Genomic DNA, 115,343 nt, shown 5'->3' with positions numbered 1-115,343 from the left:
ACTACCTTTGCTTATACCTCAGGCAGCCACGATGCCACGCGTTATTACTTTAAACACGAAACAGGCACTGTTTTTAATAATACACAGGCGTATGTAAGTTACTCGCAAACAGATACAAGCCGCTGGATTGGCTCAGGCAGTAATGGGGGCAAAGACAACCAACACGCTGAGCTTAAGTTTGTATCTAATTTTAACGATTTAACGCTCACTGGTCGTTTATCTTACGATGATGTAAGCGAGACCAACTATAACAGCGTAAGCCTTGAGCAGTTTGAGCAAACACCCGATTGGGATCAGCTCACATGGAATTGGACAGGAGTTCCGCATTTTGACCAAATGTTTGCAGAAGGTTGGGGAACGCTTCGTGAAAATACCTTAGGCTACTTAAAATTTGAATACGCGATTTCGCCAACTTCATTATTAACCGTTAGCCCTTATTACCATAAAAATTCAGGGCGTGGCGATTGGATCCCACCTTACTTAACAACGCCTGTTGATGAAAATGGCGACCCAACTTTAGAGGGCGGCACTAATGCAGGCTCTTATGGTTTTGCTGATAGTGAAGGCAACCCGCTTGCACCCAATGCCGATTGTACGCAAAGTTTGAGCTGGCCATGGGAGTCGGGTCCTGGTTTAAATCCTGCGTGTTACGATGCAACAGCAACGCCGGTTATGTCTTACCGCCATACGCATTACAACAAAGATCGTTTAGGTGTAACGGCAAATTACCAAGCTACATTTGGTGATCACGATATAGAAGCGGGCTTTTGGTATGAGCAAAGTGAACGTGACGAGTCGCGTGATTGGCACAAAGTAATTGATGCGCGTATATATCATCACTTTGATAGCACACCGTACTGGACACAATACAAAAACACCTTTGATACCGATACATTCAAATGGTACCTACAAGACTCAATTAATTTTGGCGACTTAACATTAAATATTGGTGCAAAACAGTATTTAGTTGAATTACAAAAGTACGACCACTTTGCTAACGAAAGTTCAGATAAAGTAGACAGTGACTCAGATGTGTTATTTAGTGGTGGTGTGCTGTATCAGCTAAATAACAGTACAGAATTATTTGCCAGCTACAGCGAGAATTTTTCAGCAATAAAAGACGGTGTGCTTGAACGAGACAGCTCAACGCTTACAAACATAGAGCCAGAAACGGCCGACAACATAGACTTTGGTGTACGTTATCAAGCCGACAGATTAACCCTTACAGCAACAGCTTACAGTATTAAGTTTGATAACCGCATTACCTTTATTGCGCCTGGTAGTGGCACAGACGGCATTGATTACACTATTGGCACAAATGGCTCGTACGTAAATGTAGGAGGTATTGATTCAAATGGGCTCGAGCTTGCTGCAAGCTATATGTTGTCACCAAGCTGGAGTGTGTATTCGTCGTATACTAATAGCAGTTCTGAGTATTCATCTGATGATCCAAATGCATACGATTCACAGGGCGTAATATTAAGAGATGAAAGTGGTAATGAGGTAGCACCGAGCTTTAGAAAAGGCGACAGCATAATAGATTCATCAGAAGATTTATTTGTGGTGTCTACCGATTACTTTAGCGATGGCTTTCGTATTGGTTTATCGGCTAAATACACCGGTGAGCGCTTAGGCGCATGGCAAGACGAAGACACGCGCGCACGCAATAAAGTAGACGGCTACACCGTACTTGATTTTAATGCAGGTTATTCAACTGACGTAGATGCAGGTCCGTTTAAAGCCATTGATGTTTCGTTTGTTGTTTATAACGTGACTGACAAAAGTTACTTAGCAGGTGGCACTGGTAACGGCTCTACTTATTACATTGGTGCGCCCCGCACTGCAGCAGTTACATTGACCGCTGACTTTTAAGTTAAAGCAAAGCCCATCATTGATGGGCTTTTGATTATTTAATGACTAACTTATTGATTTATTAGAATCAATTTTAGTGAATAACTACCCCTAATATTGAAAATATCTTACACTGGTTTTATCTCAAGCAAGGTCAGTGCTATATGCTAAATATTATTCAATCAAACCGGATGGAAGCCCTGCAAGCGCAGTTCCACCAGCTGTTAAAAGTAAACCCATTGCAAAGCCCGTTCGACAAAGAAGTAGTGCTAGTGCAATCGCCGGGTATGTCGCAGTGGTTAAAAATAGGTTTGAGCGAAAACTTAGGGGTTGCAGCGCAGGTCGATTTTCCGCTGCCGTCGAGCTTTATTTGGCAGTTGTATCAGCAATTACTGCCAAATGTCCCTAAAGAGTCGGCATTTAATAAGCCCAACCTTGCTTGGAAACTGTTTGCAATTTTACCAACCTGCATTGATGAACCGCTTTATTTGCCGCTAAAAACTTATTTAGAGGGCGATATCGACGGGCAAAAAACCTTTGCGCTGTGCGAAAAAATAGCCGATGTGTACGACCAATATTTAATGTACCGACCGCACTGGATAGCCACATGGGATAGCGGCAAAGATGAGCTTGATGATGTAGATGTAGCCATTGCCCCATGGCAACCTGATTTATGGCGACGCATTGTAAAGCTAAGCCAAGAGCTTGGGCAAAGCCAATTTCATCGCGCTAACATGCAAGGGCAATTACTTGCAGCCCTTGAGACCATGGACAATAGCTTACTGCCACAACGCATTAGTTTATTTGGTATATCGGCGATTGCCAGCTCCCAGCTTGAGGTGTTTGAAGCGCTGAGTAAAAAAACCGAGGTTATATTATTCTTTTTTAACCCAAGTGAGCATTACTGGGGCGATATTATAGATGAAAAAACAGCAGCTAAAATAAGCGCTAAATACGCCAAAATGCCGCTGGTGGAAGCGCAACAAAAAAAACAAACCAATCCAGATGAAGAATACTACTTTATTGGTAATCCGTTGTTATCGTCGTGGGGTAAATTAGGTCGCGACTATTTTGAGCAACTTGTACAGCTAGATGCCCGTTGGATTGATGGTTTTATTGATGTGTTTGACGACACCTTACTAGGGCAAGTACAAAGCGAGATTTATCAGCTTGCGTTTAAAGGCGAATCACTGACGGATAACAAAGAGTGGTTTATAAACGACGAAGGTAAGTTACCAATCAGTGCAACCGACACCAGTATTACGCTCAGCGATTGCCATACACCGCTCAGAGAAGTTGAGCGCTTGCACGACTACTTACTTAACTTATTTAATCAAAACCCAACGCTTACCCCTAAAGACATAATCGTTATGATGCCCGATGTAGGCACTTACAGCCCTTACATTGAAGCCGTATTTGGCGGGGCACAAGGTAGCCGCTTTATTCCTTATGCATTGGCCGATTTAGCCATAGAGCAAGAAAAGCCCGTACTTAGCTCATTTGCGAGTTTAGCTAACTTACCGTTTTCGCGCTTTGGTGTGTCGGATATTCTCGATTTATTACAAGTGACGCAAATAGCCGAAAAATTTGGGCTTGAAGCGCACGAATATGAGCAAATTCAATACTGGCTTGAACGTGTAGGAGTGAAATGGGGTATAAACGCAGCGCATAAAAGCAGCTTTGATTTGCCCGCTATCGATTTAAATACCTGGCAACATGGGCTCAACCGTTTACTGCTTGGCATTGCCATGCGCGACGAACAATGCCCGTTTAACGGTATTTACAGCGCTGATGAAGTAGAAGGTATGGCGCTTGATACACTCAACAAGCTCGTGCACTTTATTGATGTACTGCAAAGCTTTAAAGAGCTGTTAACGCCGGATGACACGCTCACTAATAAAGCGCATATTTTAAGCGAGCTATTAAACGCCATATACGAAAGTGAAAGCGACGACAGCTGGGACTTATTAGTACTTCAAAACGTGCTCGAAGAGTTACAAAAACACCACGATAACGGCGATTACAGTAAAGCGGTTTCGCAGCGTATTGTTAGTTACTTAGTTAAACAAGGCATTCAAGAAAAAGGCGTAGGGCAGCGGTTTTTAGTTGGGCAAGTAAACTTTTGTACGCTTATGCCCATGCGCGCAGTGCCATTTAAAGTGGTATGCATGCTGGGCTTAAACGATGCCGACTACCCACGTAACGTACAACCCATTGGTTTTGACTTAGTGCCTTATTCTAAAAAGCAAAAAGGTGACCGATCACGTAAATTAGATGACCGCTACTTATTTTTAGAGGCGCTATTAAGTGCTCGCGACAACTTATACATGAGTTACATTGGTCGCTCGTGTTTTGATAACCAACCGCGCATGCCATCAACGCTTGTAAGTGAGCTGTTAGAATATATTGGGCGTAGCTTTGTATTAAGCGATAAAAGCGATAAAAGCGAAAAAAAGCTGCCCGCATGTCTAATTAATCAGCAGCATTTACAGCCCTTTAATAGCCATTACTATTTAGCAGATGAGCAAGCCAATACGGTGCTGAGCAACCACAGTTACAATCCAATTTGGCTGCCAAGTGAGTCAATTAAACCAGAGCCAGTTATTGCGCTTGATGTGACTGTGCCAGATCAGCTAGATCTTGATGTGTTTATTAGAAGTGTGTGCAGTGCACAAGAGAGCTTTTATCAACAAACATTAGGCTTACGCCTGCCACAATTTAACGAAGTAGCAAAAGACGAAGAACCATTTAGCCTAGATGCGCTGCGCCGTTATTTTTACCTTGATGAAATACTTAAAGCCAATATAAACGAGCAACCACTGAGTACCGAGCAAATACTGCAACGAGGTGAGTTACCTCAAGCCAATGTAGGCAGCCTCATATTTGAGAGTATGGAGCACCGAGTTGATGCGCTTGCAGGGCAAGTAAAAGAGCAGATTAAAGGCGGAAAAAGTGAGCCAATAGAAGTTGTGCTTACCATTGAAGGCACCAAAATAGAGGGCTGGCTCAATCATGTGTATTTGCAAAAACAAGTGTTTTATCGCAGTGCGAGTATTAAAGCGAAAGATTTAATTAAAGGCTTTATTTATCACCTTGCAGCGCAAAGTATGGATCAACAAGTAGAAACATTGCTACTTGGGCTCGATAAGCAAATTACCTTTGCGCCAATTAATAAAGCTGATGCCGATGCATTGTTACTTGATTGGTTTGAGTTATACAAAGCGCTGCGCGCAGAGCCTGTGCCGTTCTTTCCGGTAAGTGGTTATGAATACGTTAAAAGCGGCGGCGATATAACAAAAGCAATGAGCAAATTTAGCCCGCAATACATAGGGCGAGGCGAGGGCGAAAATCCGTATATTCGCTTAACGGTGCAATCGCTAAACGACTGCCAAGAAGAATTTATAAAATGGAGTGATAAATTGCTCACGCCTTTATTTGAACACGCAAAGGAAAGTGACCATGCAAGCACTTAATCCTCTTACTATGCCGCTCATTGGTCAAAGTTTAATAGAAGCCAGTGCGGGTACTGGTAAAACTTATACAATTACGGGGCTGTATTTACGTTACTTACTAGGTATGCAAATAGAAGGTGAGTTAAATACGCCGCTCAGTGTTGAGCAAATTTTGGTAGTAACCTTTACCGACGCTGCCACCCAAGAAATTAAAGATCGCGTACGTAGCCGAATTATTGCTGCGCGCGACGCATTGCTTGGGCAAAACCCAAACGACGAACTTATTGAAGGCGTAATTGCTAAAATTGATGATAAGCACCGCGCCTTTGATTTACTCGATGCAGCTGCTAAATCAATGGACGAAGCCGCTATTTTTACTATTCATGGCTTTTGTCAGCGGATGCTAAAGCAACATGCGTTTGAGTCGGGTGTGGCGTTTAATCTCGAATTTATTTTAGATGAGCGCGACATACTCCTCGAAACTATTAAAGATTTTTGGCGTGCGTTTGTATACCCACTTAATAAAGAACGCACCGATGCTATTTTAGATGTATTTGCCGCACCAGAGTCTTTATTTGCTCAAGTGGCGAGCATTTTAAACAAAGCTAATGCGCACATTACACCACAAATAAATTTAGATGATGTATGGAAAGCCCGTGACGAGTATATAACCCGTGTGCCTGCATTTAAAAAAGCAGTATTAGAGCAAGAGTTTATAGGTGCTATTAAAAGCTCGGGTTTAAGTGGGTCTAAAACGCCAGGGCGTAAAGGCAGCCTTGCTGCGCTTGAGGCATTTTGTTTAGGCGGCGATTTGTTTTTTGAGTTTGGCACTAACAAGTATTCGTTTGAAGTGTGGAGTACAGAAAACTTAAGCGATGCAGGCAACTATAAAAAAAATCAGCCATTATTTGTGCATCCTTTACTGAGTCAGTTTGACGAGCTTGCCGCCCTTAACAACACCATAAACCAAGGGCTCAAAATAGCGGTTGTACAACATGCAGCACGCTGGGTAAAAGCCGCCATAGTTAAACGCAAGCAAGAGCAAAGCGTGATCACCCCAGATGACTTATTGACCAATTTACACAATGCGCTTAATAACGAGCAAGGCGACGTACTAGCGCAAAAAATTGCGCAGTTATTTCCGGTTGCCATGATTGATGAATTCCAAGATACCGATCCGATTCAGTACGGTATTTTTAGTAAAATTTATGGGCAACAAAATACCACGCTTGCCATGATAGGCGACCCCAAGCAGGCTATTTATGGCTTTAGGGGCGCGGATATTTTTACATATATTGGCGCAAAAGAAGCTGTACAGGCTGATCAGCAATTTACGCTGGGTACTAACTTTCGCTCAAGCACCGACATAGTAAATAGCGTTAATAGTTTATTTGGCAAACACGCTAACAGCTTTATTTATAACGACGCCATACCGTTTAACGCAGTGGCTGCTAAAGGCAAAAAAGCGGATGACTCTTTTTTAATTGATGGCAAACCCGCGACCGCATTCGAATTTAATGTATTTGTAGATGAAGCCGCCGATGAAAAAAACAAACCAACCAACAAAGGTGTAGGGCAAGCACATTTAGCCACTCACTTTGCTAATAAAATAGTAACCTTGCTTGAAAAAGCAAAACAGGGGGACGCGTGTATTGCCAGTACCCCTGTAAGCGCTGCCGATATTTGTATATTAGTGCGCGACCGTGTTGAAGCGCAAATAATGAAAAAAGCGCTAGGTGATGCCAAAATTGCCAGCGTGTATTTATCGCGCGAGAGCGTTTTTAGCCAAGAGCTTAGCCATCACCTACTGAACTTTTTAACGGCACTGCATGGTCAATATGACGAGTCACTGCTGCGCGGTGTTTTAGCTGGTCCATTATTTTGTTTAAGTTATAACGACATACATGCACTCGCTGATGATGAAAATAAATGGCAAGACTACTTAAACTTTTTTGCACAACTTAGCCACGTTTGGAACAAGCAAGGTGCTATGGCCATGCTTGAGCGCTTAATGAGCCATAACCAGCTTAGCGCTAAATGGCAGGGACTGGGATATAACGTTGAGCGTTGGCTGACGGACTTTAGGCACTTGGGCGAAATACTTCAGCAAAAACAAATAGAGCTTGAAGGTACGCTGCGTTTACTGCGCTGGTTTGCACAAAAGGTAAGCCAACAAGACGGTGAAACAGTACAGGTGCGCCTAGAAAGTGACGCCAACTTAGTTAAAATTGTCACTATGCATGCCTCAAAAGGGCTTGAATACCCGCTGGTTTTTATGCCGTTTGCCAGTGGCTATCGCGAAACAAAAGAAGCGCTTTATCATAATAATGGCAAGCTAGTTTACGATTTAAGTAAAGACGAAGATGCCCTTCAAAAAGCAGAGCAAGAGCGCTTAGCTGAAGATTTACGCCTGCTGTATGTAGCACTTACTCGCGCTGTGCATTTTTGTGCGCTTGGTGTTTATAACATTGGGCAAGGGCAAAGTAGCCGCTTAGCAATGCAAAGTAGTGCACTTGGGCATGTTTTATTTGCAGGGCTTGAACTTGCCAGTAGCCAAACATGGCGCACGCATTTAAGTGAGTTTTGCGACGCTAATAGCGCGATGAGCTATCAGCAATTTACCTCACTCACATTATTAGAGCAGGGAACACTTTGTTTTAATAACAGTGAAAGTGCGCAGCAAACGTTAAGTGTTAATAAAGTAACAGCAAATATTGAGCGTAACTGGCGAGCAACCAGCTTCAGTGCATTGAGCTTTAAAAAGCACAGCGACCAATTAGCCCCAGGGCGAAGTGATGAAGATCACGAAAAAGACGAGTTTGCAGTGCAAGAGGACGAACTGCCATCACCTTATAGTTTTCCTAAAGGGGCAAAGCCTGGTAGCTGTTTACACGAAATATTTGAACAAATAGATTTTACTAGCCCAATAGTTCACCCAACTAATACCGAGCAAAACTTATCTGAGGTAGTTAAGCGCAGCCTTGAAAAGTACCACATAGGTGAGCAATGGCGAGAAGTGGCTGAAAAATGGGTGCTTGATGTTCTTGCGTGTCCTCTAAATGAGGGGCTTCTTTCATTGGGTGTGCTTACACCCAATGATTGCCTAGTCGAAATGGAGTTTAATTTACCACTTGAGAGTTTAAGCGCACCTAAGCTAAACGAAATACTGGTTAAACATTTTGGCTTTACACAAAGTAAGCTTGAATTTTCACAAGTAAAAGGCTTGTTAAAAGGCTTTGTCGATTTAATATTTTGCTACCAAGGCAAATATTATATTTTAGATTATAAGTCTAATTATTTAGGCAGTACGCCAGCTGATTATGAAGGCGATATGCTTGAGCAAGCAATGAGCAGTCATCAGTATCATTTACAGTATTTAATTTACACGGTAGCACTGCATCGTTTATTAAAACAACGTATAGCTGATTACTCAATAGAAACCCATTTAGGCGGTGTGTATTATACTTTTTTACGAGGAATGCCGGCAGGGCAAGGCGTGTACTTTAAAAAGCTAACTGTAGAACAAGTGATTATTTTAGATGGCTTATTTAGCCAAGGAGCCATGCTATGAGCGATTTAAATGAGCAACCTGGCTTGTTTGACGATATAGATGAGTCACTTAATAATGAAGCCGCAGAGCCTCTTATTTCAAAAAATGTAGCACAAGATACCCCATTAGAGGACATTGTGTTAAATAATACGATTATCGAAGTCCCGCTACTTGAGTATTTATTAGCGCAAAATCGATTACGAGTGGTTGATGTTAAACTCGCAGAATTACTGTGTGCTAATGACATTGAGCAAACTCATAATGAGCTGTTTTATATTATTTTATTACTGTGCTTATCGCAGCAAAGTCAGCATAGCTGCCTAACCTTAAATGAGGTTGATTGGAGTAATCCTTTTAACTTGCGCAAAAGCGACTTTAATAAACTCGATGGCAATGTACCCAGTACGCTAAGCCCGTTTAGTGATGACTTTAATGTACACACAGCGCTTAGTTATTTACAAAGCCATGAAAGCGTAGGCGAAAATAAACCACTGCAACTATTTAACGAGCGACTTTATTTTGCGCGCCTTGCCGATTATGAGCAAACACTCGCGGATAGATTATTAAGTATGAGCGAGCGAAAGCTCAATATTAATAATGAAGTATTGGCTGAACTTTTAAATACCTATTTTCCTGCAGATTCTGCAATTGAAACTGATTGGCAAAAAGTGGCATGTGCGATTGCCGCCACCAAAGGCTTTAGTGTGATCACGGGTGGTCCTGGGACAGGTAAAACCACCACAGTGACTAAGTTACTGGCTATTTTGCAGTCTCTTTATAAAACCGCGCCGCTTAGCATTAAGCTGGTGGCACCGACTGGTAAAGCCGCTGCTAGGTTGAGTGAGTCAATATTGGGTGCTAAAAATAAGCTCACAACGATCCCTGATGATATAAAAATACTGATACCGCAAAGCGCTCAAACTATTCACCGTTTGTTAGGTGTAAAACCGTTTACAAACAAATTTAGGCATAACAAAGGTAATTCACTGCATTTAGATGTGCTGATTATAGACGAAGCCAGTATGGTCGATTTATCGCTGATGGCTAAATTAATAGAAGCACTCCCTGCGCACGCGAGATTAATACTCCTAGGTGATAAAGATCAGCTTGCATCGGTAGATACCGGCAGCGTAATGAGCGATTTATGCCAAGGTTTAATACTTGGGCAAACGCCAAGCTATTCGCAAGCACGTTGTAATGAGCTAAATAGTTTATGCTTCAATAATGAGCCTAAGCTCGTAGCGCAAAGCGTGAGTGAATTTAAACTCGCAGATTGCATTGCCTTTTTACAACACAGTTATCGATTTGATGCACAAAGCGGCATTGGTCAACTCGCACTTGCGGTAAACACCAATAACACCGGTATTTTAAATTATGTAGAGCAACAAAGTACTGAAGGGCGTTTTAACGATGTAATTTTAGATTACGACTTTGTAGCAAAACCGATTGAAAAGCTCGTTAAAAGTGCAGCAAGTCATTATGCAAAATATCTTAATTTAATTGCCCAAGGGGCAGATGTTGCACAGGTGCATACTGCTTTTGCGAGTTATCAGCTTTTAGCTGCGGTACGAGAGGGCGATTACGGCGTGCATAGCTTAAATCAGCGAATAGAGCGCGTATTGCAACAGCAAGGTTTAATTACCGTAAGTCCTAATACTCACCACTATACGGGTATGCCTATTATGGTGAGCCAAAACGATTACCAGCTTAAGTTATTTAACGGCGATATTGGTATTTTAATGCCTGATGGAAGTAATCAGCTCAAAGCCATATTTATTGATGAGCAAGGTAATCAACGAGCATTTTCGCCAGCACGACTCCCTGCACACGATAAAGTATATGTAATGACCATTCATAAATCACAAGGTTCAGAATTTAGCTACACCGCTATGGTATTGCCACCGCTCAAACAAGCGCGTATGGGTATAAACAGGCAATTAGTGTATACGGGAATAACCCGCGCTAAAAACACCTTTGAGCTGGTGGCAGACAAAAAAGTACTGCAACTAGCAATGAATAAAAGCGTATCAAGAGCATCTGGTTTGTATGAAAGGTTACAATTTTAAGCTTAGTTTGAATTTTTGATTAATAATTTAGCTTCAAACTGATTGTTATTTATCGCGTTATTATAAATGTCTTCTATACTAAGATTAATTTTATATTGAATGTATTCGGGCGTGTTGATCTTTGGTGGGTGAATTTGCAGCAGTGTGTTTGGTTTTTAGGCAAGGCAGAGCCTATGTAGTGTGGTATTCCCCATAAATAGGCGATAACGTAGTATAAATACCAAACATACGCTGCCCTTTGGGTTCTTTCTAGGGACGATTAACTCTTTGTTGCTCGGTTTTTACTTAGCCCACTAGGTTACAAACCTCGCGCCGTGATTTAATCGCCCCTAGATTGAACAAATTTCAATCCACAAAGGTCAACACGCCCTAGTAAGGATATTAATGTTTTTTTCTAAAAATAAGCAAAATGAAATAGCCTCTTTAAAAGCAGAACTCTATCCGTTACAACAAGTGTGGGAAGGGCTTTACCGAGAGATGCTAGTTGTTAATATCCTTTATGATGGGCGTATTTCTCATGCCAATGATTTATTTTTGCAAAAGCTTGGCTATGACGAAGATACGTTAACCAATAATCCCTTTAATGACTTTATTACTGAGCAATCACGCCAATCTAAAGATTTTGCAAGCTTACAACAAGCAATTAAAGCCGAAGGCCATTGGGGGGGGACATTACAAATTACTCGTTTTGATGGCGAAGCAGAGTGGCTACGCTTAATTGTACACCCGGTGAAAGGTGAGCAAGATCAGCTTCTTTATTTCTCTATATTCGCGAGTGATTTAACCAAAACAATCACAGCCTCTCGCGAACAAAGCGATACTATTAAAGCGATATATCGCTCTATGGCAGTAATTGAATTTGATTTAGAAGGCCATGTTTTAAAAGCAAATGAGCAGTTTTTATCAGCAATGGGTTATCAAGAAAGTGAATTAATAGGAAAACACCATCGCACATTTTGTGAAGCTTCAGAGTATAATTCCCAAGAGTATCAACAGTTTTGGGCTAAATTAAGAGAAGGCCAGTTTATAGCGGAGCGCTTTAAGCGTGTTGATAAATATGGCAATGTTGTATGGTTAGAAGCGTCATATAACCCAATCTCAAATGACGCGAATGAGCTTTATAAAGTAATGAAGTTTGCAACTGTTATTACAGAGCAAGTAAATCAAGAAATTGCGATATCTCAGGCTGCCGAAATTGCTTATAGCACTTCAACCCAAACTGATAAAAAAGCAGAGCAAGGCGCGATCGTTATACAAGATACGGTTGCAGTCATGACCGAGCTGGCTATTAACATGGAGCAAGCTGCAAGTGAAATATCAGCGCTTGATCAGCAGTCGCAACAAATATCGAGTATTGTACAAAGCATTAGTAGCATTGCTGAGCAAACAAATTTATTAGCGTTGAATGCCGCAATTGAAGCAGCTAGAGCTGGAGAGCAAGGTCGAGGTTTTGCTGTTGTCGCTGACGAAGTTAGATTGCTTGCATCGCGTACATCAAAAGCAACAGAAGAAATTGTAGAAGTAGTACAGCGCAACCAATCACAAACCCAAAATACGGTGGCTGTAATAGAAAAAGGTAAAGAAAAAGCAGAGCAAGGCTTGGCGTTATCTAAAGAATCTGGTGAAGTGATGCAAGAGATCCAACAAGGTGCACAAGAAGTTGTGAATGCGATTGGGCAATTTACCAGTGAACTCAAAGCTAACGGCTAGATTAGTTAAGTCCTTATTCTAAAGCGAGCACCTTTACCGGTGTCCGCTCAACTTAATCCCCCCTCAATATTACTCTCGAAACACCTCTGATAATTTTAAATTTAACAACTATTCTTTATTAACCCATTAAATAATAGGTAATAAGTTTCTCCATCTTTTTAAATGATAATAAGTTGTTGCATTTTTGTTCTTTGTTCCTAATACTGTTGAACGCCAAGGCTGACAAGCCCTAGTATGAATACCTTAAATGATAATAAAATATTAAGTACACAACATTAAGGAATTGTATGAACAATACAAAACGCACACACACATTAATTAAACCAAGTCATCTAATTGGTGCTGGGCTTGCTATGCTAATGAGCTTTTCTGCAGCGAGTAAAGACTACAAAATTATATTAATTCACGGGTTACAAACCTCGCAAATAACAAATAAGTCGGGTAGTGATGTAATTAATGACGGTGAAACATATTGGCAATCGTACTGGAATAATCGTGCAGATGAGCGAATTGATTGGCCTGCTTATGAGCGTATTGAAGGAAAAATTGCTACCGATTGGGTGTGGCCAAAGTTAAAACAAATTTCGCGCTCTAATTTATGCAGTGATGGCTGTGTATTTGTAACACATTCAACAGGCGACTTAGTTGCACGCCATATTATTGATAACCAAGAAAACTGGTTAGAAAACGCAGGCTTACAGCCGCTTAATATTGTTGCGACGTTTGATTTAGCAGGCGCGGGCGGTGGAAGTGAGCTGGCTGATGTAGCAGTTAGTGCTTTAACTGGCGCATCGTGGAACTTTGCGGTCGATGCAGCACTCAAATGGTGGCTAGGGAGCGATGTAACCGAAGCAGTTGGCGTATTGCACGATTTAAAAGTGAATAATGCCCGTAAAATATCGCCATTTCCTGATGCACGTACACCTAGGTTACGTTTTGTGGCAGATGGTAATGCGTATTTAGGTTTAACAGGTGGATTTTTAAAAGGTAATGATGATTCGGTTGTGGCATCGCACTCTTCATGTGGTGCAAGTTCGGCTGGCTCGTTTGGAAGTTGTAGCAGCAGTATTGATACAGATGGCCATTTAAAATCGCAAGGTGATGCTGTTAGTAGCTTTATGCCAAATCATTATCCAATGATGATGAGTGACAGTTATAGCCATAACGAAATACATAACGCGCAGCGTAAAGGTAATGTCACAATAGCCATGAATAACGTAAATGTTGAAGGTGACACTGTAGGTTTTAATACGTTTGATAAAACTACAGGTAGTTGGTTTTGGAAAAAACAATATCGTTATATTAAGGATTCAAATAATTTAAGTGCATCAGCACTTATTTATAATGTGATTCCATAACATATAAGGCGTGTAGTTAAAAACTATACGCCTTATAAAAGATTGAAATATAAAAATGAAAAAATTTTATGTCGTTGCTTTAATTATTAGCACTTTTTTATTCTCGCTATGGTTTACTGGTAAAAATGATGCTCATAAAGTTGCTGAGCCAATAAAACCACAGATTAAACACAGCGCGAACGCAGCTGACTTATCGCCTGTAAAAGTGATCCCTATAGATGTGCCTAAAGCTAAAAAACCACAATCAAAAAAGCAAATTGCGTTTAATGAAGACCTAACAAAAGCAGCGCAGCAAGTGGTGATGCAATACGAAAGTGCACTTAAGTTTCCTCCTTATTCTCAACCTTTAAGTCCTTTAGATGAAGATCGATTAAAGCCAAATCAGTTTTATCCTGTGTCGAGCCCCATAGGTGAAAGCGGCGATGCTTTAACGGTAAGTCTCAAACAATATCGTTTTGTATATCCAGAAAAAATAACAATAAAGGTAAGCGCTCAAGGGCTTGGTAAAGTGGTCGTTGAACTTGCAAATACTGATACAAAGGAAGTATTAAATACCCATACGGGCAATGCGCGTGACGGTGAGGCAATTATTACATTTAAAGAAGATGAAGATTACCCTCGTAGTTTACAGGTGTATGTGCAGGGCGATGTTGACGGTAAAAAAGTCCCCGTAGTTGCGCAAATTCAATATATGCCGCCAAGTGCTACTTTAACAGGTTTTGAAATTGCTTATGCTCAAAATGAAAACATGGTTATGCCAGCTAATTTAACGGTGATAAAAAGTGGTTTGTATCGTGTTAGGGCGAATTTATATAGTGGTGATACACCACTTGCCCATTTGGTATCTAAGGGACGCTTAACACAAGGGAGCCAAACCGTAGACTTAAAAGCTCATTGGTCAGTATTACCTAAGGGCGTTACCGATATGCGCTTAAGTGACTTTGTAATAGAAAGAATGTCGCCAAGCCCAGGTGAGCGTAACAGCTTTGGGAATAGTGAAATAAGCCATTTTGATATAAACGATTTTTCGTACGACAGTTTACAGCAGTTGCCGTATCAGACTAATGCACAAGAAAAGTTAAGTTTGGAATTTTTACAAGGCTTAGCTGAGAGTTAAAAAGACAACGCAATGCTGAATTGGTAAATTTAAGGGGGTTGTATATAAATACAACCCCCTTAAATTTGTTAGCTTAGATTGATAGTAACTACACTTGGCGCTTCTTGTTCTTCAAGCTCATTAGTAACAGGCACTTTAGGAATGTCTGGCTTATCAAGAGCTATATCGCCACCATCAATGACTTCACCTGTTTGTAAGTTTTTAAAATCAAACAAATCAGCATCAGCTAAGTGTGAAGGCACGACGTTTTGCATTGCTGTAAAAATACTCTCAATACGGCCTGGGTGCTCAGCATCCCATTTAGCGAGCATTGCTTTTGTATGTTTACGCTGTAGGTTTTCTTGCGAACCACATAGGTTACACGGAATAATTGGATAACCTTGCGCAAATGCGTATTGGCTTATATCGCTTTCTTTACAGTACGCAAGTGGGCGAATAACCATATGCTCGCCGTTATCACTCATTAATTTAGCCGGCATACTTTTTAGTTTTCCACCGTAAAACATATTTAAAAACAACGTTTCAATCATGTCATCACGATGGTGGCCAAGGGCTATTTTAGTTGCGCCTAACTCATTTGCTGTGCGGTATAAAATACCACGACGCAGTCGTGAGCAAAGTGAACAGGTTGTTTTACCTTCAGGAATAATATCAGTAACAATACTGTAGGTATCTTCTTCTACAATTTTGTATTCAACATTTAATTTATCAAGATACTGGGGTAAAACATGCTCAGGAAAACCTGGTTGTTTTTGATCTAGGTTTACAACAACGAGATCAAACTTTATAGGTGCTACACGTTTCAAATGTTGAAGCATTTCAAGCATTGTGTAGCTGTCTTTGCCACCTGATAAACACACCATTATACGGTCACCTTCTTCAATCATATTGAAGTCCATAACGGCTTGACCAGTTTGGCGACGTAAACGCTTTTGTAGCTTATTTAAGTTAAATTGAGCTTTAGCTTGATCTGAGTGTGACAATTACGCCCCCTAGTAAAACAATACAGCAAAGTTATTTGCTAAAAATAAAGGGGCGTATTATACCCAAACCACCTGAATATGCGAGTTTAGGATGTAATTAAACACGGTATTTTTAGCAAGTAACATCCAGTTTGTTACTAGCTAAATTTTTAATTAATCTAGTTTCTTTGCCAACGGGCTTACGTAACCATCGGGCTTGAGTGCCAGTACATCGCAGTCAAGGCTATCAATCACATGCTCTGCTGTATTCCCAACAAGAGCGGCACTTAAGCCTGTACGACCAACGGTACCAATAACTACTAATTCACTATTTAACCGCTTTGCTACATCAGGGATTACATCCTCTGGTAGGCCTTCTTCAATAAAACATTGCTCTTGGCTTAAATTAAACTCAGCAGCAAGTGCATTGGTTGATTCAATGTGGTGTTTTTTAACTGATTCGTTATAAAGTCCTGGGTTAAACTCAGGGATTTCGATTGCTATATTAATCGGTGTAGCGGGGTAGGCATTAACTAAATTAAGTTTTGCGTTGGCAAGTTCACATAAAAATTGTGCGTCTTTAATTACCCGTTTATTAAGTGCCACATGTTCTTCGTTTTCACTAACTGCATTTACAGCGGCTAAAATATTTCCGTTTGCTGGCCATGCCATTTCTTTAACAAACAACACCGGGGCAGGGCATTTTCGTACTAAGTGCCAGTCGGTAGGGGTGAAAATAACGGATTTAAGTGCACCATGTTGATGTGTGCCTTTAATTACTAAATCGTACTTTTGATCAATTACAGTATCGATTATGGCCTCATAAGGGCGGTTATGCCAAACCACTTGGGTGTCAATATTTATATCTTTGTAAGGAGAAACTAAATCGTTAAGCCATAGCTGGCGATCTTTTAGTACGGCATCACGCATTGCTTCGCGTTCATCGCCAGATAACATCGTTGTCATTTCATAAGAGAAGTCGTAAACCGTCATAAAGGCGGTAATACTTGCGCCAGACTTTTTGGCTAAGTCTATTGAACGTGATAAACCGTGTTGATCGTCTTTGGTAGGGTCAATAACCGCAATAATGCGTTTAATAGTGTTCATATGCTACTCCATTTGCCTAACGGGTGTACAATTAGTGTAACGCAAATATAAAACAGTTAAAGGGGTAGCATATAAATTGTTGTTCTAAATCAAACTATTTAATTTAGCGAGGCTTAACGATTGCTGCCGTTTTAGCTAAGGCATCATTATCTAAAATTGTAATAAATTTACCTTCCACTTTAATTAAGTCGGCTTTTTGAAAACGACTTAATAAACGACTAATCGTTTCCACAGTTAGGCCTAAGTAGTTACCTATTTCACCGCGAGTCATCGTAAATCTAAATTCCTTACGTGAAAAACCACGCTCGCCAAAACGCTCAGATAAGTTATAAATAAAACTAGCTAGGCGCTCTTCTGCTGATTTTTTATTAAGTAATAACAGCATTTCTTGATCGTATGTAATTTCGCTGCTCATTAAACGCATTATTTGTTGGCGAAGTTTTGGTAATTTACCAGCAAGTTCATCAAGCGTGTCAAATGGAATTTCGCATACCATTGACGTTTCTAGCGCTTGCGAAAAGCTTTGATGCGTCATTTTGCTTATTGCGTCAAAACCTACTAAGTCACCCGCTAAATGAAAACCAGTAATTTGTTCATCGCCTTGCTCTGATAATGTGTACGATTTAAATGAGCCAGAGCGTACCGCATAAATAGCTTGCAGCGGTTCGCCTGATTCAAATAGATAGTCGCCTTTATGCAGTGGTTTTTTTCGCTCAATAATTTCGTCAAGCTTATCCATTTCTTGGCCATTAAGTGAAAATGGCAAACACAATTGACTAATACTGCAGTTATTACAGCTAATAGCACAATTACCTTTAGCGCGACTTTGAGAGAAATCCATAATTTAATCCGTTTAAATTTTTATACACACGACTGCAAAATAACCATAAAAGGTTAATACTGCGAATAGATTATTGTATCAGCTTATCAGTTGCAATTATCAATAAGTAGATACCATACCAGATTATAACACTACCCAATACAATTCGGGTCCAAGGGTGGTTAATAATACTATTTAGTTTTTGTGCGGTAACGCCTAATGTGATCATTGCGGGAAAAGTACCCAAAGCAAAACAAAGCATAACTAAAGCACCGCCTAGGGCACTTGGGCTAGTCATCGCCCATGTAAGTGCTGAGTAAACAAGTCCACATGGAAGCCATCCCCATAAAGCACCGTAACCTAGGGCTTTAAAAGGAGAGTTAATAGGCATTAAGTATTTGTTGAGCTTAACAATATGCTGCCACACTAGGGTTTTACCAGCCTTTTCAAGCCATTGCAAAGTGGGCCCTAAGCGCATTATATATACGCCAACGAGGAGCATAAAAATAGCTGCAATGAATGAAAGTGCCAAAGAAAAAGATGTGTTTTGCCTAGCAAATTGGCTACTAATTCCTGCAACAAGTGCGCCTGCTGCCATGTAGCTCAGTGCACGCCCGATATTATAGGCAAATGAATACGTAAATGTTTTGCGTTTATCACTTGCCAGTTGTAATGAGCTTGCAATACCGCCACACATAGCAATGCAATGGCCACTACCAATTAGGCCCATTAAAAAAGCGCTAATATAAAGAGGATCAATCATTACTTTTGTTATGTTGCTCTTTGTCGTCTTCAAACAAAATACTATGACCTTGCTTGTTTAAATCAGAAAACTGCTCACTTTTTACGGCCCAAAAGAAAACGCCTATAGCAATAATGACAAACAAAATAGCAATGGGGATCAAGATGTAAATTATGCTCATAACTTTAATAGCCTTAGTGAATTACTAATCACAATAATTGAGCTGGCAGACATGCCAATAACAGCCATCCACGGAGCAACTAAGCCCAGCGCTGCCAATGGTAATATGGAAGCATTATACAATAAAGACAGCGCAAGGTTTTGCTTAATAATGCGTCTGGTTTGTTTTGCCACCTTGAGTAAATGATCGATTGAAGCTAAATCGCTATTAAGAAGCACTACATCGGCGCTATTTTTTGATATATCAGCACCGGTTTCCATTGCAATAGATAAATGCGCACTGGCAAATACAGGGCTGTCGTTTACGCCATCGCCGACCATAGCAACCACTTCGTTTTGTGAAGACCATTGTTCAACGGCGGTTTGTTTATCTTGTGGCGAACACCCAGATTGCACACTTTCGAGGTTGAGTTGTTTAGCTACTTTTTGCCCAGAATCTGATGCGTCACCGGTTAACATATGACACGTTAAATTTTGCGATTTTAGTGAGTCTATAAGCTTTTGAGCATCGTTTTTCACTTTATCAATAAAGTAAAAACGTGCAACAACCTGCTTATTTATATACAAGCTTGCTTGTGCATTTGATTTTTTGCTATCAAACCAACCACTTTTACCAATTGCATAATGATGAGTTGCATCTTGTGCGCTAATTCCCAGGCCTGGGTGTACTTCAACGTTATCAATATTGTGGTGAGTAGGGGGAATTTCATCAAATGCGCTGGCGATCGGGTGTTCAGAATAGCGCTCTAGCCGAGCTGCAATATCGAGGATTTGTGCTTTTGTATATTGCTTATCGATTATATCGACTTCATCAAGGCTAAATTTACCTTGTGTAAGAGTGCCTGTTTTATCAAATGCAAATAAAGTAATTTGTGAGAGTGTTTCGAGCACATGTGCTTGTTTTATTAATACGCCTTTACGGGTTAAGGTTGCAACCGCGCATGTAAGTGCGGTTGGTATCGCTAAACTCAGGGCACATGGGCAGGTAGCAACTAAAACCGAAATGGTGATCCAAAATGCGTGTTCAGGGTCAATTTGGTACCAGCCAATAGCTGTAAGTGAAGCAAATATAAGCAGGCACGCTATAAACCATTGCGCAACTTTATCTGTAATTTCAACCAGTTTAGGGCGTTTAGTTAATGCGTTGTGTTGCAAACGTATGATTTGATTTAAAAGCGTATTTTGGCCAATTTTATTAATTTTTATTTCAATAACGCCGTCGTGGTTAACGCAACCGGCGTAGACATTGTGGCCGATAAATTTTGTAACGGGTTGATGTTCGCCCGTCATCATTGATTCATCAACCGTGGTTTTACCCTTAATAAGCTCGCCGTCGGCAGGGATTGTTTCACCCGCTTTAATGAGTACTACGTCATTAAGTTTTAGTTTTTTGGCTGCAATTATAAGTTCTTCACCACTATCATTAATAGTACGCGCTGTTAATGGCAATAATTTTTGTAAGTTGGCAGTAAATTCGCTCGCTTTTAAACGCGCTCTAAATTCAAGATACTTACCTAATAAAAGTAAAAAGGTAAACATGCACACAGATTCAAAATATACTTCGCCGACTTGCATAAATGTGGCGTAACAACTTGCGCCAAACGCACCAAAAATAGCCAGCGATACGGGTAAGTCCATATTGAGCTGTTTTGCTTTTAAGCCATTTATGGCGTTGGTTAAAAAAGGCAGTGCGCTATATAAAATAACCGGAGAGGCAAGTACTAAGCTGATCCATCTAAAATACTGCTCAAAATTACTGTCCATCCCGGAGAACATGCCAAAGTACATGGCAAACGCAAACATCATAACTTGCATGGTCATTAAGCCTGCAACACCTAAGCGGCGAATATAGGCTTTGGCAGTTTGTTGTTTTTGTTGAGCTTCAATATCTGATTGAAATGGGTAGGCTTTATAACCAATTTTGGCTAAGGAAGTAATAATTTCACTCAATGGGGTGTTGGTTTTATCCCATTGGATCATCGCGCGGTTGGTAGATGTATTTACATCAACCCGTTTTACAGTATTTAAGCTTAAGAGTTGTTTTTCGATAAGCCATGCACACGCTGCGCAGGTTATACCTTCAACGCTCAACAATACCTCAGAGATATTATCGCTAGTCGCTATAAATTCATCTTGAATGTCTTCGTTGTCATAACTTTTTATAAATGCGAGTTGCTCAGGTACCAGTTGCTCAACTTTGCCTGCGCGAACGGTTCGGTATTTATAATAATCAGTCATACCTTGATCAACAATATTTTGCGCAACTGCTTGGCAGCCAATGCAACACATTGGCTGGGCTATATCATCAATTATAACGTTTGCGCTAAATCCGTTTGGCACACTTTCAAGGCAATGAAAGCAAGAGTGAGACATAGTAATGATTACTTATAGTTAGGGGTAACTAAAACGGTTTCCGCCGTCGGTAGAGTAATGTTTTCTTTTAACTTCCAGCTTCCATCCACAGGCTCTATAAATACAGAGTACGCGCCCGGTGTGTAGTTATCGAGTAGAGCGGTAAATTCTTTATTCGCATTTGAAGTTAGTGTGGCGGCAAAGTCATGGGCTTTGATGGTGCGATGATAAAATGATAATTTTAACGCAGGCACATTACTATAATCGCCTTTAGTAAATTTAAAACTAACGCGTTCATTAGTAACATTAAGCTCGCCATGTAAGAATAATGCTTTGGCTTTTTCAAACTTAGTAAGCTCTAAATTAATAGCTTTACCTTTTTTGTAGTAATCATCTACTACCATATCTGGGCCATTGCCCACAGCAGTAATAATTAATGTTATGCACCCAATAATGGCAACTAACGGAAAAAAGATTAAAAACCAAGGCCAAAAATTTTTATACCACGGAGTAGGTTGCATAGTATCTCTAAAGTTAGTTTAGGAAGTGTTATTTTATAGGAATTATACGTAAAAGACTAAAAAAAAGCCTCACAGTGGAGGCTTTTTTGATCTGGATTAATCTATTGAATTAAATAAATTAATTTATAAACATTTTATTAACCGCGTGCTTATTTATCTTGCGATAAACTGTAAACGTAGGCTGTTAATAAGTGAATCTTATCTTCACCTAAAATGTCTTTCCAAGCAGGCATTACACCAGCACGGCCGTGGTTAAGCGTTTCTTCAACAGCACGTTGAGAACCACCGTATAACCAAATGTTATCAGTCAGGTTAGGCGCGCCAAATGGTAGGTTATGTGCAACCGACCCTTTACCGTCAGCACCGTGACATGCGGCACACATAGCAAACTTAGCTTTACCTGCAGCTGCATCTTTTTGGTTAACAGTACGGCCAGAAAGGCTCAGCACATGTGCTGTCATTTCTTTAACGCCTTGCTCACCAAGAGCATCGCCCCAAGCTGGCATTGCAGCTATGCGGCCATTAAGCAGTGTTTCTCTAATTTTGTCTGGTGTACCGCCATATAACCAATCTTTATCAGTTAGGTTAGGGAAGCCTGTTCCACCACGTGCATCAGAACCGTGACATTGCGCACAGTTTTGTGAGAATAAACGCTGACCAATTTCGATGGCTAATTGACCATCTGTTTGTTCATGTTTATCACCATTTTCAAGAGCAACTTGCTGCGCTGCGTCACCTTCAAACTTAGAATTAACTAAATCTAAAACCGGCACTTGTGCGAGTCGATTAAAAATAGGACCAAAGCGTTCTTCTGCAGCTTCGTATTCTTTATCAAGTTTAACAAAACGACCTTCTTCTTTGGCCTCTGCAACTGCTTTTTTAGATTCAGCTAAAGACGTAATACCTTGGTTAGAACTAGTCCATTTACCTAAACCTTCCCAGTTGCCTAAACCTGGGTAAGCTGCAAGGTAATATACTGACCAAATAAAAGTTGCGAAAAACATGTAAGTCCACCATTTTGGTAGTGGATTATTTAGCTCTTCAATGCCGTCAAATTCATGTCCACAGCTTTCACCTTCTTTTACGCCAGCATAGTTTTTTAAGTTCCAAACTAATAGGCCAAAGATGATGCATAAGCATGCAAGGGTTAATACAATAACCCAAATACTCCAAAAGCTAGTCATTTTTCAGACTCCTTTTCCTCGTTAGAGAGTGTGTTGTTATGTTTTTTTTCATCTTCAAAAATGGCATTAGCAGCGCTATCAAAACGATTTTTGCTACGTTTGCTGTATGCCCATACAACAATCACAATAAACAATACTAAAATTACCAGAGTCAAAATGCCTCTGTATGTTCCGTAATCCATAATAATTTACTTCAAGTGGGTACCAAGTTGCTGTAAATACGCGATTAGAGCTTGGATTTCTGTTGCGCCTTCGCCGTTATTCATAGCGTTAACTTTTTCAACATCAGCTTTAAGTTCTTCGTCGCTGCCATAACCTAGGCCCGGGTGTTTAGGGTTTTCTGGGTTAATAGCAAAAGTATCACGGAAAATTTGTAGTTTTTTCAGAGTCAGGCTTGTATCTACCTTATCCTCTGCTAACCAAGGAAAACCTGGCATATTCGACTCAGGAACCACAGCACGTGGGTCAACTAAGTGAGCATAATGCCAATCGTCCGAGTAACGTTTACCAACGCGAGCAAGGTCAGGGCCAGTACGTTTAGAACCCCATTGGAAAGGGTGATCCCATACTGATTCGCCTGCTACAGAGTAGTGACCGTAACGCTCAACTTCATCACGAAAAGGACGGATCATTTGTGAGTGACAGTTATAACAACCTTCACGTACATATATGTCACGGCCTTCCATTTCTAAAGCATTAAGAGGGCGTAGGCCTTCTACTGGTTTAGTTGTGTCGTCTTGGAACATTAGCGGAGTAATTTCAACTAATGCACCAAAGCTGATAGCAAAAACAGTCAGAATAGCCATAAGGCCAACGTTCTTTTCTACTATTTCATGTTTGTTTTGTGAATTTTTATTGCTCATCATCTCACTCCGTTATGCTAATTGTGCTTGCGCGTCTAACTTCAGAGATTCTTTCTCAGCTGAAATTGTACGGAAAACGTTATAAGCCATAACTAACATGCCTGTTACGATGAATACACCGCCTACAAAACGCATAATGTAGAAAGGATGCGACGCTTCTAAAGACTGCACAAAGCTGTACATTAATGTACCGTCGGCATTTACCGCACGCCACATTAGACCCTGCATTACACCAGAGATCCACATTGCAACAATGTATAAAACAACACCTACTGTGTGTAACCAGAAGTGGGTATTAACTAATTTAACGCTATACATACGACCTTGCGCAAATAACGCAGGAATTAAGTGGTAAATAGCACCAATTGAAATCATAGCAACCCAACCTAGTGCACCTGAGTGTACGTGGCCGATTGTCCAATCTGTGTAGTGAGATAACGCATTTACAGATTTAATTGCCATCATAGGGCCTTCGAACGTAGACATACCGTAGAAAGACAATGAAACAACTAAGAAGCGCAGTACTGGATCAGTACGCAGTTTATGCCATGCGCCTGATAGGGTCATAATACCGTTAATCATACCACCCCAAGACGGTACGAATAGGATAATAGACATAACCATACCTAAACTTTGCGTCCAATCAGGAAGCGCAGTGTAGTGAAGGTGGTGAGGACCTGCCCAGATATATAATGAAATTAGTGCCCAAAAGTGAACTACCGATAAACGGTATGAGTAAACTGGGCGACCTGCTTGTTTTGGTACAAAGTAATACATCATACCCAAGAAACCAGCAGTTAATAGGAAACCTACAGCGTTATGACCGTACCACCACTGAACCATAGCATCTACCGCACCTGCGTAGATTGAGTATGATTTAGTTAACGACACAGGCACTGCCATGCTGTTTACAATGTGTAGTACTGCAACAGTAATAATAAAGCCAGCATAGAACCAGTTAGCAACATAAATGTGCGAGACTTTACGCTTGATTAAAGTACCAAAGAATACAATAGCGTAAACAATCCAAACCACAGCGATTAAAATATCGATTGGCCATTCAAGTTCTGCGTATTCTTTTGAGCTAGTAATACCAAGTGGTAATGTAATTACTGCTAATACAATAACTAGCTGCCAGCCCCAAAATGAAAAGGCGGCGAGTTTGTCTGAGAAAAGACGCGTTTGACAAGTACGTTGTACGACGTAATAAGACGTCGCAAACAGTGCACTAGTACCAAATGCGAAAATTACTGCGTTCGTGTGTAACGGACGTAGTCGAGAGTAAGTTAACCATGGTGTATCAAAGTTAAGTGCTGGCCAAGCTAATTGGGCAGCAATCAGAACCCCAATACTCATGCCAACGATGCCCCAAATCACTGTCATAATAGCGAATTGGCGTACAACCTTATAGTTATACTCAGTTTGTGATGCTACTGTTTGGCTCATTTTCTGGCTTCCGCTGCAATAAATGCGTTTAGAAATGAATTACCCACTATTAAAAGTGGGGCCTACTATTTTTCTCAAGCGTGTTACCTAAAACTTTCAATACATGAAAACTTCAGAAAAAAACTTGAGAAACCCTTATTTTTTGCGGGTGAAATGATAAATTTTTTGGCCTAAAAAAGATAGGTCAATTACATAAAATTATGACATCAATCAAACTTTGTGAGCTTGTTGTTTATTTTTTGATACAGTTTGTGCCTAATTTGGCCTAATAGTAACACTCGCACTTGTTATTTACAGTCACGATTATTAGTATTTGCTTTTCTTTAGTGCGAAATTGTTATGCATACATATAGGTTAAGTTTATTTACGGCGGTGTTTTTTTTATTAACAGCGTGTGATTTTTCTAAAAACACAGATAAAGAATTTCTTAAAAATGGCATATGCGAAGCTAATTTTCCGTGTACTTTTTCAAACGGTGTTAAAGTATGGTTAAGCGAGAAAACCCTTTCCCCCGAAACTCCATTTACTATTTTCAGTGATTTACCTGCAAACATTACAATTGAAGATGCCAAGCTTAAAGGCATCACTATGTATATGGGGTATATTCCCCAACAATTTAAACAACACGATGGCCTGTGGCAAAGTAATACAATGGTTGGCATTTGTTCTGAGCAAAATATGCTCTGGAATTTAGAACTAACCGTTAAAAATAATGCCACTTCTGTAATACAAACTCTCAATTACTCTTTTTACGTAACGTATTAAAGTTACGGCTGCAAACTCTTGCATACAGCTTACATTTTGATGTGAGTTCGTTTTCTCATACATACGGTTATTTGAGTGAGAAGATCAATAAAATTTCCTTTTTAGGTTTTGAAAAAGATAAAACTTCTAGAGTGAATGAGTGCCCTCAAAAAGTTCAACTTTAATTACAACTGAATAAAGAATCTAATCAAAAAATCTTCCCAAATGGCTAAATAAGACTGTTTAAGCACCAAGCATGCATAAATATGGTTATTAATTAACATTTAGTTTTACGGTTTTAATAATGTGCTGTGATTAAGTTGTTAATTTATCTATTTTTGGTACGTAGCTCAGTTGATTACATTTGATTACAAAGTGAATCACTTTGGTTTCAGGTGTTTTTCGAATGTTTCGGTTTTTTGTTAGGTTACTGTTTTTAAATCGTATTTATTAATTAATACTGAAACATAACGTAACCTATGTACCTAAAGTAGTTATCTCATCTTATTGCATGATATAAATTGAGCTATCATTAAGTTTTCGTTCAGTTAAAGGCGCCTAAGTTGCCCGCCTGACTCACTATTCTAATAAAAAGTGAGCATTACCAATAAAGGTAAATTTCCAACAAGTAGGGTTCTTTCATGAAAAAATCAACTCTTGGTTTAGCTGTAATTGCAGCGATCCCAATGTTCTCAAGTGTGCAAGTTTTAGCGGCAGACGAAGCTGCAAAATCAATCGAAAAAATTCAAGTGACGGGTTCTCGTATTAATCGCACTGATATGGAGACGTCAAGCCCTATTACCGTCATTGGCGATGATTTTATTACCAAAAGTGGTTATACATCAGTTGCTGATGTACTTTCAAATCAACCTTCAGTTGCAGGTACAAGCTTAGGTGGTACTAGTAATAACGGTTCAGGTGGTTCTGCAACAGTAAACTTACGTGGCATGAGCTCTCAACGTACCTTGGTTCTATTGAATGGCCGCAGAATGGTGTCATCTGGTACTGGCGCTGACTCTTCTGTCGATTTAAATACTATTCCAGTTGCAATGATTAAATCTATTGAGATATTAAAAGATGGTGCGTCTGCAGTATATGGTTCTGATGCCATAGCTGGTGTTGTAAATATAATCACTAAAAAAGATTTTGAAGGCACGGAACTTAATATTGACGGAAGTAGAACAACAAAGAATGACGGGAATAATTACGGTTTTAGTATACTCCACGGTATGCAGGTAGCGGATGGTAACTTTGTCGTTGGCGCTCAGTACTCTGGTCGCGGAGAAATAATTCAATCTGATCGACGCTTTGTGGATGCAGGGCAATCATCTTGGATACCACAAGGTACATTAGGCGGTAAAACATCAGATGGTAATGGTGATTTTAAAGATAGAACAACGTCTTATGATTTCACTACATCTAGCTATGCACAAACTCCCAATGATTTGTATAGCCTCTTCACAAGCTACGATACTGAACTTGATTCAGACACTACTTTAAATATCGATTTAATGTACACGCGTCGTGAATCATCACAACAATTAGCACCGCAACCGATAACTATCGATTTAAAAACCAGTAGACTTAATACTAAATATACCAATTCATTTTCTAAAAATGGTACGCTAGATGATACATTAGAATATAAAAGAAGAATGACTGATGCTGGTCCTCGCCTCTATGAACAAGAAACTGATACTTACAGAGCCTCAGTGTCTTTACAGGGACTTTTAGATAATGATGCTAGCTGGGATATAAGTGCTACTTATGGGCGAAATGACTCAAAGGATAGCGTAAAAAATTCAATTAACGCCGTAAGAGTAGAAGAAAGTATTTATGCTAATCAGGATATTTGGTTTAGTGGCGAGCCTCTAGAACGCGACTTCTTAACAGCTAATAATTCAATATTTATGGAGAATAATGAAGGGGGCAATGAGCAGTTCGTTCTTTCTGCTGGATACAGCAATGTAACAGAAAGTGATATTGGTTATGCTATAGGTATTGAAAACCGTTTTGAAAGTGGTTTTTATACCCCAGATTTAATTACTCAATTAGGCGAAAGTTCTTCAGCACAGCAGGATTCTACAGATGGCGACTATTCTGTACAGTCGGTCTATTTTGAGACATCAATGCCAGTCTTGGAGTCTGTATCATTAGAAGGTGCGGCTCGTTACGATAATTATTCTACCTTTGGTGGTGAAATTACCTGGAAACTAGGTGCCACTTGGAATGTAACTGATGAATTTATGGTTCGCTCTGTATTAGCTACTGGCTTTAGAGCACCAAATGTTGCTGAATTATTTGGCGGAAATTCAGGTTCTTATGATTACTTATCCGATCCATGGGAAAATGCTACAGATGCTCAAATACTTGTAAACCGTGCAAGTGATGATGACCTACAAGCTGAAGAAAGCCGTTCATTCACTTTTGGTATGGTTTGGGAAGTTACTGATGGCTTATCAAGTACTTTAGATTACTGGAAGTTTGATATTACTAATGCAATTACTCGCTTGGATGTTCAGAATGAATTGAATTCTTGTTTTGCAGGCGATACAGATTCATGTTCATCAATTAAAGTGACTCAAGCTGGTGATTTATCTGACTTAACCTCTGTACTAACTAATGTTGGTTCTCAAAAAACATCTGGGGTTGATTGGAATATTAGTTACACTGGTGATAGATACAAGATCAATCTTGATACAACTTATCTAATTAAGTTTGAAGAAGATGACATTAATTATACAGGTACTATCGATGGCAACTTTGGTGGCTATTCTAAAATAAAGTCTAACCTTTCAGTTAATTACGATCTTACCGATTCATTAAACATCCTCTATAACGCACGATTCATTCGTGGAATGGATGGTGAATACTACGGCGAAAATTTTAGTACTGACAACATTATTTACCACGATGTTTCAATGAGCTATAACTTGAATGACGCATTGAGATTTACTGGTGGTATGAACAACATCTTCGATAAAGAGCCTGAGAAAGTATTAGGTGGTAGCGATATGGGTACAGTTCCTGAGGTTTACGATGTAATTGGTTCACGTATTTTTGCAAGTGTAAACTACAAGTTTTAACTAGCACATTAATCGTATTAAGGCTCAGTATTTACTGGGCCTTTTTTATTGAACAAAACAAAGGAGACAAGTACACTAAAACGATATTTTAAAAGGAGAACTGATTGTTAAAACAAGATGAAAACTTATCTTTTGTCATTGAGCCAGAGCTAACTCCTCGTTCTGAGCAGCGCATAGATCTGTATTTTTCTATCCCTAATGAAATGGGGATTAATCCGCAAACACTTACCGAAGAATCTTACTTTAATAACCACTTTAAATCACATTTAGCGTATAACGCTAACAATATACACTTGCCTTTAGTGCGAAGCCGTTTTGTTAGTAAAAACAAAGGTGAGCAACAAGATTACCGGCAAAATCTTAATTTATTTTGTTACCAAGTGCGTTTAGCACTTGATGCCGATATAAAAGACGCGTTAAAAATTGATGAAGCCGAAGACTTTTATAAACGTGCTAACGAAGTATATGAGCAAAGCGAAGGGCTTTTAAAAAAGCTGCGTCGCTACACACCAGATGACGAAAAACTACTGCCATTTTTTACCAATGCTGATAACTATTTAAGTTGGCATGTTGAGCAATCTTTTTTAAAGCTTTTAGATGAAGGCCCACGTAGTAGTGATTATGCAAAGGAGCGTAACGATTTACTGCAGTTTTGTAAAAGCGAAAATACGTATCGAGCAGAGAAAAGTTACAACTCTGAAACGACCATGCAAGACGCCAATCGAATAACAAATAAAATGCGTTTGTTACAACGCTTAATAGAGCACGGCGTAATATTACAGCGTCAAACGCGGTTTCTTAACAGCTACCTTAAACGATTAGTTAAAGGCACTGTAACAGCCGTTATCATGGCATTTGTGATGGTTGTAATACTCAATGCTCGCTCAACGTTTACGGAAGTCACTGCGACGCTTATTTTAATTTTAGGGGTTATTTACGGGCTACGTGAAATATTTAAAGAAGATATTACACGTATGATTTGGCGAGCCATTGTACAAGGGCGACCTAAGTGGCGATTTAGTTTTAAAAATAGTATTACCAAAGACAAAGTAGCGAGTCAGCTAATTTGGCTTGAATATATGCGCTTTAAGAAAATACCTAAAGAAGTGAAATCTATTTTTTCAAAACGTCGTCAACAAAATAAGCAAGCTGCGCAGTGGTTACACTTTGCAAGTGAGACACGTGTTAGTGCAAAAGAATTTTTGCCCGGCTACGATACACTTCAGCACACGCTACAATTTAATCTTGCGCCATTTGCTCGTTATTTAAAACGTGGTGAAGGGAAGTTATATCATTTAGACAGTAATAAAATCTCTAAGCAGGCTGTAGAAAGGCGTTATCAATTAAATATGGTACTTGTTCTAACTGAGGAAGATAAAACACTTTATCAACGCTATAAAATAACGCTAAATCGCAGTAAAATCGTTAATATTGAGCTTATTTACTCCAAAAAATGAGTTAAAAAAGGGCTGATACAATCAGCCCTTAATATTTGGGTAGTTTATTTATCAGCTAAGCCATGTCTGCTATATAAAGTTACTTTGTCTGATACTAGAGTGATCTCGATATTTTTTGCTTCATCGCCCCATATACAGTTAGTATGCAGTGTTTTTTCAACACAGTTATCAGCACTGCCTAAAATAGTTTCAACTTCAGTCTTATCCATGCCTACTTTAATTTTTTCATAATTTTCAAGACTTACCTTAGAACAAGCCGCAAGGCTTAATGTAGCTGCGATGATAAGGAGTTTTTTCATTGTTATATCCTACTTAATATTAATGTTTGAATTTTCTGATTTGGACAATCATGCCCATTCGTGGATGGTCAAAGTAATGTACTTCACCACTAATTACACGTCTAAACTGAGAAAAGCGGGCTGACTCTATATCGCCACTTTCTAGCTTTTGGCTAATATCAAAATTAGCTGTTATGTATAAATAATGTCGTAAATGTATTTTAAATAAACCGTCTAGCTCCCATTCTGCTTTTGATTGATCTGGGTCGTTAAATAGCGCCGGTTGTGAATTTAATAAACTTACAAAATCAGGATTTGAATAGCTAGGTGTTATATTAGGTTCATTTTTAAGATGCTTACCCGCTATTAAATGTATACTTGGGGCACGTGACTTACTTGCGCCTTCAAAGCGCCAGCCAGTATGTAGAATAGGTGTTAAGCCTTTGCGGTCTAGTTGCCTATATTGCGCTTTAAATTGCAGCTGTTGCGGCGCTAATAAATAAGTTTGCTGCATATCATCTTTAGCGGGAGCTAAAGGCGTTACAGGTAGCTCATCGTAACTTTGTAGGTAGTTAATACTGTCATCGCATACACCCGATTGCGGGTTTGAATTAACTAATGAATCAGTAAAAGTGCGTTTTTGAAAACGCTCGTCGCCATCTATGCAGGCCTGCATTGCTTGTTCAGTATAAAGAGGGGTCAGTAAGTCTAGCGTATTTTTATCTTCAATAGCTTTGTGCTTAAGGCTAAAGTCTTCTTGTAAATACGGGGCAGGGCGCTGTTTAAATACAAGCACCTCAACCTCAAACCAGCGTTCTGCAAATGCAGTGCTGCTAAATAAGCAGCATAAAACAATAAGCGATTTTTTTAGCAACATTAATGGCTAACCTTTTTTTCGAAATCTGCAATCATTGCAGTGACCATTTTTAAGCGTTCGCGGGCATTTGCCTCACTAATTGCAAAGCGCAGTTTATTTGCGCCATCCATTTTGTACACCTTAGGCGCACTTTGTATCAAGCCAATGATGAAGCTAGGGTTAACCTTGGTATCTTGGCTAAACTCAAAGTAACCACCTTTTGGGTTTGCCTCAATTTTAGTTATACCTAAATTACTAGCCTTCATTTTTAATAATTGTAGGCTAAATAGGTTTTTAGCAGCATCAGGTAGTAAACCAAAGCGGTCTATTAGTTCTACCTGTAGTTCATCCATATCATCAAGGTTAGCACAACTTGCAATGCGCTTATACATACCCAAGCGTGCATTAACATCGTGTATGTAGTCATCAGGTAATAATGCAGCCAGCTTTAAATCTACTTCGGTTTGTTTTTGAAGTAGGTTCTCAAGCGTTGGCTCTTTACCTTCTCGCAGCGCATTTACTGCTTGTTCGAGCATTTCCATATACAAACTAAAGCCGATGGTTTGCATTTGGCCTGATTGATCATCGCCAAGTAGCTCTCCCGCACCACGAATTTCTAAGTCATGTGTAGCAAGGGCAAAACCTGCACCTAAATCCTCTAATGATTCAATTGCTTGTAAGCGTTTACTCGCATCTTTAGAAAGGGCTTTAGGGTCACCTGTTAGTAAGTAGGCATACGCTTGATGGTGGCTTCGACCCACTCGTCCGCGTAATTGGTGTAATTGCGCAAGCCCTAGTTTGTCTGCTCTGTCCATGATAATGGTATTAGCCGTAGGCACATCAATACCGGTTTCGATAATCGTGGTACATACCAGTACGTTGTATTTTTGATGATAAAAGTCAGTCATTATTTGCTCAAGCTCTTGCTCGCGCATTTGACCGTGGGCTGTAGTTACACTGGCTTCAGGTACCCATTCACTAATTTCTTGTGCAACACGTTCGATAGTTTCTACGTTGTTATGTAAAAAATAAACTTGGCCACCGCGTTTAATTTCTCGCAGTACCGCTTCGCGTATTAGTTCTACATCTCGTTGGCGTACAAAGGTTTTTACCGCTAAACGTTTAGCCGGTGGTGTTGCGATTATCGATAAATCGCGCATGCCGCTCATGGCCATGTTGAGTGTACGAGGTATTGGCGTTGCAGTCAGTGTGAGTATGTCTACATCGGCGCGCAGTGCTTTAATTTTCTCTTTTTGGCGAACACCAAAGCGATGTTCTTCATCAACAATGAGTAAGCCTAAATCGTTAAATTTAATATCTTGTTGAATAAGTTTGTGTGTGCCAATAACTATATCGAGCTTACCGTTGGCCATTTTTTCAAGCGTGTCTTTTTGCTCTTTAGTGGAGTTAAAGCGCGAAAGCACCCCGACTTCAATTGGGAAATCAGCAAAGCGGTCTTTAAAGTTTTCATAGTGTTGTTGAGCCAGCAAGGTAGTAGGTACTAAAATGGCTACCTGTTTATCATCGTTAACTGCTATAAAAGCAGCGCGCATGGCCACTTCTGTTTTACCAAAGCCTACGTCACCACACACTAAGCGGTCCATGGCTTGCTTTGATTGCATATCACCTAATACCGCTTCTATAGCGTTGCGTTGATCGTCAGTTTCTTCAAACGGGAAGCTATCGCTAAATTGACGATATGCGGGGGCATCTAGGGTAAATTTATTACCCGGTTTTGCTTGGCGCTGAGCATAAATATCAAGTAATTCAGCGGCTACATCGCGAACTTTTTCAGCCGCACGTTTTTTAGCTTTTTCCCAAGCATCTGATCCAAGTTTATGCAGCGGGGCGCTAGCTTCTTCACCGCCAGAATAACGACTAAGCATATGCAATGCAGATACTGGCACGTATAATTTAGCTTCACTTGCGTAAGTAATTGTCACAAACTCTGTAACTACACCTGCAGCATCAATGGTTTGCAAACCTTGATAACGGCCAACACCGTGATCGAGATGCACGACAGGTTGACCTTCTTTAAGCTCGGCTAAGTTACGGATTAGTGCATCTTGGCTGGCTTCGTACTTGTGTTTGCGGCGTCTGCGCTGAGATACTTTTATACCAAGCAGTTCTTGCTCGGTAATAATAGAAAGGCTTGGTTTAGTGCCAAGTACTACACTTTGCTCGAGGGGGCTTACTATTAGGCCTACGTCACTTGCACTTTTTATAAATTGTTCAAGTGTTTCAAATTCTTTAAATTTTAAACCGCTTGGTTTTAAAATGCTCAGTAATGATTCGCGACGACCGTCCGATTCAACACTGAGTAATATGCGGCCTTTTTTCTTTTTTTGCTCTGCTACATAATTTATAAACGCGCCATAAGGTTCATGATGTTTATGATCAATTCGAATGGCTGGCAGCTCGCTAACGCTTAAGTTTTTATTACCTGCTTTAGTGCCAAGCTTTGCAAGGGATAATCTAATACGTGCAAAATTGCCTAAATTAGAAAACAGCTCTTCAATAGGCTGATAAAGCGCATTGGGCTCTAGTAATGGACGAAGTGGGTCAACTCTGCGGTTTTCATAGCGTACATTTACATCGTGCCAAAAGTTATCTGCGGCATGCTCTAAATCACCCAGTTGCATAACAGTTGTTGTATCTGGCAGGTAGTCAAAAATAGTCGCTAGCTTTTCAAAAAACAACGGCATGTAGTATTCAATACCTGCAGGCCAGTTACCTTTGCTTACTTGCATGTATACAGAGTCTTGCTGCGAGCTTGCACCAAATTTTTCGCGGTAACTTATTCTAAAACGTTCAATATCAGCGTCGTTAGTGGGAAACTCATGCGCTGGAAGTAGCTCAATTTTATCTACTTTTTCATCAGAACGCTGCGTTTCTACATCAAATAAGCGAATGGTATCGAGTTCGTCATCAAAAAAGTCGAGTCTAAATGGGTGCGGGCTACCCATTGGGTATAAGTCAACGATAGAGCCGCGTATAGCGTATTCGCCGTGCTCCATTACTTGTTGAACATTTAAGTAACCAGCTTGCTCTAAATTGTCACGAAAGTTGTGAGTGTCTAGTTTGTCGCCTACTTTAAAGTTTATTGTTGAACCGTAAATAAATGAGGCCGGGGCTGTGCGCAACATTAAAGTAGATACAGGCACAATTAACACACTTTGTTGTTCTTTTTTTAAGGTGTTTAAGGTAGCTAAACGGGATGAAATAATATCTTGATGGGGGGAAAAGTGATCGTACGGCAAAGTTTCCCAATCAGGAAATACCATGACCGGGTTATCGGGTAATAAATATTCTAATTCTGTTTCAAGGCGAAGTGCGCTTGGTGTATCCGGCGTAACAATTAAGACTAAGTTGTCTTGTTGTTTAACGCCCTCAGCAATGGCAATACTTAAACCACTTCCGCTTAGCTGGCCCCATTGAATTTTATCTTTTTGAGATTTTACCCAAGGCAAGGCTGCCCATTGCTCAAACGCCATTTATTACTCCATTTATAGTTGGCTCTTAGCAACTAAGAGCCATTATATTATTTAACCAGAGCGCAGGTTACTTAGTCTCGGTATATTTTTGTTAGGTCTTTATAATGATCAATTCGTCTATCACGTAAGAAAGGCCAAATACGTCTTACGTTTTCTGAGCGTTTTTGATCAATTTCTACCACTAAAATTTGCTCATCAGTATTATTAGCCTCGGCTAGTAACTCACCTTGTGGGCCTGCAATGAACGAATTTCCCCAAAACGCAATACCATCGCTTTGTCCGCTTGGGTCACTTTCATGGCCTACGCGATTACAACTAATTACCGGCACACCATTGGCAACAGCATGAGCACGCTGGGAAATCACCCAGGCATCTTTTTGACGAGTTTGCTCAGCAACGTCGTCGTTTGTATCCCAACCAATAGCTGTTGGGTAAATTAATACCTCAGCGCCTGCCATTGCCATTAAACGCGCCGCTTCAGGAAACCATTGATCCCAACATACTAGCACGCCTAATTTACCCACTGAGGTTTGAATAGGCTCAAAACCGATATCACCCGGGGTAAAGTAAAATTTTTCGTAAAAACCTGGGTCATCAGGAATATGCATTTTGCGGTATTTACCTGCAATACTGCCATCTTGCTCTAATACAACTGCGGTGTTGTGATAAAGGCCCGTGGCGCGTTTTTCAAATAAAGAGGCCACAATAACAATGCTTAGCTCTTTAGCAAGCTCACCTAAGGCATTACTGCTAGGTCCCGGAATAGTTTCGGCTAAATCAAATACGTCAACATTTTCGGTTTGGCAAAAATAGAGGCTTCTGTGTAGCTCTTGGAGTACAACTAGTTTTGCACCTTTTTGAGCGGCTTCACGAATGGCACTCATTGATTTTTCCATATTGTGCTGAGCGTTATCGGTATTGCTTTGTTGCACTAACGCAACAGTTAATTTTGCAGGGCTTATCATTGTGCTGCTCCAGCTAAAAATCCACGAGGTAATTGCATTGTAATACAGTGCAGGCTGCCAAATTGTTCAATTATTGGTTGGCAATTTACGCCAATAATAGTGTGTTGTGGGTATGCTTTTTGAACTTGTGCAAGAGCACGTTCATCATTGACATCATTATATGTTGGCACAAGCACAGCATTATTAATAATTAAGTAGTTAGCGTAGGTAGCCGGTAAGCGTGTTTGCTCATCGTCATAAGCGGCTTTTGGCCACGGTAACTCAATTAAGTTATATGGGGTGTTATCGGCAGTTTTAAAGGTTTTTAGTTGTTTTTCCATCGCATCAAGTGCGCTGTAGTGCTCATCAGTTTTATCGTCACACTGCACATAGACCAGGGTATTATTTGGTGCAAAACGTACTAAAGTATCAATGTGGCTGTCGGTGTCATCGCCCGCTAAATAGCCATGTTCAACCCATAAAAAACTCGTCGCGCCTAAGTGCTCTTTTAAAAGTGCTTCAATATCATTTGGGTTTAAATCAGGGTTACGGTTTTTATTAAGCAAACACTCACTGGTTGTTAGTAAAACACCATGCTCGTTTATTTCAATACCGCCACCTTCAAGTACCATCTCGAGCGCTTGATATTGGTTGTTTGTGCTACTTAGCTCTTTTACCAAAGTACGATTAATTTGATTGTCTAATGCGCTTTCAAACTTATTGCCCCAACCATTAAAAGTAAAATCATATACTTTTAATTGCTCTGGTGAATCAATAGCGGCGCAAGTAAGTGGACCATGATCGCGCGCCCAGGTATCGTTGGTAGGCGTTACTACAAAATGAACACGATTAAGAGAGACGTTAGCACTATTTAGTAATGCTGTAATATGCATTTTTAAGGCACTGTTATGCGCCACAATAACAAGCTGTTGCTGCGTTGTTATGTGTTTAGCAAGTTCAACATATACAGGTTCTACAAGCGCTAAGTTGTCGGCCCAATCGGTGTCTTTGTGAGGCCATGTAAGCATAACAGCGTCTTGCTCGGCCCATTCTGGTAAAAGTCTAAAGTTCATGGATTTTATATACTAATTAAGATGGCGCTAGTTTAGCATTTTACATAAAGATGTCAGCTAATTATCACTGTTTAGGTCGCCTTGATTTTGATCAAGTTCTTGACGTTTTTTAAGTTGGCGGGTTTGAGCATGTAAACTCGCTCTAACAATAAGTTCTTGGTCAGTGGTTCTAATTGCAGTAAAGAGCATAGTGTATTGGTAATGTTCATTATCTTGTTTTTCTACTGCCACAACTTCGGTGTAACAGTACACAGCAGATGCTTCGTGATGTAAAAACAGTTTAGTTCTAAATGCTTGGCCAATTGAGTGTACTTCAGGTGATGTAAAACGAATACCGCCACCGCCATAGCTATCACATTGTATTGCGTTATCTTGGGCTTGTTCTGAGGCCAAAATATGGCTCATTATTAAATCTATTTTACGTGACTGCGCTTGTAAAAAAGTAGCTAGCTCTTGTGCTATATCGCCTAAGTTACGCAGTGGGCGTAACGAGCTTTGCTCAAGCTCACTTACTTCATTTGCTAATCTAAACAGTGGGGGAATGTCGTCTTCAAGCTCAAGCTGCGATTTAGGAACTTGTCCGTTTGATACGGGGAATAAATTTACTCTTATGCTTTCATCAATTTGAAAGTACTGCTCAAACTCACCTAATCTTTCACTATTCATTATGTTCTCCACCACGTATTTATTTAATAGTAGCGTTGTGAGTTCTAAATTGCTAGCAGATAAAATAACGTGTAGCGGGCTAAATGCTTTGTTTACATTCAATTTTTAACATACTGATTATCAGAATAAATACATAAGACATATTTAGAGTTAGTTATAAAAAAGCGGCCAATGTCATCCTAACATTGGCCGCTTGGGTATTGATTCATCAGCGCATACTTATTTAAGTAGAGCGGCTAATTCATGTAAATCTTTCACCACGTGATCTGGTTTTCTAGCTAATGGATAAAGTGCTTTACCTGGGCGTGCTATAAAAGTGGTTTGTAAGCCCGCTTCTTTTGCACCAGCAACATCCCAGCCATGGGCTGCAACCATCATTGCTTCATTTGGTGCTACGTTTAGCTTTTTAAGTACCCACTCATACGCACGTAAGTCTGGTTTATAAATTTTAATATCTTCAATGCTGTAACGCGCATCAAAGTAAGACATTAAACCAGCGCTTTCAAACTGTGCCTTTACACCTTTGTTTGAAGAATTTGTAAGGCTTACTAACTTATAGCCCTGTGCTTTGAGTTTTGCCAGTCCTTCTTTAACATCGCTGTGTGGAGGAAGCGTTAAAAGAGGCGTAACAATAGCTGTTTTAGCTTGTTCACTTGTAATATCAATGTTGTTGTTTTGAGCAACCATAAGGAGTGACGCCACACCGATTTGCCCAAAGTCGTGATAATTACCGCTTACAGTATCTACTAATGAATGGTGCAGCATAGTTGAAAACCACAGTGGTAATAAATCTTCACGTCCGCCTAGTGCTTTACCAATAGAGGTACGCATTGACGTTAAATCAAGAAGGGTTTCGTTTACATCAAAAATAAGCACTTTAGGTTTTGCTTGTTCTTTTTGTTCATCAGCAACTGCATAACCAGATACAAGGCTTGTGCCTACAAGTAGTGAAAGAGTAAGTGTTTTTAACGATTTTAAAATAGACATTAGTTATTCTCCGATTCAAGTGCTGTCATAACATCAAAAGGTTCTGCGCGTAGGGTGTAGTCTTCGTTTAAAAATGCGTATGTAATAACACCTTGTTGGTTTATCACATAGGTAGCGGGTAGCGGTAATTTAAAGCTTTTATCGCCATAGTAGTGTTCAAAATCAATACCAAATTGTGTGTATAACGCCTGAATACGCTCATCAAGTGTGAACAATAAACCAAATTGCTCAGCTACTTTATTGCTCACATCTGAAAGCACGTCAAACTCAAGGTCGTTTTTTTGTGCGGTTGAGAGAGTTTCATCAGGCAGTTGAGGTGATATTGCGACTAACTGAGCACTTTGAGTTTTAAATTGCGGTAAGTAGTCGTTAAGTGCTTTTAGCTCTAAATTACAATATGGGCACCAGCCACCACGATAAAAGCTAATAATTACCGGGCCTTTTTTTAGTAAATCTGCAAGCTCAATGTTTTCGCCGTTATGATTAGCTAAGTTGAAGTTTTCTACTTTTTGACCAATTTGCAATGCGTTATCTTTAATATGCTGTGCAATTAGCTCTTCGTTTGTAGTGTTCATTAATGCTAAAACGTCAGCCGGTAACTTGGCATCCTTTTGTACGTTATAGGCATCTATTTGCGCTTTTAAACTCATGATTGAACCTCAATAATTAGACTATTTGCAATTATAGTGTTTTACATATTTAAATAAACATTGCAAAACTGAAAGCTTCATTCGAAAATGTTAAACATTGAAAAGTGCACAATGGCAACTTTATGTATAATTTAAGCGACTTAGAAACATTTATAGCTGTAGTTGAAAATAAGGGCGTGCTTGCTGCTGCCCGCGAGCAGCGTTTATCGCCTGCAACGGTGAGCCATCGCTTAAGTAAACTAGAGCGTGAGCTTGCAACAGTACTTGTTTTTAGAGATAGCAGGCGAGTACGGTTATCTCCTGCAGGTGAAATATTTTATACGCGTGTGGGGGCTATAATAGAAGCTCTACACGATGCTGAACATAGTATTGGCGCGCGCAGCTCATCGGTGAGTGGTTTACTACGAGTGACCATGCCGCCTTGGGTTTTTTCAAAATACGTAATGCCTAAACTCAATGAGTTTGAGCAAGCTTACCCTGAACTAAAACTTGATTTTTTAATTACAGATCATTTTGTAAATGTGGTTGATGACGCTCAAGACGTTGCAATTAGGGTAGGAAAATTAAATGACTCTGGACTACTTTCTCGTAAAATCGTAAACAATAGTCGTATACTGTGTGCAGCCCCTAGCTATATAAAAAAGTACGGCATGCCTGAAAATTTAACGCAATTGAGCGAGCATTATTGGGTTTGCCTGCCATGGCAGCGCCAGTTAAAGCTTTTTGATGAACAAAAAAAAATCCATACCTTTAATGCTAAAACTCGTTTTACTATTTCAAACTCCGATAATATGACACAAGCAGCCATTGCAGGACATGGTATCGCTATTAAGTCAAAAATAGCGATTAATGAAGATCTTAAAAACGGTATTTTGGTTGAGGTTATGCCTGGGGTAATGGCACAAAATGATGCACCGGTTTGGTTTTTACGTCCGCAAAATAGTTTAACAACCCGCAAAACTGATGTATTTTATGATTTTATGAAATCACTATTTTTGAGCTGTGAATAAGCGTTTAAATGAGCGTTTTACTCCAGTTAAAAACAAATAGCCAGTAAGCTCTGCTAGCAAGGCAACAATTATGGCTGCAACAATGGCGGCTATAATAGAGTCTTTTTTTAAAATGATTTGACCTTCAAATCGCTGCCATACTTGTTGCTTTATATCGCTCATGCCACTGATGATAGTAAATATATATGGAGACTTCTCAAACCTATTTACGGCTATTTGTAAATCTTGTTGTCGCTCGTAAAGAGTACTGATATTACTTCCCCCTTTATTCACAATTTCATCATCAATATTTTGATAGTGTTTTATTAGCTTATTTACATCGTTGTTAAAATACTTAGCTGCGTCGCTTTTAAAAGGCGCAACGGCATTACTAGCTTCAATTAATTGGGCTGATAATGCTTGGCCAAAGTCACTGACAAATGCAGGAATTTGCACCCCAAGTAGTAAACCGAATGCAAAGAAACTAAGTCGTATATAATCTAAAAGTTTACTCATTTATCTTCCTATGCATTTAAATAACTCAGAATTAACATTTGAGCTTGTTTTTATATCAAAAACTCGTAACCTAATGGGGCGTGTTGACCTTTGTGGATTGAAATTTGTTCAATCTAGGTACGATTTAATCGCGGCGCGAGGTTTGTAACCTAGCGGGCTAAGTCAAAACCGAGCAACAAAGAGTTAATCGTCCCTAGAAAGAACCCAACGGGCAGCGCATGTTTGGCATTTATGCTGCGTTATCACCTATTTATGGGGAGTAACCACACTACATAGGCTCTGCCTTGCCTAAATACCAAACGTACTGCTGCAAATTCAACCACGAAAGGCCAACACGCCCTAATAATAAAAATAACAACAGGTGGATGTTAAGGATGACGAAAAAAGTAAAGTTCACGTCAACATTTGTTGATATTTCTAAACAGCTCAAACGTTTTGTATCGCGCATTGTTCAACCCGACGATGTAGAAGATATTGTGCAAGAAACCTTTGTAAAAAGCTATGAAGCTGATTTAAAACAAGACATCCAGTTTACTCGCAGTTATATGCTAAAAACAGCAAAGCATTTAGCACTCAACCATATAGCTAAGTGGGACAATAAATTTAATGATTCGTTAGAAAACGATAACGAATTACCCGTATTACTCAAATCAATGAAGCTCGAAGACGAATACACATCTAAAGAGCGTTTTTTACTTTTTTGTAGAGCTACTGAGCAATTAAGCTCATCTATTCGTAAATGCTTTATATTAAAAAAAGTTTACGGTATGAGCCAAAAAGAGATAGCAGACCAAATGCAGTTAAGCCAAAGCACTGTTGAAAAACACATTGCCAAAGGATTGTTACAAACCATGTTATACATGCGTGAACATGAGCAAAGCCCTCAAACGAACCCTAAAGCTCAAGCACACCCCATTTCAGTTAAGAGGGTCGCAGAATGAGTAATGTTCATCAATTTAATTCAAAAGATTTAATCTTAGAAAAGTCATGTAATTGGATAAGCGCGATTGATCGTGGTTTGACAGATGATGAAAAAGAGCAATTTAAATTATGGATGATGCAAAGTACCGCACATCAAGACTCTATATATGAGCTTGCTCAGCTTTGGGATGAGCTTTCAGTATTAAACGAATTAAGTCATTTATTTCCTCAGCGCAACAATACTAAAACATCAAAAAACAAGTGGGTGATTTCTTACTCAATTGCAGCGAGTTTGTTTGCAGCGTTAATGGTATGCAGCTACTTATTAATTAACTTAGAAAATGGCTACAACCAAGAGCTTGCAAAAGTTAATTACACCAAAATTTACAAAACAAAAGTAGGCGAGCAAGCTACGTATGTGTTGCCAGACGGCACCATAGTGCAGCTTAATACTAATAGCTTACTAGAAGTTGCTTATAGTAAAGGCCGCAGGCAGTTATTACTTAGTCGTGGAGAAGGGCGCTTTAATGTAGCAAAAGATGCCACGCGTCCATTTAGTGTCATGGCTGGTGATAAAAGTTTTACCGCGCTTGGCACGGTATTTAATGTACAACGCAATACTTCGTCAGATTTAGAACTGGTGGTTACTGAAGGCAAAGTGATGATCACTGACCCAAGTGTAGCGGTTGATGCAAATGACTTTAAAGATTATCAACGTGCAGATAATAGCACGAAAAAAATTCGTCAAATTAATGCCAATATTGTTACCTCAGGCGAAAAAGCAGTTATTGAGCAAAGTGTTACAAAGCCAATTACGCAGCTTTCAATGAACGATGTACAACGTGATTTGGCATGGCAAAACGGTATGCTTATTTTTAATGGAGAAGAGCTAAGCGATGCTTTAAACGAAGTAAGCCGCTATACAGCTACACGTTTTGAGCTTTCATCAGCTGAGCTTGCCAGTATTAAAGTGGCTGGAGTATTTAAAGCCGGTGACGTTGAAGGTTTATTAGAAAGTTTACAAACTAACTTTTCGATTGATCATGAGCGTTTAGGCGAGCATGTAGTAACGCTAAAACACCACACAGAATCATAAGTAGACGTTATGCAAATCAAACTAATGTTAGATAAAGTTGCATCAATAAAGATTGAACGTAAAAAAAACATTAAAAAAAAGAAACAAAACTATAGAGGATTCTTGTTTGTCAGCTGTTTATATAAGTTGCGCAGTAACCAAACGCATTTATTGAGTGGATTTAGTGTGCTTGTACCGGCTATTTTTAGTTTAAGTGTACAAGCAGCAACACAGACCACTGGGCAAATGGTGCAATTTGATATAAAAGCGCAGCGAGCAGATAAAGCCTTAATTGAATATGCTAAACAAACAGAGCAAACCGTGGTGTTTTCTTATGAGTTGGCAAAGCAATATGATGCAAATTCAGTTTATGGATTTTACACTCAGTTAGATGCTCTAGAGGCATTGCTAGGTGGAACTGAGCTCGATGCGGTTGTTGATCAAAATGGTTTACTGAGTATAAAACTCAAACAAATCAACAGGAATGATAACAACATGATGAAGCTTTCAGCGGTCAGTGCAGCAGTATTACCAGCTTTACTTGCAGTAAATTCGCAAGGTGTAAACGCAGCAGAAGAAGTCGCGCAAGAAAAAATTGAAAAAATTGCTATTGTCGGTAGCCGAGTAGCAGGGCGTTCAGTTGAAGATTTACCCGTTCCAGTAGATATCCTAAGTGCAGAAGCGCTTGAAAATACAGGCCAAACAGAAGTTGGCCGTATGCTTCAGTCTATAGCCCCTTCATTTAATTTTTCAAGCTCTGCAATCAGTGATGGTACTGATGCTTTAAGACCTGCAACACTTCGTGGTTTAGGTCCTGATCAAACATTGGTGTTAATTAACGGCAAACGTCGTCACCAAGCAAGTATTATTCATATTAATGGCTCTGTTGGCCGTGGCACCGCAGGTACTGATATGAATGCAATTCCAGCCTCTGCAATTAAACGCATTGAAGTATTACGTGATGGCGCAGCTGCTCAGTATGGTTCTGATGCAATTGCTGGTGTTATTAATATTGTACTTAAAGATGGAAGCGAAGGCGGTAAAGCGGCTATTAACTACGGTCAATATTCTGAAGGCGATGGCGAAACCATTAACCTTGATTTTAATAAAGGCTTTGCGCTAGGTGATGACGGTTATTTAAATACAACTATCAATTACCGTGACCGTGCACCGACTAACCGTGCTGGTTTACATGGATCTTGTCAGTTTTATGGTTGTACAGAACTAAGTGACGGAACTTTACTGGCTGGCGATCCGCGTGAGCTGACAGCCGATCGTGACACCTTTAGAATTGGTGATGCTGATTCGCAGCAATTTGGTCTAACAATTAATACCGGTTACGAGTTAGGTGATGGCGAGCTTTACGGCTTTATTACTTACTCAACACGTGAAAATGAGTCGGCTGCATTTTTCCGTCATAATGCAAATGCAGGCGGTAACCCAGTACTACAAGATAACGATGCGACGATTCCGCTAGGTTTCTTACCAAAAATCAACACAACTATCGACGATATCTCGTACAACTTTGGTTATAAAACTGAATTTGATAACGATGCAAGCCTTGATTTATCTTACACCTATGGCGAGAACAGCATTGATTACACTACAAGTGACACTATCAATGCCTCATACGCTAACTTTTTACGCTATGACCAAGGTTTAAGTGCAGCTGATATTCGTACAACTATTCCACGTGAAGCGTACGCTTACGGCATGGAATTATCACTGCAAACAATCAATATTGATTTTACGCAAAACTTTGATGATTATTCGTTAGCGATGGGTGCTGAAATACGTACTGACGAATACCGTATTTTAGAGGGTAATGAATATGCGTACCGCGATTACGACACATTAAATGGTGTAAGTATCTATAGCGGTTTAAGTGGCGGTGTTGGCTCTGAAGATGCATCGGGKGGTTCACAAGGTTTTGGTGGTTCATCACCTGCGTCTTCAGTGGATGAGTCACGTGATGTAATTTCATTTTACGTAGATGCAGAATCTTATGTAATTGAAGATGTGATTTTATCTGGTGCACTTCGCTACGATAACTACAAAGGTTTTGGCGATACAGTAAACTTTAAACTTGCTGGTAACTGGTCTATTACCGACGATATTTCATTACGTGGTGCATTAAGCTCAGGATTTAGAGCGCCTTCAATGCAGCAGCTTTACTTTAATAACGTAAGCACACAATTTGTTGTTGGTGCTAATGGTAATTTAGTTGCAGAAGAAGTTGGTACATTTAGAAATGATTCAACACTTGCGCAAAGTTTAGGTATTCCAAAACTTAAAGAAGAAAAATCACAAAACCGTAGTTTAGGTATTGTGTATAACGTTACCGATAATATTAATGTAACCGTTGATTATTACTCGATTGATATTGACGACCGTATTGTAATTAGTGATCGCTTAGGTAAAGGGTTATCTACAAGCCTTGATGCAGCACTAAATAGTGCAGGTGCTGGCGTAGGGCAGTTTTTCTTAAATGGTGCTGATACAGAAACTCGTGGTGTTGATTTTGTAGCAACGTGGAACACTGAAGGTTTAGGCGGCACGCTTGATTTTACACTTGCAGCTAACTTTACTAAAACAGATGTTGTATCGTTGTTCTCTCCTGCTGGCTCAAGCCTTGAGACAGTAAAAGTAGAAGATATATTCTCAGCTGAAGATATCTCTATTATAGAAGAGTGGCAACCAGAGGACCGTATTAACTTAAGCGCGCTTTATCAACGTGATGATTGGACTGTTAACCTGTCACTTAATCGTTTTGGTGAATACACAGTAGAGGATGGTGGTCGTCAAACGTATGGCGCAGAAATTTTAACTGACGTTAAAGTTAACTACTTCGTTACTGAAGATTTATCAGTAAATATTGGTGCAAATAACTTGTTCGATGTGTACCCAGATAAAAATGAAATAGGTAACTCTCGCTCAGGTACTATTGTAGATGCTAATGGTAATACCGTAATTAGCAGCTCAGGTGTGTTTGACTACTCACGTCGTTCGGCTCCGTTTGGTTTTAACGGTGCTTACTACTACGTAGGTGCAGAATACCGTTTTTAATTACTAACTCTCGCTTTCGTTATTTAACTCAAAGGGCCGAAAGGCCCTTTTTTTGATTTTAGCATGGGCTGATTTTATTGAGTGATCATCAAGCTCTTCAAAATGATTTTTTTTAAACAATATACTTTAAATATGACGTGAAGCGAGGCGGTGTATTAGAGGCAATAAAAAACCCAGCTCGAGGCTGGGTTCTAGTTATGCGTTATGTAAGCTTAATGCTTTTGCATGCGGCTCATTTCTGCATGGCAGCTTTGCATTGTTAATAATGTTTTAGCCAGTGCAGCTTCGCAATCAGCTGGTTGCGGTTTATCCATTGCAGCTTTAATTTCTTCAAGGGTTTTATCTTCTACCTCTTCAAGCTCTTTTACATACGTGCTGTCGTTGTGTGAGCTGAATGTAGTAAGCAGCGCTGTGTATGCACGCCTTGCTTCGACAGCGAAAGATGAGCCATCTTCGCGTTCGCCTTTTTCATTAATTGCATATGGCTGCAAGCGCTCAACACTCACTTTTCGGGCATCTATCATACGCTGAAAAAGTGCACCAATAGCAGGGTCTTCAACTTTTTCCTGTGCTTTTTGATAAAAATCGATGCCGCTGTTCATAACTTGAATGATGTCAGTAATATGATTTACTTCTGATCCTTGATGGGTGTTCATAATGACCTCTTTAATTAAATGAATGTATAGTTCAATTTAATTAAAGCAATGTATGTTCCACGTTTCAATGGTTATGTAGTTATTTGATTTTATTGGTTTAATTTTGTTTTAGTAAGATGCTAAGTTAACAGGCATAAAAATAACCTAGCAATTTTTACATCATATTGTGTAATAAAGTTATTTTAGCTCTTCAGCTACTTCAGCTACTTTTTGACGTAACCAAATGTGACTCGCATCGCGATGTAACAGTGGGCTCCAAATCATATCCAGCTCAAAAGGAGGAATTGGAAATGGTGGCTCTAAAATTTTAAGCCCCGGATCATCTAAGTATATATTTGCGGCTTTTGAAGGAAGGGTCGCAATTAAATTTTTCTCTTTAGCTAAATGAATTGCTACATGGTAGTTACGCGTAAAGGTGGCAATATTACGATGCTTACCAAAGTGAGCAAGTGCTTCGTCAACCCAGCCAAGTTTTTGCACATCTTTAGGGTCCATGCCTACACCTACACCAAAACCTGTTTTACTTACCCATATATGGCGTGCTTTTAAATAGCTGTCGAGGCTAAAGTTTTCAATTATAGGATTATCGGCTTTTACTAAGCAGCAAAAACTATCTTTCCAAATACGTTTATGATGAAAAGACTGAGGTAAGTTTTCAAAACGGTTGATTGCCATATCTACTTTACCGTTTTCTACATCATGAAAGGTGACATCACTGGGTGTGAGTATATCTAAAGTAGTATCGGGGGCTTCTTCGTGCAATTTACTTAAAAGCTTTGGTGCTAATGTACTTGCAGCGTAATCACTGGCCATTATTCTAAACACACGCTTACTTTGGCTTGCCTCAAATTCTCGATTAGGTGCTAGAGTTTCTTCAAGGGTCATTAAAATGCCACGAATAACGGGTTGTAACTCCAAAGCACGCTCGGTAGGCACCATACCATCGCTGGTACGAACTAAAATAGGGTCGTTAAATAAGTTACGAAGACGTTTAAGGCCATTACTCATTGCAGGTTGCGTTATGCTCAATTGATTAGCAGCGCGTGTTACGTTGCATTCTCGAAGCAATGTATCGAGGTAAACGAGTAAATTTAAATCTATTTTACTTATATTCATTGTGTGTGTCCTTTAGCGCTTACCAGTGGTGAATAAAGCGCTGTGCTGTCGGGTATGGGTAAATATGACTTACCTGACCATTTTTTATATTTTGTTGTGCCTGCTTCCAAAAGCTAACATCTATAAGCTCTGGATGAGTGCTGAGTAAAAACTTTTTATACATAGGGTTTGGCATTACAAATGTACAAAGCTGCTCAGGAAATACATCCTGTGGTGCAACAGAGTAACTTTGTTCATCCATTAAATAGTCGTCATAGCTCTTTGCTTTTGGTAATGCTCTAAAGTTCATATCGGTTAGATATTGGACTTCATCGTAATCGTAAAAAATAATACGTTTGTGCTTACTTACACCAAAGTTTTTTAAGAGCATATCACCAGGGAATATATTAACAGCAATCATTTCTTTTAGGGCTTGTCCATATTCTTCAATCGCGTCGGCGACACTTTCTTCATCAGCATTTTCTAAAAACAAGTTAAGAGGTGTCATTCGCCGTTCAATATACAAATGCTTGATGATCAACCAATCGCCCTCAATTACCATTGATGAGCCAATTGTTTTATGTAATTGCGCAAGTAAATTACTATCAAAACGCGCTAAAGGAAATACGACGTTAGAATACTCTATGGTATCGGCCATTCTGCCAACGCGGTCATGGTTTTTTACCAGTTGATAGCGTTTTAATACGGTATCACGGCCAAAGGGTTTACTCTCACCAAATTTGTCTTTTATTACTTTAAAAACATAGCCAAATGAGGGGAGGGTGAATACCATCATCACCATACCGGGAGTCCCAGGTGCAATTGTAAACTCATCACTAGAGTGGGATAAGTGGTTTAAAAACTCTCGGTAAAACTCAGTTTTCCCCTGCTTATGAAAACCCACTGCGTTATAAAGCTCAGCAAGTGTTTTGTTTGGCATAAGTTGATTTAAAAACCGAACAAGTGCTGAAGGTGCATGAGTCTCTACCATAAAATAAGCGCGGGCAAAGCCAAAAATAACACGCATTTGAGATGACTTAGTTAAAAGTGCATCTAAATATAATCCGTTACCTTCATCGTGTAATACAGCGATTATAAAGGGCTGAACTCCACTTTTTGAAACAACACGACCAACAATATAGGCTGCTTTATTACGATAAAAAGGCGTGTGTAAAATATCAAAGCGCATTTGCCAAGGTTGGTGATGTGTATCGGGGGCTTGTTTATAAAAAGCTTTAACAAGGAGGCGAACATCACGCTCTAAATTTACAAATGGGGCTTTAAAATCAAAATGACTAATAATGCGTTTTATTGTTGGTTTTAGGCCATCAACTACAGGAAAGTATGTTCTATATTCGGCCTCAACAGGTACTGAAGGAGCATCTTTTAAGGTTGCCTCTACAAATATAAAGTCATTATGAAAATAGCGCCTATGGTACAGCCGGCAAAATACAGAGTTATAAAAAGTTTCTGCGAGCTCTGCTTGAGGATGAAAACATAAAAAATGCTGATATATCTTTTTAACTTCAAGCCATAGGCTTTCATCGAGTTGTTCGGTTGGGGTTTCTTTTTTTAGCGCTTGCGTGGTTTCGTTAACACGATCATCATAATAGCTGATACGCAGACGGCTGATATCATTAATTGCTTGCCAATCTTTTTTTGCAAAGGCAAGAGGGGCTTTGGCTGTTGTTTTTTGAAATAACTGATAGTGCCTTTTAAAACCCGTTAAAATTAATTCAGCAATATGGCGAGGTTGCATTTGCACTCCTTAAAAGTCCCTAGAGTTTATACTCTATTGTGTTAAGGGTATGTTATTTTAAGTTTAAAACCAAGATAAATGTTACTTACTAACTAAGAGTAACTTATTGGAATTGAGCTATCTTTTTTTCGAGGATTTTAATTTTTTTAGTCACAGCCGATACGTTTTTCTTATATGTTTTATTAATCATTTTTAGTTTTTTAGTAATGTCTTTAGTAATACGCTTTTTATCATCAATGGCTAAGATATGATTTAATCGCTCTTGTTGTTTGTATTCAGCACGCTCTTTATTACGATCAAGTATTGTTAGTTTATGGTTATTACTGCGAAGCTCTGCCTGTAAGCCAGATAGAAGCCTTTCACGCTCAAGTTCGTTTAGTTGTTTAGTGTAGTCAACCTTAGGACCAGAATACTGATTACCCGTTGTGTTCACTTTATAAGTCGTTGCTTCGTCGTCACAAGGCAGTTGAGAAAAGACAGTGCCTTTTTCTGTTACACATTTGTAGTAAGTGGTATCGCTAAAGCTAAAAAAACTGATAAGTAAAAAGCTAGAATGGAGAATATAACGAGAAGTTTTAAACATACATGTCATCCTTGGTTTTTATATCTAACAACAATATAAAACTATAACCTAGCTTGGTGGTATATCAAGCTAGGTTAGGATAACGGCTATTGGGTAAAGGTTTTGAGCTTTTTAATACTCTGTACTAAAAATGGTATATCTAAACCTTGTTCAATAGAAAAACCTTCAGCGGCGGAAATGTTTTTAAAGTTACCATCTGAATCTATTAAGGTAATCCTATCTTTTTTATAGGCTATAACAACACCCTGAGAGTAGTTCATGCCCATATCGTCTTTTTTCTTGTATAGATTAACGCCTAGCATTGTTTGCTTGGCAATAGCTTTGCAATTTAAATATTGGCCAACACTTGTTGCAATTAAATCGCTAGGTTGAATTAGCCCATCTACTTTAGAAATACGTTTGTCAGAGCTGTATAACGTTGAGGTTGCTACTACTTCTTGCTTGTTATTGGCAAGACTAAAAGCAAAAACTTGTGTTTCATCATCTCGAATAGTAGGGGTATCACTCGCTTTAATTACTCGAATAGCACTAGAGCTATGTGCTTGATCATTAATAAAGCTTAGTTCTTCAATGCCAGTTACTTCAATGCTACGGCGCTGACTTTGCCAAACGGGGAGTGTCTGCTCGGTTAAAATTTCTGCTTTATAAAAAGCGGGTAAACCATACACTAAACTAAATAGCGTATCGTCATGATTTGTTGGTTGCAAAAATTGCTCTGTTTTGTGTAAGTTTTTATTCTCGGCAACAAACTTTTCGAGTTGTTGTTGAGTTTCAAATACAAATATATCTACATTGGCTTGTGTGTAGTCCTCGCATTTTTCAAGCGGGCTTGGCATTTGATAACTAATATTTTGGTTATTAATTTTTACGTTATGTGCTTGCTCATAGCTTTCTATATCAAGTAAGTCATTTTTAGCCAGTAGGCTTTTAGCTGTTGTAGGATACGAAAGCGGTAATACGTTATCTTGTTTGGTAATATCAAATTTTAAATTAGCATCAGCCCAAATATGAAGACTATGGCTAAAAGCAAAACAAATAATTAGAAATGAGATAGCGTATCGAGCAAATTTGAACTGTTTCAAGCGTTCGAGGTGGTGCCATGTATAATTACTCATAAGCAGCTGAAAGCCTAAAATAAGTAAAACAATACCACTGGCTAAAATTGTGGTTAAGGCAGGTGAGCTTGTTAAGCGATGCCACAACAATGAAATGATTTCAGGTAAGGCAGATATACTTAGATGATAACCTAAATTAACATACACATAAGCATCAAGAGTAAGCAATGATGCGCCTACAGTGGCTATAACAGCGGCCATGCCACGAATGTGTCGTGGGTAGGGGAATATTAAACTAAGCGGAAATACCGTCAGCACAAACGCTAAAAAGGCTATAAAACTAGTGTGGCTTAGCCAAGTAACTAGCATATAGGTAATGCCTAAAAAGCTTGTAGGTGGCGAGTCTGCAAATAAATAGCTTAAGCTAATAAGCAGGGCTAAGCCGATATTGGCAAAGGTAAACCAATGCCCCCAACTTAGCAGCTGACTCGCTTTTGATGAAAATTGATTGTGCTGCGATAAATTCATAAATTTTATTTAACCGACTGCGCGAGTGCTTTTGCAAAGTTCTCGGTTACAGCTTGTCTTTTCCCTGTTGGTACATGCTCTTTTAAGATATGCGTGATAGAATTTCCTAAACACATAAGACTTAAATCAACCGGCGCATTGTGTTTACTTAGCACATCAATAAGCTGATCGACGATTTGTTCTACTTCTTCATTAGAGTATTTTGATAAAATTGGCATTAGTTGGTTCAATAAAATAGTTATATTCTCGTATTTTAACACTAGAGGCGTGAAAAACAAAGATGACAACAGACGTTAAAAAATTAGTCGTTCACTATGTAGACAAAAAAGACGACGATACGCAAATTCACCTTCGAAATGATGAGATGGTAATTAACGATAAAGTAGCCGTTTTTATCGAACAATTACATCATGCATACAATGGTAAACCTGGTAAAGGTTATTGTGCTTTCAGTGGTGACAAAAACAGTGTTGTAGCATCTGCAATGCAAAGTTACCGTAATGATGAGTTAGGCTTTTGGCATATGACCGAGCAAGCCTCAACGGTTTTAAAAGAAGAGCTTGATAAATATGCATTTAGTGAAACAGGCTATTTAGTATTTTGTCATTACCAGTACGTTGCAACTGATTACATGCTAATTGCGATGATTAACATCAAAGAGCATTATTCTATGACCTCAGAGCTCGATTTAGCCGCTTCTCGTCATTTAGACATATCACGCATGCAACTTGCTGCTCGTATCGATTTAACAGCGTGGGATACACAGGCTGACGACAACCGTTATATTTCATTTATCAAAGGGCGAGCTGGACGTAAAGTTGCTGACTTTTTCTTAGACTTTTTAGGTTGTGAAGAGGGTATTGATTCAAAACAGCAAAGCCAAGTCATGCTTAGCGCAGTAGAGGATTATTTATCTGAGCAACAATTTGATAAATCAGAAAAAGACGATTTACGTAAACAAGTATTTGATTACTGTAATGACTGTGTAACAACTGGTGAAGATGCCAGCGTAAGCGATCTATCTGCAACGCTTACAAAAGGCGATGAAAGCCCGTTTGATAGTTTTTGTAAAGAGCAAAGCTATGACTTAGAAGAAACTTTCCCTGTTGATAAGAAAACTGTAACCAGCATGGTTAAGTTTTCAGGCCTTGGTGGTGGTGTAAGTGTTAGTTTTGAACGCAAACACTTAGGTGAGCGCGTAACTTACAACGAGGCAACTGACACGCTTGTAATTAAAGGTATTCCGCCAAACTTAAAAGATCAGTTACAACGTTTTATGGAAAGTGAAAGCGAGTAAATTTAACAAGTTAAGTTAAAAAGCTGATTTAAGAGCGCGATATTTATATCGCGCTTTTTTGTATCGGTATATAAATTCGTTGCATCGGAACAAAACCTTAAAGATTTATTTTACAAAGAGAAGTGAATGAGAAAACACAAGTGATGGTCTACTAGCGGGGCTTTTCAAGTTAGCTAGGCTTAGCCTTATTACTACCTCTAAAAGCGAAGCGTCTCTTAACCTCTTTGTGAAAAAATTACTTTTTACGGGCGTGAAGTCATTTTTCTAATTATTTAAATCATAAAAACAAAAAAGCCCCGCTATTTAATAAATAGCGGGGCTTTTTAATGAATGTTAGTTATTAATCAACACTCATTGTTTTAGTCATTGCAGAGCTTGCACGACCAGCAGGTTTGATTGAACCTGCTCGTAAACCACTGTCTGGCACTAGTTCACGTTTATCGTGAGCCATTGCAACACACGTATGTTTTACTTCGCTATCAGCTACAGGAGTAGGTTGTGCCATTGGCGCACTTGCTGACCCTTGAGTAACCGCTGTTTTAACATGCGGTGCTGATTTTTCAGTTTTCACTTTTGCTTCAACTTTAGCAGGCTCTTCAGTTACTACTGGCGTTTCAGCTTTAGCAGGCTCTTCAGTTGCTACTGGTGTTTCAACTTTAGCAGGCTCTTCAGTGGCTACTGGTGTTTCAGCTTTAGCAGTCTCTTCAGTGGCTACTGGCGTTTCAGCTTTAGCAGGCTCTTCAGTGGCTACTGGTGTTTCAACTTTAGCAGGCTCTTCGGTGGCTACTGGTGTTTCAACTTTAGCAGGTTCTTCAGTGGCTACTGGCGTTTCTGCTTTAGCAGGCTCTTCAGTTACTACTGGCGCTTCAACTTTAGTAGGCTCTTCAGTTACTACTGGCGTTTCAGCTTTAGCCGGTTCTTTAGCTTTTACTGGCTCTTTTACAGCTTCAACTTTTGCTAAGTCTTCAACCGCAACGGCTTGTTCAATTTGTTGCGACGCATCTACCGGTGTTTCTTCTGATTTAGCTTTAAGTTCTGCTTCGTATTCTGCAGCAGCTTGATCAGCAACTGGAATAAATGCAGGAGCTTCATCAGATTTAACTTCTGCTTCACCTTCAGGGCGACGACGACGTTGACCAGATGCACGAAGATGACGAGGAGAACGGCGTGAACGTGTACGCGTTTGCTCTTGCTCGTCTTCAGTAGCTGCTGTTTCATCGTTAAAATCAACAACATCAACTTTCTCTTCTTTAATGTGAGCTGTTTTTTCTGCCGGAGTTTGCTTTTGCTTTTCTACAGCAGGAGCTTGCTCTTGAACTTGTGGAGTTTCAGTTACAACCGTTTGCTCAGGTGCTTGCTCTGTTGAGTTAGCTTGCTCAGCTTTTTCATCTTGCAGACGTACTTTTTTACGTATGTTACGACGTTGGCGGCGAACTTTAGGCTTTTGCTCTTTAGGCTCTGCAGCTTGTGCTGGTTTAGAATCAGTTTCTACTTGTGCCTTTGCAGGGGCTTCAGTTTTAACTTGATCTTTTTCTTGGTTTTTATGCTCTGGGCGCTTACGAGAGTTAGGATTACGACGGCGCTTGTTGCGGTTCTCGCTTCTCTCTTGAGTCTCTGTGCTTGCTGCTGAGTCAGTTTTAGCTTCCTCTTCAGCGGCTGGACGCTCATTGCGCGGCTTGTTAGTGCGTGGGTTATTATTACGACGACGTTGATTGTTATTACGACGACGGTTATCGTTACCACGACGAGCGTTATTACGCGCTTCTTGCTGCTCTTTTTCTACAGCTTCTTTTTTCTCTTCTTCAGATTCACTTGCAAATAACGCCTTAAACCAATTACCAATAGCAGCAAGTAAGCCACCTCCAGTTTTAATTTGTACTGGCGCAGCAGGTGTTACAGCTTTAGTCGGAGCTGCTTGTGGAGCAGGAGTAGAAGGCATAACTACGCCTTTTAGCATTGGCTCTTCACGTACTGGTGCACTTGGCGATTTTGACATCTCAAATACTTCAGGCTCTGGCGCAACAACTTGTCCATAGCTTACAGTTTCAAGTGTTTCGTCTTTACGTAAACGCATAACTTCATAATGTGGTGTTTCCATATGTTGATTTGGAATAATCACTACGTCACATTTATGATGTTTTTCAATGCGGTGAACACTACGGCGTTGCTCATTTAATAAATAAGCGGCAACAGCAACAGGCACTTGTGCATTTACTTGTGCTGTATTGTCTTTAATTGCTTCTTCTTCAATTAAGCGAAGAATTGAAAGCGCAATTGATTCGTTTGAACGAATAGTACCTTGGCCACTACAACGTGGACATGGGCCTTGGCTTGCTTCACCTAATGAAGGACGCAAACGCTGACGCGACATTTCAAGTAAACCAAAGCGTGAAATTTTACCAATTTGAACACGAGCACGGTCTGGGCGCGCTGCATCTTTTAAGCGATTCTCTACTTCACGTTGATGGCGTGGAGGAGTCATATCGATAAAGTCGATTACAATTAAACCACCAAGGTCACGAAGACGTAATTGACGTGCAATTTCGTCGGCCGCTTCTAAGTTTGTATTAAGTGCTGTCTCTTCAATATCGCCGCCTTTAGTTGCCTTAGACGAGTTGATATCGATAGACGTTAGTGCTTCAGTTGGGTCAATAACAATTGAACCACCAGAAGGCAAGCGTACTTCACGTTGGAACGCAGACTCAATTTGGCTTTCAATTTGGTAATGCGTAAATAAAGGAGTGTCACCTTGATAAAGCTTAACACGGCTCATAAAGTCAGGGCGAAAACGCTCAATGTGCGCTTTAGCTTCTTCAAAAACACGTGGTTTATCAATTAAAATTTCGCCAATGTCGCGACGTAAATAATCACGTATTGCGCGGAAAATCACGTTGCTTTCTTGATGAATTAAAAACGGTGCTTTAGCACTGTCGGCTGCTTGTTTAATTGCATCCCAGTGTACTAATAATGCTTTTAAATCGTAGTTAAGTTCTTCAAACGATTTACCAACACCCGCTGTACGAACAATTAAGCCCATACCTTTAGGAAGTTCTAAACGACCTAATGCTTCTTTAAGTTCAGTACGCTCATCACCTTCAATTCGACGAGAAATACCGCCGGCGCGAGGGTTATTAGGCATAAGTACTAAATAGCTACCAGCAACACTGATAAAAGTAGTTAACGCTGCGCCTTTTTGGCCGCGTTCTTCTTTATCAACTTGTACTATTACTTCTTGACCTTCTTTTATTACGTCGCGAATGTTAGGGCGACCATGAAAAGTGTAACCTGCAGGGAAGTAAGTACGGGCAATTTCTTTTAAAGGAAGGAAACCATGGCGGTCAGCACCGTAATCAACAAATGCTGCTTCAAGAGATGGTTCAATGCGAGTGATTTTGCCTTTATAAATATTGGCTTTTTTCTGTTCGTGACCTGGGCTTTCGATATCTAAATCATAAAGGCGCTGGCCATCAACCAGTGCTACGCGCATTTCTTCTTGCTGCGTTGCATTGATTAGCATACGTTTCATATTGTTACTCTACTTATTTATGTCGCTGACATGACGATGTTTTTCTCGCCTGTTCAGTTGTCCCTATTTTTAGAATGTGCAGCCTCACGACTGGGTCTTTAACGGAACGGCTCTGTATTTCGTATGCAGTATTTTAAATGCTGGCAAACAATAGCGATTATTATCGCTATTAAATTCTTAATGGTGCTAAAACTGTCGGCTTTTCAGCTACGTTTACAAGTTTTACCCAGAAGTCGGCCTGTCATATTAATCTTACTAAATATCATTCATATTAGGTGCGTAGGGCTCATTAAGTTGGTGAGCAATACATACTGATGTATCGCTAATATCCGTTTTAAGAGCAAAAATCGCTACCGATGTTAATGAACGCTTATTTATTAGATTTTTTTAATTCTAAATAAGCTGCTGTACGGTACTACAATAATTGAGCTAGTGCTGAACGACGTTTTTTACGTCGTCACTATCAGACAAATTATCTGTTCATTGCTTTCTCTAGCACATTAAAAATCGCTTCATGTTCAAACTTAACCAGCAATATATTACGCGCATTGCCGTTAATTGATCGCACGTGTTAACTGAGGAGGCATAAAAGCTTTGGAAAACTTAACTCGGATCTGTATGATCGGCTACCCAGAATGTGCATCACGAATGTTTTAATGTGTTAAAAAGCACCGTTGTTATTTGCAAATACTAAATATTTGCGCTGCTGATTATCCCACTATTATTACAGTGTTAGCAACTAAATTATTTTACTTAAATTAGTGATTAGGCAATGTCAGAAAAAAACGACTTACAAGTAACTTATGTCACGATCAATGAAGACCATTTAGGTCAGCGTATTGATAACTTTCTTATTACCCATTTAAAAGGGGTGCCTAAAAGCGCTATTTATAAACTTTTGCGTAAAGGTGAGGTACGCGTTAATAAAAAGCGTATTAAGCCTGTATATAAACTACAGCTTGACGATGTACTGCGTATTGCACCTATCAGAGTTGCTGAGCGTGAAGAGTTTGTACCATCAAAACTAGACAAAGTAACTCGCCTAGAAGACGATATTTTATTTGAAGATAAATACCTTATTGTTATAAATAAACCTTCAGGTATGGCTGTTCATGGTGGCAGTGGTTTAAGTTATGGTTTAATTGAAGCATTGCGCGCGCTTCGCCCAGAGGAACGTAGTCTTGAGCTAGTTCATAGGCTTGACCGCGATACTTCGGGCTGTTTACTTATAGCAAAGCGCCGTTCTGTGTTAACAGCATTGCATGAACAACTTCGTGAAAAAACGATGGAAAAAAATTACTGGGCTCTTGTAGAAGGGCAGTGGGACTCTAAAACTAAAAACGTAACCGAAGGGCTGCGTAAAAATACACTTAAATCGGGTGAGCGCGTAGTACGTGTAGATAACACTGAGGGCAAGCCTTCGCATACGCGTTTTAAAGTACTTGAACGTTTTAACGATTGCTCACTTGTACAAGCATCACCTGTTACAGGACGTACGCACCAAATTCGTGTTCATACACAGTGTAAAGGTCATCCTATCGCGTGCGATGATAAATACGGTGACCAGGGGTTTGATGAATCTATGCGTAAAGTTGGGTTAAACCGTTTATTCTTACATGCACACGATTTAAGTTTTTATCATCCTAAAAACGAAACAACGATGCGTATTGAAGCGCCCCTTGATAAAACGCTTAAAAATACATTACTAAAATTACGAGACGCAAAACACTGATTGCAGTGACGCCAATTAAAAAATATAAGCTCGTCATTTTTGATTGGGATGGCACCGTTATGGATTCAGTCACTAAAATAGTTAACTGTATTCGTAGTAGTGCTGAGTCACTTAATTTAGTGTCACCAAGTGATTTAGCAATTAAAAACATTATTGGTATGTCGCTTGAAAAAGCAATTGATGTTTTATTTCCCGATAATGTCGCGCAGCATCAAGCGCTAATTAAAGGGTATAAACACCAATATAGTGTTGATACCACACCAACTCCTGTATTTGATAATGTTGCAAACGTTTTAGGTGCCTTAAAAGAGCAGAGCATTGTTTTAGCGGTTGCAACAGGTAAAGGTTGAGATGGATTAGAGCGTTTACTTGAGCAAAGTAAATTGCGCCACTTTTTTAGTGCAACACGAACTAGTGACGAAGCGCAATCAAAGCCCTCTCCAGATATGTTGTATCAATTACTTAAAGAACTTGGCATAAGCGCTCAAGACGCTGTAATGATTGGTGATACCCAAATAGACATGACTATGGCAAAAGCTGCAGGCATGGATAGAATTGGCGTAACAATGGGTGTACATAACGCACAGCAGCTAAATGAGCTTAGTCCTGTTGCAACGGTAGATAATTATCTGCAATTGCAACAGGTTTTGCTTGGTTAATTTATTTAACTAGAACTTGTTTGAGCAGTAAGTACATCAATACCAAACTCAGCCAGTAATTGGCTGAGTTTAATTAATGGTAATCCAATTAAGCTATTAGGATCGTCTCCGCTTAGTTTTTCAAATAAACAGATACCCAACCCTTCACTTTTAAAGCTGCCAGCACAATTATAAGGCTGCTCTGCGTCGCAATAAGCACTAATTTGTGCATCACTTAGTGTTTTAAACGTCACATTAAAAGGTTCTACACAGGTTTTTTTAGTGCCAGTTACAATATCGTAAACACAAAGCCCAGTTAAAAATGTTACAGTATTACCGCTAAATAAATTTAGTTGTTTTAGAGCATTTTGTTTATTGTGCGGTTTACCTAAAATTTGATTGTTAAACACAGCGACTTGGTCTGATCCAATTGCTAACCCTTTTTTAAAGTGTTTATTAGCTGCTGAGGCTTTTAACTCACTTAAACGCTTAACCAGTTCAGTAGGTGTTTCGCATTCAAGTGCTGATTCGTCAACGTCGGGTGAAAACGTATCAAAGGGTAAATTAAATTTTTGTAATAAAGACTGCCTAAAAGGCGAGCTTGACGCTAAAATGAGTGGAAGCTTCATGGACTGTTTTCCTACGATAATTCAGATTGAGTTAGGATAAATCAGATCCGAGAGTAAAACACGTTAAAAACCAAGTAAAAATGGTTTTTTACTTTGACTAACAAACTAACTATCTATATGATGCAGCCCCTATGCAAAAGGTGAAAATTCCCATCACTCTTCATCCAGGCAAAGCAGCGCAGCACCGTTTATCGTATGACGGAATTGTACCGCTTGAAAAACTTACTCGTTTAGAGAAAGTTGTGCAGGAAGAAGTAGGTGAAATAGCGGTAAAAATACATTGCAAAAACGATGATCAAGGTTTCGCTGTGATTAGAGGCAATTTGTCCACACATGTTACTGTCATTTGTCAACGTTGTAATGGTGATTTAGGGTTGGATTTGGTTCAAGACTTTGCATATTCACCAGTAGGTGAAGATACAGAGTTAGATATTTTTCCTGAAGACTACGACGAAGTAGCACTTGATGAAAATGGTGAAGTTAACGTTTTTGATTTAATTGAAGACGAACTAATTTTAGCAATTCCATTAGTGGCTACCCACAACGAAGCTTCATGCAGTTATTCAGCAAAGCCTGCCAGCTTTGGTGTATTAAAGGCGGAAGATGATAAACCTAATCCATTTGATATTTTGAAACAACTTAAGAAAGATTCTTAGGAGAAGACTATGGCTGTACAAAAAAGCAAAAAGTCTCGTGCAAGACGCGGCATGCGCCGTTCACACGATGCGATCAGTGGTCCAACTTTAACTGTAGATCAAACATCTGGTGAGACTCATCGTCGTCACCATGTGACTGCAGATGGTTACTACAAAGGCGTTCAAGTAATTTCTAAATAAGAGATTACTTATATGCTGAAAGATCTAACCATAGCGTTAGATATGATGGGGGGCGATTACGGCCCCCGTTCATCTATTCCTGCTGCCGTTCATGCGGTAAACGCTCATGCCAATTTAAGTCTCATTTTATGTGGCAATGAAGACGTTATATCTAAAGAACTCGAATCCCTCGATTCTTTATCTCATCCAAGGCTCATCATTCGTCATTGTAGTGAAATAGTCACTAACGCCTGCGAACCTGCAATTGCTGTACGTTCAAAAAAAGATTCATCTATGCGTGTTGCCCTTGATTTAGTTAAATCGGGCGAAGCACAAGCGTGTGTTAGCTCAGGTAATACCGGCGCTTTATTTTTTATGGCTCACTACGTATTAAAAATGCTGCCAGGTGTTAAACGTGCCGCACTCATTTCATCTGTTCCTACAGAAAGCCAAAACCCAGTATATTTACTCGACTTAGGTGCTAATGTGCATTGCGATGCGCAAATGCTGTACCAGTTTGGCATTATGGGCTCTATAGTTGCTGGCCAAGCACTTGGCTGCGATAACCCTCGCGTAAGCTTATTAAATATTGGCGCTGAGGACATTAAAGGCCACGACGACATTAAACAAGCTGCACAATTAATGCAGCAAAGCCCACACATTAATTACATTGGTTACAGCGAAGGAAGTGATATTTTTTCTGGCAAGGCTGATGTTATTGTATGCGAAGGTTTTGTGGGTAACGTGGCGCTTAAAACATGCGAAGGCATTGCCAAGCTTATTATGAATAAGTTTACAGCTGCGCTCGAAAAGCACCTTTTATATAAATGTATGGCGTTTATATTGCGTCCAATAATAAAAAAACTCTATAAAAGGGTGAACCCCGACCAGTATAACGGCGCTTCTCTGGTAGGATTGCGCGGTATTGTCGTTAAAAGTCATGGAAATGCGTCAGCTAAAGCATTTCAAGCAGCAATTGATGAAGCGGTAAAAGAGGTTGAACGTCAACTTCCTGATAAAATAGCTGCTATTTTCGAAAAAACACATTCTAAAGACACGGCGGTTAATCAATAATTGATGTGCCGTGTATTTCATTATTTATTTGTTTAATTAAAAAGAGCAAAGTATGGCACAAAAAATTGCACTTCTATTCCCAGGTCAAGGCTCGCAAAGCGTTGGTATGTTACAAGAGCTACTAGAGAGTTCTGACATTGTTAAAGCAACATTTGCAGAAGCATCAGATGCACTGGGTTACGACTTAGCAGAGCTAGTTCTTAATGGCCCAGAAGAAAAATTAAATCAAACTCATCGTACACAACCTGCATTATTAACTGCAAGTGTTGCTATTTACCGTGATTGGCTAGCAGCAAACCCAGATGCAGACGTTGTTATGGCCGGTCACAGCTTAGGTGAATACTCAGCACTAGTATGTAGCGACGTACTAAGCTTGAGCGAAGCTGTTAAGCTTGTTGAAAACCGTGGTTTATACATGCAAGAAGCTGTACCTGCAGGTGTAGGTTCAATGGCTGCTATTATTGGCTTAGGCGATGAAGAAATAAAAGCGGCATGTGCTGCCTCAGCGCAAGGTGAGGTTGTATCTCCAGTTAACTACAACTCTCCTGGCCAAGTTGTTATTGCAGGGCATAAAGCGGCAGTAGATAGAGCATCACAAGCATGTAAAGATGCTGGTGCTAAACGCGCATTACCACTTTCTGTTAGTGTACCTTCGCATTGTGAACTAATGAAGCCAGCAGCTGATAAGCTAGCGGTAGACTTAGCTGCTTTAACATTTAATACACCTAAGTGTGATGTAATTAATAATGTTGATGTAAAAGCACAAGCGTCAGCTGATGCAATTAAAGATGCACTAGTACGCCAGCTTTACAGCCCAGTTCGCTGGACAGAAACAGTACAAGCTTTGGTTGCACAAGATGTAACGCAAAGCTACGAATTTGGTCCTGGTAAAGTATTAACAGGACTTGCGAAACGAATTGATAAAGCAATGGTTTGTGGCTCAGTAAACGACGCCGCTTCAATCGCTGCAGCTAAATAAGAGTATATAAAATGTCTAATTTATTTTCTTTAGAGGGCAAGGTTGTCCTAATTACTGGCGCTAGCCGTGGTATTGGTAAAGCAATTGCAACAACATTAGTTGCGCAAGGTGCAAAAGTTGCAGGCACTGCAACAAGCGAGTCAGGCGCTGCTAAAATTAGCGAGTACCTAGGTGAAAATGGTAAAGGTTATGCATTAAACGTAACGGATCCTGCATCTATTGAAGCGACACTTGCTGCAATAAAAGCTGATTTTGGCGATGTTGACGTACTTGTTAATAACGCAGGTATCACACGTGACAACCTATTAATGCGTATGAAAGAGACTGAGTGGGACGATATAATCGACACTAACTTAAGCTCGATTTTCCGTTTATCTAAAGCGGTACTTCGTCCAATGATGAAGAAAAAGAAAGGCCGTATTATCAATATTGGCTCAGTAGTGGGCACTATGGGTAATGCAGGGCAAGCTAATTATGCAGCGGCTAAAGCAGGCGTCATTGGTTTTTCTAAGTCACTTGCACGCGAAGTAGCATCACGTGGCATTACAGTAAACGTAGTGGCACCTGGTTTTATTCAAACTGATATGACTGATGACTTAACTGACGAGCAAAAAGCAGCAACACTTGCAAATGTTCCAGCAGGGCGTTTAGGTCAACCAGACGAAATTGCAGCTGCAGTATGTTATTTAGCATCTGACGCGGCTGCGTATGTATCAGGTGAAACTTTGCATGTAAATGGCGCGATGTACATGGTTTAATAACCATTGTACCCACATTGTTACCTAATAAAGTTAAGTAAGTTACCTCAAAAACATTGAATTATTTGTGAACTTGCTTTAAACATACTTGAAATCGCTGCGAAAATAAGCGATAAAAGACAAAACACACACTCAGAGGTTTGACCAGACAATTATTTATGGTCAAATCATTGAATCAGAGAATTATGCCGCGTAAACTACGCGGCAATCTGAAAATAACGCATCGGCGTTTTTAATAAAGGAAAGAAGAATGAGCGATATCCAAGAACGCGTAAAGAAAATTATCATTGAACAACTAGGTGTTAAAGAAGAAGAAGTTAAAAATGAATCTTCTTTCGTAGATGACTTAGGTGCAGATTCTCTTGATACTGTTGAACTAGTAATGGCTCTTGAAGAAGAGTTTGATACTGAGATCCCAGATGAAGAAGCTGAGAAGATCACTACAGTACAAACTGCTATCGATTACGTAACAGCACACGCTGAGTAATTAATCGCACGTTAAAGGCAGCATCCGCTGCCTTTAATTTTTTATATCCAAACCACCTCAAAGTTCGTGATTCAAAACTTAAGCCTCAATGCTCAATTTTAGCTAAAAATTAATTTTGATTGTGCTATGCGTTTTTAATCTATTTTGGGACTAGCACTTTGAGGTAGCTTGGGTATGATCATCCCCTTGTAAAATATCCCTTATTGGAGGCAAACCGTGGCTAAACGTCGAGTCGTCGTAACTGGCTTAGGAATGTTGACGCCGCTAGGTAATGATGTTCAATCAACCTGGCAAGGCTTATTAGATGGCAAAAGTGGCATTCAAACAATAACCCACTTTGATACATCAAAATTTGGTACTAAATTCGCTGGTTTAATAAATGACTTTGATGCAACTGCATACATGTCAGCGAAAGATACTAAAAAAATGGACTTGTTTATTCAGTACGGCATTGCAGCGGGTGTTCAAGCCTTTAAAGATTCAGGCCTTGAAATTACTGAGCAAAACGCAACACGTATAGGTGTAGCTGTGGGCTCTGGTATTGGTGGCTTAACGCTTATCGAAGAAAACCACATTAAGCTATTAAATAGTGGTCCGCGCAAGTTATCGCCATTTTATGTGCCGTCTACCATTATTAATATGATCTCAGGTCACTTATCAATGATGCATGGACTTCGTGGTCCAAATATTTCAATTGTAACAGCCTGTACTACTGGTTTGCATAATATTGGCCATGCCGCGCGCATGATTGCCTACGGTGATGCAGATGCAATGGTTGCTGGCGGTGCAGAAAAAGCGTGTACCCCAATTGGTATGGGTGGCTTTAATGCTGCTCGTGCACTTTCAACTCGCAATGACGATCCACAAGCTGCTTCTCGCCCTTGGGATAAAGACCGCGATGGCTTTGTGCTTTCTGACGGTGCAGGTGTTGTTGTAGTTGAAGAGTACGAACATGCAAAAGCACGTGGCGCTAAAATTTATGCTGAGCTTGTAGGCTTTGGTATGAGCGGCGATGCGTACCATATGACATCACCACCAGAAGATGGTGCAGGTGCTGCCCTTGCAATGCAAAACGCACTAAACGATGCGCAAGTGAACGCTGAGCAAATTGGTTACATTAACGCACACGGCACATCTACAAATGCAGGCGATAAAGCAGAAACTGCCGCTGTTAAGTCTATATTTGGTAATGCAGCTAAAGATGTAATGGTAGGCTCGTCTAAATCGATGATGGGTCACTTGTTAGGTGCTGCAGGCTCGGTTGAATCGATTATTTCGATTTTATCACTGACAGATCAAAAAGTGTCGCCAACTATCAACCTTGATAACCCAGACGAAGGGTGTGACTTAGATTATATTGCTCACACTGCACGTGATGCAAAGTTAGACTTTGCACTGTGTAACTCGTTCGGGTTTGGTGGTACTAATGGCTCGTTGCTATTTAAAAAGGTATAATCTTTTTTAACAACGAATCAAATTATAAGAGCTCAGTTGTTTAACTGGGCTTTTTTTATATGCCAAACAAAATGCAAACAATAATAGCAGTAGATCAAAACAGTACTTTAAGCACGCGTGACAGAGGCTTAAATTACGGTGACGGCTTTTTTACAACGGCTAAAGTTGTTGATGGGCAAGTACAGTATTGGGCTCATCATAAAGCGCGTTTGATTGAATGCGCACAGCGTTTGGGTTTTCCTGAGTTAGATTTTAATAGCCTTGAAAATCAAATTGCTTTGCATATAAACGCTGCACAACTAAACGTGCTTAAAATACTTGTAACGCGAGGCGAAGGCGGACGTGGCTATGGGCTGCCAAGTGAGTGTAATGTCAGTATTTTATTGAGTGTATTAGATTACCCTAGTAATTACGAAGCGCTTGTTAAAGAGGGTTTAAATCTAGAAGTAAGCCCGATTAAATTAGCAGCCCAGCCACTTTTAGCGGGCCTTAAAACACTAAACCGGCTTGAGCAAGTACTCGTTAAAAAAGCAATGCAAACGCAAAACTGCGACGATGTGTTAGTGCTTGATTACAATAACAATGTAATTGAAGCTTCTGCAGCCAATATTTTTGCGATTAAAAATAAGTGTGTGTTTACGCCATTGCTTGATGAGTGCGGAATAAAGGGCGTTTATCTACAATCGTTATGTGATAAATTGCCTGTTGAATTTAAACGCGTGAAAGTAGAAGACTTGACCCAAGCAGACGCCGTATTTGTGTGCAATAGCTTAATGGGAGCAGTACCTGTAAAACGTATTGAGCAACAGGTATTTAATACAGACGACAGCCACGCATTACTAACTAAATTATTAGCCAAGGAGGCTGAGTGTTAAAAGTTATTTTATCGGTACTTTTTTTAGCTGTTATAACCACCGCTGTTGGTTACCAGCAATTACAAGCAACAATAAATAGCCCGTTAAAGGTAGCACAAAACACACAGTTTGAAGTTAAGCATGGCACTGGCTTTAATAAATTATGTCAGCAATGGCAAGCTAATAACTGGGTAGAAAGTTGTTGGCGTTATCAGGTAATTGCTAAACTAGATCCCACACTTACCGACTTAAAAGCGGGGCTTTACGAGCTAACAGCCGATAGTGTTATTAATAACGTAAAAAAAATTAACCAAGGTCAGCAAATTAGTTTTAGTTTTACCATAATTGAAGGGCAAAACTTACGTGAAGTACTAAGTGCTATTAAAAAAGCTGATAATTTACAAAACGATTTAAAAACTGACGAACTAAGTACTCAAATACTGGGTAATGACACGCACTTAGAGGGCTGGTTATTCCCCGACACTTACCATTATCATAATAACGATACTGCAAGCAGTGTATTAAAACGTGCAGCACAAAAAATGCAGCAAACGTTAGATGATGCTTGGCAGCAGCGCGGCGCTAATCTACCCTATAAAACAGCATACGAAGCACTAATAATGGCTTCAATTATTGAAAAAGAAACAGGTCTTGCCAGCGAACGTCCGTTAATTGCATCAGCGTTTGTTAATCGATTAAACACTAATATGCGCCTGCAAACCGATCCAACCGTAATATACGGGCTAGGCGCTGATTTTGATGGTGATATTAAACGTAAAGATTTGCGCGATTATACGCCTTACAATACGTATCGTATTAATGGTTTACCGCCAACACCGATTGCAATGCCATCAAAAGCCGCTATTTTAGCTGCAGTTAATCCGCCGCAAAGTGAATACGTTTACTTTGTATCAAAAGGCGATGGTAGCCACCAATTTTCAACCACGTTAAAGCAGCATAACGCGGCAGTTAAAACGTATATATTAAATAAAAAGAATTAATTGTTTATGAAACCAAAATTTATAGTAATAGAAGGGCTAGAAGGCGCGGGTAAATCAACCGCTATTTCGTTATGCCAAGATTTTTTGAACAAACAAAAAATAGACTTCATTAACGTCCGCGAACCTGGCGGCACGCCACTGGCTGAATCGCTTCGTACGCTTGTAAAAGCAGAGCACGAAGAAGAAATTGCCTTTGAAACCGAGTTGCTTATTATGTACGCAGCCCGTTCGCAGTTAATGCACAATGTTATTACCCCAGCGCTTGATAAAGGCCAATGGGTACTTGCCGATCGTCATGATTTATCGTCTCAGGCGTATCAAGGTGGCGGGCGTGGTATTAGCTCAAATACATTAGCTTCACTTTCGTCAATGGTGTTAAAAGGCTTAAAGCCTGATTTAACTATTTACCTTGATATTGACCCAGTAATAGGCCTTGAACGTGCAAAAGGGCGTGGTGAGCTTGACCGTATTGAACAAGAAGCCATTGAGTTTTTTCAGCGTACACGTATGCGTTATGTTGAACTTGCTAATGACGACAGCACAATTAAAACGGTTGATGCAAACCAAAGTATTGATAAAGTACATCGCGATATAACCAATGTACTGCATTCATTTTTTGAAGGCCTAAAATAATATGCCATTGCCGTGGCTACATGATACCCAAGCACGTTTAGCGCAAAGTTATCGTGCAGAGCGTTTTCATCATGCGCAATTATTTTGTGGGCCTGTTGGAGTAGGTAAGTTTGAGTTAAGTGATGAGCTTGGTAATGCTTTGTTATGCCAAAATATAGCTAAGCAGGTAGCTGCGCAAAACAGTATGCTAAAACCTTGCGGACACTGTAAAAGCTGCTTACTTACTCTTGCGGGTACTCATCCCGACAAGCGTTTAACGCAAGTTGATGGGCAAAGTATTGGCGTAGATGATATACGCGGCATTAGTGATTTTATGAATCACTCAGCAGCGCAAAATGGCAATAAAGTCGCGATAATCGAAAATTGCGAGAAAATGACCACAGCAGCAGCTAATGCATTATTAAAAACACTTGAAGAGCCAACTAATAGCCGCTTTTTAATATTAACCACAAGCCAGCCAGAACAGCTCCCTGCAACTATTTTAAGTCGATGCGCTAAAAGCGACGTAAAAATAACTAATACTGCACTTGCTCAGCAATGGCTGGAGACATTAGATATCCCTAACTATAGTTGGTTAGCACTTTTTTATAACCAACCGCTGCAAGTACAGCATTGGCAACAGCAAGACCAGCTAAAAAATATTGATACACTGTATAAGTTTGCAACTGAGTTTAAACAAAGCCATAATTTCAAAGTGTTAGTCGATATAATAAATAAACAGCCCGAGCTTGTTCGCATATTTACTTTATTTTTAAGCGTGCAACTAAAGCAGCAATTACTGCAAGGCATGAGTTTTGACGCTTATCAAAGTGCGCAAAATGCATTAGGCGAGTTTTTACAAAATAACACACAAGTACTTGGCCTTAATTTACCGCTTGCTGTATCAAGATTAGCATACACATTGCGAAATTCTTAAAAGGATTAATCATGCAAGAACTACTAGTAGACATAGATGATTTAGACGAGTTATACCGTTGTTATATGCCTTACTTAAAAAAAGGTGGCTTATTTGTACGCACTAATATGCGTTACGAAGCAGGGCATTCATTAGCGCTTAGAGTTACTTTGCCCGATGCCTTAGAAGATGACGTAGTGACAGGTAAAGTGTCGTGGATCACGCCACAAGGTGCACAAAGCTCTAATCCTCCAGGTATTGGTATTAGCTTTTTAGACGATAAAACAAACCTAAACGCTAAAATCGAAAAGCTGCTTGGGACTATGTTAAACTCAGGCGATCAAACATATACCATGTAGTTATAGGGTCGGTTTTTCATTGAGATTAACGCCGCCCTATATTGGGTTCTTTTAATTGATAAGATAATAAATTAAACGAACAAATTTAAACCCTGAACATAATACAGGCCTTATAGTGATTGTAGATTCTCATTGCCATTTAGACCGTCTTGATTTTGATAAACTAGACTTAAACCTTGACCAAGTTCTCGATAAAGCGCGTGCAAAGCAAATAGAGCACTTTTTATGTGTAAGCGTAACGCTTGATCAGTTTCCAAGCATGCTTGATAAAATTAAGCATTACGACGATGTTTCAGCCTCATGCGGTGTACATCCACTTGATCAAAAAGACGCCCTTAATAAACAGCAACTAATCGACCTAGCCTCACACAAAAAAGTCGTTGCTATTGGTGAAACGGGTCTTGATTACTACTATTCAAAAGATACTCACGCAGTGCAGCAAGCAAGCTTTGTTGGGCATATTGAAGTGGCTAACGAATTACAAAAACCGTTAATTATTCATACTCGTGATGCCCGCAGCGATACCATTAATTTAATGCGTGAGCACAAAGCCGAAAACTGCGGTGGTGTACTACATTGCTTTACCGAAGATTGGGATATGGCAAAAAAAGCGATTGATATGGGCTTTTATATTTCTATTTCGGGCATTGTTACCTTTAAAAATGCTATTGAGCTAAAAGAAGTAGTAAAGCAAATACCGCTAGATAGATTACTAATAGAAACCGACTCGCCTTATTTAGCACCGGTGCCGTACCGTGGGCAAACAAACCAGCCAGCGTACGTAGAAGATGTTGCTTATTACATTAGCGAACTTAAAGGCATTAGCTTTAATGAGCTTGCTAAAGCGACTACCGAGAACTTTTATTCTTTATTTAAATTAGCAGCTAAAGGCTAAATACATGATTACTCACACGGCAAACCTTCCTATTTTACTAATGGGGCCAATGGTGCGCCGTGCAGAGCAAACTGGGGTCTGTATGCAGTTTGCTACCTCCAAATCTGCTAGCTGCCAAATAAACTTATTAAATATTGAGTGTTATAGCGAACAACAAACAATTGCTTTAGGCCAGCATTTATACCTACATTTTATTGTTATAAAACCAGTAGACAATCTGTTTCCTGTAGATAAATTATTAAGTTATGAGCTCATCATTGATGATGCAATAATTGATTTATCGCCTTGGTGCTATAGCAATCAAATAACGCCTGCATTTGTAATCCCCAACAAACTGAGTGATATCTTGCATGGCTCGTGCCGGAATGCACATCATCCAGCAAAAGACAGCTTAGTGTCTGCAAGTCACTGGCAAAATACTCAGCGCGGTAATAATAACCAAGGCGCACAGTTATTATTACTAAGTGGTGATCAGGTTTATGCCGATGATGTAGCAGGACCCATGTTATTAGCTATTCACCAGTTAATTAAAGCGTTAGGTATTTATAAAGAGCAACCACTTGCCATTGAGCTACCGGATGATATAAATGAGCAACTTTATAATCGCCACTTATATTTACCAAAAACACCTTGGCAAAAACGCTCAAAGTTAGGTGTTGGTTACTGGCTAAAAAAAGACGAACCTCATTTTTCAAGCGTAAAAGCCTACAATCACCTTATCCATTTTGAAGAATATATAGCACTTTATTTATTAAATTTTAGTGCTGCTGTTTGGCAATGCATTGATATACAAAACACAACGTATTTAGGTCATAGCGAGCAAAACAAAACTATTTTTGACGCTGAAAAAACAGCATTGATTGATTATGCAAAAGGCTTAAGTGAAGTAGAGCGGCTGTTTGCCAACGTATCTACATTAATGATGTTTGACGATCACGATGTAACTGATGATTGGAACCTCACCGCTGGGTGGGAGCAAGCTATAAATGAAAACCCAAGTAGTAAACGGATCATCAATAACGGCTTAATTAGTTATTGGCTTTTTCAGGGAATGGGAAACGATGCACTAAATAAAACAGGCGAGCTACTAACACTTTTTAAGCAAAGCCGTACTGCTAGTAATTTATGGCAGCTTAAAGCATTTGATAAACCACTAAACGATTTTAGTTTTTGGCATTACGAGTTAACTACAACCCCAAAAGTAGTGGTGCTAGATACACGTACGCACCGTTGGCGAAATGAGCAAAACTTTAATGAGCCTTCAGGTCTACTTGATTGGGAACGCCTAACAGAGCTTGAGGAAAGCCTATTAAGCCACGACCAGGTTATTATTGTATCGCCAGCGCCTGTATTTGGTGTTAAATCAATAGAAGCCATTCAAGCTGCTTTTAATATGTGTGGTCAACCGCTCATGGTTGATGTAGAAAATTGGATGGCGCACGAAGGCTCGGCCAAAAAGTTACTCGATACGTTTAGACGAAACGACACCCCAAACGAAACGCTTATTTTATCGGGTGATGTACATTACTCATTTTGCTTTTCAGTACAAAAGCGTTTTGGCGATCACCCCAATCGAATTTGGCAACTAACCGCTAGTGGTATTAAAAATGAATTTCCGCGTAAATTAATAAACATACTCGATAAACTAGATTCAATTCTATACGGCCCCAAAAGCCCCTTAAACTTTTTTACCAAACGTTGGCATATGGAAGTAGATAAACACCAAACCATAGGTGAAGGGCAAAAATACTTAGTAAGCGACTCAGCTATTAGTTTAATAACACTAGAGCAGGGGAATTTAGCCCGATATCAACTTATACACGGTGAAGGGCATTTAACCGAGTTTGATTTAGAAGAGCAGTAAGTTGTTTATCTACAAGTTAACTGTAAATAAAAATGCCCAAAGGCTTATAAATACCTCTGGGCTTTAAATTGACTCTAAATTGAGCCTAGCGTTAACTCAAACACTTTCTTGGTTCTTTAGGGAGAAGAAGAAAGTATTTAAAAGTGTAGTAAAACCACCTAAAAAAGCATAACTAATTTTGCCACTTAGTTACATTTGGCAATAAAGGATTAGATTAATTATGCATCTTCTATACTTTAGTTTATCTCCAACTTATTAACTTCGTATTTTGCACTAGATCGCGTGGTAGTGAATTCTTAATCTTATTTTTTTGCCATTTACCAAGCCCAATAGGGCAACCACAAAGTGTTAATACTACTTCACCTATTGTTTGAGTTGCTTCAGTCAAGCGTATATCTTTACCTTGAAAGTAATCATTTGCTTGCTCGTTATTTAATGCGTAAATATTAGTTTTACACTCATTGCCAAATACGGTTGCAAATTCGTGCGTTAGCCTTACGCCGTTTTTATGGATAATGCCAATTTGAATACCTAAGCGTGCGTACTTAATTTTGTTTTGCACGGCTTCAAACCCCTCAGGAAATAACCACAGTTCTTTGTCGCGTTGCATTAGGCTGCCAGGCAGGTTAGTTAACCCAAAGTGCTTTTTAAGCGATTGCATGAACGCGGCACTTTGTTTTTTATCAAACTCGTTAAACGGAAACGCGCCTTTTTTAACAGTTTGATTTGGATTATTACAGCTTGCGTGTTTTTTAAATTTAGCGATAAAAAAGCCTTCGCTATCGAATGTTTGCGGCCATACATGCAAGTAGCCTTCACTTGTTGTTGCTTTACTTGCACCTTCAAATAAATCACTTAGCGATTGTGGGGCAATATAGTCACCAAACTCACTCAGTAAATAATCACACACTTGTTGGTTTTCGAGCGGGGTAAGTGTGCAGGTTGAATACACTAAGGTGCCACCTGGCTTTAATGCGTAAAACGCGCTTTTAATTAAGTCTTTTTGTACTTGGGCTATTTGAATGTTTGATTCTATTGACCAGTTTTTTAGTGCATCGGCGTCTTTACGCACTGTGCCTTCGCCAGAGCAGGGCGCGTCTAGCAATATGCTATCAAAGCATTCAAACATGTAGTTGCCAAATATAACGCCATCAAAATGCGAGAGCGCACAGTTACCAACCCCCATGCGTTTTAATGTAGCGCTGAGTACCTTTAAACGAGATGACGATAGCTCGTTTGCAACAAGTACGCCTTGGTTATTCATAAGCGCAGCTAGCTGTGAAGTTTTAGAACCTGGCGCTGATGCCATATCAAGCACGGTGTTATTTTGAGAGTCTGCGAGTTCAATGCTTTGCTTTAATGCTATAGGGGGCAGCATTGAGCTTGCTTCTTGCACGTACATAGCCCCGCTTAAATGTAAGTCGGTATTACCAAGGGCTAGGTTTTGCTCTTCATTGCTTGGGCGCTCTAACCAAAAGCCTTCACTGCACCATGGGATTGGGGTTAGCAGCCAATTTTTTTCAGTTGCACGTTTTACAAATTCTTCAATGCTAATTTTTAATGTATTAACGCGGATAGATTTTCTGAGCGGCCTGCGACAAGCATTTAAAAAGTCATCTAAGTTTAGATGCGCTGGTAAATAGGTTTTTACGTCATCAATAAAGTGCTCAGGAATAAAAGTGTTGGCGTTCACGCGTTGGCTCATACTATAAAAATAAAGCGCGATAATAGCATTTATATTAGGTGTTTTCAGCGCTAAAAAACGTAACATCTGATTTATTACCCTGTCGACACTTCACTGTTTTAGTCTATTTTAAAACGATTTTTATGCGACTTTAGGTTAATAGTGTCGACAATGCGTGTGTTTTTTAGCCGTTTTGATAGGTTTAAGGGTTGACATGATTTTTTAATAAGCCCATAGTAACCACATTAATTGTCGACAATCCAAAAAATAACTTATGACACACACATTTTTAAACGAAGCGCCTATAACTACCGCATCAGATCAAGTATTTGTAGATATGCGCCGTGAGATTGTTGAGGGCAGCATAGTTCAAGGCAGTAAAATATCAGAGCCTGAGCTTGCTAAACGTTATGGTGTAAGCCGTGCAACGCTTAGAGAGGCATTAAATCGCCTAGAAAGTTGTTACCTTGTTGAGCGTAAAGCTAACGTAGGTTGCCGAGTAGTTGCCCTTACCGCTGAACGCTTGATTGAAGTTTATCAAGTTCGTAGTTCGCTTGAAGGCTTGGCATGTAGGCTTGCTGCCGACAATATGGAACCCGAAGAAGTAAAAGGCTTAAAGCAATTACTTAATCAGCACCTACAAACACAGCGTGTTAAAGAGGGCGAATCTTATTATCAAGAAGCCGGCGATCTAGATTTTCATTACCGTATTATTCAAGGCAGTAAAAACGCGCATTTAATTCATTTACTGTGTAATGAGCTGTATCAATTAATACGCATGTACCGTGTACAAATGGGCATGGTGGGGCCGCGTGTATCAAAAGCATTTGATGAGCATTTAGCGATTATTAACGCGATTGAAAACCACGACGGCGAACTGGCTGAAATGCTTATGAAGCGCCACATAAGCGCATCGCAAGCAAATATTCAAACCAAATTCGACTTATTAGCTAAGCAGAAAGCATAAGCTATTAAAAGTTAAAAGTTAAAAGCTAGCAAGAGCAGTTAAAAAGCCACAATTACAGATTAAAACTATAAGTTACTCCACGTAGCAACCGTTCAAAGTGAGGAGAAAAGTAATGTCAGCAGGATTAAAATTTAAACACGCTATTGCCAATAACCGTCCGTTACAAGTAGTAGGTACTATTAACGCCTACACAGCGATGATGGCAGAAAAAATGGGTCACCAAGCTATTTACCTCTCAGGGGCCGGTGTTGCAAACGCCTCTTTTGGTATGCCTGATTTGGGTATGACAAGCCTTGATAACGTGCTTGAAGATATTCGCCGTATTACAGGTGCGAGCGATTTACCACTACTTGTTGATGCCGATACCGGTTGGGGTGGGGCGTTTAACATTGCACGCACAGTAAAAGAAATGACTAAGGCCGGTGCAGCGGGCTTTCATATAGAAGACCAAGTAGCGCAAAAGCGCTGTGGTCATCGCCCTAATAAAGAAATTGTAAGCCAAGGAGAAATGGTTGACCGCATTAAAGCAGCGGTTGATGCAAAAACCGATAGCGATTTTTATATTATGGCGCGTACCGATGCATTTCAAAAAGAAGGTTTAAACGCTGCGATAGACCGTGCAGCAGCCTGTGTTGAAGCCGGTGCTGACGCTATTTTTGCAGAAGCCGTACACGACCTTGCTGATTACCAAGCATTTGCAAAAGCGATTAACGTTCCAATTTTGGCAAACATTACTGAGTTTGGCCAAACACCTATTTACACAAAAGAGCAGTTAAGCAATGTAGGTGTTGAAATGGTGCTTTACCCACTAAGTGCATTTAGAGCCATGAACAAAGCAGCGCTAAACGTGTATTCAGCAATTTTAAATGAAGGCTCGCAACAAAGCCAAATTGAAAATATGCAAACGCGTTCAGAGCTTTACGACTTTTTAGATTACCACACGTACGAGAACACACTCGATACTCTTTTTTCATCAAAATCTGACAAATAATAATCATTAAAATCACACACAAATTTAAGATAGGAGAAAATCATGGTAGATAAAGCATTAAGCGGCGCAGGTTTACGCGGACAAGTGGCTGGTCAAACAGCATTGTGTACTGTTGGACAAAGTGGTTCTGGTTTAACGTATTGTGGTTACGATATTAGTGAACTGGCCGAAAAAGCGCAGTTTGAAGAAGTGTCTTTTTTACTATCACGTGGTGAGTTACCAACCACAAACGAATTGGCAGAATATAAAGTAAAACTAAAAAGCTTACGCGGTTTACCTGATGCGCTTAAAACCGTACTTGAAAATATTCCTAAAGACGCGCACCCAATGGATGTAATGCGTACTGGTTGCTCAATGTTGGGCAACCTTGAAATGGAGCTTGATTTTAGCCAAGCTAATGATGCAATCGACCGTATGGTTGCTGTGTTCCCAAGTATTATTTGTTACTGGTACCGCTTTACACACGATGGCGTACGCATTGAAACACAAACAGATGACGACTCAGTTGGCGCACATTTTTTAAATTTATTACACGACAAAGAACCTAGTGAATTGTTTGCACAGGTAATGAATGTATCACTAATTTTGTACGCAGAGCACGAGTTTAACGCCTCTACCTTTACAGGGCGTGTGTGTGCATCAACGCTTTCTGATATTCATTCTTGCGTAACTGGTGCGATTGGCACGCTGCGTGGTCCACTTCATGGTGGTGCTAACGAAGCGGCAATGGATATGATTCAAGGTTTTACAAGCGCTGAACATGCTGAGAATGAAATTATGGGCATGCTTGAACGTAAAGACAAAATAATGGGCTTTGGTCATGCTATTTATCGCGAATCAGACCCACGTAATGTAATTATTAAAAAGTGGTCTGAAAAACTAGCGGCAGAGGTAGGCGATAGCGTGCTTTACCCTGTGTCTGTTCGTTGTGAAGAGATTATGTGGCGCGAGAAAAAACTGTTTTGTAATGCCGATTTTTTCCATGCATCTGCTTATCATTTTATGGATATTCCGACTAAATTATTTACGCCAATATTTGTAATGAGCCGTGTTACAGGTTGGACTGCCCATGTAAAAGAGCAACGCGCTAACAACCGTATTATTCGCCCAAGTGCCGATTACACAGGCCCTGATGCACGTAGTTACACACCAATAGAGTCACGTTAAAAAATGAGTGAGCACGCATGTGCTCACTTTTTTATTGCACATAGCCACTAGCGAGCAGTTTTTCTCAAACTTTTTATTAAACACGCTAGCTGTGAGCAAACACCGTCACCAAATTAGCGAACCCTTACCATGACCATAATTAATAACACGCAATACCGTAAACCTTTACCTGGCTCAAACGTCGACTATTACGATATGCAAGAAGCTGTAGATGCAATTAAGCCAGGTGCATACGCCACACTACCTTATACATCGCGTGTATTTGCCGAAAACCTAGTACGCCGATGCGACCCTGCTATGTTAACCGATGCACTTAACCAGCTAATTGAGCGCAAACAAGATTTAGATTTTCCGTGGTATCCGGCGCGCGTAGTATGCCACGATATTTTAGGCCAAACAGCACTTGTTGATTTAGCTGGGCTTCGTGATGCAATTGCAGCTAAAGGCGGCGATCCGGCAAAAGTGAATCCGGTAGTCCCTACGCAATTAATAGTGGATCATTCGTTAGCGGTAGAACATGCCGGTTTTGATCCTGATGCATTTGAAAAAAATCGCGCCATTGAAGACAGACGAAATGACGACCGTTTTCACTTTATAAACTGGACAAAAACTGCCTTTAAAAATATTGACGTGATCCCACCGGGTAACGGCATTATGCATCAAATTAATCTTGAAAAAATGTCACCGGTTATTCAAAACCGAGATGGCATTGCATTCCCAGATACTTTAGTAGGTACCGACAGCCACACGCCACATGTTGATGCGCTAGGTGTTATTGCTGTGGGTGTAGGCGGGCTTGAAGCTGAAAGCGTAATGCTTGGCCGCGCTTCTTATATTCGATTGCCCGATATTGTGGGTGTTGAGCTTACAGGCAAACGCCAACCAGGTATTACCGCAACTGATATTGTGCTCGCTATTACTGAATTTTTACGTGAGCAACGTGTTGTATCTACTTATTTAGAATTTTACGGTGAAGGTGCCGACGCGCTTACACTTGGCGACAGAGCAACCATTTCGAACATGACGCCAGAATTTGGCGCAACTGCCGCTATGTTTTATATCGATGATAAAACAATCGATTATTTGCGTTTAACTGGTCGTGAAGAGGAACAAATTGCCCTTGTAGAAAACTACGCAAAAACAGCAGGCCTTTGGAGCGATAGCTTAAAAACCGCAAAATACGAGCGTGTGCTTAAGTTTGATTTATCAAGCGTAGGGCGCAATATTGCGGGCCCATCTAATCCGCACCGCCGTGTATCGACAAGCGATTTAGCTAAAGAAGGGATTTCGGGCGTTGTTGAAAATGAAGAAGGCTTAATGCCAGACGGCGCATGTATTATTGCCGCTATTACTAGCTGTACTAATACTAGTAATCCACGCAATGTAATTGCCGCAGCACTACTTGCCCGTAACGCAAATGCTAAGGGTTTAATGCGCAAACCTTGGGTTAAAACCTCATTAGCACCGGGTTCAAAAGCGGTGCAATCATACCTTGAAGATGCAAACTTACTAACAGAGCTTGAGCAACTTGGCTTTGGTATTGTTGGTTTTGCGTGTACTACCTGTAATGGTATGAGCGGTGCGCTTGACCCTGTTATTCAAAAAGAAGTAATTGATCGCGATTTATACACTACTGCGGTGCTTTCGGGTAATCGTAACTTTGATGGGCGAATTCATCCTTATGCTAAGCAAGCATTCTTAGCGTCACCTCCTTTGGTTGTTGCATACGCCATTGCAGGTACTATTCGCTTTGATATTGAAAAGGGGATACTAGGGCAAGATCAACAAGGCAACGATATTACGCTTAAAGATTTATGGCCATCAGATGAAGAAATTGATGCGGTTATTAAGCAAAGTGTTAAGCCTGAGCAATTTAGAAAAGTATACGAGCCGATGTTTAATTTAACCGTAGATTACGGTGAAGATAACGATCCACTTTACGACTGGCGCCCAGAAAGTACGTATATTCGTCGCCCTCCTTATTGGGAGGGGGCACTTGCGGGTGAGCGCACTATGACCGGTATGCGCGCGCTTGCAGTACTTGGCGATAACATTACAACGGATCATTTATCGCCATCAAACGCGATTATGGCAAGTAGTGCGGCTGGCGAATACTTAACCAAAATGAACGTCCCAGAGGAAGACTACAACTCGTATGCCACTCACCGAGGCGATCATTTAACAGCGCAGCGCGCAACCTTTGCTAATCCAAAGCTGCTTAACGAAATGGTGCTTGACGAAAACGGCGACGTTAAACAAGGTTCTTACGCACGCTTAGAGCCACAAGGGACTAACACGCGTATGTGGGAAGCAATCGAAGCCTACATGGAGCGTAAACAACCACTTATTATTGTAGCCGGTGCCGATTACGGGCAAGGTTCGTCGCGCGATTGGGCTGCAAAAGGCGTAAGACTTGCAGGCGTTGAAGTAATAGCAGCTGAAGGTTTTGAGCGTATTCACCGTACTAACTTAATTGGTATGGGGGTTTTACCGCTTGAGTTTAAAGCGGGCACAACGCGTAAAACTCTAAAGCTGGATGGCAGTGAAACGTATGATGTAACGGGTGATTTAAAACCAGGCGCCACCGTTAATTTAAGTATTACACGTAAAAATGGTGAAGTACTTACTGTGCCTACGAAATGTCGTATAGATACCCAAGAAGAGCTTTCTATTTACGCGGCTGGTGGTGTGTTACAACGCTTCGCACAAGACTTTTTAGAAGCAACACAATCTGCATAAGGGCAAGTATTATGTTTAAACCGCAAATTAAAGTGCCTGCAACCTATATGCGTGGCGGCACCAGTAAAGGTGTATTTTTTAATTTAACTGATTTGCCAAAGCCTGCTCAAGTAGCAGGCGAGGCGCGCGATAATTTATTACTGCGTGTTATTGGCAGCCCCGATCCGTATGCTAAGCAAACGGATGGCATGGGCGGTGCTACATCAAGTACCAGTAAAACCGTAATCTTAAGTAAAAGTGAGCAAACTGACCACGATGTTGATTACTTGTTTGGTCAAGTGGCGATAGATAAACCTTTTGTAGATTGGAGCGGTAACTGCGGCAACTTAACGTCAGCAGTGGGTGCTTTTGCCATTAGTAATGGTTTGGTCGATAAAAACCGAGTACCTAATAACGGTGTTGCTATTGTGCGTGTGTGGCAGGCTAATATTAAAAAAAGCATATTAGTGCATGTCCCTATGACGAATGGCGAAGTGCAAGAAACCGGCGACTTTGAGCTCGATGGCGTTACATTTGCAGCAGCTGAAGTAAAACTTGAATTTATCGMCCCCGCCGATGGCGATGGTGCGTTATTTCCAACTGGTAATGTAGCTGATGATTTAGAAGTACCGGGTGTTGGTACTTTAAAAGCAACAATGATAAATGCAGGTATTCCCACTGTATTTATTAACGCCGCTGATATTGGCTATACCGGCACAGAGCTACAAGGCGATATTAACAACGATGTTGCAGCGCTTAAAAAGCTCGAAACCATTCGTGCTTATGGCGCCGTTAAAATGGGCTTAATCACTAACATTAATGAAGCTCAAGCTCGCCAACATACGCCAAAGGTTGCGTTTGTTGCAGCGCCTTTAGATTACAGCGCGTCTAGCGGCAAAGTTATTGAGGCTGCCAACATTAACTTATTAGTACGCGCTATGTCGATGGGTAAACTGCATCATGCCATGATGGGCACAGCCGCTGTTGCTATTGGCACGGCCGCAGCAATCGAAGGCACACTCGTAAATATAGCCGCAGGTGGCGGCGCATTGAGTGAAGTTAACTTTGGTCATCCGTCGGGCACGCTAAAAGTAGGTGCTGAGGCTAAAAATAATGCAGGTAATTGGCAAGTTACCAAAGCAAGTATGAGCCGAAGTGCACGTGTACTAATAGAAGGGGTTGTAAGAGTACCTCAGTAGTTCTTAATTAAGAACTATCGTACAGCTATCGCATAAGTATTATGATTAAATTGCAGCATCAAAATGCTTATGCGCTTTTTTTTATTGTCAAAACTAATAATAAAACAGCACTAATTCATAGCGCCTGAATCGAGGTAGTTGCCAAGTCCGAGTGTAAACATCCATAGCCCCCATAAGCTGTGTTCAATAACACACACGACCGTTGAGCGGCTTTGTGCGTAGGTATAAGCAAACAGTAAACCGCCCAAAAAGGCTAAGGCTACTGCAATCCAATTTGCATACACAATATGCGCCAGCGCAAATACACTCGCACTAACTACAATACGCACTGCTTTTTTTGGCATGATGCGTTTATAACGATGAAAAAAATACGTTCGGAATATTAATTCTTGAGGAATAACCGACAGTATTGGATAGAGTACCAACAGTAAGAGCCAATCATTAAACGAGTTACGAGGAAGGGTAAACCAGTTGCCTTGATGAATAATCCCGTAAAACATGCCTGAGAACAGCGTACCTAAAAAAAAGAAGCTAAACAAACGCTTTTTAACAGCAGAAAATTGCCCAAGGCTTGTAAGTCTAAACCGTTTAAAATGGGGATCGCCCAGTAGCAACATACAACACACACTCATAAGTATAATAAGCGCAGGGATAAGCCAGTTAGCTAAATGCTCGCGTAATACAAAGCCGAATATAGGCAGAAATACAAAAATGAGGGTAAATTCAAACCAACGGTATTGATTAGCGTTCAAGGTCGTCTCAACTTGCTTTTTTTAATAAGCTAACAAGCTAAGACGACACTTTTATGACGAGGGGGCTTACTTTGCAGGTTCTTCTTCATCAGGGAGGTATTTGTATAAGGCAATAATAGTTGCAAAAATACTTACAAAAGTAATACCCATTAAACCAAATACTTTGAAGTTGACCCAAAAGTCGAGCGAAAAATTATACGCAATATAAATGTTCAACGCTGCGATGCCAGCAGTAATTAAAACCCACATTAGGTTAAGCTTATCCCACAATGGTTCTGGGACTACAATGGCTTGCTTTGTATCATTAGCATTTTCGAGTATTGAGCTAAGCGCTTTTTTAACGAGGTTTTTGTTAAGTACATAACGACTAACAAGTAACGTTAAACTTAAACCTGCATATATGAGTGTTGCTTTCCATTTAATGTATTGTTCATCATGAAGTACCAGCGTTAGCGTACCAAACACGGTAGCAATGCCAAAAAATATCCAATGACGAGTAGGCACATTGCCATGTTTAAAGTAGCTATAAGCAACTTGAATAAGCGTAGTGGCCATTAATAAACCGGTAGCCCAATAAATATCGACGAGTTTAAACACTGCAAAAAACAGTATGAGTGGAATGTATTCAATTAATGCGTGCATATACTACCTAAATTATACAAAAAAGAGTCAAAGGCTTTTTACCACATAAAGCTTAGCAACTACAAGGTTGACTTGTTGCCCTGTAACCCTTAGCCTGCGTGGCTTTATTACCAATTTGGTTTGGTATTTTTCATATCATCATATTCCCACGCTTAACCAACACTGATTTGGCGTGTATTTAGGAGCCTAAAATGAATAAAGCAGAACTCGTTGCTGCCATTGCACACAAAAGTGAATTAACAAAAAAAGATTCTCAAGCGGCACTTTCAAGCTTGCAAAAAGTCATTACCAAATCGCTATCTGAGGGCGATCAAGTTCAAATTAATGGCTTTGGTACCTTTGCGCTAAGTTACTATCCAGCGCGTACTGGGCGTAACCCGCAAACAGGCGCAGCAATTGAAATAGAAGGCGCAAATAAAGCGGTTTTTAAACCGGCTAAAGCGTTAAAGGATCTGCTTTAAATAGCATTACTTAGCTTGGTCGTTGACTGAGCTTTACTTGAAGTTATTCAACATAAAATTATGGGCTTTGCCCATCACGCCAACAAGTTGTGCGTCTACAAAATAAACATAATGCCGAGCGTTAGTTGTAGGCGTTGAGCTTGCTCACGCGAGAAGCGAAGCTTCTTTATTTAAATCACCAAGTAGCAAAGCTATGTCTGATCTATGTAGTTTTTTCATCCCTTATAAATGATTTACATGGCATTATAAATCCTACTTAAATTAAATCCTTTATTTTCAATCACTTGTTATCGGCACACATCGTGCTTTTTTAATTGTGTGTTTCGAATATATTTTTAATAATACCAATCTGCTTATATATGGGGCCTATTTAACGTTAAGAAAATCACGCTAGAACTAGGCAAAAATATTTGTATCTAGTTGTTCTAAATAAAATATTTTTAACGACGTTGTAGTGTGATTTAATTCGTTAAATTGCTCAAAGATTTATGCAGGTTGGTATCAAATAAGGAGATCTCAATGAGTACATTACAAACAAGCACACGTTTACAAGGCAAAAAAATTGCAATTTTAGCCACTGATGGATTCGAGCAAAGTGAGCTTTTATCTCCACGCAGCGCATTACTTGATGCTGGTGCAAACATCGAAATAGTATCAATTAAAGAAGGCCAAATTACTGGCTGGGATGAGGACAAGTGGGGCGATAAAGTAACAGTAGATAAGCTAGTTACAAACGCGGATCCTGCTGATTACGACGCGCTTATGCTTCCTGGTGGTTTATTTAATCCAGACAGTTTACGCCAAGATAAAGATGCTAAAGCATTTATTGATGGCTTTTTTGGCGCAGAAAAAAATAAACCCGTTGCAGCAATTTGCCATGCTCCGTGGTTGTTAGCTGAAATTAATAAACTGCGTGACCGTACCATTACCTCTTTTCCAAGTATTAAAAGCGATTTAATTAATGCATGTGCCAATTGGGTTGACCAAGAAGTATGTGTAGATAAAGGCTTAGTAACGAGCCGAAGCCCAGCTGATTTAGAAGCATTTAATGCTAAATTTATTGAAGAGATTTTAGAGGGTAAACACCAAGCTCACTAATTTTCTTTTTTAAAACGTTTGGTTATTGATACAGCGTTTGATTTTAAAAAACAAAAAAGGGCATTTTAAATGCCCTTTTTTTTAATGCGTATAAAACACGCCCTAGTTAGATTATAGCGATGGCTTAAAGCGATGTAGCTGCTTTCATATCGGCTACAAAAGCTTGTAGCTGCGCGGTCATTACAGGTAAATCATTAAGGTTAGCTTCAATGATTTTAACTACAGCAGAGCCTGAAATAGCACCTGCTGCGCCTGCGTTGAGTGCGGCTTTTACATCATCAGGTGTTGAAATACCAAACCCTAAAAGAGCAGGGGCTGCATGGTATTCTTTTAACTTAGTGACAATATTACCCGCTGGCATTTGTGCTTTAGTATCGGTACCGGTAACACCAGCGCGCGATAGTAAATACGTATAGCCACGACCGTAAGAGGCGCATTGGCGAAGTGTGTCGTCATCTGCATTAGGTGTGGCAATAAAAATTGGGTCTACACCATTATCCATTGCCGATTTTCTGAATATTTTAGATTCATGCAAAGGCACGTCAGCCACTAAAATAGAGTCTACACCTACCGCTTTTGCATCTTTGTAAAATGCTTCTATGCCGCGCTTAAAAACAAGGTTTGAGTAAAGCAATAATCCAATTGGAATCTCGGCGTTATACTCGCGTATTTCTTTAATGACATCAAAGCAATCTTGCGTGTTAATGTGCACATCAAGTGCACGAATATTAGCTTTTTGAATTACAGGACCATCCGCAATCGGGTCAGAAAACGGAATACCAAGCTCAAGTGCATCAGCGCCGCCGTCAATTAGGCTTTTAATAATCGCAACACTTTGCTCTTTACCTGGGTCGCCAATTGTTACAAATGGTACAAACGCACCTTGTTTTTTCTCGTTAAGCGCTGCAAACATTTTGCCGTAACGATCCGTTTTTACTTGGCTCATAGCTGACCTCTTTCAGATAGTACATTGTGAACGTGTGCTAAATCTTTATCGCCACGACCACTTAAATTAATAACTATAACACTTTCCTCGGTTTGCTCTTGTGCATACTTAAGTGCATAAGCAAGCGCATGGCTTGATTCAAGCGCCGGAATGATCCCTTCGTTTTTAGCAAGTGATTGAAACGCTTCAAGCGCTTCTGTATCGGTAATACCCACGTATTGAGCGCGACCAGTTTCGTGTAAAAATGCATGTTGAGGACCAACCGCAGGGTAATCAAGACCCGCTGATACAGAGTAAGATTCTTCAATTTGGCCATCGTCATTTTGCATAATGTACGTATAAGTACCGTGTAATATGCCTTTTGTGCCTTTACAAATTGTTGCACCGTGCTCATGTGTATCAAGCCCTTTACCAGCAGGCTCAACACCAATTAATTTAACACCTGGCTCGTCAATAAAGTCGGTGAACATACCAATCGCGTTTGAACCCCCACCAACACAGGCAATAACAGCGTCAGGTAAGCGACCTTCGGCTTTAAGTACTTGTTGTTTCGCTTCTTCACCAATAACTTTTTGATACTCACGTACAATTGTTGGGAATGGGTGAGGACCTGCGGCTGTACCTAGTAGGTAATGCGCGTCTTGATAATTTGCTGACCAGTCACGCAGTGCTTCATTTACTGCATCTTTTAATGTGCCAGAACCCGCTGTTACCGGAATAACCTCTGCGCCCATTAACTTCATTCTAAATACGTTTGGTTGCTGACGTTCAACGTCTTTTGCGCCCATATAAATACGACATTTTAAACCCAGTAATGCACATGCAAGCGCGGTTGCAACACCGTGTTGACCGGCACCTGTTTCAGCAATTACTTGTTTTTTACCCATGCGCTTAGTAAGTAACGCTTGGCCAAGTACTTGGTTGGTTTTATGTGCGCCGCCGTGTAGTAAGTCTTCACGCTTTAGATACAGTTTTACTTTTGGGTTTTTAACTAAATTGCGCGTTAAAGTAAGTGGGGTAGGACGACCCGCATACTCGTTTAATAATTTACTTAGCTCAGCCTGAAACTCAGGATCTTTTTGTGCTTTGTTAAATTCGTTTTCTAACTGCTTAAGCGCAGGGACAAGTAACTCGGGTACAAACATACCGCCAAACTCGCCAAAATAAGCTGGATTTTGCATTTTAACCTCAATAATTTCTGATGCTTGTAAAAGCATTATGTAATTTGTTAGGGCACTTTTTACCCGCAGATTCTTCAACGCCTGAGTTTAAATCAAGGCCTAAGGCACCTTTAAAAAGCGCATCTTTAATATTGTCTGGATTTAAGCCTCCAGCGAGCATAAACGGTGTAGTTGCATCATGAAGCACCGACCAATCAAATACTTTACCTGTACCGCCAGCTTGTGTATCGCTGTGTGTATCGTAAAGGTGTCGGTCAACGCCATTTACAGGCGTTGGCAATGCATCTTTTATTGCTTGGGCTTTCCAAATCTCGCAGCCGGTAGGTAACTGTGTACGCAACTGAGCGATGTAATCGTCACTTTCTTGACCATGTAATTGAACTGCCGCCAATTTTAGCACACTTGCGTATTGAGCAACTTGATCAATTGGGGCATCTACAAACACACCCACAAAATTAAGCGGAGCACTTTGGCTCAGCTCTTTTGCGCAATCTAAATCAACATAGCGTGGCGATTTAGGATGAAAAATTAACCCACCATAAACAGCACCGTTTTGATATGCCGCTTGTGCATCTTTGGTACGTGTTAAACCACATACTTTATTGTCACCTAAAATAACACGGCGACATGCTTGCTCTAAATCACGCTCGCCCATAAGTGAGCTGCCAATTAAAAAGCCATCGCATAATGGGGCTAAACGTTTTACGTCTTGATGGGTATAAATCCCCGATTCCGAAATAACCACTTTATCAGCCGGAATAAGCTTACGTAGTTTTTCAGTAGTGGCTAAATCGGTGCTTAAATCGCGTAAATCGCGGTTATTAATACCAATAATTTGTGCATCAAGCGCAAGTGCACGGTGTACTTCTTCTTCATTACTTACTTCGGTTAATACCGACATATTTAGTGAATCGGCAACAGCATGCAGTGCTTTATAGCTTTCGTCATCAAGTACCGAAAGCATCAGCAATATAGCGTCACCGCCATAAATACGCGCCATATACACTTGGTACTCATCTATAAAAAAGTCTTTACAGATAAGCGGTTGTTCTACTTGGCTGCGCACAAATTCGAGGTAATCAAAGCTACCTTGAAAATATTTAGCATCAGTTAACACGCTCATGCAGGTAGCGAATTTTTTATAAACTGAGGTAATTTCGGTTAAATCAAATGGCTCTCTAATTAACCCTTTTGAAGGCGATGCTTTTTTACACTCTAAAATAAACTGAGTGCCAGGTGCTGCAAGTGCTTTATAAAAGCTACGGCTTGTAGGCACTGCCAGGTGTTTAAAGCTTTCAAGCGGACGTGCAGCTTTTCTCTCAATTAGTTCTAATTTTTTATCAGCAACAATTTTGTCTAATACATTAGCCATTACTTACCTCAACAATTGCATTTAGTGTGTTCATGGCTTGCCCTGAACTTAATAATGTTTGTACTTGCTTTGCCCCTTCTTTTAACGTTTCTGCTTTACCTGTTAGGTATAAAAGGGCAGCTACGTTAACCACAATGGCAGCATTATGTGCATCTGTGCCTTTGCCTTGTAAAATGGCAAGGCTAGCATTTGCGTTGTATTGTGGGCCTTCACCAGCGAGTTGTTCAAGTGAATAGTTTGCAAGGTCAAAGTCGCTTGGGTTTAGTGTGTACTGTGTAAGCTCGCCATTATTTAGCTCAACTACCGTTGTTGGACCGTGTAGAGCTATTTCGTCAGTGCCCGAGCCGTGAACAATCATAGCGCGCTTTGTACCAAGGGTTTTAAGTGTTTGTGCCATTGGCATACATAACGCTTCGTTGTACACACCTAACAATTGCACATCAGGTGCTGCAGGGTTAGCAAGCGGGCCTAAAATATTAAAAATAGTGCGTGTTTTAAGCGCTGTACGCACGCCCATCGCATGGCGTACGCCACTGTGGTAGTGCGGTGCAAACAAAAAGGTAAAATTGGTTTGCTCAAGACATTTTGCTGCTTGTTCTGGGCTCATATCTATATTGATACCCAGCGCTTTGAGTAAGTCGGCAGAGCCTGAGTTACTCGATACACTGCGGTTACCATGTTTTACCATGTTAATACCGGCAGCAGCGGCAACTATGGCTGCTGTTGTGCTTATATTAATTGTGTTTGAGCCATCGCCGCCAGTGCCACAGCTATCGGCAAGTTGTGCACTGCTGGTAGTAAAAGCCACAGCGTTTTCGCGCATTGAGGCTGCAGCACCTGCTATCTCATCGCTTACTTCACCTTTAATTTTAAGGCTTATTAGCAGGGCGGTTAGCTCAATCTCACTCATGTTACCTTGCATTATTTCATCAAACAGTGCTTTGGCGTCTGCGTAGCTTAATGATTGCCCTGTAATTAGTTGTTCAATAGCGTGTTGAACATTTATGGGTTGTTCTGGTTGTGTACTCATAATGTCCTCTTTTATTTGGCGCGTGTTAAGTAAGCGACACTTTGCTGAAGTAGCATTGCGCCGTTTGGCGTCAGTATTGATTCTGGATGAAACTGGTAACCCAATGCGTTGTCATCATGATGATAAATAGCCATAGGTATATCTTCGTACTGGGCAATAACCTTTATATTATCAGGCACTTTTGTTGCCATTAATGAATGGTAACGTGCTACAGGCATTGTATTGCCCATACCATCAAATACAGGATGTTCGCCTAAATTAATAATTGAAGACTTACCATGTACGGTTTCACCCGCGTGACCGATTACTCCGCCGTAGCTTTGGGTTAACGCTTGTTGACCCAAACAAATACCCAGCATAGGGAAGTGACCTTTAGAGAGCTCAATAAGCTCCATTAAACAGCCTGCATCGCTTGGTGTGCCAGGGCCTGGTGAAAGTACTAAGAGTACTTGTCCTTGCTCTTGGCGCATTTTATTAAAAATAACCTCAGCGCTAATGTTGTTTCTGTAAACAACAAGTTCGCAGCCAAGCATCGTAAGCTCATCAACTAAGTTATATGTAAATGAGTCAAAGTTATCTAAAAAATAGATTTTAATAGGATTCGCTTTACTCATTTTATACCGCCTTATAGGTAGATTTTATGGCGGTGATAACCGCTTGTGCTTTAGCGCGAGTTTCGTTTGCTTCAGAAATAGGATCTGAGTCAAACACCACACCGGCACCAGCCTGTACATAAGCTATATTATTTTTAACAAAAGCAGAGCGAATAACAATACAGCTATCCATTGCGCCATCACCGGTTAAGTAACCTACAGCGCCGCCATAACTGCCACGGCGTTTACCTTCAGTTTGACGAACAAGCTCAGCAGCACGAACCTTTGGTGCACCAACAAGGGTGCCCATGTTCATACATGCTTGGTAAGCGTGGAGTGCATCAAGTTCTGGTTTTAATGTGCCAACAACGCGCGATACTAAATGCATTACCTGTGAATAACGGTCTACTTTTAATAGCTCTTTGGCAAAACGAGTACCAGCAACACTAATGCGAGCTACATCGTTACGAGCTAAATCAACAAGCATTAAATGCTCGGCGCGCTCTTTTTGATCGTTTCTTAGTTCAAGCTCAATGCGGCTGTCTAGGTCTGGGTTTATTTGCCCGTTAGCAAATTTGCCGCGCGCTCGAGTACCAGCAATAGGGTAAACTTCTACTTGCTGATTACTTATATCGTATTTAAGGGCCGACTCAGGGGATGCGCCAAATAATGCAAAGTCTTCATCGCGCATATAAAACATGTAAGGGCTTGGGTTTTGCTTTTTAAGCTGGCTATACGCATGTAAAGAATCAGGGCAAGGTAGTGAAAATGTACGCGACGGCACTACCTGAAAAATATCGCCATCTACAATATTCTTTTTAAGCTTAACAACTTGCTCGCAATACGTTTCGTCGCTTATATCAACGTTTACATCGCATTCGCCACTTTGCATATCTGCACTAAACTCTGCTGCGTTATCGCACAGCGTATTTAAACGCTCTAATTCTTTACCTACTTCAAAGCAGTTAGCGTGTACGTCTGGGCCGTTAAATACATTACCAATGAGCTCAGTTGTTTGCTTTTGATGATCAATAACAACTAAGGTTTCGGCTAAGTAAAATACGTAGTCTGGGCAGGTATTTTCACCATCAGGTACATCACTTAATTGCTCAAAGTTTGCCACCATATCGTAGGCAAACACACCGCCTAAAAATACCGAAAACGGATTGTTAGTTGTGCTTTTAATACTGTTGATACACGTACGAAGAGCGCTGAAGGCGTTATCAGCTACGAGCTTGCTCGCTTCGTCAGTATCGTCGCTAGTATCTAAATAACAAAGGGTTAGTGTTGCGTCGTCTAAAGTGGCATCACAGCTTTTAACATTTGCTTGCAAGTAGCTTAGAAGCTGTTGCCCATTATTAGATTGAGCAGTAATAGTGACTGTTTTACCTTGGCACACAATGCGCAGTGCACAGTCGACTAAAATTAAACTTTTTACACTGTCTTTAGAATCAATCTCAGCCGATTCAAGCAGTAGTGAGTTAGGCTTATCAAGTGCCGCATATAATGCAAGAGGGCTACTAATATAGTCGCGTACTTGCGTAATGCTTGTTACTTCGCCTGGTGTGGTAGTTATATGACTAAAAATCAAACCTCATTCCCTCAAAAAATTAAACCCCGCAGTGCTTTTGCAATGCGGGGTTTGAATAACGATATCTAAATTAAAAACAGATCATTACCGTCCCGCTATATCAGGCGCCACCACCAACGATGTGTAAGAGTAAGACCGTTATTCATGTTTTTCTGCCTCAAAATTTATTAAATATTTTTAACGTATATGTTTCGTAAAATTTAGTTATAAAAAAACCCGCATAGTTGCGGGTTTTGAATTTTTGCTAGACACGACAATTCATCACCCGAAAATTACGAGTGCCACCACCAAATAGTGTTTAAGTTTGAATTGTTCATTATTGTTAATTCTTAATGTGTCTGAAAGTGTCTACAGTAAAACGTATCTTATGCTTTTGTGTCAAGTGTTTATTTAAAACAATTTAGTCAAAAAAGTTGTTATACTTACATAAACACCAGTAACCCTTAATTTTAAGCAGTTTTCTTTTGATAAAATACGATTTACATAGCCATACCACACATTCAGACGGGCGTTTAACGGTTGAAGAATTATTGCATCGCGCTGTTGATAAAAATATTGATGTGTTTGCTATTACCGATCATGACACTGTGGCGGCTATTAAGCCTGCTCAGCAATTTATTGAAGCAGAAAACTTACCGCTTTCATTAATAACGGGTACCGAAGTGTCTACCAAATGGGAAAGCTTCGAAATTCATATTGTAGGTTTAAATATTGATATTAATAATATTGACCTTACTTCTTTATTATCGGCTCAGCAGCAAAAGCGAGAAGAGCGTGCACTAGAAATTGGCGCACGCCTTGCAAAAAATGGCTTTGATGGCATTTACGAGCAAGCTAAAGAGCTGGCAAAGGATGCGCAAATTACGCGCGCACATTTTGCACGCGCCCTTATTGAGCGCGGTGTAGCTAAAAATTTCCCAGGTGTATTTAAAAAGTACTTAGGGCGTGGCAAAACAGGCTATGTTCCTAGTTGCTGGTGCACCATGCAAACCGCTATTGAAGCAATACATGCCGCTGGTGGTGTTGCTGTACTTGCGCACCCAAGTAGCTATCAAATGTCAAACAAGTGGCTACGCAAATTATTAGTAGAATTTAAAAGTGTAGGAGGAGACGCAATGGAAGTTGCACAACCTCAACAGGCGCCAAGCGAACGTCAATTTTTAGGTGAACTCAGCCGTGAGTACGAACTACTTTGCTCACAAGGGTCTGATTTTCATTTTCCGACAAGCTATTTAGAGCTTGGCAAAAATTTATACTTACCAAAAGATTGCCAAGGTGTTTGGCAAGTTTGGGAAGGACAAGAAGGGGCATTAACATGAGTCAATTATTCCATATTCATCCTGATAACCCGCAACCACGACTTATTAACCAAGCCGTTGATATTATCAAACAAGGCGGCGTTGTTGTTTACCCAACAGATTCGGGCTATGCCATTGGCTGTAATATTGGTAATAAACAAGCTAAAGAGCGCATAGAGCGTATTCGTGGTATTGAAAAAAACGATAATTTTACGCTAGTTTGCCGTGATTTATCGGAGCTATCTACTTATGCACGTGTAGATAACCAGCTATTTAGATTAATTAAAAATAATACGCCAGGGCCTTATACCTTTATTTTTAAAGGCACAAAAGAAGTCCCTAAGCGTTTATTAAACGACAAGAAAAAAACCATTGGCATGCGTGTAATTGAACACCCAATTGCTTGTGCGTTACTTGCCGAACTTGGCGAGCCATTAATGTCGTGTTCTTTAATTTTACCCGGGCAGCAGTTTACTGAATCAGATCCTGATGAAATATTAGAGCGATTAGATAAACACGTTGATTTAATTATTCACGGTGGCCATTTAGCCGAGCAAGCAACTACAGTAATCGACTTGTCAGAAGATGAAGTTAAAATATTACGTGTTGGCTGTGGTGATACAAGCCCGTTTGAGTAATAACAAGTGAGCGAAAGTACTGCGAATACAAAAAGTAGTGAAAAGCCAGTGCAGCAAAAGCTGCCACTGGCTTTTTTGCATGGTAAAGCGGTTGTAGATAAACCAGAAGACTTATATATCCCGCCCGATGCGCTCGAAATAATATTAGAAACCTTTGAAGGCCCGCTCGATTTACTGCTTTATTTAATTAAAAAGCATAAACTTGATGTGCTCGATCTTTCTATTTTTAGTATTACAGAGCAGTATGTAAGTTACGTTGAAATGATGACCGAGTTTCAACTCGAACTTGCCGGCGAATATTTAGTAATGGCTGCGTTACTTGCACAAATTAAGTCGCGCTTATTACTTCCTGTTCACGAAGAGCTTGAAGAGGAAGAAGACCCTCGCGCTGAGCTTATTAAACGTCTACAAGAATATGAATTATTTAAAAAAGCCGCCGAAAACCTCGATAATATCCCCCGTGTTGGGCGTGATATTTTTATAGCGCATGCCGCTATGCCAATAAATGAAGACATAAGTCAAAACCTCCCCGATATTGAACTTAAAGACTTAATGCTGGCGTTGAGTGATGTTATGGCGCGAGCAAAAACGTTTGAGCATCATCAAATTACTGCCGAAGTACTCTCAACCCGAGAGAGAATGAGCCAAATATTACAACAGCTATCGAAAGCAAATTCAGCGGTGGTATTTAATGCGCTTTTTACGCCTGATGAAGGGCGTAGTGGTGTGGTGGTTAGTTTTATAGCCATGCTTGAGCTCATTAAAGAAGGACTTGTTACCTGTTTGCAAGTAAGCCCAGAGAGCTTAATTTATGTCAGCTTAAGCGAGCAATCCACCTTATAAACTTATCTGTTTAATCCTCAACTTCTAAAACTGACTTTAATTATCAAAGTTCTGTGCGTATACGCACGTAAAGTGTTTGTAAATGTTATTTTCATTTACGGCTATGCACTATATTGTAACGTCATAGTATTATAGGACGTTACACATGTTTAAAAATACACCTTCATCTTACGGACTTGTCGCCATTATTTTACATTGGCTCATGGCGTTGACTATTTTTGGCCTGTTTGGTTTAGGTTTATATATGGTTGAGCTTACTTATTACGATAGCTGGTATAAAGGCTCGCTCGATTTACATAAAAGCATTGGTATTACGCTTGTGGCCGTATTTTTATTTAGAATTTTATGGCGCGCTTTATCTACACAACCTAAACCCTTAGGTGAATGTAAAGGCATGAACCAATTAGCACACACCGCGCATATTGTTATGTATATTATTTTGGCCGTTATTGTTGTTGCTGGGTATTTAATATCAACCGCAGACGGACGTCCAATAGAAGTGTTTACCTTATTTAACGTATCAGCGCTTGATTTTGCTTTTGATGACCAAGCCGATATTGCAGGAAAAGTACATTATTACGGCGCGTGCATATTAATCGGGTTTGCAGTATCGCATGCACTCGGGGCGTTAAAACATCACTTTATCGATAAAGATAAAACCTTAATCAGAATGATCAAACCATTAAAGGATGATTAAAATGAAAAAATTATTAGTAAACACAGCCGTTTCGGCTGCAATGATGTTATCGGCAACAGCCGCCAATGCAGCTGATTATGTAATTGATACAAAAGGCGGGCATGCATCTGTTAACTTTAAAATTAAACACTTAGGTTACAGCTGGTTATATGGTCGTTTTAATACTTTTGACGGCACATTTAGCTACGATGCTAAAAACCCTGATGCGTCAAGAATTATGGTAAACATTGATACCACTAGTCTTGATTCTAACCATGCAGAGCGCGATAAGCACTTACATGGTAAAGATTTTTTAAATGTGGATAAATACCCAAAAGCGACATTTAAAAGCACGAGCATTAAATTTGATGAAGACGGTGAAGAGGCTGACGTAACCGGCGAATTTACGCTGCATGGCGTAACTAAAACTATTACCTTTGAAATAGATAAAGTGGGCGAAGGTAAAGATCCGTGGGGTGGATACCGCGTAGGTTTTGAGGGCGAAACCAGCCTTAAACTTACAGATTATGGTATTGATTACAACTTAGGGCCTGCATCTACTCATGTTGATATTATTTTATCAATAGAAGGCGTTCGTAAGTAATACTGTTATTGAATATAAAAACGCCACTTACTGTGGCGTTTTTTTTGCTTAATAGAAACTCAAATTAAGCGACTTTGAATTTGTTTATTTTGTGCTATTAATACGCGATTTTAATAAAGGTCTTAAATGCTCAGGCAACCAGCGCATAAGTAAATCGTTATAAGCCAGCGTTTTTTTAATAACTTTTAGCTGCTCATTAAGAATCGCGATGTCTTTTGCGCCTTGCTCGTTTTTAGTACAACCAATAAAGCCATAACTGAGCGCTGGGGATTCGGTTAATGGACGCTGCGTTAAGTTTTCTTCAAAGTGCATTGATTTAGCTAAATAGTAATGCTCGCTTGGGTAACCCAACAAAATATCAATTCGTTTTAGGTTAAGCATATATGTAAGGCTCGCTAGGCTATCGCGTGTGGGTCTAATTACTAAATCAATGTTGGGTGTACTGTTTATTAAAGTATCTATCTCTTGGCCATAAGAGCGGCTCATAGAAACTCCAAGAGTTAGTTTTTTATCTTGTATTAAATTGAGTAGTGATACTTCTTTTGATTCCGCTATATTTAGCGCTTTGGCGAGTCTTTTGTGCATTGCTATTGAAGGCGAGAGGCCCGTTGTTGAGCTCTCCTCTGTAAAATAAATATGCTCTTTTCTGTAATCATTTTTATAAAGTGATAGCGCACAAACATTATTTGAAGTATTAGATAGCTCTTGAATTACTTTACCTGAGGGGATAAGCATACGGTTAAAGGTAATATTAGGAAGTTGTTTTTCAAGTAATGAGATTATGCTTTCGTCGCGGCCTTGGTGTTGATATTGACCATTTAAAATATAATAGGGGGCAAAGTCGTGCGCTAACCAGCTTATGGTTCTAGCATTGCTTATTGGACTCAGACAGAAAAAGAGTAAGAAAGTTAAAAATATACGGAGCATTACAACAGCTACCAGTAATTATTATTGTAAAACTATTGTAACCAATAAAGAGCTAAAAAGTAAAATGCCAGCAACAAGGCTGGCATAATATCTTATCAATAATTGCAATAATAAAAACGCAATTAAAGTTATGTGTTTCTTAGTTAGCTTTTAGCCACTTAACAAACTGGCGTGCATCACTCGCTTTTTGAAACAATGCATTTTTTAAACCTTGTGTATCACTGAAGATTACACGATGTTTGTTTACTGAAATTGATTGCACTGGATGTGCAATTTGGATCATAGACCCATTATATTTATAAGACATAATAAAACTCACTTTATTCTTGTTATTTATTCTGCGCTATATTTTTATAGCAAATTGCAGTCAATAAATTAACGATGTTGTGTTTAGCTTCATTACAGTGTTGACGATCTTTATGACACTTTTGCGATGATAATAAAAAATCATCTAGGTATTATTCAAGGGGTTCTCGCCGTACAATAACTTAGCTTTCAAATATACGTTTTGCGGGGCTTACTGGATCAGGGTAAATGGTTAACCGCGGCGGTTTCTTTAAACCAGAGAGGGAAGGTAACTTATATATAAATTGTGTGCAAGCTATTTTTATAAAAATATTTATAATAAATCTTATCAACTGCTTACAAAGCCCATTTTTAGTTACCAAAGGATAAGTATGAATTACCTGATAGTGAGTGATATTTATGGTTTAACCCCTGCTTTAAAGAAGTTATCACAGGCAATTGGTTCAAATTTAGTAATTGTTGACCCTTACAATAACAAGGTTCAAGCTATTGAAAGTGAACAAGATCACTACAATAATTTTATACAGCAGTGTGGCCATGACAAATACACCGACAAACTTCAAAAATGCTTTGGGAGTTTAAAAGTGCCAACCACGTGTATTGCTTTTAGTGCAGGGGCAAGTGCAGCATGGCGGGCACAGTTATTAACAGGCAATACACACCTTAAAAAGTTAATTGGCTTTTATCCGTCGCAAATTCGTAATTATTTAGCGTTAGATGCAAATGTCCCCTGTGAATTCATATTTCCAGCAAGTGAGAGTCACTTTAATGTTGATGAAGTTATTAAAGCTTTAAGCACCAAAGCGAGTGTTAAATGCTATAAAACCAATTTTTTGCATGGCTTTATGAACGAGTACTCAACCAATTTTGATGCGCAAGGGCTGGTTGAATATAGTAACTATATAAAACAGAGCAGCCATTAAAGCGTGTTTAGCTGCTTTTTACTAATATCAGGAAAATCGGTGCGGGTATTATATTTTGCATACAGCGTTGTAAAAATGCTACTGCCGGATAGTTTATCTAACTCTTTTATAAAGGTTTTAGCACTAGAGCGAGCGGGTCTACAGCATGTTTGATACTGTTTTATTATACCCGCGACAGATAAACCTCGTTTTTGAAGCTCAAGGTCGGCCTGTGCAAAAAAAGCTGCACCTGTCCAATAAACACGTTGCTGGGCGCGTTGTTTCCACATATCGGCAGAGAGCTTATTAAGTGGCTGTGTTTTAGTTTTAGTTTGCAGTCGGGCACGATCAAATCCTGCATTTAAACGTTGTACAAATTGCGGCTGGGTAATTATACCGCTGTCACGCATTATTACGTTTTGCATATAACTGGCAAAACCCTCGCTTAGCCAAAAACCTGAGTAGGGAAGTAGCGGCAAATATAAATGCGAAAGTTCATGGTATAGCGTCCAATCTTTAGTGAATGCATTTAAACTGGCGTAGCGATCTATGTGTAGTTCAAGCCCATCGGGGTTATTGCGTTTAACTGTAGCCCAAGGTACAGGCTCAAAAGCAAAGTATTGCGGTTTTAAATAAATAGGCAATGTGGTTTGTTTTAAAGGCCCCAGTGTATTTTGTGTTTTTTCAACACTTTGATTAACCCATGTAGACACTGTGTTTTGAGCATTACTTGAGAGCGAGCTAACGTTGTGTATGACTACTTCAACGGCTAATACGTTAAAAGAGCCGATTGATAGTAGCAGTACAAACAAGAATTTCATTAAAATGCTCCACTGTAATTTAATAACTGATACGCCAGGCTTAATATACAAGACCAACTAAATGAATAAATAATCACGCCTAATTCTTTATTTTTTAAAATGATAGTAACTATAAAAGTACAAATACAGACACTTCTAGCTAAGCATGGTTTAATCAATTAATCGTTATTTTAAGTTAGGTTTTAGCCATGACGTATCAGCATATTCAAGTTCCTGAGCACGGCCAAAATATCACTATTGATACACAAGGACATTGGCAAATACCGTTAGAACCTATCATTGCTTTTATTGATGGCGATGGCGTGGGGCTAGATGTTATGCCAGTAATGCGCCACGTTGTTGATAGTGCAATTGAGCATTGTTATAAAAACGCACGGAAAATTCATTGGATGCAAGTTTATAATGGCGAGCAGGCCGCAAAGCTGTATGACGGTGATTGGTTTCCGCAAGAAACAATCAACGCAGTACGTGCCTGTAAAATTGCCATAAAAGGGCCGTTAACCACACCACTAGGTGGTGGTTTTCGATCGCTTAATGTAGCCCTCAGGCAAGAAATGGATTTGTTTGTAAATATGCGCACTATAAAAGGTTTTAGTGCACTCCCTTCTCCTTTAAAAAACCCTTTTTTAACAAACATAACGGTGCTTCGTGATAGTAGCGAAGATGTGTACTCAGGTATTGAGTGGCAAGCAGGCAGTGTAGAAAGCGAAAAGATGCTCGACTTTTTATGTGAGGAAATGGGCGTAACCCGCCTAAGATTTTCACAAGAATGCGGTATTGGTATTAAAAATATATCTAAAGAAGGCTCTGAGCGGCTAGTGCGCTTTGCAATTAACTATGCACTTAAAAACGATAGTGAATCATTAACATTAGTTCATAAAGGCAATGTACTTAAATTTACCGATGGGGCATTTAAGCGTTGGGGGTATGCACTTGCACAAAACGAATTTAATGCCACCACACATGAAAATGGGCGTTGGTTGCAAATAGAGCGAGTAAATCAAGCGCCTTTAATTATTAAAGAGGTTATAGCCGACAACATGCTGCAGCAATGTTTAATGCACCCAGAGCAATTTGATGTAGTAGTGACAACTAATCAAAATGGTGACTTTTTAGCGGATATGCTCAGCGCACAAGTTGGCGGTGTTGGCATAATGCCTGCTGCAAATTTAAATAACGATGTCGCATTTTTTGAGCCTACACACGGCACGTTTGAACGTATAGCAGGGCAAAATAAAGCAAACCCTAGTAGCAGTATTTTAAGTGCGGTACTAATGCTTAAATTTATGGGGTGGGAGGAGGCCGCATTACTGATAGAAAATGCGTTAGAGCAAACATTTAAAAGCGGTGAAGTAACCTTTGATTTAGCGCAAGAGCAGAGCGATAACTCAAGTATCCATAACTCGACAACCTTAACTTGTACTGGTTTTGCAAAAAAGGTTATCGAGCACTTTTAAACACATCCATTATTAAGCTGCTGAGGCAGTTTTTACTCTGTGCATGCAAGGGCGGTTGGTTAACTGCGCTGCACGTTGGTAAATCTCATGTGCTTGAGGTTCATCGCACTGCGTACCACTAAGCGTATCCATTAATGCAACAACAATAATAGCAGGAACTTGGCAGCAATGTTCGTCTAAAACGGCTTCTGTCGTTTGTGCATCAACATGGCAAAATGGGTGGTTTTTAAGTTGGTATGCGTTTAGTAATGTATCCACTTCTAATACATCATTTGGTTGATGTTTTGTTTTACGGCATTTACAACCAAACTCATCAACTAAAGTAGCTAACGCTTGGTAAGTTTCAGTGGTGTTAGCTTTAGTGCATAACTGCTCTTCAATAAACTGATGTAAATTTGCATCAATAAATAACCCGTCTTGTTGTGTGAAGCTTGATGTTGTCATAATAATTACTCTTAGTTTGTTGGCTTAACTTCACTCTAGCGCTAAGTGTATTATTAATAAAATTGTTGTTTTCAATAACTGATATTGATTTCATCAATAGTAAGTTTTAAAACTTCATAAAAAATAGAAAACATACCTAAATTATAGTAATTAATTTGGTGCAGAGTAGTAAAAACGTGCACAAAACTGGAACAAGGGGGTAATTGAAGAGTTAAGGTGGATGCTTAGTAAGTTGTTTTTATTGGATTTTATTTTTTTATGAAGTTGGTACTAAGCTTGCTAATTATACTCTGTAGGTAGATTCCTATATCGACGATTTCCAAAAGCGCCACGGTATTTTCCCAAAGTTGAATACCATGGCGCTTTTTTTATTTTCGCGTGTATTTTATTTAGCCGTAACAAGAACAATAACAGTAGTAATGTTAAATTTTAATAAAGTAGGGAATAGCCACTAAAATAGCGCCTACAATCAACAGCATGCTTACACTGCTCATAAAATACGGAAAAACCAATACAAAGTGGTACTACGGCTTTTTTTCTTCGCCCGTAAGTAAGGTAGCCAATACCTATGCTTCCAAACAAAACACTCCACGCAATTATTGATGCACTGTCCATTTGTACTCCATTTGAAGTTATTGTCTAAAACTGAGCTTGTTTGAAACTCATAACACAGCATATCTATATTTAATTATCTGTCTGCAATCGTTTTAGCAAACGCTAATAATTCACGCCTTAACCATTGGTGTGCAGGCGCATGGTGTAGTAGCGGGCTCCATATCATTTTTACCTCAATAGGGACTATTTGAAATGGCACAGGGCTGATTACTAAATCAGTATGAGAGGTTAACAATTTAGCCTGCCTGCGCGGTAGGGTGGCAATAAGTTGCTCTGATTGGCAAAGCAGGCTTGCAACCATGTAGTGGCGAGTAAAAACACGTATTTTGCGGGTTTGTTCTAGTTGCCAGAGCGCTTCGTCTACCCAGCCTAATTTTTGCTTTCCTGATTTATTAGTAACAGCGGCTTCAGGCCCCCAGCCGGCACGGTTCACCCAAATATGTTCTTTTTGTAAGTAGTCGTCTAACCCTGATTGTTGTAAAAATGTATTTTTAGGATGGGTTAAACAACAGTAGTTATCGCGCCATACACTGGCTTGATGAAACGAGCGTGGCAAGCCATTAAAGCGGTTTATGGCTAAATCTATAGTGCCTTTTTCCATGTCTTGTAGGTTTACGTCGCTTGGGCTTAATACATCAAAATTAATACCGGGGTTTTTACTAAGCTGCGCGGTTATAAAAGGGGCTATTAAGGTCGACTCTATGTAGTCGTTTGCCATTATTCTAAACGTAACTTCAGCCGTTGTAGGGTTAAATTGTTCACTAGGTTGCGTAATAGCTTCAGCCATTTTTAATAGCGCTTCAACTTCAGGCTTTAACGCAAGTGCCTTTGCCGTTGGCGTCATAGAGCCTGCGGCACGCACCAGTAGCGGGTCGTCAAATAAATCGCGCAAACGTTTTAATGCGTTACTCATAGCAGGTTGCGTAAGCGCGAGTTTATTCGCAGCTTTTGAAACACTTTTTTCATCAATGAGTACATTTAAGTAAACTAACAAGTTGAGGTCGACGTTTCTTATATTCATATGATCAATTTAAATTATATGCTTTATTAATTATCTAAATTAAAGCCTGCTTGCTAAGGTGTAAACAATTAATAAAAAATAACCGCCATAACTGGCATCAATATAAGTTCTGTATTTATGCAAAATAGGCTAACAAACCAATCTAATAATACGCTGCAAAACGTTATTGCCAGCAAGCTTGCACGATCTGTTTTTGCTGGATTTGAGGGGATGTTTTCGCAATTTTTAAATATTACACTGGGTGCGCAAAGCCGTTTTGAACAACGAAAATATCACAGTGTGCAAAGTGCTATGCGCGAGCGTTTACAGGTTTACGAGCGCGAAGTGAAAAACGTGAGTGAAGCCGTGAGAGTTATTGCTTACGCTGAACTTACTTGCCCGCAAACGTGGCAGTTAGCTAAAAATATTTACGGCGATATGGTACAAAATCACGAAAATAAACCTATTGCGCATACTTTTTTTAATTCAACATTTGGTGCAATTTGGGACGATAAAAAAATTCGTACTGTGCATTTGTTCGTATTAAAAGCAAAGTATCGTAGTGAGCCGCGCTCTTATGAAAGCTTAGTGAGCAGGGTATCGCTACATAATGGGTTTAATAACGCCGTTAAAACGCTTATCACTAATCAAGTATTTAGAGTGCCATTTAGTCATTTAGAACGCGATGTAGCCACATTACAAAGTACGTTAATGCAAGGCGCTAAGCAGAAATGCAAACAGGTGTACGAACTTATCAATTTAAACGATGGGTATATTGAATACGCCAACTCATTATTTTTTAGAAACAAAGCCTGTTATTTAATTGGGCGCTGCATTGCTAAAAATGGCGACAATATGCCTTTTGCTATCGCTATTTTAAATGCCGATGAGGGACTAAAGCTTGATGCTGTAATGATGGGCGCCGATCAATTAAGTTTATTATTTGGTTTTGCACGCACCTATTTTATGGTTGATACCGATAAGCCCGCGCGTTATGTAGATTACTTAAGTGTGTTAATGCCACACAAACAACGCTTTGAGTTATTTAACGCCATTGGTTTTATAAAGCACGCCAAAACTGAGTTTTATCGGCACAAGGTTGATACGACTAAAAATAGTCCAGCCAACTTTAAGTATGTCAAAGCGCCAGGGACGCCAGGTATGGTAATGCTGGTATTTACTATTGAAGGGCTAGATTACGTTTATAAAGTAATTAAAGACAAATTTAGTGCGCCAAAAACAGCTACCAAAACACAGGTGAAAGAAAAGTATAACTTTGTAAAACAAGCCGATAGGGTTGGTCGTTTGGTAGACACACACGAATTTAGATATTTAGCGTTTGATTTAAGCCGTTTTAGCGACGAGCTGCTTGAGCAGATGAAAAGCCAAATTGGTAGCAGTATGGTTATATCGGGCAAGGCACTCATTTTAAAGCACGTTTATGTTGAGCGTAAAATGACCCCGCTCAATTTATATATTAACCAATGCGATAACAAAACCTTAGAGAGCGTGATGCATGACTACGGTAAAGCAATTAAAGAGTTAGCGGGCGCTAATATATTTCCGGGCGACATGCTAATGAAAAACTTTGGCGTAACGCGATGGGGGCGAGTGGTGTTTTACGACTTTGACGAAATTTGCCCGCTTACCGATTGTAACTTTAGAGACGTGCCACACACCCAAAATGCACTCGAAGAGCTAAGTAGTCACTCGTATTTTGATATAGCTGAAAACGATATATTTCCGAGCCAATTTAAGGTGTTTTTTAGTGCCAACGAGATTGCGTTTAACTATTTTAATAATGAGCACAGTAACTTGTTTTTAGCGACGTTCTGGCAGGATTGTCAGCAACAAGTACATAATGGTTATCTACCCGATGTTTATCCTTATAAACAAAGTTGGCGCTTTTGAGGTTGTTTGAATCTGTGTTCATCCCCATCTATATGTTATTACCGTTTTTAAACTTGGAGCAACAATGAAATATATTTCTCATGAAGATGGCAATCTTGCATTTAGTGAAACCGAAAAGCCGGTTTTAAAGAGCCATGAAGTACTTATTAAAGTTGCAGCAATAGGTGTAAACCGTGCAGACAGTATGCAGCGCCAAGGTAAATATCCGGCTCCTGCGGGAGATAGCCCTATTTTAGGTTTAGAGTGTGCGGGTACAGTTACTGAGCTCGGAGAAAATGTAGATAAAAGCTGGCTAAACAAGCGTATTTTTACATTGTGCTCAGGTGGTGCTTATAGCGAATATGTAGCAGTTGATGCAAAACAGCTTATGGAATTACCCGATGATGTAACAATGGCTGAGGGCGCCGCAATAAGCGAAGTGTATTTAACGGCATTTGGCGCGTTATTTGAGCTTGGTAAATTACAAAAAGGGCAAACAGCGCTTATTCATGCAGGTGCTAGTGGCGTAGGCGGTGCCGCAATTCAAATGGCTAAAAGCGCTGGTGCTACCGTGGTTATTACCGCTGGTACGGATGATAAATGCCAACACGCAAAAGATCTCGGTGCCGATCATGCAATTAATTACAAAACCACCGACTTTGTAGAATATATGAAAGCAAATGAGTTAACAGCAAATGCAATTGTAGATCCTGTTTCAGGTAGTTACTTAAATAAAAATGCCGCTATTGCTGCGATGGATTGCCAAATTGTAATGCTTGCATTTTTAGATGGACGTTTTGCAGAAGTTGATTTTGCCGCGCTTTTACAAAAACGTATTTCGTTTCACGCATCAACGCTTAGAAATCGTAGTATTGATTTTAAACGCCAGGTGCGCGATGACTTTGTAGCACGCTTTTACAATGATATTGCCACTAAAAAGTACGATTTTAACTTGTATAAAACATTGCCTTGGAGCGACGCAAACGAAGCTCATGCTATTTTAGAGCGTAATGAAAATGCTGGTAAAGTTGTTTTACTTGTAGAGTAACTCTTTAATTTTAGGGTTTAGCCCATATACTAAGCCCTATAAAAAACACTTAAGGTTTAATAATGAATCCAATACTAGCAATACTTAAAGAGCACAACGTAAGCGACGAAAAAGCAAAAGCATTGTTTGAAGCGTTTACTCAAAACCCAATGATGGCAATGGCGCTTGTTCAAGAACTTGGTATTCCGCCAGAAAAGCTACAGCAACTAATGGCAGTGGTGATGACGCAACCACACTTGATTAAAGAAGCAACCGACGAACTTGGTTTAGATTTTGAAAAAGTAAAAGAAGCGAAAGAAAAACTAAATCAATAATTTTTTATGTGATGAAAAAAAATAAACAAAAAAGCATAAGTACTTACTTATGCTTTTTTATTCGGCTTATTCTTTTATGACTACTCTTTTGGAAGTAGTACTGTGTCGATGACATGAATAACGCCGTTGCTTGCTTTTACATCAGCTTTTACAACTTTAGCGTCATTTATCATTACGCCCATGCTGTCGGCTTTAACCATAACTGATTGGCCTTGTAGTGTTTTCGCACTGTCTACATTCATTACATCGGCTGCCATCACTTTTCCAGACACTACGTGATAAGTTAATACCGCCGTTAGCTTGTCTTTGTTTTCAGGCTTGAGTAGCATTTCAACGGTGCCTTCAGGTAATTTAGAAAATGCAGCATCTGTTGGTGCAAAAATAGTAAAGGGTCCTTTACCTTGCAGTGTTTCAACTAAACCTGCGGCTTTAACAGCAGCAACAAGAGTAGTGAACGAACCATTTTCAACGGCTACTTCAACAACGTCTTTTTTCATACCATGATGATCAGCATAAGCCATTGTAGTAAATCCAAGGCTTGCAGTTGTAAACAATAATGCAGTAGTAATTTTCTTAAACATTTTATTTTCCTTTAAGTTAATACCCGTTGGTTTCGTTAAATGTTACGACGCTTTAAATTTAATCGATCAATTAAAATTACTAGTCAACATGTTTTGTTACATCATTGATTGAACTGCAGCTAATTAACAAAGTCATATAAATAGTTACTCAATTAAAGACTTGTTCAATTGAAGGGAATAGGCATGAAATTATTTTATAGGTTTTGGAAAAATAACCGCTCTCTTATCGTATTTATTGCACTAATGAGCGTATTTAGAAGCGCTGTAGCCGACTGGTACGAAGTGCCAACAGGCTCAATGAAACCAACAATTCAAGAAGGTGACAGAATTTTAACAGATAAAATGGCTTACGACATTCGTGTGCCGTTCACTCATATTAAACTATTAAAATTAGCAGACCCACAAACTGGCGATATTATTGTATTTGACTCACAAGCAGCTGATAATCGGTTAATTAAGCGCGTAATAGGCATACCTGGCGATACGGTCGCGCTTGAAAATAATGAGCTCATTATTAATGGTAAAAAGCTTAATTATGCAGATCAGCAAAGCAACATAGACTCGCTTGATAAAATCGAAGATTTAAACGGATTAGCGCATTCGATAAGAGTGGCAAATATTCCTTCACGTTTATCGGGCTTTGATGCAATTACAATTCCTGATGATTATTATTTAGCAATGGGCGATAACCGTGACAATAGCGCTGACTCGCGTGTAATAGGTTTAATTCCGCGTAATGAGTTATTAGGAAAAGCAGAGCGCGTTATAGTGTCTCTTGATTACGATAACTATTACCTACCAAGAAAAGATCGCGTATTGAAAAAGCTCAATTAAAAAAGATGATTAATTTTATAGTTAAAATATAACTGCCTATTTAGGCAGTTCACTTATATATTTTTTTACAAGCTTGGTAAGAACACTACGCTCTTGTTCGGTATTTAATACCTTACAAAAATCGCCACTGACTGCAGCGCCACAAGCACCTGCTTCAAACCATTGTGATAAGTTATCTAAATTCACACCACCAACAGGCATTAATTGTGCTTCTGAAAAAGGACCGGTTAATGCTTTAAAGTAACCGACGCCCATACTGCCGGCAGGAAATACCTTAATAATATCAGCGTTATATTCAATTGCATTTGCTACATCGGTAGGTGTTAGTGCGCCCATTAATACGGGTAACCCGTGCTGGTGGGCAAGTTCGACAACCGATTTGTTGGTATTTGGCGTTACGATAAACTGCGCGCCAGCATTAATAGCTTGCTGGGCCAGGGTGGTATTTATTATTGTACCTGCACCAATAAGTGCGTTTTTATGCGCTGCGCGTGCTTTTGTTATTTCTTGCTCAAAGCCAGGCGTGTTTGAAGTGATTTCGAGTGCGTTTATGCCTGCATTAACTAAGCAGTCAATTAATGGAGCTACATCGCTTTGTTGTTTTAAGCGCAAGATTGCGAGTAACTTATATTGCTTGATTAGCGCACTGGTATTTAATCTTTGGGTATCAAGGTTGCTGGTCATGGTTGTTGATCTAAAAAATATTTTAATACACTGATATTATTTAAATAATGCTTATAAATCAAATAGGGAAGCCTATAAAAAACCGCTGACAGTATCAGCGGTTTTTAGATGGGTTATTAAGCGTTAGCTTACATTACGCGCATACCAGGCTCTGAGCCGTCATCTGGGTTAAGAATATAAATTTCTTTTCCGCCAGGGCCTGCTGCTAATACCATGCCTTCAGACATACCAAAGCGCATTTTACGAGGCTTAAGGTTAGCAACCATAACGGTTAGCTTACCTTCAAGATCCTCAGGTGCGTAAGCTGATTTAATACCCGCAAACACTTGACGAGTTTCGCCGCCTAAATCAAGTGTTAGCTTAAGTAGTTTATCTGCGCCTTCTACGTGCTCTGCTTTAGCAATCTTAGCTACGCGTAAGTCTACTTTTGCAAAATCATCGAACTCAATCTCGTCGCTAATCGGCTCTTTTGCAAGTGGGCTGTTAGGGTCAATTGTTACTTTTGGTGCTAAGCTTTCTTTAGATTCTTCAACCATTTTGTTCACTTTATCCATTTCAACACGTTGCATTAATGGTTTAAATTTATTGATAGGGTGGCTTACTAGCGCATTTTGAACGCCGTCCCATGCAAGGTCGTCATTTAAAAACGCTTGTACGTTATCAGCCATTCCTGGTAACACGGGTTTTAAGTAAGTAATTAAAACGCGGAACAAGTTAAGACCAAGAGAACACACTTCGTGTGCTTCTTGTTGCTTAGTGTCGTCTTTAATTAATACCCAAGGTGCTGCGCCATCAATAAATTGGTTTGCTTTGTCGGCAAGCGCCATTATTTCACGAATTGCGCGGCTGTAATCACGGTTCTCGTAGTGTGTTGTAATGCTAGGTGCAGCAGCTTGAAACTCTGCTAACAGCTCTGGTTGCATAATAGTGCTGCTTAGCTTGCCATCAAACTTTTTAGTAATAAAGCCAGCACAACGGCTTGCTATGTTGACTACTTTACCTACTAGGTCTGAATTTACTCGCTGTGCAAAGTCTTCTAGATTTAAATCAAGATCAACAATACCGCTGCTTAATTTTGCTGCGTAGTAGTAACGTAAGTATTCTGGGTTTAAGTTATCTAAATAAGTACGCGCTTTAATAAACGTACCCTTCGATTTAGACATTTTTTCGCCATTCACAGTTACAAAACCATGAGCGAATACGTTAGTTGGCTTTCTAAAATTAGCGCCTTCTAGCATTGCTGGCCAAAATAAGCTGTGGAAGTAGATAATGTCTTTACCAATAAAGTGATAAAGCTCTGCGTCTGAACCTTCAGCCCAAAATGCATCAAAGTCGAGGCCTTTTTCGTCACATAGGTTTTTAAAACTCGCCATGTAACCTATAGGTGCATCTAACCAAACGTAAAAATATTTGCCTGGTGCATTTGGGATTTCAAAACCAAAGTAAGGTGCATCACGGCTAATATCCCATTGCTGCAGGCCATCGGTAAACCACTCGTCTAGCTTATTAGCCATTTCTTGTTGAATAGTTCCCGAGTGTAACCACTCCTTTAGCATGCCTTCAAATGCTGGCAGGTCAAAAAAGTAATGCTCAGAATCTTTAAGTACAGGCTCAGCACCTGACATTACAGAACGCGGATTAATGAGTTCGGTAGGGCTGTATGTAGCACCACACGAATCACAGCTATCGCCGTTTTGGTTTTCAGACTTACACGTTGGGCAAGTACCTGTTACAAAACGGTCTGGTAAGAAAATACCTTTTTCAGGGTCGAATAGTTGCGAAATAGTGTGCTTTTTAATATGACCGGCATCGTTTAGGCGGTTATAAATAAGTTCGCTTAATTCTTTGTTTTCTTGGCTGTGCGTGCTGTGGTAGTTATCAAATTTGATATTAAAGTCAGCAAAGTCGCGTTGGCGCTCTATACTCACTTGTTTTACCATTTCTTCAGGCGTGATCCCTTGCTTTTGCGCATTAAGCATAATTGGCGTGCCGTGGGCATCGTCTGCGCAAACATAATAAGCTTCGTGGCCTTGTAGTTTTTGAAAACGTGACCAAATATCAGTTTGAATATATTCCAATAAATGACCTAGGTGAGTAGGGCCATTTGCATAAGGTAATGCGCTGGTAATCAGGATCTTTCGCTGCGTCATAATCATTCCGAATTGAGGATAAAACGCCGTTTTTATTATACAAACGGCAATTATCATTAATTTATCTACAAGCTATCTGCTTAGAGTGCGCACAGCTTATGGATTTTTATTAATTGACTGGTGTTAATGCCCTGAATGTTACATAATTCCGTGGCACTTTTCATCAAAGAAACGCTATTTAATTGCTATGTTTGGACTGTCGAAACTATTCTCTTCTAAATCGGTGCAAAAACAACCGATTATAACTGCCTTAGCGGCATATCGTAGTGCGGCTTTTGCCGTCGGTATTGACGAAAGCTTCATTGATACTATTACTCAAAATGACGATAAATCACTACAAATCAAATTAACTCTGCCATTTGCTGGGCAATCAGAAATGCCTTTAGTTGAGCAACACATAAGTGAAAGCTTAAATGTGCCTGTAACTATTAGCGCCAAGGTTATCATTAAAGAGGCGGCTAAGTTTAAAGCGATTAAACATATTGTACTTATTGCCTCAGGCAAAGGTGGAGTAGGTAAGTCAACTACTGCTGTTAACTTGGCAGGCGCGCTTAAAAATGAAGGCGCAAAGGTGGGTATTTTAGATGCTGACATTTATGGCCCATCTATCCCAATGCTTTTAGGATTAGTGGGCGCAGAGCCCGTCACTAAAGATAACAAACAGCTGCAGCCTTTTGATGCAAACGGTATTAAAGCGCAATCAATTGGCTTTTTAGTTCCAAGTGATGATGCAACAGTGTGGCGCGGGCCAATGGCGTCGGGCGCGCTAAGCCAATTACTTAACGAAACTGATTGGGGCGAGCTTGATTACTTAATTGTTGATATGCCACCGGGCACCGGTGATATTCAGCTTACAATGAGCCAAAAAGTACCCGCTAGCGGCACTGTGATTGTCACGACCCCGCAAGATTTAGCCCTAGCCGATGCGCAAAAAGGCATTGCTATGTTTAATAAAGTAAACGTACCGGTGCTAGGCTTAATAGAAAATATGAGCCACTACATTTGCACTCATTGTGGTGAAGCTAATCACGTATTTGGTAAAGACGGTGCGCAAAAACTGGCGCATAAGCACGGCGTGCCTGTACTTAGCCATATTCCACTTGCAATAGATATACGCGAGTATTCTGAGCAAGGTAAACTTATTGCAAGCGATAACGACGCCGCAATAAGCAAAACATACAGCGCAGCAGCAAGGCTAATAGCCAGCACGCTTTATTATCAACAGCATCACAATGCAATTGAAATTGTGATTACAGAAGATTAATAAATAATGAGACTTTCAGACACACATATTAAAGAATACTTAAGCGATGGCCGCATTGTTATTGAGCCTGCACCAACGAGCGAGATGATTTCAGGCGTGACTGCCGATTTACGCTTGGGAAATAAATTTAGAACTTTTAATGCGCATAACGCGGCATACGTCGATTTAAGTGGTCCAAAAGATCAGTTAAATAAGGCCATGGAATCGATCATGAGTGAAGAAATAGTGCTTGATGAAGGTGAAGCATTCTTTTTACACCCAGGTGAACTTGCACTCGCTATTACCCATGAAAAAGTCACTCTGCCAGCAGATATAGTAGGTTGGTTAGACGGACGCTCATCGCTTGCGCGTTTGGGGTTAATGGTGCATGTAACCGCGCATCGAATAGACCCAGGCTGGAGTGGCAATATTGTTTTAGAGTTTTACAACTCAGGTAAATTACCACTGGCACTACGCCCACTGATGAAAATTGGTGCTATGAGCTTTGAGATGTTATCGGGACCATGTGAAAACCCATACAATATTCGTAAAGATGCAAAATATAAAGATCAAAGCAGCGCAGTAGCAAGCCGTATTAGTGATGATAAATAATCACCAAATATAGGCATTACTCGTCTATTTTATGAAGCGCATAACCCAGTAGTTCAAAATACTGGTTAAGCGCTTCATTTGCTTTATTAATATGCTCACTGTTTGGGTATATTAAAATACTACTTTTTAAGCCACCCACTAAAAAGCTATTTTTTATACATGTGTGGCCTTCAATACAGGCTTCAAAACACCGGGCTGCAAGCTCTTCTGGCATGCTCATATAATTCATATTATGGGCTTTGTCGTGTTCTATACACGTTTGTACAAAGTTATTTGCATCAATACCATCTTCATCTAAAAATACATGTTTATAAAAACTGTTCAAAGCATTATTAAGTGGATGCGATAAATTAGGCGTGTTTGAAAGCCATAATTTTGAGGCAAAGCCAAAGCGGGGCTTTGCTGCAAATAAATGCTCGCTTATATGATGGTCAAACGCATGAAACCATTCGTGAGCAAGCGCACCACCGCCTGCATTTTTTGCAAGGGCAAGCGTTTGAGAGGCTGCATTATAATGCGCTTGTACACCTTTTTGACCGCCATGACCAAATGCAAAATTAAGTTTGCCACGAAGACCAATAGCTTTGGGCGGTAAATGCAGTATTTGCGCAAGATCCGCCAGTGCATCGTAAATTAAATTGGCGCTAATGTAGCGCTCTTCTTTAGTTACCCATTTACCAACGACCATTGACCTAAAGCCGAAGGTATCTCTTATATCGCTAAAGTCGACTTGGTCGTCAAAGCGATAGTCGGGTCCTTGGCGAGTAAAGCCACGTTTTAGTCTGTTAGGGTAGTTACGCATTGCAAGTTTCATATAGTAACGAGTTTAATCTAAGTAACGTGCTTTTACGTGCTCGGGCATGTGTTGGGTTTGTTTTTGTATTAATTCATTAAGCGCATTATAAAGTGGTGCGGGATTTAGCTGCTCTATTAAAAACAAACTATGCGCTACAGCTTCAAGTGTGGATAGGCTGTCGGCCCGAGGGGCTTTACGAATAGCATAACGATTTTTAGGTAGCTGTTTAAAACTGACCGTTTTAAATTTATTTAATAATGTGGTGAGTTGCAAAATTTTGTAGGCTTTTTTCCATGTACCATCAACCACGATTAAATGAGTGATGCTTTTTACACTTGGTTGCTCAGTGTTATCGTCTAAATTTACAGCGTGTTCGTTAGGGTAGAGTAAAACAGTTGAGCTTACTGGCAGTGTTTTTAGTATGGAAAAGTCATCATTATTTTCGCCTTTGATTATTTGGCAATCAGTTAGGCATAAATTGAGTAGTTTAGCGGTATTTTTTGCTATTTTTTCTTCACTCGGGTGCTGTAGAATAATAACTGTAACTTTGTTGTTTATATTTGTAATTGCGCTGCAAATACAGGTGTTTAGTGAAAAGTTACAATGATTACAAAGTGTGCGTGCCATTTAATAAACTTTTTGTTGCCAGTACGATCTTCATAATTATACATTTATAAGGTAATTAAGTTGGTTTTTTTTACGCATCAATATAAAGTAGTACTATTAAACTGTAACTTACATGGATTGTTTTAAGGGCTTAAAATATGACAGAAATAAATATAGATACATCAGCATTAGAGAGTATGGAATCGTTATTGGGTGAGCAGTTTGCTGATACACTTGATTTTTGCTGCTCAGAGTTTGAACGTTTAGGCTCAGAAGTTTTAGCAACTATTGGCAAAGACAAAGAAGCGGCTATTCGCCACTCTCACAGCTTAAAATCTAACGCAGCGCAGTTTGGGGCTTCAAGCCTTGCTGAAGTGTCTCGCGTTATTGAACAAAATTTAAACCTAGATAACTTAGCTGAAGCCATCGACGCATCTAATAGTTTAATGGCTCAAGTAACAGGCTCTCAAGCTAAGCTAAATGAATGGTTAGCATCTCGTTAATTATTGAAACCGAAACGTGAATTTATTTCAGTATTAAGCGCTTAAATACACTGGCATTTTATGCCTTTACTAGGTTAGTCTAAAGATTCACTAGGGCGTGTTGATCTTTCGGGATTGAATTTGCAACGAGTGTCTGGTTTTTAGGTTAGGCAGAGCCTATGCAGTGTGGTTTTTCCACATAAATAGGCGATAACAACACATAAAATCCAAACACGCATTGCCCAGAGGGTTCTTCCTAGGGGCTATTTTCTCTTTGTTACTCTATTTTTACTTAGCCCACTAGGTTACAAATCTCGCGCCGCGATTAAATCGCCCCTAGGTTGAACAAATTTAATCCATAAAGTCAATACGCCCTAAAGAGGTAAAAATGTCTGATATTAAAAAGAGTCACAAATTAGAAGGTGTATGTTATGACATTCGTGGGCCGGTTTTAGCGCAAGCTAAAAAAATGGAAGACGAAGGTCAAAAAGTATTAAAATTGAATATAGGTAATCCGGCTGCTTTTGGTTTTGATATGCCAGAAGACATGCACCGCGATATTATCCGCAACTTATATTCAGCCCAAGGTTACTGTGACTCTAAAGGCCTCTATTCAGCCCGCGTGGCTATTTATCAGCACTACCAACAACGTGGATTACATAATTTAGATGTAGATAACATTTATATTGGTAATGGCGTAAGCGAACTTATTCAGATGATCACCCAAGCGCTATTAAATAATGGCGATGAAGTGCTTATTCCAGCTCCAGATTATCCACTTTGGACGGCTTCGGTCACGTTATCGGGTGGTAATCCGGTGCATTATTTATGTGATGAAGAGCAAGATTGGTTTCCGGATATTGCAGATATAAAAAGCAAGATAACATCTAAAACTAAAGCGCTGGTATTAATTAATCCTAATAATCCGACAGGTGCGGTTTACAGTGACGATTTGTTAATGCAATTAATTGATATAGCGCGTGAACATAAACTACTGTTATTGAGCGATGAAATTTACGAAAAGATTTTATACGACGGTATAACGCACACTTCAATCGGCTCACTGTGTGATGATGTACCAATCATTACGTTTAACGGTTTAGCTAAAACCTACCGTGCAGCCGGACTAAGAATGGGGTGGATGGTTTTAAGCGGTCGTACCTCTGTAATGGATGATTTACGTAAAGGCCTAGAAATACTTTCATCAATGCGTTTATGCGCGAATGTACCTGCGCAATACGCAATTCAGCAAGCGTTGGGCGGCGTGCAATCAATTGATAATTTAATTAACCCTGGTGGTCGCTTATACGAGCAGCGCGATATAGCATGGCACGGGTTAAATGCTATTGAAGGAATTAGTTGTAAAAAACCTAAAGGCGCGCTCTATGCGTTTGCTAAAGTAGATACAGCACTTTTTAACGTTAAAGATGATGAAAAGATGATGTACGATTTGCTAAAAGCCGAAAAAATATTACTTGTGCATGGCAGGGCGTTTAATTGGCCCGAGCCGGATCATTTTAGATTGGTTTTTTTACCAAGCAAAGATGACTTGTCGGATGCAATGCTTAAAATGAAGCGCTTTTTTAAAGATTACCGACAGGTATAATTACTTAAATGCATAAAAAACGAGCCAAATTTGGCTCGTTTTTACTTTAGTCATGAATAACTAGATATATTGGCTAATACGCTTTATCTACACGTACGGTGTTATCACTTAAATAGACTAATCGTACACTGTCGCCTCTGCTAAAACGCATTGACTGGTCTTGAACTACCATAAACTGGTCGCCATTTTCGACTTGTATTAACAGTTCAACAAAATTATTTTGCTGATAATGGCTTTGCTGTTGCTTATTGTGTGCAACACTTCCGCCAATAACTGAGCCTAAAATAGTTGCTACTGTGCGGCCGCTACCGCCACCAAACTGATTACCTATTACGCCACCTAGTAAAGCGCCGCCGAAGGTTTTCCAACCGTTGTTTTTATCTTGTATGAGTTCTTGTTCGGTAATATTACGCACCGATTTTACATCACCAAATAAAACCTGTTGGACAGGTACTGCTTTATTTCGCTCATATTGGGCAAAAGTTGGCGCGCTCATAGTAATTAGAGCACACATCACTAATGTTATAGCTTTCATAATAATCTCCTATTGGTAGCAAGTACGGGCTTGTTAGCCCGTAAAGGCTTAGTAACTACCAACCAAATGTCGATTTTTCTTTAGTTTTACGAATTTCAGTTTCGTCTGCCCATTCAACTAGGCCGCTTTCCATATCCATTAAACGCATCGTAAATTTATAGTATACGTCTGATTTGTCGGCATTTGATTTAACTATGCTCGATAAATTTCCGTATAACATATATTGCGCGCCAATTTGTTTACCAAATGCAACGGCTGTTGCAGGGTTAACAAGGGCATCTTCGTTTTGAAATGTTAATTGCTCACGTACTGACTCAACACGCGTCATATCTACAAAACGGAACTTACCACTGCGTAGCATTTGCGTTGAGATTGAATCGGTGATTGATTCAGTATCAATGTGCTCACTAGTTTTGTTTTTAATACGTTCAACAAATACTACAGGGCGTTTATTGGCAGTCATTGTGCCAACAACGGGTGAGCTGAGTAATGAATCGGTCATTTGACTCGCTACTTTTTGTAAGTCGGTAGAGCCAAAATTAATATCTGTTGTTTCCACTGCTTGTGCATCGCCATAACTTACTACGGCTTTATTAGCACAGCCACTTAATACTAAAGCGCTCAGGCCAACTAAAGCGTAAGTTGATGCTGTTTTAAATTTATTACTGATGATCATGGTTGTTTCCTTTAATCTTTAAATTCTTGTGATTCGGTAGACACTTCTCTAACTGCTAAAGAAAAGGTAACCGCATCAGAGCTCGGTGCTAAGCCCGGTAATTGTGTTTTTGCAAAACCGAATAAGGTGAGTGCTTGCCAAGGTGAATGGTTGCCTTTAATAACAAAGCCGTCTTTATCAAACCAATTAAATTGATACTGCAAATACTGTGATTTTTTATACTGGCTCGAAAGTGTCACTACTACATCGGTTAACTGGTTGGTTTGACGTGTTTTAACATCAGTAATGGCCAGCTTTTTACCAAGCTCTGGGTTATCTACACGTAATTGTTCATTAAACTGGTTTTTATTTTGTTCAACAGAAATACCCGATGTAACCGGTTTGCTGGAACATGCACTGAGCATTAAAACTGCTAATAATGGCGCTATGTATTTCATGGTGGCTCCTAAAGTTGAACTACGTGGTAATTAAAGTAGTTATTAATAGAGGTTAAGTAAATTAACGTTAACCCTTGCTTACTAATGGTAAAATTTATAGGTGCTTGTGTGCCTATATGCACAGAGTGCTCACCTGTATTTAGGCTTTGCCTTGCGACACTTATTTGATTTGGAAGTGTAAGCCAGCTGCGTGTATCAGCTTGCTCAGACGCCAAATTATAAATATTAGCAAGTATGTTACCTACATCACCGGCACTGCGAGCAAGCTCTGCCCGC

103 protein-coding genes and 2 pseudogenes (2 of these 105 running past the window's edge) are annotated in these 115,343 nt (G+C 39.8%); 53 read left to right on the top strand and 52 right to left on the bottom strand.

The features are described 5' to 3' along the window. The 7 genes from EU510_RS05625 to EU510_RS05595 all read left to right on the top strand — a co-directional run. Window positions 1–1,872 carry the 3' portion of a TonB-dependent receptor domain-containing protein gene (locus tag EU510_RS05625; protein ID WP_149592621.1) on the top strand. 498 nt of this gene lie to the left of the window's left edge, so 1,872 of the gene's 2,370 nt are visible here — the last part of the coding sequence; its start codon lies off the left edge, out of view; it ends in the stop codon at window positions 1,870–1,872. A gap of 143 nt (window positions 1,873–2,015) precedes the next feature. Then, window positions 2,016–5,324, top strand: coding sequence for an exodeoxyribonuclease V subunit gamma (recC, locus tag EU510_RS05620; protein WP_149592620.1), 3,309 nt, complete (start codon window positions 2,016–2,018; stop codon window positions 5,322–5,324). After that, window positions 5,311–8,874 (top strand): exodeoxyribonuclease V subunit beta, encoded by a 3,564-nt coding sequence (recB, locus tag EU510_RS05615; protein ID WP_149592619.1) that lies wholly within the window; start codon window positions 5,311–5,313, stop codon window positions 8,872–8,874. Before recC ends, recB begins: the two co-directional genes overlap by 14 nt. Next, entirely contained in the window at window positions 8,871–10,919 is a 2,049-nt protein-coding gene (recD, locus tag EU510_RS05610) for an exodeoxyribonuclease V subunit alpha (RefSeq protein WP_149592618.1), read from the top strand. The genes recB and recD overlap by 4 nt, the downstream gene beginning before the upstream one ends. Window positions 10,920–11,303: 384 nt before the next feature. Beyond that, window positions 11,304–12,629 carry a PAS domain-containing methyl-accepting chemotaxis protein gene (locus tag EU510_RS20135; RefSeq protein ID WP_149592617.1) on the top strand — a complete coding sequence of 442 codons (1,326 nt, stop codon included), beginning with the start codon at window positions 11,304–11,306 and terminating at the stop codon, window positions 12,627–12,629. A gap of 287 nt (window positions 12,630–12,916) precedes the next feature. Then, window positions 12,917–13,987, top strand: coding sequence for a hypothetical protein (locus EU510_RS05600; RefSeq protein ID WP_149592616.1), 1,071 nt, complete (start codon window positions 12,917–12,919; stop codon window positions 13,985–13,987). Between the two features lie 55 nt (window positions 13,988–14,042). Then, complete coding sequence (locus tag EU510_RS05595; protein WP_149592615.1) at window positions 14,043–15,104, top strand: hypothetical protein; 1,062 nt, start codon at window positions 14,043–14,045, stop codon at window positions 15,102–15,104. A gap of 68 nt (window positions 15,105–15,172) precedes the next feature. On the opposite strand, the gene ttcA is transcribed toward EU510_RS05595, so the two are convergent. The 11 genes from ttcA to ccoN all read right to left on the bottom strand — a co-directional run bounded on the left by ttcA (window position 15,173) and on the right by ccoN (window position 25,281). Then, a complete protein-coding gene (gene ttcA / locus EU510_RS05590) occupies window positions 15,173–16,087 on the bottom strand; it encodes a tRNA 2-thiocytidine(32) synthetase TtcA (protein ID WP_149592614.1) in 915 nt (304 codons plus the stop codon). A gap of 153 nt (window positions 16,088–16,240) precedes the next feature. Beyond that, entirely contained in the window at window positions 16,241–17,173 is a 933-nt protein-coding gene (gene uspE, locus EU510_RS05585) for a universal stress protein UspE (RefSeq protein ID WP_149592613.1), read from the bottom strand. A gap of 103 nt (window positions 17,174–17,276) precedes the next feature. Continuing rightward, entirely contained in the window at window positions 17,277–18,014 is a 738-nt protein-coding gene (locus tag EU510_RS05580; protein WP_149592612.1) for an FNR family transcription factor, read from the bottom strand. 70 nt (window positions 18,015–18,084) lie between these two features. Beyond that, on the bottom strand, window positions 18,085–18,756 hold the full coding sequence (locus EU510_RS05575; protein ID WP_149592611.1) for a sulfite exporter TauE/SafE family protein: 672 nt from the start codon (window positions 18,754–18,756) through the stop codon (window positions 18,085–18,087). Further along, window positions 18,749–18,916 carry a cbb3-type cytochrome oxidase assembly protein CcoS gene (ccoS, locus tag EU510_RS05570; RefSeq protein ID WP_002963071.1) on the bottom strand — a complete coding sequence of 56 codons (168 nt, stop codon included), beginning with the start codon at window positions 18,914–18,916 and terminating at the stop codon, window positions 18,749–18,751. The genes EU510_RS05575 and ccoS overlap by 8 nt, the downstream gene beginning before the upstream one ends. Further along, a complete protein-coding gene (locus EU510_RS05565; RefSeq protein ID WP_149592610.1) occupies window positions 18,913–21,288 on the bottom strand; it encodes a heavy metal translocating P-type ATPase in 2,376 nt (791 codons plus the stop codon). Before EU510_RS05565 ends, ccoS begins: the two co-directional genes overlap by 4 nt. An 8-nt stretch (window positions 21,289–21,296) precedes the next feature. Then, window positions 21,297–21,788 carry a FixH family protein gene (locus tag EU510_RS05560; RefSeq protein WP_149592609.1) on the bottom strand — a complete coding sequence of 164 codons (492 nt, stop codon included), beginning with the start codon at window positions 21,786–21,788 and terminating at the stop codon, window positions 21,297–21,299. Between the two features lie 149 nt (window positions 21,789–21,937). Next, on the bottom strand, window positions 21,938–22,972 hold the full coding sequence (ccoP, locus tag EU510_RS05555; RefSeq protein ID WP_149592608.1) for a cytochrome-c oxidase, cbb3-type subunit III: 1,035 nt from the start codon (window positions 22,970–22,972) through the stop codon (window positions 21,938–21,940). After that, on the bottom strand, window positions 22,969–23,154 hold the full coding sequence (locus EU510_RS05550; protein ID WP_024597380.1) for a CcoQ/FixQ family Cbb3-type cytochrome c oxidase assembly chaperone: 186 nt from the start codon (window positions 23,152–23,154) through the stop codon (window positions 22,969–22,971). The genes ccoP and EU510_RS05550 overlap by 4 nt, the downstream gene beginning before the upstream one ends. Window positions 23,155–23,160: 6 nt before the next feature. Continuing rightward, the gene (gene ccoO, locus EU510_RS05545; RefSeq protein WP_024597379.1) at window positions 23,161–23,835 is read right to left on the bottom strand and encodes a cytochrome-c oxidase, cbb3-type subunit II; all 675 of its coding nucleotides are present in this window, start codon (window positions 23,833–23,835) and stop codon (window positions 23,161–23,163) included. A gap of 12 nt (window positions 23,836–23,847) precedes the next feature. Continuing rightward, on the bottom strand, window positions 23,848–25,281 hold the full coding sequence (ccoN, locus tag EU510_RS05540; protein ID WP_002961515.1) for a cytochrome-c oxidase, cbb3-type subunit I: 1,434 nt from the start codon (window positions 25,279–25,281) through the stop codon (window positions 23,848–23,850). A 339-nt stretch (window positions 25,282–25,620) separates the two neighbouring features. Between ccoN and EU510_RS05535 the strand changes: the two genes are divergently transcribed. The 3 genes from EU510_RS05535 to EU510_RS05525 all read left to right on the top strand — a co-directional run bounded on the left by EU510_RS05535 (window position 25,621) and on the right by EU510_RS05525 (window position 30,568). Then, the gene (locus tag EU510_RS05535; RefSeq protein WP_149592607.1) at window positions 25,621–26,046 is read left to right on the top strand and encodes a hypothetical protein; all 426 of its coding nucleotides are present in this window, start codon (window positions 25,621–25,623) and stop codon (window positions 26,044–26,046) included. 620 nt (window positions 26,047–26,666) lie between these two features. Further along, window positions 26,667–29,111, top strand: coding sequence for a TonB-dependent receptor (locus EU510_RS05530; RefSeq protein ID WP_149592606.1), 2,445 nt, complete (start codon window positions 26,667–26,669; stop codon window positions 29,109–29,111). Window positions 29,112–29,215: 104 nt separating this feature from the next. Then, complete coding sequence (locus EU510_RS05525; RefSeq protein ID WP_024597376.1) at window positions 29,216–30,568, top strand: hypothetical protein; 1,353 nt, start codon at window positions 29,216–29,218, stop codon at window positions 30,566–30,568. A gap of 44 nt (window positions 30,569–30,612) precedes the next feature. On the opposite strand, the gene EU510_RS05520 is transcribed toward EU510_RS05525, so the two are convergent. From EU510_RS05520 to EU510_RS05485, 8 genes are all read right to left on the bottom strand, one after another. Then, on the bottom strand, window positions 30,613–30,867 hold the full coding sequence (locus EU510_RS05520; RefSeq protein WP_149592605.1) for a DUF3862 domain-containing protein: 255 nt from the start codon (window positions 30,865–30,867) through the stop codon (window positions 30,613–30,615). 19 nt (window positions 30,868–30,886) lie between these two features. Next, window positions 30,887–31,723: a peptidoglycan binding protein CsiV gene (locus tag EU510_RS05515; RefSeq protein ID WP_149592604.1), complete on the bottom strand. Its 837-nt coding sequence runs from the start codon at window positions 31,721–31,723 to the stop codon at window positions 30,887–30,889. Next, on the bottom strand, window positions 31,723–35,196 hold the full coding sequence (gene mfd / locus EU510_RS05510; protein ID WP_149592603.1) for a transcription-repair coupling factor: 3,474 nt from the start codon (window positions 35,194–35,196) through the stop codon (window positions 31,723–31,725). The genes EU510_RS05515 and mfd overlap by 1 nt, the downstream gene beginning before the upstream one ends. Before the next feature lie 71 nt (window positions 35,197–35,267). After that, window positions 35,268–36,161, bottom strand: coding sequence for a carbon-nitrogen hydrolase (locus tag EU510_RS05505; RefSeq protein WP_149592602.1), 894 nt, complete (start codon window positions 36,159–36,161; stop codon window positions 35,268–35,270). Further along, on the bottom strand, window positions 36,158–37,213 hold the full coding sequence (locus EU510_RS05500; protein WP_149592601.1) for an agmatine/peptidylarginine deiminase: 1,056 nt from the start codon (window positions 37,211–37,213) through the stop codon (window positions 36,158–36,160). Before EU510_RS05500 ends, EU510_RS05505 begins: the two co-directional genes overlap by 4 nt. Before the next feature lie 57 nt (window positions 37,214–37,270). Then, the gene (locus EU510_RS05495) at window positions 37,271–37,879 is read right to left on the bottom strand and encodes a PilZ domain-containing protein (protein WP_149592600.1); all 609 of its coding nucleotides are present in this window, start codon (window positions 37,877–37,879) and stop codon (window positions 37,271–37,273) included. A 219-nt stretch (window positions 37,880–38,098) separates the two neighbouring features. After that, entirely contained in the window at window positions 38,099–38,866 is a 768-nt protein-coding gene (locus EU510_RS05490; RefSeq protein WP_149592599.1) for a haloacid dehalogenase type II, read from the bottom strand. Then, window positions 38,866–39,516, bottom strand: a complete 651-nt coding sequence (locus tag EU510_RS05485; RefSeq protein ID WP_149592598.1) for a peroxiredoxin-like family protein — start codon at window positions 39,514–39,516, stop codon at window positions 38,866–38,868. Before EU510_RS05485 ends, EU510_RS05490 begins: the two co-directional genes overlap by 1 nt. Window positions 39,517–39,638: 122 nt before the next feature. Between EU510_RS05485 and EU510_RS05480 the strand changes: the two genes are divergently transcribed. After that, window positions 39,639–40,526, top strand: coding sequence for a LysR family transcriptional regulator (locus EU510_RS05480; RefSeq protein ID WP_149592597.1), 888 nt, complete (start codon window positions 39,639–39,641; stop codon window positions 40,524–40,526). On the opposite strand, the gene EU510_RS05475 is transcribed toward EU510_RS05480, so the two are convergent. Then, window positions 40,506–41,021 carry a DUF2937 family protein gene (locus EU510_RS05475; RefSeq protein ID WP_149592596.1) on the bottom strand — a complete coding sequence of 172 codons (516 nt, stop codon included), beginning with the start codon at window positions 41,019–41,021 and terminating at the stop codon, window positions 40,506–40,508. The genes EU510_RS05480 and EU510_RS05475 overlap by 21 nt on opposite strands. A 374-nt stretch (window positions 41,022–41,395) precedes the next feature. Here EU510_RS05475 and EU510_RS05470 point away from each other — a divergent pair, with 374 nt between their 5' ends. From EU510_RS05470 to EU510_RS05460, 3 genes are read left to right on the top strand one after another with little or no spacing between them, the layout of a single operon-like run. Continuing rightward, complete coding sequence (locus EU510_RS05470) at window positions 41,396–41,962, top strand: RNA polymerase sigma factor (RefSeq protein WP_002961494.1); 567 nt, start codon at window positions 41,396–41,398, stop codon at window positions 41,960–41,962. Next, window positions 41,959–43,038, top strand: coding sequence for a FecR family protein (locus EU510_RS05465; protein ID WP_149592595.1), 1,080 nt, complete (start codon window positions 41,959–41,961; stop codon window positions 43,036–43,038). The genes EU510_RS05470 and EU510_RS05465 overlap by 4 nt, the downstream gene beginning before the upstream one ends. 9 nt (window positions 43,039–43,047) lie before the next feature. Continuing rightward, a complete protein-coding gene (locus EU510_RS05460) occupies window positions 43,048–46,083 on the top strand; it encodes a TonB-dependent receptor plug domain-containing protein (protein WP_149592594.1) in 3,036 nt (1,011 codons plus the stop codon). Window positions 46,084–46,295: 212 nt separating this feature from the next. Here the strand turns inward: EU510_RS05460 and EU510_RS05455 are convergent, their stop codons facing one another. The 6 genes from EU510_RS05455 to EU510_RS05430 form a co-directional block, all read right to left on the bottom strand. Beyond that, the gene (locus EU510_RS05455) at window positions 46,296–46,739 is read right to left on the bottom strand and encodes a ferritin-like domain-containing protein (protein ID WP_149592593.1); all 444 of its coding nucleotides are present in this window, start codon (window positions 46,737–46,739) and stop codon (window positions 46,296–46,298) included. A 177-nt stretch (window positions 46,740–46,916) separates the two neighbouring features. Beyond that, window positions 46,917–47,855 carry a LysR family transcriptional regulator gene (locus EU510_RS05450; RefSeq protein WP_002961484.1) on the bottom strand — a complete coding sequence of 313 codons (939 nt, stop codon included), beginning with the start codon at window positions 47,853–47,855 and terminating at the stop codon, window positions 46,917–46,919. A gap of 19 nt (window positions 47,856–47,874) precedes the next feature. Continuing rightward, a complete protein-coding gene (gene aceK / locus EU510_RS05445; protein ID WP_149592592.1) occupies window positions 47,875–49,593 on the bottom strand; it encodes a bifunctional isocitrate dehydrogenase kinase/phosphatase in 1,719 nt (572 codons plus the stop codon). A 103-nt stretch (window positions 49,594–49,696) separates the two neighbouring features. Beyond that, entirely contained in the window at window positions 49,697–50,176 is a 480-nt protein-coding gene (locus tag EU510_RS05440; RefSeq protein ID WP_149592591.1) for a DUF4124 domain-containing protein, read from the bottom strand. An 86-nt stretch (window positions 50,177–50,262) separates the two neighbouring features. Further along, the gene (locus EU510_RS05435) at window positions 50,263–51,759 is read right to left on the bottom strand and encodes a DUF3413 domain-containing protein (RefSeq protein ID WP_149592590.1); all 1,497 of its coding nucleotides are present in this window, start codon (window positions 51,757–51,759) and stop codon (window positions 50,263–50,265) included. 5 nt (window positions 51,760–51,764) lie between these two features. Then, complete coding sequence (locus tag EU510_RS05430; RefSeq protein WP_008109847.1) at window positions 51,765–51,977, bottom strand: DUF1414 domain-containing protein; 213 nt, start codon at window positions 51,975–51,977, stop codon at window positions 51,765–51,767. Window positions 51,978–52,039: 62 nt separating this feature from the next. On the opposite strand from EU510_RS05430, the gene yejK reads away from it, so the two are divergent. Further along, on the top strand, window positions 52,040–53,056 hold the full coding sequence (yejK, locus tag EU510_RS05425; RefSeq protein ID WP_149592589.1) for a nucleoid-associated protein YejK: 1,017 nt from the start codon (window positions 52,040–52,042) through the stop codon (window positions 53,054–53,056). 340 nt (window positions 53,057–53,396) lie between these two features. Here yejK and rne read toward each other — a convergent pair whose 3' ends face one another. Further along, entirely contained in the window at window positions 53,397–56,582 is a 3,186-nt protein-coding gene (gene rne / locus EU510_RS05420) for a ribonuclease E (RefSeq protein ID WP_149592588.1), read from the bottom strand. Window positions 56,583–57,354: 772 nt separating this feature from the next. On the opposite strand from rne, the gene rluC reads away from it, so the two are divergent. Both rluC and EU510_RS05410 read left to right on the top strand, forming a co-directional pair. Further along, complete coding sequence (gene rluC, locus EU510_RS05415) at window positions 57,355–58,314, top strand: 23S rRNA pseudouridine(955/2504/2580) synthase RluC (protein ID WP_149592587.1); 960 nt, start codon at window positions 57,355–57,357, stop codon at window positions 58,312–58,314. Further along, window positions 58,311–58,973 (top strand): annotated as a pseudogene (locus tag EU510_RS05410) (HAD-IA family hydrolase). The gene rluC and the pseudogene EU510_RS05410 overlap by 4 nt, the downstream one beginning before the upstream one ends. A gap of 5 nt (window positions 58,974–58,978) precedes the next feature. Here the strand turns inward: EU510_RS05410 and EU510_RS05405 are convergent. Beyond that, complete coding sequence (locus EU510_RS05405; RefSeq protein WP_149592586.1) at window positions 58,979–59,581, bottom strand: Maf family protein; 603 nt, start codon at window positions 59,579–59,581, stop codon at window positions 58,979–58,981. Between the two features lie 131 nt (window positions 59,582–59,712). Here EU510_RS05405 and yceD point away from each other — a divergent pair, with 131 nt between their 5' ends. From yceD to EU510_RS05335, 14 genes are all read left to right on the top strand, one after another. Further along, a complete protein-coding gene (yceD, locus tag EU510_RS05400) occupies window positions 59,713–60,237 on the top strand; it encodes a 23S rRNA accumulation protein YceD (RefSeq protein ID WP_149592585.1) in 525 nt (174 codons plus the stop codon). Window positions 60,238–60,246: 9 nt separating this feature from the next. Continuing rightward, window positions 60,247–60,417 (top strand): 50S ribosomal protein L32, encoded by a 171-nt coding sequence (rpmF, locus tag EU510_RS05395; RefSeq protein WP_002962381.1) that lies wholly within the window; start codon window positions 60,247–60,249, stop codon window positions 60,415–60,417. A 12-nt stretch (window positions 60,418–60,429) separates the two neighbouring features. After that, entirely contained in the window at window positions 60,430–61,470 is a 1,041-nt protein-coding gene (plsX, locus tag EU510_RS05390) for a phosphate acyltransferase PlsX (protein WP_149592584.1), read from the top strand. Between the two features lie 52 nt (window positions 61,471–61,522). Continuing rightward, window positions 61,523–62,449 carry an ACP S-malonyltransferase gene (gene fabD, locus EU510_RS05385; RefSeq protein WP_149592583.1) on the top strand — a complete coding sequence of 309 codons (927 nt, stop codon included), beginning with the start codon at window positions 61,523–61,525 and terminating at the stop codon, window positions 62,447–62,449. Between the two features lie 11 nt (window positions 62,450–62,460). After that, a complete protein-coding gene (gene fabG, locus EU510_RS05380; RefSeq protein WP_149592582.1) occupies window positions 62,461–63,207 on the top strand; it encodes a 3-oxoacyl-ACP reductase FabG in 747 nt (248 codons plus the stop codon). A gap of 250 nt (window positions 63,208–63,457) precedes the next feature. Further along, the gene (gene acpP / locus EU510_RS05375) at window positions 63,458–63,694 is read left to right on the top strand and encodes an acyl carrier protein (RefSeq protein WP_002962377.1); all 237 of its coding nucleotides are present in this window, start codon (window positions 63,458–63,460) and stop codon (window positions 63,692–63,694) included. Between the two features lie 216 nt (window positions 63,695–63,910). Then, window positions 63,911–65,149, top strand: a complete 1,239-nt coding sequence (gene fabF / locus EU510_RS05370; RefSeq protein ID WP_002962376.1) for a beta-ketoacyl-ACP synthase II — start codon at window positions 63,911–63,913, stop codon at window positions 65,147–65,149. A gap of 59 nt (window positions 65,150–65,208) precedes the next feature. Next, window positions 65,209–66,024, top strand: coding sequence for an aminodeoxychorismate lyase (gene pabC / locus EU510_RS05365; protein WP_149592581.1), 816 nt, complete (start codon window positions 65,209–65,211; stop codon window positions 66,022–66,024). Then, complete coding sequence (gene mltG / locus EU510_RS05360; protein ID WP_149592580.1) at window positions 66,018–67,004, top strand: endolytic transglycosylase MltG; 987 nt, start codon at window positions 66,018–66,020, stop codon at window positions 67,002–67,004. The genes pabC and mltG overlap by 7 nt, the downstream gene beginning before the upstream one ends. Window positions 67,005–67,010: 6 nt before the next feature. Further along, on the top strand, window positions 67,011–67,637 hold the full coding sequence (gene tmk / locus EU510_RS05355; protein WP_149592579.1) for a dTMP kinase: 627 nt from the start codon (window positions 67,011–67,013) through the stop codon (window positions 67,635–67,637). A 1-nt stretch (window position 67,638) separates the two neighbouring features. Next, a complete protein-coding gene (locus tag EU510_RS05350) occupies window positions 67,639–68,553 on the top strand; it encodes a DNA polymerase III subunit (protein WP_149592578.1) in 915 nt (304 codons plus the stop codon). An 11-nt stretch (window positions 68,554–68,564) separates the two neighbouring features. Then, window positions 68,565–68,891, top strand: coding sequence for a PilZ domain-containing protein (locus EU510_RS05345; protein ID WP_002962367.1), 327 nt, complete (start codon window positions 68,565–68,567; stop codon window positions 68,889–68,891). Window positions 68,892–69,006: 115 nt separating this feature from the next. Continuing rightward, complete coding sequence (locus EU510_RS05340; RefSeq protein ID WP_149592577.1) at window positions 69,007–69,786, top strand: TatD family hydrolase; 780 nt, start codon at window positions 69,007–69,009, stop codon at window positions 69,784–69,786. A gap of 4 nt (window positions 69,787–69,790) precedes the next feature. Then, a complete protein-coding gene (locus EU510_RS05335) occupies window positions 69,791–71,650 on the top strand; it encodes an alkaline phosphatase D family protein (protein ID WP_149592576.1) in 1,860 nt (619 codons plus the stop codon). A 241-nt stretch (window positions 71,651–71,891) separates the two neighbouring features. On the opposite strand, the gene rsmF is transcribed toward EU510_RS05335, so the two are convergent. Continuing rightward, entirely contained in the window at window positions 71,892–73,343 is a 1,452-nt protein-coding gene (rsmF, locus tag EU510_RS05330) for a 16S rRNA (cytosine(1407)-C(5))-methyltransferase RsmF (protein ID WP_149592575.1), read from the bottom strand. A gap of 265 nt (window positions 73,344–73,608) precedes the next feature. On the opposite strand from rsmF, the gene EU510_RS05325 reads away from it, so the two are divergent. From EU510_RS05325 to prpF, 5 genes are all read left to right on the top strand, one after another. Further along, window positions 73,609–74,301 (top strand): GntR family transcriptional regulator, encoded by a 693-nt coding sequence (locus EU510_RS05325; protein ID WP_002962362.1) that lies wholly within the window; start codon window positions 73,609–73,611, stop codon window positions 74,299–74,301. A 112-nt stretch (window positions 74,302–74,413) separates the two neighbouring features. After that, entirely contained in the window at window positions 74,414–75,292 is an 879-nt protein-coding gene (gene prpB / locus EU510_RS05320) for a methylisocitrate lyase (protein ID WP_039489991.1), read from the top strand. A 42-nt stretch (window positions 75,293–75,334) separates the two neighbouring features. Then, a complete protein-coding gene (prpC, locus tag EU510_RS05315) occupies window positions 75,335–76,459 on the top strand; it encodes a 2-methylcitrate synthase (RefSeq protein WP_149592574.1) in 1,125 nt (374 codons plus the stop codon). 129 nt (window positions 76,460–76,588) lie between these two features. Next, window positions 76,589–79,198, top strand: coding sequence for a Fe/S-dependent 2-methylisocitrate dehydratase AcnD (gene acnD, locus EU510_RS05310; protein WP_149592573.1), 2,610 nt, complete (start codon window positions 76,589–76,591; stop codon window positions 79,196–79,198). A gap of 11 nt (window positions 79,199–79,209) precedes the next feature. Continuing rightward, complete coding sequence (gene prpF, locus EU510_RS05305) at window positions 79,210–80,376, top strand: 2-methylaconitate cis-trans isomerase PrpF (RefSeq protein ID WP_149592572.1); 1,167 nt, start codon at window positions 79,210–79,212, stop codon at window positions 80,374–80,376. A gap of 110 nt (window positions 80,377–80,486) precedes the next feature. On the opposite strand, the gene EU510_RS05300 is transcribed toward prpF, so the two are convergent. After that, complete coding sequence (locus tag EU510_RS05300; protein ID WP_149592571.1) at window positions 80,487–81,128, bottom strand: CPBP family intramembrane glutamic endopeptidase; 642 nt, start codon at window positions 81,126–81,128, stop codon at window positions 80,487–80,489. A gap of 66 nt (window positions 81,129–81,194) precedes the next feature. After that, a complete protein-coding gene (locus EU510_RS05295; protein ID WP_149592570.1) occupies window positions 81,195–81,770 on the bottom strand; it encodes an inner membrane-spanning protein YciB in 576 nt (191 codons plus the stop codon). Window positions 81,771–81,961: 191 nt separating this feature from the next. On the opposite strand from EU510_RS05295, the gene EU510_RS05290 reads away from it, so the two are divergent. Continuing rightward, complete coding sequence (locus tag EU510_RS05290) at window positions 81,962–82,231, top strand: HU family DNA-binding protein (protein ID WP_007375441.1); 270 nt, start codon at window positions 81,962–81,964, stop codon at window positions 82,229–82,231. A gap of 519 nt (window positions 82,232–82,750) precedes the next feature. Next, window positions 82,751–83,329 (top strand): type 1 glutamine amidotransferase domain-containing protein, encoded by a 579-nt coding sequence (locus EU510_RS05285; protein WP_149592569.1) that lies wholly within the window; start codon window positions 82,751–82,753, stop codon window positions 83,327–83,329. Window positions 83,330–83,453: 124 nt separating this feature from the next. On the opposite strand, the gene trpA is transcribed toward EU510_RS05285, so the two are convergent. From trpA to EU510_RS05255, 6 genes are read right to left on the bottom strand one after another with little or no spacing between them, the layout of a single operon-like run. Beyond that, window positions 83,454–84,275, bottom strand: a complete 822-nt coding sequence (gene trpA, locus EU510_RS05280; RefSeq protein ID WP_149592568.1) for a tryptophan synthase subunit alpha — start codon at window positions 84,273–84,275, stop codon at window positions 83,454–83,456. Then, window positions 84,272–85,456, bottom strand: coding sequence for a tryptophan synthase subunit beta (gene trpB / locus EU510_RS05275; protein WP_149592567.1), 1,185 nt, complete (start codon window positions 85,454–85,456; stop codon window positions 84,272–84,274). Before trpB ends, trpA begins: the two co-directional genes overlap by 4 nt. Before the next feature lie 7 nt (window positions 85,457–85,463). Continuing rightward, window positions 85,464–86,828, bottom strand: coding sequence for a bifunctional indole-3-glycerol-phosphate synthase TrpC/phosphoribosylanthranilate isomerase TrpF (gene trpCF / locus EU510_RS05270; protein WP_149592566.1), 1,365 nt, complete (start codon window positions 86,826–86,828; stop codon window positions 85,464–85,466). Then, a complete protein-coding gene (gene trpD / locus EU510_RS05265; RefSeq protein WP_149592565.1) occupies window positions 86,821–87,858 on the bottom strand; it encodes an anthranilate phosphoribosyltransferase in 1,038 nt (345 codons plus the stop codon). The genes trpCF and trpD overlap by 8 nt, the downstream gene beginning before the upstream one ends. An 11-nt stretch (window positions 87,859–87,869) precedes the next feature. After that, window positions 87,870–88,472, bottom strand: a complete 603-nt coding sequence (locus tag EU510_RS05260) for an aminodeoxychorismate/anthranilate synthase component II (protein WP_149592564.1) — start codon at window positions 88,470–88,472, stop codon at window positions 87,870–87,872. Window position 88,473: 1 nt separating this feature from the next. Further along, complete coding sequence (locus EU510_RS05255) at window positions 88,474–90,042, bottom strand: anthranilate synthase component 1 (protein WP_149592563.1); 1,569 nt, start codon at window positions 90,040–90,042, stop codon at window positions 88,474–88,476. Between the two features lie 464 nt (window positions 90,043–90,506). Between EU510_RS05255 and rnm the strand changes: the two genes are divergently transcribed. The 5 genes from rnm to EU510_RS05230 all read left to right on the top strand — a co-directional run bounded on the left by rnm (window position 90,507) and on the right by EU510_RS05230 (window position 94,101). Next, window positions 90,507–91,361 (top strand): RNase RNM, encoded by an 855-nt coding sequence (gene rnm / locus EU510_RS05250; protein WP_149592562.1) that lies wholly within the window; start codon window positions 90,507–90,509, stop codon window positions 91,359–91,361. Then, a complete protein-coding gene (locus EU510_RS05245; protein WP_149592561.1) occupies window positions 91,358–91,978 on the top strand; it encodes an L-threonylcarbamoyladenylate synthase in 621 nt (206 codons plus the stop codon). The genes rnm and EU510_RS05245 overlap by 4 nt, the downstream gene beginning before the upstream one ends. Before the next feature lie 6 nt (window positions 91,979–91,984). Further along, on the top strand, window positions 91,985–92,821 hold the full coding sequence (locus EU510_RS05240; protein ID WP_149592560.1) for a segregation and condensation protein A: 837 nt from the start codon (window positions 91,985–91,987) through the stop codon (window positions 92,819–92,821). A 145-nt stretch (window positions 92,822–92,966) separates the two neighbouring features. Beyond that, window positions 92,967–93,518, top strand: a complete 552-nt coding sequence (locus tag EU510_RS05235; protein WP_149592559.1) for a cytochrome b — start codon at window positions 92,967–92,969, stop codon at window positions 93,516–93,518. A 1-nt stretch (window position 93,519) separates the two neighbouring features. After that, window positions 93,520–94,101 carry a YceI family protein gene (locus EU510_RS05230; RefSeq protein WP_149592558.1) on the top strand — a complete coding sequence of 194 codons (582 nt, stop codon included), beginning with the start codon at window positions 93,520–93,522 and terminating at the stop codon, window positions 94,099–94,101. Window positions 94,102–94,185: 84 nt separating this feature from the next. Here the strand turns inward: EU510_RS05230 and EU510_RS05225 are convergent, their stop codons facing one another. Together EU510_RS05225 and EU510_RS19880 are read right to left on the bottom strand one after the other, a co-directional pair. Continuing rightward, window positions 94,186–95,028 carry a transporter substrate-binding domain-containing protein gene (locus EU510_RS05225; protein ID WP_149592557.1) on the bottom strand — a complete coding sequence of 281 codons (843 nt, stop codon included), beginning with the start codon at window positions 95,026–95,028 and terminating at the stop codon, window positions 94,186–94,188. A gap of 139 nt (window positions 95,029–95,167) precedes the next feature. Further along, window positions 95,168–95,335: a hypothetical protein gene (locus EU510_RS19880; RefSeq protein WP_002961566.1), complete on the bottom strand. Its 168-nt coding sequence runs from the start codon at window positions 95,333–95,335 to the stop codon at window positions 95,168–95,170. Window positions 95,336–95,705: 370 nt separating this feature from the next. Between EU510_RS19880 and EU510_RS05220 the strand changes: the two genes are divergently transcribed. Continuing rightward, window positions 95,706–96,257 (top strand): hypothetical protein, encoded by a 552-nt coding sequence (locus EU510_RS05220; protein WP_149592556.1) that lies wholly within the window; start codon window positions 95,706–95,708, stop codon window positions 96,255–96,257. On the opposite strand, the gene EU510_RS05215 is transcribed toward EU510_RS05220, so the two are convergent. After that, window positions 96,254–97,057 (bottom strand): hypothetical protein, encoded by an 804-nt coding sequence (locus EU510_RS05215; RefSeq protein WP_149592555.1) that lies wholly within the window; start codon window positions 97,055–97,057, stop codon window positions 96,254–96,256. The two genes, EU510_RS05220 and EU510_RS05215, sit on opposite strands and share 4 nt — an antisense overlap. Window positions 97,058–97,245: 188 nt before the next feature. Here EU510_RS05215 and icd point away from each other — a divergent pair, with 188 nt between their 5' ends. Further along, the gene (gene icd / locus EU510_RS05210) at window positions 97,246–98,514 is read left to right on the top strand and encodes an NADP-dependent isocitrate dehydrogenase (protein ID WP_149592554.1); all 1,269 of its coding nucleotides are present in this window, start codon (window positions 97,246–97,248) and stop codon (window positions 98,512–98,514) included. 12 nt (window positions 98,515–98,526) lie between these two features. Here the strand turns inward: icd and EU510_RS05205 are convergent, their stop codons facing one another. The 3 genes and pseudogenes from EU510_RS05205 to EU510_RS05195 form a co-directional block, all read right to left on the bottom strand. Continuing rightward, a complete protein-coding gene (locus tag EU510_RS05205; protein ID WP_149592553.1) occupies window positions 98,527–98,958 on the bottom strand; it encodes a hypothetical protein in 432 nt (143 codons plus the stop codon). Window positions 98,959–99,380: 422 nt separating this feature from the next. Next, a pseudogene (locus tag EU510_RS05200) lies at window positions 99,381–99,573 on the bottom strand (hypothetical protein). A gap of 73 nt (window positions 99,574–99,646) precedes the next feature. Then, window positions 99,647–100,594 (bottom strand): LysR family transcriptional regulator, encoded by a 948-nt coding sequence (locus EU510_RS05195; RefSeq protein ID WP_008138369.1) that lies wholly within the window; start codon window positions 100,592–100,594, stop codon window positions 99,647–99,649. 117 nt (window positions 100,595–100,711) lie between these two features. Between EU510_RS05195 and aceK (EU510_RS05190) the strand changes: the two genes are divergently transcribed. From aceK (EU510_RS05190) to EU510_RS05180, 3 genes are all read left to right on the top strand, one after another. Next, window positions 100,712–102,484, top strand: coding sequence for a bifunctional isocitrate dehydrogenase kinase/phosphatase (gene aceK / locus EU510_RS05190; protein ID WP_149592552.1), 1,773 nt, complete (start codon window positions 100,712–100,714; stop codon window positions 102,482–102,484). 64 nt (window positions 102,485–102,548) lie between these two features. After that, the gene (locus EU510_RS05185) at window positions 102,549–103,511 is read left to right on the top strand and encodes a zinc-binding dehydrogenase (protein ID WP_149592551.1); all 963 of its coding nucleotides are present in this window, start codon (window positions 102,549–102,551) and stop codon (window positions 103,509–103,511) included. A gap of 62 nt (window positions 103,512–103,573) precedes the next feature. After that, window positions 103,574–103,825 carry a DUF2999 family protein gene (locus EU510_RS05180; protein WP_149592550.1) on the top strand — a complete coding sequence of 84 codons (252 nt, stop codon included), beginning with the start codon at window positions 103,574–103,576 and terminating at the stop codon, window positions 103,823–103,825. Between the two features lie 80 nt (window positions 103,826–103,905). Here EU510_RS05180 and EU510_RS05175 read toward each other — a convergent pair whose 3' ends face one another. Continuing rightward, window positions 103,906–104,406, bottom strand: a complete 501-nt coding sequence (locus tag EU510_RS05175; protein WP_149592549.1) for a fasciclin domain-containing protein — start codon at window positions 104,404–104,406, stop codon at window positions 103,906–103,908. Between the two features lie 183 nt (window positions 104,407–104,589). Here EU510_RS05175 and lepB point away from each other — a divergent pair, with 183 nt between their 5' ends. Further along, a complete protein-coding gene (gene lepB, locus EU510_RS05170) occupies window positions 104,590–105,240 on the top strand; it encodes a signal peptidase I (RefSeq protein WP_149592548.1) in 651 nt (216 codons plus the stop codon). A gap of 36 nt (window positions 105,241–105,276) precedes the next feature. Here lepB and EU510_RS05165 read toward each other — a convergent pair whose 3' ends face one another. Both EU510_RS05165 and metG read right to left on the bottom strand, forming a co-directional pair. Beyond that, on the bottom strand, window positions 105,277–105,924 hold the full coding sequence (locus EU510_RS05165; RefSeq protein WP_149592547.1) for a bifunctional 4-hydroxy-2-oxoglutarate aldolase/2-dehydro-3-deoxy-phosphogluconate aldolase: 648 nt from the start codon (window positions 105,922–105,924) through the stop codon (window positions 105,277–105,279). 128 nt (window positions 105,925–106,052) lie between these two features. After that, a complete protein-coding gene (metG, locus tag EU510_RS05160; protein ID WP_149592546.1) occupies window positions 106,053–108,074 on the bottom strand; it encodes a methionine--tRNA ligase in 2,022 nt (673 codons plus the stop codon). A 187-nt stretch (window positions 108,075–108,261) separates the two neighbouring features. Here metG and apbC point away from each other — a divergent pair, with 187 nt between their 5' ends. Together apbC and dcd are read left to right on the top strand one after the other, a co-directional pair. Continuing rightward, complete coding sequence (gene apbC / locus EU510_RS05155) at window positions 108,262–109,338, top strand: iron-sulfur cluster carrier protein ApbC (protein ID WP_149592545.1); 1,077 nt, start codon at window positions 108,262–108,264, stop codon at window positions 109,336–109,338. A gap of 6 nt (window positions 109,339–109,344) precedes the next feature. After that, the gene (dcd, locus tag EU510_RS05150) at window positions 109,345–109,929 is read left to right on the top strand and encodes a dCTP deaminase (RefSeq protein ID WP_002959670.1); all 585 of its coding nucleotides are present in this window, start codon (window positions 109,345–109,347) and stop codon (window positions 109,927–109,929) included. A gap of 16 nt (window positions 109,930–109,945) precedes the next feature. On the opposite strand, the gene EU510_RS05145 is transcribed toward dcd, so the two are convergent. Continuing rightward, window positions 109,946–110,731, bottom strand: coding sequence for a CLCA_X family protein (locus EU510_RS05145; RefSeq protein WP_149592696.1), 786 nt, complete (start codon window positions 110,729–110,731; stop codon window positions 109,946–109,948). A 24-nt stretch (window positions 110,732–110,755) separates the two neighbouring features. Beyond that, window positions 110,756–111,352: a tRNA-uridine aminocarboxypropyltransferase gene (locus tag EU510_RS05140; protein WP_149592544.1), complete on the bottom strand. Its 597-nt coding sequence runs from the start codon at window positions 111,350–111,352 to the stop codon at window positions 110,756–110,758. 137 nt (window positions 111,353–111,489) lie between these two features. Here EU510_RS05140 and EU510_RS05135 point away from each other — a divergent pair, with 137 nt between their 5' ends. Continuing rightward, the gene (locus EU510_RS05135) at window positions 111,490–111,834 is read left to right on the top strand and encodes an Hpt domain-containing protein (RefSeq protein ID WP_002959674.1); all 345 of its coding nucleotides are present in this window, start codon (window positions 111,490–111,492) and stop codon (window positions 111,832–111,834) included. A 367-nt stretch (window positions 111,835–112,201) separates the two neighbouring features. After that, on the top strand, window positions 112,202–113,419 hold the full coding sequence (locus tag EU510_RS05130; protein WP_149592543.1) for a pyridoxal phosphate-dependent aminotransferase: 1,218 nt from the start codon (window positions 112,202–112,204) through the stop codon (window positions 113,417–113,419). 73 nt (window positions 113,420–113,492) lie between these two features. Here the strand turns inward: EU510_RS05130 and EU510_RS05125 are convergent, their stop codons facing one another. The 4 genes in view from EU510_RS05125 to EU510_RS05110 are tightly spaced (at most 55 nt apart) and all read right to left on the bottom strand, a layout consistent with a single transcriptional unit that may run on beyond the window. After that, a complete protein-coding gene (locus EU510_RS05125) occupies window positions 113,493–113,954 on the bottom strand; it encodes a glycine zipper 2TM domain-containing protein (RefSeq protein WP_149592542.1) in 462 nt (153 codons plus the stop codon). 55 nt (window positions 113,955–114,009) lie between these two features. Beyond that, entirely contained in the window at window positions 114,010–114,630 is a 621-nt protein-coding gene (lpoB, locus tag EU510_RS05120; protein ID WP_007375407.1) for a penicillin-binding protein activator LpoB, read from the bottom strand. A gap of 11 nt (window positions 114,631–114,641) precedes the next feature. Then, a complete protein-coding gene (locus EU510_RS05115) occupies window positions 114,642–115,067 on the bottom strand; it encodes a YcfL family protein (RefSeq protein WP_007582549.1) in 426 nt (141 codons plus the stop codon). A gap of 8 nt (window positions 115,068–115,075) precedes the next feature. Beyond that, a protein-coding gene (locus EU510_RS05110) for a COG3014 family protein (RefSeq protein WP_149592541.1) crosses the window boundary here: on the bottom strand, window positions 115,076–115,343 show its final stretch. Its footprint extends 1,097 nt past the window's final position; the window shows 268 of its 1,365 coding nt (coding positions 1,098–1,365); its start codon lies beyond the right edge, outside the window — the gene reads right to left on this strand; its stop codon occupies window positions 115,076–115,078.

It is taken from the genome of Pseudoalteromonas sp. FUC4 (assembly GCF_008370255.1).
In the GTDB taxonomy this organism is placed as follows: Bacteria; Pseudomonadota; Gammaproteobacteria; order Enterobacterales; family Alteromonadaceae; genus Pseudoalteromonas.
This window is presented reverse-complemented; position numbering and strand designations above follow the sequence as displayed.

Bases quoted from the DNA above. Each gene is read 5' to 3' on its own strand.
- EU510_RS05450 (WP_002961484.1), bottom strand. From the start codon at position 47,855: ATGAATATAAGTAAAATAGATTTAAATTTACTCGTTTACCTCGATACA.
- EU510_RS05560 (WP_149592609.1), bottom strand. From the start codon at position 21,788: ATGCAACCTACTCCGTGGTATAAAAATTTTTGGCCTTGGTTTTTAATC.
- yceD (WP_149592585.1), top strand. From the start codon at position 59,713: ATGCAAAAGGTGAAAATTCCCATCACTCTTCATCCAGGCAAAGCAGCG.
- EU510_RS05215 (WP_149592555.1), bottom strand. From the start codon at position 97,057: ATGAAATTCTTGTTTGTACTGCTACTATCAATCGGCTCTTTTAACGTA.
- EU510_RS05205 (WP_149592553.1), bottom strand. From the start codon at position 98,958: ATGACAACATCAAGCTTCACACAACAAGACGGGTTATTTATTGATGCA.
- EU510_RS05135 (WP_002959674.1), top strand. From the start codon at position 111,490: ATGACAGAAATAAATATAGATACATCAGCATTAGAGAGTATGGAATCG.
- prpB (WP_039489991.1), top strand. From the start codon at position 74,414: ATGTCAGCAGGATTAAAATTTAAACACGCTATTGCCAATAACCGTCCG.
- EU510_RS05175 (WP_149592549.1), bottom strand. From the start codon at position 104,406: ATGTTTAAGAAAATTACTACTGCATTATTGTTTACAACTGCAAGCCTT.
- EU510_RS05230 (WP_149592558.1), top strand. From the start codon at position 93,520: ATGAAAAAATTATTAGTAAACACAGCCGTTTCGGCTGCAATGATGTTA.
- recB (WP_149592619.1), top strand. From the start codon at position 5,311: ATGCAAGCACTTAATCCTCTTACTATGCCGCTCATTGGTCAAAGTTTA.
- rluC (WP_149592587.1), top strand. From the start codon at position 57,355: ATGTCAGAAAAAAACGACTTACAAGTAACTTATGTCACGATCAATGAA.
- EU510_RS05490 (WP_149592599.1), bottom strand. From the start codon at position 38,866: ATGTCTATTTTAAAATCGTTAAAAACACTTACTCTTTCACTACTTGTA.
- EU510_RS05115 (WP_007582549.1), bottom strand. From the start codon at position 115,067: ATGAAATACATAGCGCCATTATTAGCAGTTTTAATGCTCAGTGCATGT.
- EU510_RS05125 (WP_149592542.1), bottom strand. From the start codon at position 113,954: ATGAAAGCTATAACATTAGTGATGTGTGCTCTAATTACTATGAGCGCG.
- EU510_RS05405 (WP_149592586.1), bottom strand. From the start codon at position 59,581: ATGAAGCTTCCACTCATTTTAGCGTCAAGCTCGCCTTTTAGGCAGTCT.
- icd (WP_149592554.1), top strand. From the start codon at position 97,246: ATGACGTATCAGCATATTCAAGTTCCTGAGCACGGCCAAAATATCACT.
- pabC (WP_149592581.1), top strand. From the start codon at position 65,209: ATGCCAAACAAAATGCAAACAATAATAGCAGTAGATCAAAACAGTACT.
- EU510_RS05475 (WP_149592596.1), bottom strand. From the start codon at position 41,021: ATGAGTAAACTTTTAGATTATATACGACTTAGTTTCTTTGCATTCGGT.
- EU510_RS05495 (WP_149592600.1), bottom strand. From the start codon at position 37,879: ATGAATAGTGAAAGATTAGGTGAGTTTGAGCAGTACTTTCAAATTGAT.
- EU510_RS05195 (WP_008138369.1), bottom strand. From the start codon at position 100,594: ATGAATATAAGAAACGTCGACCTCAACTTGTTAGTTTACTTAAATGTA.
- aceK (WP_149592552.1), top strand. From the start codon at position 100,712: ATGCAAAATAGGCTAACAAACCAATCTAATAATACGCTGCAAAACGTT.
- ccoO (WP_024597379.1), bottom strand. From the start codon at position 23,835: ATGAGCAATAAAAATTCACAAAACAAACATGAAATAGTAGAAAAGAAC.
- EU510_RS05165 (WP_149592547.1), bottom strand. From the start codon at position 105,924: ATGACCAGCAACCTTGATACCCAAAGATTAAATACCAGTGCGCTAATC.
- EU510_RS05485 (WP_149592598.1), bottom strand. From the start codon at position 39,516: ATGAGTTTAAAAGCGCAAATAGATGCCTATAACGTACAAAAGGATGCC.
- ccoS (WP_002963071.1), bottom strand. From the start codon at position 18,916: ATGAGCATAATTTACATCTTGATCCCCATTGCTATTTTGTTTGTCATT.
- dcd (WP_002959670.1), top strand. From the start codon at position 109,345: ATGAGACTTTCAGACACACATATTAAAGAATACTTAAGCGATGGCCGC.
- EU510_RS05220 (WP_149592556.1), top strand. From the start codon at position 95,706: ATGAATTACCTGATAGTGAGTGATATTTATGGTTTAACCCCTGCTTTA.
- EU510_RS05505 (WP_149592602.1), bottom strand. From the start codon at position 36,161: ATGATAAGCCCTGCAAAATTAACTGTTGCGTTAGTGCAACAAAGCAAT.
- EU510_RS05440 (WP_149592591.1), bottom strand. From the start codon at position 50,176: ATGTTTAAAACTTCTCGTTATATTCTCCATTCTAGCTTTTTACTTATC.
- trpCF (WP_149592566.1), bottom strand. From the start codon at position 86,828: ATGGCTAATGTATTAGACAAAATTGTTGCTGATAAAAAATTAGAACTA.
- rpmF (WP_002962381.1), top strand. From the start codon at position 60,247: ATGGCTGTACAAAAAAGCAAAAAGTCTCGTGCAAGACGCGGCATGCGC.
- EU510_RS05515 (WP_149592604.1), bottom strand. From the start codon at position 31,723: ATGTTGCTAAAAAAATCGCTTATTGTTTTATGCTGCTTATTTAGCAGC.
- EU510_RS05575 (WP_149592611.1), bottom strand. From the start codon at position 18,756: ATGATTGATCCTCTTTATATTAGCGCTTTTTTAATGGGCCTAATTGGT.
- EU510_RS05325 (WP_002962362.1), top strand. From the start codon at position 73,609: ATGACACACACATTTTTAAACGAAGCGCCTATAACTACCGCATCAGAT.
- trpA (WP_149592568.1), bottom strand. From the start codon at position 84,275: ATGAGCCAAGTAAAAACGGATCGTTACGGCAAAATGTTTGCAGCGCTT.
- EU510_RS20135 (WP_149592617.1), top strand. From the start codon at position 11,304: ATGTTTTTTTCTAAAAATAAGCAAAATGAAATAGCCTCTTTAAAAGCA.
- EU510_RS05595 (WP_149592615.1), top strand. From the start codon at position 14,043: ATGAAAAAATTTTATGTCGTTGCTTTAATTATTAGCACTTTTTTATTC.
- yejK (WP_149592589.1), top strand. From the start codon at position 52,040: ATGACAACAGACGTTAAAAAATTAGTCGTTCACTATGTAGACAAAAAA.
- trpD (WP_149592565.1), bottom strand. From the start codon at position 87,858: ATGAGTACACAACCAGAACAACCCATAAATGTTCAACACGCTATTGAA.
- lpoB (WP_007375407.1), bottom strand. From the start codon at position 114,630: ATGATCATCAGTAATAAATTTAAAACAGCATCAACTTACGCTTTAGTT.
- EU510_RS05430 (WP_008109847.1), bottom strand. From the start codon at position 51,977: ATGCCAATTTTATCAAAATACTCTAATGAAGAAGTAGAACAAATCGTC.
- EU510_RS05335 (WP_149592576.1), top strand. From the start codon at position 69,791: ATGATTACTCACACGGCAAACCTTCCTATTTTACTAATGGGGCCAATG.
- tmk (WP_149592579.1), top strand. From the start codon at position 67,011: ATGAAACCAAAATTTATAGTAATAGAAGGGCTAGAAGGCGCGGGTAAA.
- EU510_RS05285 (WP_149592569.1), top strand. From the start codon at position 82,751: ATGAGTACATTACAAACAAGCACACGTTTACAAGGCAAAAAAATTGCA.
- EU510_RS05470 (WP_002961494.1), top strand. From the start codon at position 41,396: ATGACGAAAAAAGTAAAGTTCACGTCAACATTTGTTGATATTTCTAAA.
- EU510_RS05245 (WP_149592561.1), top strand. From the start codon at position 91,358: ATGAGTCAATTATTCCATATTCATCCTGATAACCCGCAACCACGACTT.
- EU510_RS05235 (WP_149592559.1), top strand. From the start codon at position 92,967: ATGTTTAAAAATACACCTTCATCTTACGGACTTGTCGCCATTATTTTA.
- acnD (WP_149592573.1), top strand. From the start codon at position 76,589: ATGACCATAATTAATAACACGCAATACCGTAAACCTTTACCTGGCTCA.
- recC (WP_149592620.1), top strand. From the start codon at position 2,016: ATGCTAAATATTATTCAATCAAACCGGATGGAAGCCCTGCAAGCGCAG.
- EU510_RS05550 (WP_024597380.1), bottom strand. From the start codon at position 23,154: ATGGATTACGGAACATACAGAGGCATTTTGACTCTGGTAATTTTAGTA.
- ccoN (WP_002961515.1), bottom strand. From the start codon at position 25,281: ATGAGCCAAACAGTAGCATCACAAACTGAGTATAACTATAAGGTTGTA.
- fabG (WP_149592582.1), top strand. From the start codon at position 62,461: ATGTCTAATTTATTTTCTTTAGAGGGCAAGGTTGTCCTAATTACTGGC.
- acpP (WP_002962377.1), top strand. From the start codon at position 63,458: ATGAGCGATATCCAAGAACGCGTAAAGAAAATTATCATTGAACAACTA.
- EU510_RS05530 (WP_149592606.1), top strand. From the start codon at position 26,667: ATGAAAAAATCAACTCTTGGTTTAGCTGTAATTGCAGCGATCCCAATG.
- EU510_RS05580 (WP_149592612.1), bottom strand. From the start codon at position 18,014: ATGGATTTCTCTCAAAGTCGCGCTAAAGGTAATTGTGCTATTAGCTGT.
- EU510_RS05180 (WP_149592550.1), top strand. From the start codon at position 103,574: ATGAATCCAATACTAGCAATACTTAAAGAGCACAACGTAAGCGACGAA.
- plsX (WP_149592584.1), top strand. From the start codon at position 60,430: ATGCTGAAAGATCTAACCATAGCGTTAGATATGATGGGGGGCGATTAC.
- recD (WP_149592618.1), top strand. From the start codon at position 8,871: ATGAGCGATTTAAATGAGCAACCTGGCTTGTTTGACGATATAGATGAG.
- EU510_RS05535 (WP_149592607.1), top strand. From the start codon at position 25,621: ATGCATACATATAGGTTAAGTTTATTTACGGCGGTGTTTTTTTTATTA.
- EU510_RS05290 (WP_007375441.1), top strand. From the start codon at position 81,962: ATGAATAAAGCAGAACTCGTTGCTGCCATTGCACACAAAAGTGAATTA.
- EU510_RS05435 (WP_149592590.1), bottom strand. From the start codon at position 51,759: ATGAATTTATCGCAGCACAATCAATTTTCATCAAAAGCGAGTCAGCTG.
- EU510_RS05565 (WP_149592610.1), bottom strand. From the start codon at position 21,288: ATGTCTCACTCTTGCTTTCATTGCCTTGAAAGTGTGCCAAACGGATTT.
- EU510_RS19880 (WP_002961566.1), bottom strand. From the start codon at position 95,335: ATGTCTTATAAATATAATGGGTCTATGATCCAAATTGCACATCCAGTG.
- EU510_RS05345 (WP_002962367.1), top strand. From the start codon at position 68,565: ATGCAAGAACTACTAGTAGACATAGATGATTTAGACGAGTTATACCGT.
- EU510_RS05465 (WP_149592595.1), top strand. From the start codon at position 41,959: ATGAGTAATGTTCATCAATTTAATTCAAAAGATTTAATCTTAGAAAAG.
- EU510_RS05140 (WP_149592544.1), bottom strand. From the start codon at position 111,352: ATGGCACGCACACTTTGTAATCATTGTAACTTTTCACTAAACACCTGT.
- rne (WP_149592588.1), bottom strand. From the start codon at position 56,582: ATGAAACGTATGCTAATCAATGCAACGCAGCAAGAAGAAATGCGCGTA.
- lepB (WP_149592548.1), top strand. From the start codon at position 104,590: ATGAAATTATTTTATAGGTTTTGGAAAAATAACCGCTCTCTTATCGTA.
- EU510_RS05500 (WP_149592601.1), bottom strand. From the start codon at position 37,213: ATGAACTTTAGACTTTTACCAGAATGGGCCGAGCAAGACGCTGTTATG.
- EU510_RS05225 (WP_149592557.1), bottom strand. From the start codon at position 95,028: ATGCTCCGTATATTTTTAACTTTCTTACTCTTTTTCTGTCTGAGTCCA.
- uspE (WP_149592613.1), bottom strand. From the start codon at position 17,173: ATGAACACTATTAAACGCATTATTGCGGTTATTGACCCTACCAAAGAC.
- apbC (WP_149592545.1), top strand. From the start codon at position 108,262: ATGTTTGGACTGTCGAAACTATTCTCTTCTAAATCGGTGCAAAAACAA.
- fabD (WP_149592583.1), top strand. From the start codon at position 61,523: ATGGCACAAAAAATTGCACTTCTATTCCCAGGTCAAGGCTCGCAAAGC.
- EU510_RS05455 (WP_149592593.1), bottom strand. From the start codon at position 46,739: ATGAACACCCATCAAGGATCAGAAGTAAATCATATTACTGACATCATT.
- EU510_RS05480 (WP_149592597.1), top strand. From the start codon at position 39,639: ATGTATAATTTAAGCGACTTAGAAACATTTATAGCTGTAGTTGAAAAT.
- EU510_RS05600 (WP_149592616.1), top strand. From the start codon at position 12,917: ATGAACAATACAAAACGCACACACACATTAATTAAACCAAGTCATCTA.
- EU510_RS05520 (WP_149592605.1), bottom strand. From the start codon at position 30,867: ATGAAAAAACTCCTTATCATCGCAGCTACATTAAGCCTTGCGGCTTGT.
- metG (WP_149592546.1), bottom strand. From the start codon at position 108,074: ATGACGCAGCGAAAGATCCTGATTACCAGCGCATTACCTTATGCAAAT.
- prpC (WP_149592574.1), top strand. From the start codon at position 75,335: ATGGTAGATAAAGCATTAAGCGGCGCAGGTTTACGCGGACAAGTGGCT.
- EU510_RS05295 (WP_149592570.1), bottom strand. From the start codon at position 81,770: ATGCACGCATTAATTGAATACATTCCACTCATACTGTTTTTTGCAGTG.
- EU510_RS05130 (WP_149592543.1), top strand. From the start codon at position 112,202: ATGTCTGATATTAAAAAGAGTCACAAATTAGAAGGTGTATGTTATGAC.
- ccoP (WP_149592608.1), bottom strand. From the start codon at position 22,972: ATGACTAGCTTTTGGAGTATTTGGGTTATTGTATTAACCCTTGCATGC.
- trpB (WP_149592567.1), bottom strand. From the start codon at position 85,456: ATGCAAAATCCAGCTTATTTTGGCGAGTTTGGCGGTATGTTTGTACCC.
- mfd (WP_149592603.1), bottom strand. From the start codon at position 35,196: ATGGCGTTTGAGCAATGGGCAGCCTTGCCTTGGGTAAAATCTCAAAAA.
- EU510_RS05145 (WP_149592696.1), bottom strand. From the start codon at position 110,731: ATGCGTAACTACCCTAACAGACTAAAACGTGGCTTTACTCGCCAAGGA.
- aceK (WP_149592592.1), bottom strand. From the start codon at position 49,593: ATGCAACCTCGCCATATTGCTGAATTAATTTTAACGGGTTTTAAAAGG.
- EU510_RS05260 (WP_149592564.1), bottom strand. From the start codon at position 88,472: ATGAGTAAAGCGAATCCTATTAAAATCTATTTTTTAGATAACTTTGAC.
- EU510_RS05185 (WP_149592551.1), top strand. From the start codon at position 102,549: ATGAAATATATTTCTCATGAAGATGGCAATCTTGCATTTAGTGAAACC.
- EU510_RS05350 (WP_149592578.1), top strand. From the start codon at position 67,639: ATGCCATTGCCGTGGCTACATGATACCCAAGCACGTTTAGCGCAAAGT.